The organism is Acidobacteriota bacterium, assembly GCA_026393675.1.
In the GTDB taxonomy this organism is placed as follows: domain Bacteria; phylum Acidobacteriota; class Vicinamibacteria; order Vicinamibacterales; family JAKQTR01; genus JBAXOX01.
In genome coordinates this window covers 173014-288356 of sequence record JAPKZQ010000045.1, presented here as the reverse complement: position 1 = coordinate 288356, position 115343 = coordinate 173014, and the positions used below count along the sequence as shown (strand labels likewise).

Below are 115343 nucleotides of genomic sequence, written 5' to 3'. Positions count from 1 at the left end.
TCGTCGATGGTGAGCGCGATGGTGGCCGCGCCGTAGTCGCGGATGAGCGGCAGCATGGCGTCGAGCCGCTGCCGTCCGTTCTCCATGTTGATGGCGTTGACGATGATCCGGCCGGGTGCGGCCTCGAGGGCCACCTCGAGCACCTCAGGCTCGGTCGTGTCGATGACGAGCGGCGCCTCCACCGTCTGGCTGAGCTTCCGGACCACCTGCGACATCAGGTAGACCTCGTCGCGCCGCTCGGTCATGGCCACGCAGACATCCAGCGTGTGCGCGCCGCCCTCCATCTGCTCGCGCGCGAGGGCCGCCACGCCGTCGTAGTCCTCCGCGAGCAGCAGCTCCTTCATCTTCTTGCTGCCCTGCGCGTTCAGCCGCTCGCCGATGAGCATCGGCTTCGGGTCCTGAACGAGGCTGGCCGTCGTGATGCCCGACGACACGAACGGGAACGGGCGAATTGCGCGACGCCGCGGTTTCGCCGCGGCCAGGGCCCCCACCAGCCGCCGGATGTGGTCGGGCGTCGTACCGCAGCAGCCGCCCACGGCATTGAGGCCGAACCGTGCGACGAAGTCCGCCATGTCGCGTGCGAACTCGGCGGGCCGCAGCGGATACTCCGCGCGGCCGTCCACGTTGACGGGCAGACCCGCATTCGGCAGGCACGAGATCGGGATCGACGCGTGCTCGCCCAGCCAGGCGAGCGGCGCGCGCATGTGCTCGGGACCGGTGGAGCAGTTGATGCCGACGACATCCACGGGCATGCGCTCCAGGGTGGCGAGGACGGCGCCGATGTCGGTGCCGAGCAGCATGCGGCCGTTCGGATCGAGGGTAACCTGCACCTGCACGGGGATCTTGCGGCCGGTGCGCGCGAAGGCGTCCTGGATGCCCATCAACGCGGCCTTCACTTCGAGCATGTCCTGCGAGGTTTCGACCAGGAGCAGGTCGCAGTCGCCGTTGATGAGCGCCTCGGCCTGCTCCGCGAACACGTCCGCCAACTCGTCGAAGGAGACGCGCGAGAGCTCGGGATCAGACGAGGACGGCAGCTTGCCACTCGGCCCGATCGAGCCGGCGACGAATCGGCGCTGACCCCGCGTCGCGTGCCGATCGGCGACGCGGCGGGCGAGGGCGGACGCAGCGCGATTGATCTCCGGCACGCGCGTCCCCAGGCCGTACTCCGCCAGCGTCAGGCGGTTCGATCGGAACGTGCATGTTTCGATGACATCACAGCCGGCCTCCAGGAACGACGCGTGCACCGCCTCGATGATCTCAGGCTTCTGGAGCACAAGGTAGTCGTTGCAGCCCACATACTGCTCGCCGCCGAAGTCGGCCGCCGTGAGGGCGTGTTTCTGAAGCTCCGTGCCCATCGCGCCGTCGAAGACCACGACCTTTTCGGCAAGCGCGTCCAGGTACTGGCGTTCGGTATGTTCGGTTGGGGGGCGCAGCGCCGCCGCGGCTGAACCGGTGCGGCTGCGGCCGCGCGTGCGCACCGCCAGCGGCTGGGCCGCCTCGAGCACGTGCGCCGGCAACTCCTTGAGGTTCGCCTCCCGCACAAGGCGCGGCACGATGAGCTCCCAGCCGACGGCCATGATATGGACGCCGCGCACGCCCGGCAGGCGACGGACGCGATCGATGATCTCGAGCGTGATCTGCACGCCTTCTTCCTGCGGATCGGCCGAGTGCTCGAGGCGATCGATGAGGGCCTGCGGAATGCGGATCCCCGGCACGGCCGTCATCGCGCGTGCTGCGCGGGCACTGCGCACCGGCGTGATGCCGGCCAGCAACGGCGCGAGCGCGAGCACGCCGGCCTTGTCGAGTTCGGCCAGGTAGCGCTCGAAGTGCTCGACGTCGTACACGAGGTTGCTCTGGAAGAACTGCGCGCCGGCGTGCACCTTCTTCAGTTCGCGCAGCGCCTGGATGCGCGGGCTCGACGCCGAGGGCGACGCCGCGGCGCCCAGTAACAGGCGCGGCGGACTTGCGATGGCGCGGCCGTCGAGATACATCCGCGCGTCGCGCATGCGCCGCAGGATCCACAGCATCTGGATGGAGTCGATGTCCCAGATATCCATGCGGCTCTGCGGTCCGGGCCCCTGTTTTGGGTGGTCCCCGGTGAGGCACAGCACGTTGCGCACGCCGAGGGCCGCGGCGCCGAGAATATCCGCCTGCACGCCCGTTCGGGTACGGTCGCGCGCGGCGATCTGCATGACGGGCTCGACACCCTGGGTAATCGCGATCGCGGCGCATGCCAGAGATGACATGCGCGCCGTCGCCGACGGGCTGTCGGTGAAGTTCGCGGCGTCGACATAATCCCGCAACAGGTTCAGCGTGCGGATCAACTCGTCGGGCGCGACCGACAGGGGCGGCGCCACCTCGGAGGTGACGACGAACTGGCCGCTGGCGAGTTTCTCCTCGAGAGAGGAAACCGGCTGATGGGCCGGCGCCGGGTGCGGCTGGTCGTCGCCGTTCCACCACCACGGCTGGCGGATCTCGCGGAAAAGCGGGTCCCAGAACGCCCGGCGCTCGTCTCGGCGTTTCACCAGACTGGCGGCGGCCGCGCCGTAGCCGCGGTCGCGCACCTTGCGACCCACCTCGAGCCAGGTCTCACGGCCCGTGCGCGACCAGTCGAGCGGCGGCAGGATCTCCATCAGCTTGTCGGTGCGGCCCATCCGTTCGGCGCGCTCGTAGATGCGATACCAGATGCACGGCCGGCTCGAGTCGACGTAGCACCCCTCGGGTGTCGAGCCGCCGCACGGGCCGTTGCGCAAGCCCTTGGGGCACTCCATCGGGCAGATGTACGCGGTCTCCTGTAGCAGGCAGTTGCCGCACATCCGGCAGCCGAACAGCGCGCCCTTGACCTGGCGCTCGACGAACGTTATCAGCCGCTCGGGCATCGGCTGTCTGGTGAATCCGTAGTAGGCGGGTTGATAACGGCGTCCGGGGGTCAGTCCTGGCATGCGACCTCTCTCCTTGGGTTGGGGAATACTACCTCAGCTGCAACCGTTTCCTGTGGCATGCTCTCGCGCGTGGGGGTCTGCCGCGCGGCGGAGTGGTGCGACGTCCCGATGACGGCAGCCGATTTCACGGAAGGTGCCTTGACACGCGGCGGCGGGCGGCCCACGATGAACGATTGTGTCCATGACCGCTGCCGAGCTGCTGCACCACGTCCGCGACTTCCGCTGGCACCACAAGGTGACCGCCGAAACGACCACCTCGGCGGCGTTGGCCGACGGAGGCCTGGTCGAGGTGCCGACTTTCATCAATGAGTTCTGGACCAGCCGCCAGCGCGACGCGCACAGCCTTCACGAGATCTCGTACCGCGCGTGCTTCAAGCCGCAGTTGCCGCGTTTCTTCATCGATCGCCTCACCGAGCCTGGTGACGTCGTCTACGATCCGTTCGCGGGTCGGGGCACGACACCGCTCGAAGCGTCGCTGGCCGAGCGGGTGCCGGTGGCCAACGACATCAACCCGCTGACGGCCGTCCTGCTGGCCCCCCGCCTGGCGCCGCCGGCCATGACAGATGTCCAGCGCCGCCTGGCCGAAATCGACTTCCAACGCCGCGTCGAACTGCCGCCGGATTTCGACGTCTTCTACCATCCCGACACGCTGCAGGAGATCTCCGCTTTGCGGGAGTATCTGCTGACACGCGAACGCGACCGCACGCTCGACGACGTGGACCGCTGGATTCGCATGGTCGCCGTGAACCGTCTCACCGGCCATTCGCCGGGCTTCTTCTCGGTCTACACGCTGCCGCCCAACCAGGCCACCTCGGTGAGTTCCCAGCGGAAGATCAATGTCAAGCGCGGACAGGTGCCGCCGCGCCGTGACGTGCGGGCGCTCATCGGCAAGAAGAGCAGGGCGCTGCTGAAGGACTACCAGTCGGTCGAACCGACGCTGCTCGGCGACCAGAGGTCTGCCGGAGAGACTCATGGGGCAGGCGCCCGGGCGTTGGTCGTGACGCGCCCCGCTCACGCGACGCCGGAGATCGCCGACCATTCGGTGGATCTCGTCGTCACATCCCCCCCGTTCCTGACGGTCGTCAACTACAAGGGCGACAACTGGCTGCGATGCTGGTTCTGCGGGATTGATCCGACGGCAGTCCACATCACCAACGTGCGCAGTCTCTCATCCTGGCAGGCCGAGATGACTCGGGTGTTCCACGAACTCTATCGGGTGCTGAAGCCCGGCGGCTGCGTCGCCTTCGAAGTGGGCGAGGTGCACAAGGGCTCGATCCGGCTGGAAGAAATTGTGGTGCCTAGCGGTCTGGCGGCGGGGCTCGAGCCGGTGTTCATCCTGATCAACGCCCAGCGGTTCACCAAGACCGCTAACCTGTGGGGTGTGGCCAACAACACGATCGGGACCAATACGAACCGGATCGTGGTGTTTACGAAGCGGTAGTACCCGCGTTGCCGCTGGCACGAGAAAGCGGGACCCGCCCGCCCGGATTCCCGCAGCGAACGCCTTGGGGCAGGCTCAGCGGGATCTGATGTCGACCGTGACGCCGGGCGCGCTGGATTCCACGCGCGCGCTCGGACGCTCCTCTTCGTGCTTCAGTTCGATGACGCCAGCCGTTCCGCAATCCGCGTGGCAGCGGTCCTTCTCGTCGCCTGACGTGGACGTGGTTGACCTCGCGGAGGGTCATGTCGAGGTCGAACGTGGCGGGATTGGGCAGGTGAAGGAGAAGGTCCGCGGCGCACGATCAGATCCTCGCGAGCCGCTCACTGCCGCACCGACGGTTGACGGTTTGCGGCCATTCAGCGGTAGTGGACGTTTCCGGTGTGGCGATTGCACCGCCGTTCGTCAACTGCTTGAGGGCCTTCGCCCTGTCCGCCGGCCACCTGAACATGCGCCAAGTTTGTCCGGCTCGGGTCACTACGGCAGCCCGTACTTGGACCGCAGAAACGCGTACCACCGAGCCTCGAACGCCTCGGTCGTCACGCCGAGCGCGCGGGCCAGGTTGCCATTCTCACGAATCAGGCCCACCAAGCCCGGCAGGCCCCACTCCGAGACGATGAACTCTCCCAGCAGGTAGCCGACCTCGTAGATCTGCCGGCTCGTATTGAAGTCGGCATCGAGCGCCGCAAGCGTCGGGTAGCGGCCGGCAAGCATGTAATCAAGGCTCGCGGGGTTGACGAACTCACCGTTCTCATAAAGCGCCACTGTCTCCCACAGCCAGCGCGGGTTGTTGCCGATCGTCGCGTTCACCGCCAACGAAACCACGTGGACGAATTCGTGGGTGGCGTGGCGCGCCACCGTGGCGTCGGCCAGCACGCCGAGGTTGCGCACGCCAAAGACGTAGCCGCGGCTGCCGGGATAGGTCTGCCCGATGTTCCCACGCATCGCGTCGTAGAAGGACGCGGCGTCCACCCAGATCCAGGCTGCCACGACCGGCAGGTCGCCCGTGTGCAAGTCGGTTGTGACCCGGGGATAGGCCGACTCCAGCGCATCGGCGACCGCACGTAGGGTTGCCGCGTCGCTCCGATCGGCGAGCATCCTGAAGTGGGCCGTGGCGAGCTTTTCGGCCAATTGCTCGAACGGGCTTTCACCGGTACTCGGAGCAGACGGGCTCCGCGCGCAGGCTGCGACCAGCGTGGCCGCGAGCACCAGAAACGCGACCACTCCGCAGGGGTGCGTCTCGGCGGTCAGGTTCTTAGGTCGGAACGTCACCGGCTCCCTCAGTCCGTTGCCTTCAGTATAACGACGTTATCGGCCGCAACGGGCGAGGCGCCCACTGCTCCCGCGCCTTGAACACCAGGATCAGGTGTGGCGACATATCATCCACCGCCTTGATCAGCACGTCGCCGGCGTCGTTGGCGTACCCGACGATGCGCTCTCTGGGTCAGAAGTGGACGTCGGCGCCCTGCGCAGGATCGCGATCGATGCTGTCGAGCCTGGCGCCCGGCCGCAGGTACTTCTCGAGATTGACGAGCCAGTCCATGGGCTTCGAGAAGACGGCGCTGACCGACGGTTCGGGCCGGTGCATCGCGATGGTGAGCGCCATGAGAGGGGCCGAGCCGGTTCCGGACTCCCGGGCAGTTGACCTCGTGGCCGAGCGCATTTACCATATATGGCAGGTATATATGGACAAGACCACACTCTACCTCGATAGCGACGACTACCGCCGCCTCAAGCGCGTGGCGTACCACCGCCGGATCGCGCCCGCCGCTCTGGTTCGCGAGGCGATCGCCGAATACGTGGCCAAACACGACACCGTGCGCGTCGCGCGCAGCATCGCGTCGGCTCGCAGCGGCCATGCCGACCTTGGCGAGCGTGCAGAGGAATATCTGGCAGGATTCGGAGCGCCGCGATGATCGTCGCCGATACCGGGGCCATGATCGCCTTGTTCGACCGGAGCGATCGTCATCACGAGACGGTGAGGCGGTTGTACGAAGACGACCCGGACGCGTGGCTCCTGCCCTGGGCCGTCCTCCCGGAGATCGACTACCTGGTCGCCGCGCACCTTGGTACCCGCGCCGAGGATCTTTGGCTCGCCGACCTCGCGTCCGGGGCGTTCGCGGTCGAGTGGGGCCGCCAGGAGGATCTCGCGGCTGCCGACCGGCTCTGCCGGCGCTACAAGACCCTGCGCCTGGGACTGGTGGACGCCGTCGTGATCACGACGGCGGAACGCCTGCGCGCCGAGGCCATCGCGACGCTCGACCTGAAACACTTTGGTGCCGTGCCAATCAAGGGGAAACCGCGCCTGCTCCCCCGGGACGCCTAGCAAGAATGGGAATGCAGCCGGAGAGTCCCTATCCTCGCGTCTGGAACTCGTTCAGGCGATTGACCCAGTCCGCTTCGAGCGCCGCGTCGGCGGGCTCGTCTCCATCAGCCACACGATGACGATGGAAGGCCAGCTCGCTCGCGGCCCGGTGAAACGCCCGCCGACGCCGCCACGCCACCCAGCCCTCGCGGGTCAACGCGACCGTCGACGCGTGCAGGCGCCCCCGCACCGAACACAGCGCCTGGTGCTCCGTGTCGCTGAGCACCCCGCGTTCGCGATCGACCGCCAGGTACGTATGGATCAGGCGGCCTTCCGAACGCAGGCTGAACGCGGCCACGGCAAGAAGCGCCATCATGGCCGGCACCATCACGGCCGCATACACCAGGAAGAAGACGCATCCCATCGACGCGCCGGCATTCCAGGTGGCGTGAAGGCCGATCGCCCCCACCAGGCCCAATGACGGCGCAACAGATCGCACCCACCGCCGATGCGTTTGTCGAGCCACGCCGAGTCCAATACCCGTCAGCCCGGTGAACAGCGGATGCGAGAACGGCGCCATGACGCCGCGAAGCGTAAAGGTCACCGCCAGTCCGCCGGGGCCTTCCTTGATCAGCGCACGCCCGTAATAGTCGATGTTCTCCATGAACGCGAATCCCAGTCCGACCATCGCCGCGTAGATCAATCCATCGACGACACCGTCGAACTCCGTCTTTTTACGCGAGTAGAAGCGGAACAGGATGAAGGCCTTGAGCACTTCTTCGGCGAGCGGCGCGGTAAGGATGGAACTGAGGCTCTCGCCCAGGCTGGCATCCATCACCTGGTTGACGATGCCGGCGACGACAATGGCGACCGATGCACCCCACAGAAACGCCATCGCGAGCATGCCCCGAGGCTCGGGCTCGAACCGGTCGAGCCACAGGGCCGCGGCCAGATAGATGGGCAACGGCAACGCGGACGCCACCAGCGCCGCGGCAAAGACGCGCGCGCCCAGCCCGGTCGCGGTGGCCCACAACACGACGGCGGTGGCCACCCCCAGCCAGACCAGTGTGCGAGGCTTGACGAGTCGTTGGCCCGTCACTGGTCTCGGCGGTTACCGAACTGCAGCGCGATCCCGAAATCCTCGGCGCGTAACAACTGCATCACCGCCTGCAGCTCGTCTTTCGACGGGGACGAGATCCGCAATTGGTCGGCCTGGATGGCGGCCTGCACCTTCTTCAGCTTGCGGTCCTTCAGGAACTTGACGATGGCCTTGGAAGTGTCGACTGGGATGCCTTGCTGGAGCGTGACCACGCGCCGCACCGTGTCGTTGCCTCCACGCTCGATCTCGCCGAGCGTGAGGTTCTTGACCGGCACACTGCGCTTGACCATCCGGCCCTGCACGATCTCCCACAGCGCCTGCATCTTGAACTCATCGTCGGCGACGAGCGTGATGGTGTTGTCGGCGCGGCTGAACTCGATCGCCGCCTTCGAGCCCTTGAAGTCGTACCGCTGAACCACTTCCTTGCGGGCCTGATTCAGTGCATTGTCCACTTCCTGCAGATCGACAGTTGACGTCACATCGAACGAACACGTGCCAGCCATGGTCGGTGCCTCACTTTCCCGTTGTCAGCATGATCTCGGCCAGACCCCCGGGGCTCACCAAGCCCGAGACCACGAGGGTTCCCACTGGCAGCGCCGGACCGACTTGCGCGCGGAAGGCGTTCAGCACGGCTGGGGCCTTGCCGAGGTCCGTCACGTAGACCACCGATTCAATCACATTCGACCACTGCGCGCCGCCGAGCGCGATGGTCCGGCCCAGCCGCGCCAGGATCTCCCGGGCCTGCAGAGCGGCGTCAGGCGTCTTGCCCGGGACGATCCCGAGCATGCCCGACGCGAACAGGCGTGGACCGATGTTGATGGCGCCGCTCAGGTTCGGGCTCGGGATGCCAGCCGTGCCGTCGGCGATCGGCGTCGTATAGGCCACGCGCGCGCCACCCTTGACCGCGACGAATGTGATCTCAACCAGGTAGCCCGAATTCGTGAGCCCGGTGATGACCGTGGCCCGCGCCGGCGGGTCCTTCGGCCAGGCCGACCGGTAGGTCTCATTCATCCTGGCAAAGTTCGCGACGTCTGTCAGAAAGACCCGTGCGCTCACGACGTCGTTGAACCCGAATCCCGCCTCCGCCAGAATCGCTTTCGCGTTTTCGAGTACGGTCCGGGTCTGCACCGTGATGTCGCCGTTGACGGTGGTGTTGTCGACGCCGCGCCGCGCAACCAGGCCGGCCAGAAACAACGTGTCGCCGCTCTTGACGGCGTAGCTGTATGGGCTGGGCGATTTGAGCCAGGCTTTCGGATGAATCGTCTGGCGCGGCGTGTCGGGCGTGGCCGCGATGGCGGTTACCTGAATCAGGGCGCCCGGCGACGGCAGTCCCGCGATGACCGTGGTGCGGGACGGCGGGTCCTTTGGCCAGTACTTCGCCCACACCTGGTTCATCGCCGCGAAGTCCTCGGCGCGTTTCAGATAGACCGAGAGCGTCACCACGCGATCGAGACTCGTGCCGGCCTTTGCCAGGCGTGCCTTCAGTTCGTCCAGCACGCGCGTGGTCTGCCTGCGGATGTCCTCGGCCACCGATGGCGGCGCGATTGCCGCGCCGGGCAGGATGCCAGACACGTAGACGAAGCCTCCGTAGGTCGAGGTCGGCGCGAAGGCTGGCATCGTGGCGATCGCCTCCTCCTGCATCAGGCGCGCTCGCTCTGCGCTCGTCCAGTTCGACACGATCTGCTTGTCATCGTCGGACATCTTCGCGTCGCGGTGGATGAGCAGGTAGCTGGCGAGTGGCATCTCGCCGTCGGTGACGAGACGCTGAATTTTCTCGAGTTCCTTGACGCGGCGTTTCGCCGGCAGGGTATTCCACGTCGAGAAATTCAGCTTCTGGCGGCCTTCGTTCACGTGGTCGGCCATCATCCACGAGACCGGCGTCACATTGGTGTACCAGGGCCAGATCGTGGTGTGCGCGTGGCAGTCGTAGCACCCGCGCTTGAGCGTCGCCACCACCTGAGCTGGCACGTGCCCACCGGCTTCGAGCGCCTGCTCCGGAACGACAGCCGGGTTGGTGCGATCAGGCCTGATGAACTGGGCGGCTACCACCACGACCACGAAGCCCAGCACGATGCGTCGACGTGTTGAGTGTGACATCTCGCGCTCCGTTTTCCGCTTCGCCGTCATGCTGCCATCGATACGAGGCAGTTGCCCTCCCCGGGCCTGCGCAGTGTATCTTAGAGCAGATGAAGACACCCTCGTATCCCCGTATCGTTCGCCGTCGTTCCCGCCTCCACGGCTGGGGCGTCTTCGCGATCGAGACCATCCCCAAGAACACACGCATCATCGACTACGCTGGAGAGAAGATCACGACGCGGGAGAGCCACGCGCGGGAAGCCGCGCATCAGGCGCACGGCCATATCTGGCTGTTCGCCATCAACCATCGGTGGGTGCGCGATGGCGAAGTGGGTGGCAGCATCGCTCGCTACATCAACCACGGCTGTAAACCGAACTGCTACTCGCGCGTCGTCGGCGACACCATCTGGATCTGCGCGGCGCGGACGGTACAACCGGGCATGGAATTGTCGTATCGGTATTACACCGGCGGAAAGGCGGGCATTGCCTGCCAGTGCCGGCCCGGCTGCACGACGAAGCTCTGACGGTCTGACGGGGGCGACGCCAGGACAGTGAGACACCTCATCTACCTGCACGGGTTCGGCTCGTCTCCCGAGTCGACCAAGGCGCGGTTGTTCGCCGAACGGCTCTGTCCACTCGGCATCGATGTGCGCTGCCCGGATTTGAACGAGCCCGACTTCTCGACGCTGACCACGACGCGGATGATTGCGCAGGTCGAGCAGGAGATGGCGTTGCTGCCCCACGGGCCGCTGGCGCTGGTTGGATCAAGTCTGGGCGGCTTCGTGGCGTACCAGGTGGCGGTCCGGCAGGCCCGGGCCCGCGATGCCGGCATGCCGGTTCGCTCGCCGATCGATCGCCTGGTGCTGCTCGCTCCAGCGCTCGATTTCGGGCGATCGGGATTCGGACCGCTGGATGCCGCCGGTCTCGAGCGGTGGCGCCGGACGGACCGGTACGACGTGATGCACTACGCGTTAAACCAGATCAGACCAATCCGTTTTGCCTTGTACGAAGACGCGCAGAAGCACGATTCCTTCGCCGAACAGATCTCGACACCGACGCTCATCTTCCACGGCCGGCGAGATGATGTGGTCGACCCCGCGATGGTGCAGCGATTCGCGGCTGGGCGGCTTGGCGTCTCCTTGCGCATGCTCGATGATGACCATCTGCTAGGCGCGAATCTGGAGTTGATCTGGGCCGAATCGGCGCGGTTTCTCGGCGTCTCGGGTCGGTGACGCGGTTGCTGCGCACGCATCGGGTCGGGAGACCGTGTGATTGCTGAACGCGTGCGTCTGTCGAGGTCCAGGTTATTGGCGGCCGTGGGCGCCTTGCTATGCCTTGCCGCCTGGCCTGGCCTGGCCGCCGCCCAACCCGCGTCATCAACCGGTCCCGCCTACCTTCTGATCGACCTCTCATCGAAGCGTGTCGTGGCCGAGTCGCGCCCCGACGTGCTCGCCGCGGCGACCGCGCCGGGGTCGGTCATCAAGATTGCCACGCTTATCGCCGCCATGGAGCAGGGCGTCGTCGATGAGGCGACGCGCATTGTGTGCCGACGCACCGTGACGGTCGATGGACGCACCCTCACGTGCGTCCATCCCGACCTGCACCGGCCGCTGGGTGCGTCCGAGGCGCTGGGCTATTCCTGCAACGTGTTCTTCGCCACCGTGGCTCAGCGCTTGCCGCGCGCGGCGCTCGACGATGTGCTCGTTCGCATGGGGCTTGGGCCGAGTGGCGGCGGCGCTCCGACGGCACTCGTCGCGTTGGGCCTGGCTGGCGTCTGCGCAACGCCGCGGGGCCTGCTGGACGGCTTCATCAGAGTGACAGGACCAGCCTCATCATTCCGCATGTCCGACCGGACGCGGGCGACCGTGATTGGGGGGCTACGGATGGCGGCGACGGTGGGAACGGCATCCGCGTTTGGCAGCGCGGGAGTCCCGGCGCTGGCCAAGACAGGCACGGCGCCGATGGCTGGCGGGGGCTACCTCGGAGTGGTCGTCGCGACGACACCCGACTCGAAGCCTGCTTACGCGATCGTCGTTGTCGTACCAGGCGGCGCCGGTGCCGATGCGGCTGCGGTGGCCGTCGACGTACTGAGGACGTGGGGCATCGCGCGAGCGAGGGATGGCGGGGGGGCGACGCAGGCGCCATCAACGCCTGATCTCGGCAGCACTGGCGCGGCCGCACGGAGCGTAAGCCGTTCCGTGCGCTCGGGCGAGGTTCGCATTGGCATCACCCGGCGCGGAGGCGGCTACGATCCTGTCTGGCTGCCTCTCGAATCCTACGTCGCGCGCGTGGTGGCCGGCGAAATGTCCGCGGGCGCTCCGATGGCGGCGCTCGAGGCGCTGACGATCACCGTGCGGACGTTCGCGGCAGCCAACCGGGGACGTCATGCCGCCGAGGGGTTTGACTTCTGCGATCTCACGCACTGCCAGGTGCTTGGCCTTGCGACAGCGGAGACGGAGCGAGCCGCGCGGTCGACTGCGGGCCTCGTGCTGCGCGAAGGGGATCACGTCGCTCGCGTCTTCTATTCGGCCTGGTGCGGCGGTCACACGGAAGCGCCGTCGCATGTGTGGGCAGGCGCCGACGATCCCGCGTATCTGCCTGCGCGACCGGATCCGGCGTGCCAGAACGAAGCGGGATGGACGAGCGAGGTCGCGGAACCGCAGTTGCGCCGGGTGTTGGAAGCCGCCGGCTTGCGCGGTTCGGCGGTGCGCGGCTTCAGCGTCGCATCGCGACATCCGTCCGGACGCGCCGCGATGCTCCGCGTGGAGGGGATGGCGCCCGATCACATCGATGCCAACACCTTTCAGTTGGCCGCCGGTCGTGTGCTTGGCTGGCAGGTCGTCAAGAGCACCCTGTTCAACGTGCGGCGTTCTGGTGTCGGGTTTGTGCTCTCGGGCCGTGGCCTCGGCCATGGCGTGGGCCTGTGCGTGCGCGGCGCGGCGAGTCGCGCTGCGCAGGGTCGAAGTCGGGTCGAGATCCTCGCGGCCTACTTTCCAGGTCTTCAGGTGGCCGCCCTGTCAGGCACGGACAGCGGGGCCGGCGGAGCGGTGATGTCTGGAAGCGATCCGGCCATTCGCGTCCTGCTGCCCGAAGCCGATCGCGAGCGTCTCGATGAGGTGCGGTCGCTGACGCGCCAACTGGCTCGCGTCATGTCGTCCAGCCTCGGCGTGGCATTGCCGTCGGTGCTGGACCTGCAGTTTCACCCGACGGTCGAAGCGTACACGCGGGCGACGGGGCAGCCTTGGTGGACGTCGGCGCGCACGAAGGGGTCGCGGATCGATCTGCTCCCGCTCGATGTGCTGCGGAAGCGGGGGATCCTCGAACTGACGCTGCGGCACGAACTGGTGCACGTCCTGATCGATCCCCTCCTGCGCGATCGCCCGCTCTGGGTCCGGGAGGGACTGGCCATCGTCAAGGCCGGAGAACGTGCGGCGGGCACCACCGTAGGACGATCCACCCGCGGCCCGAACTCAGCAGCCGGGCCTCGCGGCGTCGCTTGTCCGGCCGACGCCGACTTCCGTGCGGCCGCTTCACCAGAGGCGTGGCGCGGTGTGTACGAAGCGGCCGGCGGTTGCGTGGCCCGCGCGCTGGCCTCCGGCACGCGCTGGCAGGATCTGCGCTGACGACTACGTCGACAGCGGCTTGTTTTCCCGAGTCAGGAAAAGGCAGAATGTCTGGAATTCGGCTGTCCCCAGAGAGGTGCCTGATGTCGCGACGCCTGTATCCAGTCTGCGCGTTCCTCTTCGTGTTGGTGCTCGTCGGCTTCCCGGTCACGCACGCCATGCCGCAGGCGCCGTCCGCGTCGCCCGCGCAAGCCCCGCTTGACCTCGTGCCCGTCAACGTTCACGTGGTCGACCGGTCCGGCAAGCCGGTCACCGACCTGAAACAGGCAGACTTCACCGTGACCGAAGACGGAGTTCCACAGCAGGTCCGGCACTTCACCTTGCAGGCGCTCGCGCCCGACACATCGTCGCCCGACGCCGCATTGACCCTCCGTAGCGGCATGACGTTGGGCCCGCAGAATCGGCGCATGTTTGTGATCGCGCTGGGCCTGGGCCGGCTCGAAGTGCCGTCGGGATACATCAGCGGCCTGCTGCGTTTCGTGAAGACCCGGCTGCTGCCACAGGACCAGGTGGCGCTGTTTGCCCACGACCGTGCGCTCTCGTTCACGACCGATCATCAGAAGATCGCGGAGGCGCTCGAACGGTTCAAGAAGTCGCACGAGGACGTGGACTTCGCGCTGGGCTTGGAGTTGGGCGCCACCGGGATGGCGCCGCTCTACGGCAACCGGGTGCTTCCCAGGAAACTGCAGACCAAGATCGACGCGATGGTCCTCGGGCCGGGCGCGAAGCCGGCGACCCCGACGTCGGCTGAGGCGATCGAACGCGAGGCGTTCGGCGGGATGTCCCTCGACGACTTCATGGCGTCGAGCGCCACCACGCTCAAGGACCATGAAAATTTGATGGCGTTGATGGAGTACCTGCGGCGCTTCGACGGCGAGAAGGACGTTCTCTTCGTCACCGAAAAGGGATTGATCTGGCCGAGCGACGAGAACGATCGGGCGCTCGCGTCCATCGCGAACGACGCGCGGGTGTCGATCCACGCGCTCCAGGCCGGCGGCATGCTCGCGGCGGAGTCGGGCAGGGAGCTGAACGCCACGGCGCAGCAGGCGATGTCGTTCCGGAGCCTCAGGACGATCTCAGATCTGACGGGCGGGCTGGCGGCGATCACCGAGAATGGACAGGCGGTGCTCGACCGACTGGACGAGACGACCAGGACAGGCTACGTGCTCGGCTACCGGGCCTCGAACACGGCGTGGGACGGCGGCTACCGGAGCATTGACGTGAAGGTGAACCGCCCCGACGTCACGGTGCTGTTCCGGCACGGGTACTTCCGTGCATCGGAGATCGGCACGTTCGACCGACGCGCGTTCGTCGCCAACGGTCGGCTCGGCGCGGCTGGGAATTTCCGGCGCGAGGTGAACGACATCAAGGTGAAGGCGTCGGCATCGCAGGGCGGGGGCGCCACCCTCGCCGTCGAGGGCAAGATCGACCTGTCGAAGATCAAGGTCACGACACTCGGCGGATTGCGCGTCGGCCTGCTCAACGTTGCGGTCTTCTGCTTCGATAGCGCGGCCAATCCGATGGGAACGTATGTGCAGGCGCTGCCGTTGCAGTTGAGCGAGGAGGAATACGCGCGCTTCCTGAAGAGCGGGTTTCCGTACGTGATTCAGTTCCCGAACATCCGCGGCACGCAGAACATCCGGTTCGTCGTCTACGACTTCGGGTCCGACCTGCTCGGCCGCGTCGACACAAGGGTGTTCTGAGTGGAAGAGAACAGGGCAACCGCCGACCGAGGCCGGGAGCGTGCCGCGGCACGCTAACCGGCTTCGCTCCTGATTTCCCATTCAGTCGAGCCGGCCGTCAAGAGCACCAGGCCGGTGCCGGCGACCGTCAGTGTCGCGATCATCCGCAGCACGAGCATGGTCAAGCCGAACATGATGTCCTGCTGGTCGCTGACCACCGTCAAGAGATAGAGCTCCCGATCGCTTTGAGGGCTGAACCCGCGGATGTGAACGGGTGGTGGCGTCAAGGCGTGGCCCAAGCGTGCGAGTGGCTGATCGAACACGCCTTCGTCGTTGCCCCGCTCGCCCAATCGCTGGCCGGCATAGGCTCCGTAACTGGCCGCCACCACAAGCAGCACAAGACCGACGGTGATGCGCCGCCGGCAGCGGCCGCGCAAGGCAGACCAGTGGAAACGAGATGTCGGGAGTTTCAGTCGGAACGGCATCCCGTCATTGTAGCGAACGTGCGCGAAGTGTGATTTCACACCCGGGTTCGAGGGAACTGGCCGCTACTGTCGCTTCTGAGCTTCCCGACTGATCGCTCGAAGCACAGCCGCCCACGCCAGGTTCGCGACCAGGAACATCAGCGAGAGTTTGGTCACAGCAAATGCCGGTTCAAACCACGTGGCGGAGACGCTCTTGGGCTGCCAGCGCCAGTACGCGAGATGTGACGGCAGGAGCACGCCGACCACGAGGGCGGCGGCGATGATGACGAGCTGGCGCCATGCGAACGCCCGGCGCGCCCATGAAACCGACGCAAGCCCGCCCAGGCCCGTTCGGAGCAGACCGACAAAGAGCGCCAAGGCAAGCGACGCGCCGAACCCATAGCGGACAAACGCAATCAGGTGCTTCCACCCCGACATCAGGACTGCGGTGTTTGTCCATCCGGTCTTCAACAGGATCCAGGCATCGATCTCGCTCCAATGCCGGTCGAGCCATCCCGAGGCGAGCCCCGTGATCCACCAAACGAGGGCGAAGACGACCAGCGGGAACACGACCAGCCAGGCGCGTCTCGCGGCTGGCGTCAGGCTTGCCCGCAGGCCACCGTCGGCCTGCCAGGCCCGCAGGCCAACGCCCTCGACAAGCCCGAGCCACCACACCATGCCCAGAACGAGCAGCAGGGAAGTGCTCAGCATGAGCACATTCGATTCGGGCACCAGGAGCAGCGCCCAGTACAACCCGCCAAGCACGGCATGTCCGACGACCAGCCAGGCGAGGATCGCGGCGGTTCGCTTGATCACTGCTGACCTCCCTTGGCCGGTGCGGCGGCCGGCGTCGTCGCTATCCCCGTCGCTGCCGATTCCACCGTCACAGTAATCGTATCGCTCGAGGCCATGGCATCCGGTACATACATCGCGGAGATGCGCGCCGGCGTCGCGCGGAAGATGCCCGGCGTCGTGACTTTCAGCAGATAGCTAAACTCGTAACGGCCCTCGCTGAACGTTTCCAGAAAGAACACGACACGACTGTCGCGGAACTCCCGCCGGCTGCCCCACCAGAAGGATCGCTTCTGCTCCAGCGTGTACAACTGGTCCTGCTGGATCGGTTCGGTGCCAGCCGGTATCGGATCCTCCAGCATGAGGTAGCGCCAGTCCTTCGAACCTGCCGTGGTCAGTCGCACGAGCAGCAGGTCCCCGGGTCGGGCCGTGCCGGCAAACGGCGTTTCCCGGTAGACGATGCGGCCTTTGACGGTCACTGGAGACAGGGTGAAGTAGCAGCGTTGCAGCGCGAGCTTGCGCGAGCCCGTGCGCTCCTGCGCCGCTGTGGTGTCGTAGTAGGTCGCCTGCGCCGCCCAGTAGACGGCGCCGCCGCCCCGCTTGACGATGCGAATGGCATTGGCGCCCGAGCGTGCGGGAGCGGTCAGCTCAATTGGATCGGGAGACGTGATTGCCGCGGCAGTGAAGCGTCGTGTGCCGATGGATGTGCCGTTGACCAGCACGTCCACCTCGCCATCGCTCGCGGTCTCGCCTCGCGCCCTCATGAAGTCGAGCAAACCGTAGAGCACCATGGCGGTTTGCTTGGTGCTGGCCCAGTAGATGCCATACGTCCGGTTGAGCAGCAGCCACCGCACGGCCGGTTCGAGCAGGGGGTTCTTCGGATCGCGCCGGGCGAGCGCACGCACGGCGAACGCGGTCGCCTCGACGCTGGTGTCGGTGAAGTCCTCGAGCAGCGGATCATGGTCCGTGGGCCACCAGGCGAGGTCGCCTTTGCGCTGCGCCGAGGCCGTCAGTTCTTTGGCCAGGTCGTTGCCGCGCACGTCTTTCACGAGATCGAGTGCGAGCAGAAGGAGGCTCTGGCCGTAGGCCGTCATGCGGCTTCGCGCGGCCCACAGTTCATCGAGCGCCGTTTTCTGGGTCCAGCCCTTTCCCTCCGCGTCGTCGCTCTCAACGGCGATTCCCTGCGCCCCGCCCAGCAGAAGCACGTATGTGCTGTAGACCTTCAATTCCGGGATCGCGCGCGGGTACTCGGCATACAATCGCCGCAGGGCACCCAGGCCCCTCTGAATAGTCCACCGGTCGACTTTGTAGCCGGCGGCCTTCGCTTCGAGAAGTCCGTAGACAGCGTACGCCGTCATGAACGGGTGGTTCTCGTCGGTCTTCCACCATCCCCATCCGCCATCATCGTGCTGGTAGTCGCCAATGCGGGCGAGTCCTTCGGTGACTTGCCTGTCGAGCGACTTGAGACTCTCGGTCACCGGGAGCTTAAGATCCGCCAGCGCGCGCCGCGCGATCAGATTGGGCACGAAGCTCGAGAGTGTCTGCTCCGTGCATCCGTATGGATACGACGTGAGGTACTCCAACGCGCCAAGCAGCGGGCCTGCCAGCGAAGGCGCGATCTGGACCCGCACGGTGCGGGCCGCGGGATTGGCCGTGTCGGGGATGGTCAGGTCGGCGGTCTGTTCACCCGCGCCGACGATGGAACCGGCGGCGCCGGATTCGCGCTTGAGCCCGAAGGGCAGCACGGGGAACGGCAGTTCGACCGCGTCCGAATCGGATGGCGTCGTCGCCGACCCGGTCACCGTGGCCGTTCCCACGATCGAGGCTTTCATCCGCCAGTCGATGCGGGCCTCACCGTTTTGCGCGACCTGCAACGTGCGCGGTTGCGACAGATCAACGGCGGAGCCAGCCGCCTCGCCGGTGGCGAGTCCGGTGACCTTGCCCGTGAGGCTGACGGTCTGATCGCCGGTTGTGAAGTTGTGCACGATAACCGGCAGGTCGAGCGTGTCGCCTTCGGTCAGGAAACGCGGCGTGACGACGCGCAGGATCAGGTCCTTGGTGGTAGTCGTCCGCGCGAGTCCCGCACCGACCTTCGTGTCGGCCGTCACGGCGCGCGCCGTCAGCCGCCACGTGGTGAGTGCGTCGGGGTAGGGCACCTCGACGTTGGCCTTGCCCTGTGCATCGGTGACGAGATCGGCCGTCCAGAAGATCGCGTCGGGGAAGTCCTTGCGCACCTGGGGCCGGGGCTTTTCGCCCTTGAAGTCGGCCAGGGTCAACGGGCGGCGCCGCTGCCGCTGGGTGAGCAGCAACTGCTGCGCCCCGGCGTAGCCGGTAAACGAATAGTCGCGAGAGAACTCCGTGTTGACCCGGCTGTAGTTCAGCCGGTAGAAGAACCGCAGCGGATCCGGCGTGTCATCAGGTTTGACGCCATACACGGCTTCGTCGATGACGCCAACGCTCAATTGCGCCTTCACGGGCTGCCCGACGGCGTCGGTGACGGTGAGCGTGAACCGGCCGGGTTGCCTGGGCTTCGACACGTTCTGCTCGGCAGCGACCGCCACTTGCAGTTGTCGTGACGTGGCGGGCACTTTCAGTCGCTTTTCGGCCCGGTACAGCCGATCCTTGCTGACGAACACGACATTCACGTATGTGTCGCCGAGGTCGCCCTCGACGACCGGGACCTCGATGGTGCTGTCCTTGCCGACGCGGGCTACGCGATAGTCGGAGATCTGCTGGCCTTCCTTGGTGACCAGGACGGGGGCCGTCACCTCGCCCCCTCGAATGATCAATCGTGCGGTGTCTCCAGGTTGGTAGGACTTCTTGTCGGCCACCAGTTCGAGATTGGTGTCGGACTCATCGACCAGGTCCGATCGCGCGCCGGACACCCACACACTCGCCGTGTCCTGCACGGCTCTGCCCTCGCTGTCGCTTGAGACGCGGAATCGATACGTGCCGGGTTCGGCTGGCAGGGTGGCCGCCCATTCGGCCCGTCCGTCCTGGTCGGACTGCACTGTACCGTCCGCGATCGAGGTGACGGTCGGATTGTCCCACCGCCCCTTTTCGTAGACGAGCCGTTCCAGGGCCACGCGCAGGGTGGTTCCTGACTGCGGGGCGCCTAGATAGTCGAGCACCTTCATCGTGACTTGCGCCCGCGTTCCGGGTCGCTGCACGAATCGATCGGGCTGGGCCGTGATGAAGAACTTTCCGAACGTCGCGTGCACGAACGTGTGGCCGCTCACCTCGCGGCTGCTCGCATCGGTGACGCGCGCCTCGATGCGGACGGAGTAGTCGCGGCCCTTGTCGTTGACGGCGAGCGGAATCGACACCGTCACCGTGCCCTTTTCATCGAGCCGCGCCGACTGTTCGCTGGCCTCCTCGCCGCCCCACCACCCGCCGCCTTCCTCGTCGCTCTCGTCACCCCAGCGTAGCGGCGAATAGTACGGCTGCTTGTGGACGACGTACGTCACGATGCCATTGGCGACCGGCTGGCCAAAATAGTACCGGGCCGTGATGGTGGCCGAGGCCTGGCGACCCTGCACCACAAAGCGATCCGGGCTGACGACGGTCACCTCGAACTCGGGTTTCCGGTACTCCTGCACCTCGAAATGTCCGGTCGCCTTTTCATCACCGGATGTGACCGTGATCGTGTAGAAGCCCAGTGCCCCCTTCGCCGGGACGGGGAACGACGTGTTCAGGGTGCCAAACGCATCGATGGGGCGGGTGTCGCGGTACACGACCTTGTCGCTCTCATCGGTAATCGAGACCTCCGCCTGTTTCGCGTCAAGCGGCACCAACTGTCCGTTGGCGCGCCACCGCAGCACGGCCTTGATCCGGGTCGTGTGGCCGGGCCGGTAGATGGGCTTGTCGGTGTAAATGTATCCGGTGAGTTCACGCGCTGGCTCGCGCATCGCCCAGCCGCCGGGGTCGGTGGCCGTCACCTGCGATCCGCACCGCGCGACGGTGACGACCGACTCGGGCCGGACCGCGTCGACCGCCGCCATCACCAGGCCGTCTTGATTGGTCCTGCCGGCGTTGCTGACCTTCCGATCGACGATCGTCTGGACGTCGCAATCCTTCTGTGGTTCACCGGTGATACGGTGCGCGGCGTACACGAGAATCTGCCCGGGCGCCGTCTTCGTGACGAGCCCGATATCCGAGACCATCACGATCGTGTAGGCCCTGAGCGGGGCGCTGACCGCTTCCACGAGATAGACGCCGGGATCGTGCACGTCGAGCGGGATCCGCCGTGTCTCCGGATCACGAGCGAGCGGCAGCAGTTCGCGCCATGACGTCACCAGGCGGGACGCATTCAGCAACGGCACCTGCGCGAACGTGTTGTACTGCAGCGTCTGGCGCTGCACGACCTTCTCCTTGTCCTGCGCCTCGCGCTGCTTGAGTCGGTAGGCGTGGCTCACCTGGGCGCGCAGGAACATCCGCACGTCGGCACGGCGCGAGGCCTTCCAGAGCGCGATGCGCTCGAGCCACGTCCGTTCCTGGGGCACTACCGGCTTCTCGCTGCCCAACTGGTGGGGATCGCGCAAGCCGGCGAAGAAGGCAAGCGGATCAACGACCCGATATACCCGGAAATCCAGATGGTCGACGTTCTGGTAGGTCAGGGAGAACGCCGACTGATCTTTCGTCAGATAGATCTGGCTGCTCCACACGTTGAAGGCCGGCCCCGCATTCTGGTCCAGTGCCTGTGCGGCGAGCCTTGCTGGCGCGAACCCGACGAGCGCCAGGAGGAACAACACGTGTAGTCGTTTCATAGCCAGGCCAGTCGATAGATGCCAACAAACGAAGGGTTCTGCAGGATCGGTCGCCAACGCGCGGCGGGATGGCGCAATAAGTCGGTCAGCCGGGTCTTCCGTACTTCGCCCGGGGTCCCGTCGGTCGGACCTGTATGGTAGACGATCCAGTCCTGTCCGTCCCGCTCAAAAAACGAGGGGCCGACGTACACCATCAAGTGGTCCTGGGCGCGCTGGTTCTCCTGCCTGAAATAGAGGAGATCGGCGGGGCGCAAGGCCCCGGTGTCGCGCCCGACACTGCGGCTGTTCAGCGTAATGATGGTCCGCGCATCCGCGAACTCCGCGTAGCGGTGGTCGTCGACGCGGAATAGCGGCCACCCGTCCGGGCGAGGCTGCGGTCGCGAGCGCACATCCGCGAAGGGCGGAGAAAGGGGGAGGCCGGCGAGCCGGTGCCACTCAGGCGTGTGCACGCGCATCGCCTCGCGAACGGCGTAGCGGACCAGACCCGCGCAGTCGGCGACGTCGGTGGTGTGGCGGTAGAACTGCGTGTCGGCCAGAAACGTGAACCAGGATCGGAACGCGCCGCGGTCGGTTTCGTCGCTAAATCTGATCTGGGCCTGCGCGGCAGCAGCGACCAGCACGAGGCCGACGAGCCCCGTCGCCAGTCGCCCGGCCATCCCGGCGACCATACGCGCTACCTCTCGCTCGACAGCCATGTGGAGGGATCAGAGCCCCGCCCGCGATCGGCGATGAGCGGCGCGTTGAGAAACGCGATGAGGGGCGAGAGTGTCCGAAACGCTGTCAGAATCGACCGGTAGAACCCGGGAGACGTGGCGAATGCGGCCGGCTTCTCACATCCGGCCAGAAACTGCCGGAACTTCAGAAACTCCGCCGCTGGATGATCTTTCGGAAAGCCGAGCGGCACGCGCTTCAGCTGGTCGCCCGTGATCTCACCGAAGACCCGACGGAAAGCCGGGGATTCGACGATGGTGCGCAAGCGCCGGTGGTTGGCCGCGATGTGTTCGCGCACCAGGTGCAGTTGCGAAGTCGACGGCATGTACATTCCACCGCCGTACCACACATGCTGCGGCGCGACCTCCAGGTACAGGCCCGCACACTCGTGCTTGGGCAGCAGCCGGTGGGGAAACACCGCGGCGATATGCGTCTTGAGCGGCGTCTTGTCCGCGCTGAACCTGGTGTCGCGGTAGATCCGGTACATGGACGCGCGCGGCGTCGCGATCAGATCGGGCGCGAAGTCGCGGAAGTCGACGGCCAGTCGCTCTACCAGCGCAGCCATCGGCGCCCGCACGACCTCCTCGTAGCGGTCCTTCCGCTCCTGAAACCATTCGCGCCGGTTGTTGCGGGCGAGGGCGCGCAGAAACGCGAGCGTCTGCGAGGTGAATCGGGCCGGCGAGCCGCCGTCGGCCTGGCGTGCGGTGCGTATAGTCGGTCGTTTCTGTGGCATGGGAGGGGTCTCCGGGAGAAGTGTCCCGAAGTGTACTGCGGTGGCCAGGGAAAGCCAATCAGGTGACGCGGGTGACGCGGCTGATGCAAGTGGCAAGACGGCCCCACTTAGGGGTACGCTGGGGGTGAGAGGCCCCCATGCTCACACGAATAGCGTCACCCATCCGATCTTCCGAGATCACCGACGAAGGTGTTTATCTGCGGCGGCGGGAGTTCATCCTGGCAGCCGCCGTGCCCGCTCTGGCTGCGGCCGCCGGATTCTTGCGCGTCGTCGCACTCGATGCCGCGCAGGACCAGATTCCCAACGTCCGCAAGAGCGCCTACACGGTGAACGAGGAGTGGAATACGTACGGCGACATCACGTCGTACAACAACTTCTACGAGTTCGGCACCGACAAGGCCGACCCTGCACGAAACGCCAGGAACTTCAGAGTCAAGCCGTGGACGGTCAAGATCGACGGCCTGGTCAACAAGCCGGCCGATTACCAGTTTGAGGATTTGATCAAGCCCCACGCCCTCGAGGAACGCGTGTACCGACTGCGCTGCGTCGAGGCCTGGTCGATGGTCGTCCCATGGGTGGGATTCCCGCTGGCAGAATTACTCAAACGCGTCGAGCCCTCGTCACAGGCGAAGTTCGTGGAGTTTACGACGCTGGCCGACAGGAATCAGATGCCCGGCCTGCGATCGGCGATCCTGAATTGGCCGTACGTCGAAGGATTACGACTCGACGAAGCCATGCACCCGTTGACCATCCTCGCGGTGGGGCTGTACGGGCGCGTGCTGCCTGGTCAAAACGGCGCGCCGCTCCGGCTCGTGGTGCCGTGGAAGTACGGCTTCAAGAGCATCAAGTCCATTGTGCGCATCAGGCTGGTCGAGCAGCAGCCGACAACGGCGTGGGAAGCGTACGCGCCGCAGGAATACGGGTTCTATTCCAACGTGAATCCGCAGGTCGACCATCCACGCTGGAGCCAGGGAAACGAACGGCGCATCGGCGAGTTCTCCAAGCGAAAGACGCTGATGTTCAATGGCTACGCCGATCAGGTGGCCGGGCTGTACGCTGGCATGGACTTGCGGCGGAATTACTGACAAACGGGGGCGACGGCCGGATGATTCTGATCCTCAAGACCGTCGTCTTCGTCGCTGCGCTCGGCCCGCTTGCCTACCTCGGCTGGGGGGCGTGGACTCACGCGCTCGGCGCGAATCCCATCGAGACCATCACGCACGAGACCGGCCTCTGGACGCTGCGGTTCCTGCTGCTGACGCTGGCGGTGACACCGATGCGTCGCTGGACCGGCTGGAACGACGCGATCCGATTCAGGCGGATGCTTGGGCTGTACGCCTTCTTCTACGGATCGCTGCACCTGATGACGTACGTCTGGCTGGATCAGTTCTTCGATGGCGCCGCCATCATCAAGGACATCTACAAGCGGCCTTTCATCACGGCGGGCGCCACGGCCTACACGCTGATGCTCCCGCTGGCGTTGACGTCGACCGCTGGGATGATTCGCCGGCTGGGCGGGAAGACGTGGCGGAGGCTCCATCGACTGGCGTACGGCTCGGCGATCGTCGGCGTCGTGCACTACTGGTGGCTGGTGAAGGCCGACATCCGGCCGCCGCGCAACTACGCCGTCATCGTCGGCGTGCTGCTCGCGTCGCGGATTTGGTATGCGATCGCCCGCCGGCGTTCGACAGGTGGTTATCGCATCGGGGGGCGCGGTTGATGGGGTAGATGCCAGGAACAAGGACTGGAGACTCGTCTTCTCCTTCGACAGCTCTCCTGGGGGCTGGGTCTTCAGCACTGGAGGCCGGGTCTTCCGCCTTCGCTGCCTTCGGCAGCTCCGGCGGACCGCCGTAGCCTTGGCGGAGGCGGTCAGACCCGGCAACTCGGCGCGGGTCGATTGACCGCGCCCTTATCACTACGCTTTTGCCGTCCTCGACCGGAGCCAGGCGATCAGCGCCGGCAGCAACGACAGGACGATCACAATCGCGACGACGATGTGGATGTTCTTGTCGATGTTGGGAATCACGCTGCCGAGCAGGTACCCGGTGAGCGTCATGCTCGTAATCCAGATGATCGCGCCGATCACGTTGAACGAGGCGAAGCGGCGGTAGGTCATGTCGGCCGCGCCCGCGACCACCGGAGCGAACGTCCGCACGATGGGCATGAACTGCGCGAGGATGATCGTCTTGCCGCCGTGCCGCTCGTAGAACTCGTGCGTGCGGATCAGGTGCTGGCGGCGGAAGAAGAACGAATCGGGCCGGCTGTAGAGCGCCTTCCCGGCACGTTTGCCGATGTAGTACCCGGTGGCGTTGCCGCAGATGGCCGCGACGATGAGCGCCGGGATCACTTCGTAGATGTTCAGGAGTCCACTGGAGGCGACCACGCCTGCCGTCACGAGCAGGGAGTCGCCCGGCAGGAAGAAGCCGACCATCAGGCCGGTTTCGGAGAAGATGACGAACATCAGACCGATGAGCCCGCCGACCTCGATGAGCTTCGGGACGTTGTAGACGAGGCGGAAGAAGTCCTGGATCAAGTCGAACACGCGAACCCTCTCTCTGCCGTCCAACGGTCGGCGACAATCCTCCAAGTATACAACGCTCTGGTATGCTGAGGGCCGCGCCATGGCTACTCCGACGCTCACCGCCAACGCCCGCTCGACCGCGGGAACCACTGACATGCGCGAGGCGCTCGAACTCGCGGCGCTGCTGCGCGCGCGCATCAAGGGCGACGTCAAGTTCGACCCCGCGAGCCGTGCGCTCTACGCCACCGATGCCTCCAACTATCGGCAGGTGCCGATTGGAATCGTCGTGCCCCGCGATGTCGACGATATCGTCGAGACCGTCGCCGCGTGCCGGAGCATAGGGGCGCCCATCTTGTCGCGTGGTGCGGGCACCAGTCTCGCCGGTCAATGCTGCAACGTCGCGGTCGTCATCGACATGTCTCAGTACGTCAATCACATCGTGTCGATGGATCCAGTGGCGCGCCAGGCGCGCATCCAGCCGGGCGTCGTGCTGGACCGGCTGCGCGAACTGGCAGAGACGCATCATCTGACGTTCGGGCCCGATCCCGCGACGCATCGGTGGTGCACGGTCGGCGGGATGATCGGGAATAACTCGTGCGGTCCACACTCGGTGATGGCGGGCAAAACCGACGACAACATCGACGAGTTGGAAGTGTTGACCTACGACGGCCTGCGGATGCGGGCCGGGGCTACCTCTGATGACGAACTCCACCGCATCATTCGCGACGGCGGACGACGAGGAGAGATCTACAGCGGTCTTCGCGCCCTGCGCGACAGGTACGGCGACCTGGTTCGCGCACGATTTCCGCGAATCCCGCGCCGCGTGTCCGGCTACAACCTCGACTTCCTCCTGCCCGAGAACGGGTTTCATGTCGCGAGGGCGTTGGTCGGGACCGAGGGGACGTGCGTCACGATCCTCGAGGCGACCGCTCGCCTGGTGCCGAGCCCGCCGGCGCGCGCGTTGCTGCTTCTTGGCTTCGAGGATGTGTATCGTGCGGCCGACGCCGTACCGTTTGTGGTCGGCTACGGCCCGATCGGTCTCGAAGGTATCGATGCGTTGCTCGTCGAGCACACGCGGAAGAAGAAGCTGAACGCCAAGGGGCTGGCGCTGCTGCCGCCTGGCGGAGGCTGGCTGTACGCGGAGTTCGGGGGCGAGACGATCGCCGAGGCGGAGGCCCGGGCTGAAGCGTTGATGGAGGGATTCCGCTCGCGTCCGGATATGCCCGCGATGCGGCTGTTCCGCGATCCGATCGAGAGTCAGCAGGCCTGGAGTGTCCGGGAGTCGGCGCTGGGCGCCACCTCGTTCGTGCCCGGCGAGGGCCATAACTGGGAAGGCTGGGAAGACGCCGCTGTGCCGCCGGAGCGGCTCGGCGAATACCTGCGCGAGTTTCGCAAGCTCATGGCGGCGTTTGGTCTGCAGGGCGCGCTGTATGGGCACTTCGGCCAGGGCTGCGTTCACACGCGAATCAATTTCGACCTCAAGTCGACAGAGGGCATCGCCGCGTATCGCCGGTTCGTCGAGCAGGCCGCCGACATGGTGGTCGGCTACGGCGGGTCGCTCTCGGGCGAGCACGGCGACGGGCAATCGCGGGCGGAGCTTCTGCCGCGGATGTTCGGCGAGGAACTCGTCCAGGCGTTTCGCGAGTTCAAGGCGATTTGGGATCCTGGCAACCGGATGAACCCAGGCAAGGTCGTCAACCCGTACCGCCTCGACGAGCACCTCCGGATGCCGCAATATCATCCGCCACACGTGGCGAGCCGGTTCGCGTATCCGATCGAAGGCAGCTTCGCTGATGCGGCCGTGCGCTGCGTCGGCGTGGGGAAGTGCCGCAAGACCGACATCGGGTCCATGTGCCCGTCCTACATGGTGACGCGCGACGAGCAGCACTCGACGCGAGGCCGGGCGCACCTGCTGTTTGAAATGCTCCAGGGCGATGTGGTGAAGGGCGGCTTTCGCAGCGAGGCTGTGCGCGAGGCGCTCGATCTGTGCCTGTCGTGCAAGAGCTGCAAGAGCGAATGCCCGGTGGGCGTCGACATGGCCGCCTACAAGTCGGAGTTCCTGTCGCACTACTACGAGGGACGGCGGAGGCCGTTGCGCGCGTATGCGTTTGGGCTCATCCATCGATGGGCCGCGATGGCGGAGTATGTGCCGTGGCTGGTCAATTTTTTCACGCAGGTGGCACCGTTCAGCACAATTGTGAAATGGGCGCTCGACGTCGCACCCGAGCGGCGCATGCCGGCGTTTGCCGCGCGCAGTTTCAGGCGGTCGTTCACGCCCGCCACACGCGAAGCCGATACGCGCCCACGCGTGCTCCTGTGGGCCGATACATCGAACAACTACTTCCACCCGGAGGTGGCCAGGGCGGCCGCCGATGTCCTCGACGCGGTCGGCTATCGCGTGGAGATCCCGCGGGAGCATCTCTGCTGCGGCCGTCCGCTCTACGATCACGGCCTGCTCGACGCGGCTCGCCGTCAACTGGTCGACATCCTCGAGAGCTTGCGCACCGACATCGAATCCGGCGTGTCCATCGTCGGGCTTGAGCCAAGTTGCGTGTCCGTTTTCAGGGACGAACTGCTGCGCTTCTTCCCCGATGATGCGCTCGCGAGGAAGTTGAGCGAGCAGACGTTCTTCCTCACCGAATTCCTGGAGCGTGAAGGAAAGACCGTGCCCGCCACGCTCACCGGCCGCGCCATTGTGCAGGCGCACTGTCACCACAAGGCGTCGCTTCGGATCGACGACGAAGTCGCGGTGCTGAAGAAACTGGGGCTCGACTTCACGCTGCTCGACGCGGGCTGTTGCGGCATGGCAGGCGCCTTTGGATTCGAGCGCGACCACTACGACGTGTCGATCCAGGTGGGGGAGCGCGGGCTGCTGCCCGCAGTGCGCGCGGCCTCGGACGACACGTACATCGTGTCGAACGGGTTCAGCTGTCGCGAGCAGGTGACGCAGGCGACCGGTCGTCGCGTGTGGCACGTCGCCGAGTTGCTGCGCGAAGGCCTGCGGCGGAGCCGTCGGGAGGAGGCTGTGGCGTCGGGAGACGCGGCGCCCCCGGCAGTCCCGCGCCAATCCTGATCAGGAAGCGTCCGGCGTCACGATGGTCAGCGAGGGAAATACCGGGGCGAAGTCGGTCGGGTTGCGCGTTAGGAGGCCCTGGCGGGTGCTCGCAAACGCGCCGATGAGGACATCCGCCACGGGTCGTCTTGGCATCCGCCGTGTCCCGAAAGAGCTTCGGCGATCCAAGAGAGCACCGGGGCGTCGAGCCGTGACGTGCCTCGGTCCGTCCGAAGTCGGCGCCCGCTCGCACGGGGCGCGGATTTCAATCGTCGCCGAGCATCTTTCAAGGAAGTCTGGATAGAAAAGGCAGACATGACTTACCTGATTATGGACGAATATGAGATTACCGAAAGATTGTCAACATGGCCGTTGTTCAGCATCGCGACAGCCCTGTGAAGGAGAGGGACGTCAGGTCCGAGCCTGACCTGAGTGCCAAGACCCGGAGGTTCTCTCGTCTGCCGTGCCGGGGGGGCCGTCGCCTGTTGACATTATTATCCCATATGATAATATTTCACCTGCGTGTCGACGAAGCTCACGATCCGCGAGTACGTCACGGCGCAGCGAAGCTGTCCGTTTCGCACTTGGCTGGACGCCATGGATCTGCGGGTACGGGCATGCATTCAGGCACGCGTGCTCCGCTTCGAAACGGGCAATCTCGGTGACCACAAGGCTGTCGAGAGCGGCGTCTGGGAGGCGCGCTTCACGTTTGGACCCGGGTACCGGATCTACTTCGGCAAGGCAGGCGCTACGATCATCCTGCTGCTCCTCGGCGGTGACAAGGCGTCCCAGCGCGCGGACATCCGCAACGCTCAACGATTCTGGAACGACTATTTGGAGGCGACCCGTCATGGCAAGGCGTAGTAGGGATTGGAATAGCGGACTCGCAGATGACCTCCGAGATCCGGAATTCGCCCGCGAGTTTCTCCTGGCCGCGATCGAGGAAGGGGTGTCGGTCCAACATGCGCTCGGTAAGGTAATCCGCGCCATGGGTGTCAAGGAGTACGCTGCGAGAGTCCGCATGGCCAGTCCGAATGTTGTGCGAGCGATCAACCCACGGCACAACCCGACCCAGGAAACGCTGAATCGGCTCCTCAAACCTTTCCGATTGCGCCTGAGCCTCGCCGTGCTCGAACCATCGAGTAATCGCCACGCTGCCTGAACCTATCAGGCGACGGCAGCTCTTGTCGGGACCAGCGTCTGGTCCGCCAAACGAGATGGGCCTCACCCGGGGCGGCTGATTCTCGTGTCGGCCGCCGTCGGCTGCAAGCCGACCTTAGCCGGTGACCTCTTGCACCTTTGCAGCCGTTCTCAGGAACTCCGCGATCTGTGCCGACGTGGCATTCCCGACCAGCAGGCGGTGATTGGCTTCCAGGACCGGAACGCTGCGCAGCCCCTTGGCCCGAATGATCTCCGGGCGGAACGTGACGTCGACTTCTTCGACCTCGAACGGCCATTGTCGCTGCAACTCCGCCAGACGCCGCTTGATGATTGGGCAGAAGGGACATACGTTGGCCGTGTAAAACGTCACGCGTGGGAGCTCTGTCGGCATTCGCGCGGGATCGGGGGGCGTGTCGGCGACCGACCCGTAGCCCATCCAGCGCGACATTTGCGGAAACCACCGGAGGTAGAGCACCTGTGCGACGATTCCAACCACCAGCACCGCCACCGCGGTCACCAGTCCCACGCGAAGTCCCACCACCACCGCCAGCAGTGGCAGCCCGAGCCATGTCAGCCAGATTGCCGAGAGGTAACAGCGTTGTTCCATATCTCTATACTGCCTTCAGGTTCATTCCCTGTTGTCCGCCCGACTGGTCGTGGCCCGTTCGGCGGCCCGGCCACGCGGCGACGGACGTCGCAAGTATACGCCTGTCGATCAGCAGCCGCGCGCGGTTCTGCCGTCGCGAGCGCCGTACTCGCACCACCATCTGCGACGGTGTTTTCGACCAGCCCCAACTAGTACCAGTTGCCGTAGTGCCCCGACGTGATTACGCTTGCGTCCAGGAGTTGCACCATGATGTTGAGCCGCACGAGAGTCCATCTTGCCGCCGTGGGGATTGTGGCCATCCTGGCCGGGCCGTTCGCGGCGCGCAGCGTCGCACAGCAGGGGACGTCAACACAGGCGCCGGAGACCCAGGCGGTGCCGGCCGATCTGCGTCCGCTGCTGGCGGCTCCGGACAGCGAGATGCGGCTCGTCACGCAGCGCTATACGCTCGATAGAGCCACGCTCTCCGGCAACTACGCCGGCGGCGGCCGCGCAGGCGGACGTGGTGGCGGCGGTGGACGTGCCGGCGGGGGGGCGGCGGCCGCTCAGCCAGCGCCGGGCGGAACGGGTGCTCCGACCGGGGCAGCCGGAGGAGCACCGGCCCAGCCACGAGCTCCATCAGCAGCCGGAACCGTGGCGGCCCCACCGATTGTGCCGCTTTCGACGAATCGGATCGCTCGGCTGAAACGCTTCGACGTGAATTGGCAGGCGGCCGTTGGTCGACTCGACGCCACGAAGCTCACCGTCAAGGCGCGAACGGATCTCGAAGCGCTCCACAACCTGATTCGGACGAATCTGCAGACGCTCGAGGCAGAGACGGAAGCGCTGGCGGCGGTCATGCCCATCGTACCGATGGCGACCGAGATTGTGCATTTGGCCGAGTCGCGCATTCGGATCGAGGACGTCAACGCGCAACAGGCCGCCGCCGCGATCACGGGCGTAATCCGCGGGATTGGGGAGATTCGCGCGAAGCTCGAAGCGGGCCTGGCTGCCGCCGGTACGGCCGACGCCATGCGCCCGGGCCGGGAGCTCGCGCTTCGCGGCGCCGTGGTCACCGACGCGCTCCGTAGCATCACCGCCGAGTGGTACGGCTTCTACAACGGCTACGACCCGCTGTTCACGTGGTGGATGGGCCTTCCCTACAAGCATGTGGACGAAGCGCTCTCGCGGTACGCGGCATTCCTGCGCGACAAGGTGGCGGCGTCGGATCTGCCATCCACGCTGCCGGCCCCGCGGGCGACGCCCATTCCGCCGGCGGCGGCCGTTGACGATGTGCCAAACCTGCCGGAGATCATTGCCCTCCGTCAGGACGAGATGCGCGATGTTGTCGCGCGCTTCCTTGCGGGCACGGGTAGCGGCCGCGGGGGCCGAGGCGGCAATGCGGCGGCACCGGTTGATCCGAAGTACTACGTGGACTGGCTGGCCGCGCTGAAGACGCTGGACTTTGACACGCTCAGCCGCAACGCCCAAGTGGACTACCTCTACCTGAAGCGCACGAGCGAGGCGCGTATCGCCCGTGCGAGCGTGACACTGCCACCGAACCCGCCGCGCAAGATCGACAACACCGGCATTGCCGGGTCTGCGCGTGGTCGGGAGGGTCTCATCCTCGACCTTACCGAGGAGATGATCCCGTACACGCCGGAGCAGTTGATCGCGCTGGCCAATCGGGAGTTCGCCTGGTGTGAAGAGGAGATGAAGAAGGCCTCCCGCCAAATGGGCCTCGGCGACGAGTGGAAGAAGGCGGTCGAGAAGACGAAAGAATCGTACGTGCCGCCAGGCGGCCAGCCGGCTCTGATTCGCGACCTGCTGTTCGAGGCGATTGACTACCTGCGTGCCAAGGACCTCATCACGGTGCCCCGGGTGGCGAGCGAGTCGCTGCACATGGTCATGATGTCGCCGCAAGCGCAGCTCTCGAACCCGTTCTTCCTGGGCGGATCGCAAATCCAGGTGTCTTATCCGACCGACACGATGGAATACGAGGCGCGCCTTCAGAGCATGCGGGGCAATAACCCTGGTTTCTCGCACGCCACGGCCTTCCACGAGATGATTCCCGGACACAACCTCGTGGGCTACCTGGGCGCACGCTTCCGTGGCTACCGTGCCAATCTTGGCATCAACACGCCGTTTTTCGGCGAGGGGTGGCCACTCTACTGGGAAGTGACGCTCTACGACCTGGGCTTCGACAAGACGCCGGCGCAGAAGGTCGGCGCGCTGTTCTGGCGCATGCATCGCTGCGCGCGCATCATCTTCTCGCTCAAGTTCCACATGGGCCAGTGGTCGCCGCAGGAATGCATCGACTTTCTCGTGGACAGAGTCGGGCACGAACGCGACAATGCCACAGCCGAAGTCCGCCGGTCGTTCTCGGGCGAATACGGCCCGCTCTACCAGGCGGCCTATCTGCTCGGCGGCCTGCAGCTGCGCGGCCTCCGCAAGGAACTCGTGGACTCGAAGCACATGACCAACAGGCAGTTTCACGACGAGGTCCTTCGTCAGGGGAGCATGCCAATCGCGCTCCTCCGGCTTGCGCTGACCAAACAGACGCTGACGCGCGACATGAACATCGACTGGCCGTTCTACGGCGAGCTGGCCACGCACTGATCAGCGCAAAGGGCCCTCGTGCGTCAGCAGGGGTGCGATTCCGGGCAAGCGACCCGCTCGTCGACGGGTGAACTGACGCGTGTGGCACGTCGCCGAGTTGCTGCGCGAAGGCCTGCGGCGGGGCCGGCGGGAGAATGAGCCGCCGCGACTGAAGCGCGATCGTAGGCGCCGGCAGATCGATCTCTGCGCGTGGTGGCCGCCCTTCGGGGGCAACAGAGGAGACCACATGTTTATCCCTGCGAGTCGAGTCTTCCGAATCGCGGCGTTCGTAGCCATTGATGTCGTGGCGGTCGGTCTGGGCATGGGCGTACCGATCTTCGCAATCCTTCTCGGGTTTCCCGTCGGCTGGTTTCTCCCCACCTTCCTTCGAATCCGCAACCCGTACAATGTCCCGGTCTGAAGCGTCCTTGACCTTCACGCCTCGTCGTGCAATCCACCGGCAGCCGCGGGCCAGCCGCTCGAATATCGAACGCCAGATGACCATGAGCAACGAGCGGCGTCGTTCTTCGGTGTCCACTGAAGCGAGGGAAGATCCCACCGGTAGTATCATGCGCGCCGGCGGGTGAGCGCCGGCCGTCAGGCATCCTGTCCTGACTCCCCAGGAGTTGTCCCGTGCTCGAGTACGTTCTCCTCGGAATCGGCTTCGCATTCTCGGCAGCCATACAGCCGGGTCCCTTGCAGGCGTTCCTGCTCTCTCGCGTTGTGGCAACCGGTTGGAAGCGAACGCTTCCTGCCTCGTTGTCTCCGCTTCTCAGTGACATTCCAATTGCCGTGCTCGTCCTGCTCGTGCTCGGACGGCTTCCCGCCATGGCGCAACTGTGGCTGAGGGCGGCAGGCGGTTGCCTTCTCATCTACTTCGCCTGGTCGGCTTTTCGCCAGTTGCGCCGCTCGTCCCAGCCTTCCTCTGCAGACTTCGGTTCTGCTCCGCGCACGCTGCTTCAAGCGGCTCTCGTCAATGTGCTCAATCCCAACCCGTACCTCGGCTGGGCTCTCGTGCTTGGTCCAGCCGTCGCTACCGCGTGGCATCACTATCCTGCCAGCGCCGTCGCGCTCATCGTCGCGTTCTACGGAACGATGGTCGCGACGCTCGCTGGTTTCGTGTTCCTCGTCGGCACGGCTCGCTTCCTGAGTGCTCGCGTTCAGCGCGTGCTCGTTGGTTTCTCCGCCCTCAGCCTCGCTGCTCTCGGGGTCTATCAGCTTGTCGTGAGCATTCCCAGACTCTGAACGGCTGGGGAAGCCAGGTAACAGAGGCTGGCGGGGAAGAGCGCGGCGCAAATGGCAACGGCCGCAGGCTGTTCGACCTGCGGCCGTCATGGTTGCGGGCAGCTCGCAACCAACGATATTTGCAGTTTTGTGGACGGGCGCTGCCTGATGGAGGCGCCAGGTAGGGTTTAAAGTCGCGTTCGCGCGACTGGACGACCGGCGCTGTCCATGTGAGTGCTGGCATTAGTACTCAAAGACGTTATATTATTGCCATCGACTACTGCCATGCACAAACGCCAATGGGACACCGTGCTCTACGAAATCGCCGAGGGACAAAGCGGCTTCTTCACTGCGGCCCAGGCGAGAACGGCAGGCCTGCACCAGGTCCGCTTGGTGCAGCTCGCCAAACAGGGAGACATCGCGCGCGAAACGCGAGGCGTGTACCGCTTCACCCGATTCCCCGTGACTCAGTTCGGGCACTACATGGCGGCGGTCCTCTGGCCTCAAGTCCGCCGCCCTGACGTCGTCGGTGTGGTGTCCCATCAAACGGCCCTGTCCATCCATGAGCTGTCTGATGTGAACCCCGCGCGAATTCACCTGACGCTGCCGGCCACCGTTCGCCTTCGACGCCAGGTTCCAAAGGTGCTGGTCATCCATTACGCAGACCTCGCGCCGGACGATGTCGAACGTGTTGAAGGTGTGCCCGTCACCACTCCCGCCAGGTCCATTCGCGATGCCCACGCCAGCCACCTTGGATCCGAAATCGTCAGCACGGCGATCGCCGATGGGCGACGATCTGGGGCTCTGGGCCTGGCCGAGGCTGACGCCCTGGAGCGAGAGCTGCTGGGGACGACGCCAAGCCGCCGCCCGCCCACGGCCAGACGCCGAGGTGCGAGGTGACGCCAGGTCGGAAGCGCCCCGCCGGGCCTCCACCGTCGGCCGGAGTGCTGGCGCGGTACGCGCAGGCATACGCCCGGGAGGTCGGCGTCGCCGAAGGCCGGGTTCGCGCGCGTGTGCTCCTACGACCGCGCCGGCTACGGGTGGAGCGGGCCCGCGATCGAGCCGCGCACGAGCTTACAGATCGCCAGGGAATTGAAGGCGCTACTGAACATGGCGGGGGAGAAGGGGCCTTATGTTCTGGTCGGGCACTCCTTTGGTGGATTCAACATCCGCGTGGTTGCCGGCCAGCAAGGGTTCAAATCCGCTGGCCACAAATGAAAACGGCGGCAGGCTGTTCGCCTGCGGCCTTTATGGTTGCGGGGACCCGCAACCAAAGATACTTGCAGCTGTGGTGCGGGGCGGCGTGAGAGGCCAGACGGTCAGTGTTCAGGCCGCCACCACGCTGATGCGAGCTGAACGCCGGGAGCGGGGCTTCCGGCTGATCACGATCCTCACGTCCTGGTCGAGCGCGGTCAGGAAGGTCATCAGCCGTTCGACCGAGAAGCCGGCGATCTTGTAGTTCCGAAGGGCCGACACCTCGGGTGTTTCATGCGACTGGCCGGGACCGTTCGTGCCCAAGGGAATTGGCCCGGCGAAGATTCATGCCGCCTCCTGGCAAAGCCACGGTGATGGAGGCGGTTACTCGGCCTGCATTCTCCTGCCCCATGCGCTGGATTGCTGGATTGGTCCGAGCAGCTCGGACTTGCTGAACTGCTTCTCGACCAGCCAATACATTCCCATCACGGGCACCACGGCGGCAGTGGTCACGAGCAGCAGGTTGTTGGGCAAAAGGTTGGACAGCTGGAGCAATGCGGCATGGACCAGCGCCGTTCCCATTGGGAAGGAATAGAACCACAGGACGATACCATCGATTGCGAAGACTACGAGCAGTGACACGAACGGGAGCGCACCTCGTAAGGGATCCGAAAGTCGGCGCAACCGGTGCCACCGTGTCCACTCGGTTAGGTATACCAGCAACAGCACCGCCAGCAGGGCCGCCGACAGGATGAGGATTCGCATTCGGGGCCGCGCGGTTACGGGTACCAACTCGGCTTGGCTGGCTGCCCCATACTGTAATAGAGGGATGACCCTCCCATACACGGCTTCCGTTGCCCGTTCGAATTGCCACTCAACGAAGCGCTTGCTGTTCCGCGGGCCCACCGAATAGGGATTGTAGAACGTGATTCCTAGAACCCGAAAAGTGGTGGCGTGAACGGTCTCTCCCCACGGAGAACTGATGACGGGCGCGTTGCCGGCCGGCGCACGGTGCCAGAACTCGAAGTCTACGTCTAAATCCACATGATCCACATCGGTTGGCGACTGGCTCCTCGGCCCCCCCACCAGTGAATAGTCCGGTTGCAGTGTTTTGTCGAAGCACATGCCGATGGCTATGCCTCCGAGAAGAAGAGCCAACGATGGAACCAGGATGATCAGCCCGAGGGCGCGAAACGAGAGCGGCAGGGCGTACAGCCAGCGCGTCCGCTGACGAACATCGACGTTCGCCAGGATCGCAAACATGGCAACAAAGGGAACGGACAACTCTCCCGACCAACCCAGAAAAATCCCCACGGGGAAAAGCAACAGCGGCATCCCGAAACCAGCCGACCGCAAGATCGGCCACCAGGCGAGCGGCTGCGCATCTCGTGTTGATCGGGGACTCGCGATCGAGTCGACCGCATTCATCGGAGCGACCTGGAAGGACGCAGGGATGGCAAACCACGTTCTCAGGAGGACCAGCGCGCCGGCGAACGCGAACACCGACAGGAACATACCCGGCGGGAGGAAATGCCAAGCCAAGGCGCCTGCGGCCGCGAGGCCCGTCCAAAGCACGGCTAAGAGCCCTGCGGGGGCGGCGCACTCCCGCACGCGGACCGAAAGCGGCAACAGGTACGCGACCGTGTAGAGGGTCCCGCATTCCAACATCCCCAGCACCTGGGGCCAGCCCGTGTCCCGACCAAGAAGGATGACGAGGATAGCGGCGAGAACCGGTAGCCAGACCATTGCCAGACGCGAGAGGAGACGCGCCAGGAACAGCTGTCGCCCCTCAATCGGCAGCGCTGCTTCAAAGAGCGTGGCGCGCCGATGAGGACACATGAACCCCGATGTGATCAGAAGAGCCTGCACCTCGAGCAGTCGGGTCCATTGCGGATCGGGGTCACCCGGATCCATCAACAGCAGCACGACCGTCACAGGGGCCAGGGCGAGCCCTATCTTCCACGTATCGTCACGCTTCATCAACTCGAGAATCATGATGCCTCCGGCAGGCGGTGACGGCCCACGAGTTCGACGAACAACTCCTCGAGTGGGACGCGCACGCAGCGGATGCCGCCGAGGCCGAGCGATTCGTTCAATTGCCGTTCAACCGCCTCGGGTGTGCCCTCAAAGACCGCGTGCCACTCAGAGAGGACGGGCCGCACGCGAATACAGCAGGGCAAGCGTTCCAACGCTGCGGCATCGGGGATCGAATCGTTCGGGATCAGGGCGATGCAATAGCCCTCATGGAGGTTGTCCAACTCGCGGTCGAGCCAGACTTTGCCCTCGTCGAGCAGGACGACCCGACCGCCCAGACGTTCCACGTCGTTCATATAATGCGAGGAGAAGAGGATCGCCGTGCCTTCGCGGTTCAGCAATTGAATGGAGGTTTCCAGGAATTCGCGGCGCGCGGCGGGATCGAGTCCACCGGCCGGTTCATCGAGAATCAGGAGTTCGGGTCGGTGGCATACCGCACAGAGCAGCGCAACCTGGCGCGCTTCGCCCTTGCTAAGCTGACCGATCTTGGCGCGGACGGCCAAACGGAACCGATTCACGAGTTCGCGTTCCAGGTCCTCGTCCCAACCGGGGAACAGGTAACGGTGCAGCGCGATCAACTCGGCGATGGACGATCGCGTGGGAAGCACCTGCTCTTCAGCCACGTAGCCGATGCGCTTTTTCACGGCGACAGGGTCGGCGGTCGGAGAAGCGCCGAATACCCGCACCGAGCCGGCATGGGGAAAGAGCATGCCCATGGCAAGACGGATCAGCGTGGTTTTGCCCGCGCCGTTGCGGCCCAAGAGGCACACGACTTCGCCTGTGGACACGGTGAACGTCACGCCGTTCAGGATCGGTACCCCTTTCTTGAAGGACCTCTCGATATCGCGGAACTCCAAAATGGGCGTCATGGTGTTTCCCTTCTTTGTTGCGCCTGCGGACCTTGGGTGAGTTCGCGGTCGGCCTCTTTGAGCGCCTTCACCACTTCCCGAAGACTGAGTCCCGCCAGGTAGGCTTGCGAGAGAAGTTTTCGCGAGGCCTGCTGGATTTGTTCGAGCTGAACGCTGCGGTCGGCTTGCGGTCGTCTGGCACATACGAAGGTGCCTCGACCGCGCTGCGTCTCGATGAAGCCGAGCGCTTCGAGTTCGTCGTAGGCCTTCTTCACGGTGAGCGGGGCGATGACGAGTTGCTCGCTCAGATCGCGGTGCGAAGCCAGTTTCTCGCCGCTCGTGACCCTTCCGCCGGCGATGGCATCCATGATTTGCCGCATGATCTGGCGGTAAAGGGGGAGCTCATCGGAGGGGTTGATAATCAACTGCATGACAGAGTGATATATATCACTATATCACGTGAGCCTCAAGCTGATCTTCTGCACCACGGATAGCTCCCGTGCCATGAGCGACTTGCGAAGCCAGGAGACCGTCTGGCCGAGCGGAACTCGTGGGCGGCGAGGCAACGCCCTCCGACCAGCTCAGGATGGTTGCCGGCCACCAGGGGTTCAAATCTTCCGCTCGCGCAAATGAAAAAGGCCACAGAGTTTAGCCCTGCGGCCTTCATGGTTGCGGGGGGGGCGAGGCAACGCCCTTCGACCCTTCGACCAGCTCAGGGTCGCCCCGAGCCGCGTCGAGGGGCGACAAGCTCAGGATGGTTGCCGGCCAGCAAGGGTTCAAATCCCCCGGGCGCAAATGAAAAAGGCCACAGGGTTTAGCCCTGTGGCCTTTATGGTTGCGGGGGGGGGATTTGAACCCCCGACCTTTGGGTTATGAGCCCAACGAGCTACCGGACTGCTCCACCCCGCGTCACTGGTGCTTCACTCGCGTGCACCACATCAACTGATAATACCACGCCAGACGAGAGCGGGGCAAACGCGAGGGGGAGGTTAGTGCTTCTTCGCGGCCGGCACGTCGCGGATGATGAAGAGCTTCTCGCCCGGCTTGATGAGCCCGAGCTCGCGCCGCGCGATTTCCTCGATGGCGGCCGGATCGGTCAGCAGGCGGCGAGCCTCTTCCCGCAGTCGCGCATTCTCCGCCCTTGCCTTGTCGACGGTGAGCGCCAGTTCCGCATACTGCGCCCGCGCCTGCATCAGTGCGAACGCGCCGTGCTCGCCGACGATGCCGTTGACCACCAGGAAGCAGACGACGAATCCGAGGCCAATCAGAAGGCGACGACGGCCACGATCACCCTTCCGGATATTCGCAAGACCAGCCGTGGTTATGCGCGTGGCAGTCATCAGGCAACTGTTGTACCCTAAGTCGCGACGTTTGTACATAGGAAAACGCAAGAGGATCTTCATCGGATCCGGGGAGCCGTACCGTGGAGCCGTCCGACGTCGTGATCGTGCTCACCACGCTGCCAGACGGCACCGACGCCGGCGCATTCGCCCGCACGTTGGTGGACGAACATCTGGCAGCATGCGTCTCCGCTTCAGGCGAGATGCGATCGGTTTACCGATGGGAGGGCGGCGTGACGGAGGATGTCGAGCGGCAGGTGATCATCAAGACCACCGCAAGCCGTGTCCAGGATCTGCAGGCCAGGCTGACGAGCCTGCATCCCTACTCGGTGCCCGAATTCATCGTGCTCACGGCGACCGACGGCAGCGCGGACTACCTGGCGTGGGTTCGGCACTCCGTCGTTGCCTGAGTTATCATTCCTGACACCTCCGATGGCACCGCCGTCAGCACCCGTCCAATCGCCATTAGGGCCGCCACCGACCAGGCTCGGCGCGGTCCGGGCATTCTTCCTGACGAGCATCGCCGGGTACCTCGTCGCCATCGGCGCCAGCGTCAAACTCATCGTCGTCGCCCTGGCCGCCGCGGGCGTCCCAACCTCTGGCGGTCTCCAGGTCCTGAGCAGCCTGGGCGGACTCGCGCTCGCGACCGGCGCCGGAGTCATCCTCTACAAACTCGCCCAGGTGGCCCGGCGTCACCTGCTCTGGCGCGTGCGCCGCAAGTTGATTGTCTCGTATCTGCTCATCGGGTTCGTGCCGGCGGTCTTGATTGTCGTCTTCTTCGTGCTGGCCGGCTGGCTACTGTTCACGAACGTCAGCTCGTACCTGGTGCGTTCGTCGCTGGCTGAACTCGGAAGCAAGACCTCCATCGTCGCCACCAGCGCGGCCATCGAACTTGAGCGCGCGTCGGACGCGGCCGAGGCTGAGGCCATCCTGGAGCGTCGTCAGGCGTCAAGCCAACTGGTCCTGCCCGGCGTATCGCTCGCGGTCGTGCCTATCGATCCAAAACGGTGCGGCGACCAGAACGTTCCGCGATCGCCCCTGACCGCTGTGATGCGATCCACGCCCATCAAGGTCGGCGACTGGGAGCACATCGAGCCTCCAGAGCAACTGCCAACCTGGATTCCGTGTGAGGGGTTCGCGGACGCGCTGGCGTACAAAGACGAGGGATCGGCAAGCGCCACCGATACAGAGGCGCAACTCGTCATCCGTGCCGTGGCCATATCCCAGCGATCAGCCGGGTACGCGGTCGTCGTCGATCTGCCGGTGTCGGAGACTATCAAGACGCGGATGGAGGAATCGACCGGCATCGCGGTGGGCAGTGCGAGCCTTGTCGACCCGGCCAACTCGGCGCTACAGGGGCGGTCGCGGGCGTCGGCCCGCCGTGTCGCCGCGCGCGCAGCCGGCCCTGGCGAGACGACACTAATTCCGTCGGTGGCGCTGCTGGACGTCTACGACTGGCCGTCCGGAAAAGCGCAGAGGCTGTCGCTGAATATTGGCATGAACGTCCGGGGCATCTATCACCGGCTGTCTGTGACGCAGGCCTCGATCGGGAAGCCGGCGCCCGGCGACCTGCTCATCATCGCCCTGCTCATCGTGTCGGCGCTGTTCCTGATCATCGAGGTCGGCGCCGCCGTCACCGGCATGGCGCTGGCCCGATCGATCACCGGGTCGGTGCACGAGTTGTTCGCCGGGACTGAACGCGTGCGGCAGGGCGATTTCGGCCATCGCATCGCGGTCCGCGCCAGAGACCAGCTGGGCGAACTGGCCGATTCGTTCAACCTGATGACCGCCAGCATCGAGGACCTGTTGCGGCAGTCAGCGGAAAAGAAACGACTCGAAGAAGAAATGCGGCTCGCCAGGGAGAGCCAGATGTCGCTGCTGCCGCGAGGCCCGCTCGAGATCCCCGGCATGCGGGTGGCGGCCGTCTGCGTTCCTGCCCGCGAGGTCGGCGGCGACTATTACGACGTGCTGCCGCTGCCTGATGGCCGGGTCGGCATGCTCATCGCGGACGTGTCGGGCAAAGGCATGTCGGCGGCCCTGTACATGGCGGAGTTGAAGGGTCTCATCCTCTCGCTCAGCCAGATCCATCAGTCGCCGCGCGAGCTGCTGATCGCGGCCAACCGCCTGATCTCGGAACATCTGGACAGCCGGAGCTTCATCACCATGACGTACGCCGTCATCGATCCGGCTGCGCGGACGATGACCTATGCGAGGGCCGGCCACACACCGCTGATGTACCTGCCCAACAGCGCATCGACCGACGGGAGGGCGAGGATTCTCGTGCCGGATGGAATGGTGCTCGGACTGCGCCTCGACAATGGCGAGCGTTTCACCTCGCTGCTGGAGGAAGCCACGCTCTCACTCGACTCTGGCGACCTGCTCGTGTTCTTTACCGACGGCATCAGCGAGGCCATGAACGATCAAGCCGAGTGCTTCGGCGAGCCACGGCTCGGACAGCTCATCGAGGAACATGCTCACCTGTCGGTCGAGGAGCTGCGCGAGCGCATTCTGCGCGAGATCGAGGCCTTCGTCGGAGGGGCGCCGCAGCACGACGATATGACGCTCATCCTGATCGAGGTGGATGGCGACCAGCAGATCGAGCAGGTCCATGGCTGAACCGGTCGTGGTCTTCGTCACGCCGTCGGACATTGAAGCCAGCGTGGTCAGAAGCCTGCTCGATGCCCACGGCATACACGCCGCGATTCAATCTGACGTGCCCAATGTGGTGTTGCCGCTCAACCGGGACGCGCTCGGCACGGTCCGCGTGTCGGTTCGCGCCGAGGACGCAACCCAGGCGCAACGTCTGATCGCCGACTACCGGAGCACCGAGCCCGATGGGCAGACGGTTCGCCTGCGGGACGAATTCGAGAAGTTGTCGGCCGTCCTCGGGCACCGATTTCGCGATCCCGGCCTGCTGGAGCACGCGCTGACGCACCGGTCGCGCGCCAATGAGGATGTGACCGGCGGCGTCCTGGACAACGAGTCGCTCGAGTTTCTGGGAGACGCCGCGCTGGGCTTTGTGATCGCGGCCATGCTGTTCGAGCGATATCCCGACCGCGACGAGGGCCAGAAATCGAAGATGAAGGCGGCGCTCGTGTCCACGACGATGCTGGCGCGTCTGGCGGAGCGGCTGCGGTTGGGCGACCATCTGCTGCTGGGCAGGGGTGAGGAGAAGACAGGCGGCCGTCGCAAGCAGGCCCTGCTGGCCGACACGTACGAGGCGGTCATCGCGGCGCTGTACCTGGATGGCGGGCTTGACGCGGCACGCACCTTCATCGTCCGCGAGTTCGACGACATCATGCGCGAATCCGCTGTGGATGGTGGCATGGGCGACGATCACAAGTCGGTGCTGCAGGAGTTTTTGCAGTCGCGTGGCGACCCGCTCCCCGAATACGTCGTCGTCGCCGAGAGTGGGCCGGCCCACCGGCGGGTCTTCCTGATTGAACTTCGCGTGCGCGGCGAGGTGATTGCCGTGGCCGAAGGCCGCACGAAGAAGGACGCTGAGCAGGAAGCGGCCCGCCTCGGACGTCAGTCACTGTCGGACTAGATTCGATGTCTCCCGATCACGCGGATTCTGGTGCGGCCGAGAGGCGGGTCACCGCATATCGCTGCACGAGGTCGGCTACCCGCGCGTCGTCTGGCGGATCGCACTGTGTGTGCAACCTCACCCAGAGGCGCAGAACCGGGTCGGCGAAGCTGTAGCGCTTGCGATGTGAGACGACCAGATCGACGTCCTCGAGCCAGCCGAGGTAGTCCTTGGTCGACCCCGGCGTGCGCTGCATCCGCACCGCGATGTCGGTGAGCGTAATCGGCTCGTCTTCAGACAGGATACTGAGAATGGCCTTGAGCGCGCCATAGCCTCGCGCCCGATGCAGCCGGAACTCATAACTGTGCTGGACACGGGCGCAGACCGCGCCTCCTGGCGAGAGCAGCGCCGCGAAGGCCGAAATGGGATCGTGAACGCGCAGAGTCAGATCCCCGAGTGCGCGAACCACGTCGGCCGCGTAGGCCAATCGACCGCCGGTGAGGGCAACAATCACGCGGGCCGCCTCTTCGGCGGAGTCGGATCGGAATCCCGGCACGTGCAGGAGATCGGCGGCGACATCGGCCATCGTCAATGGCGGCACGTGCAGCACCACGAAGCGCTCGTGTGCATCGCGCAACGCGCGCAGCGTCCGCGAGACGAAACGCGACGTCATCACGAACCGGTTGTCGCTGGCTGTCAGCACATCGAGGGCCTCGCCGACGACGTGCCGCAGGCCCGGGAAACTCTCGAACGTCTTCAGTTCGAGAAACTCGTCGAGCAGCCACGTTGCCGGCGCCCCGTTGGTAGACCGGGCGCTGGCCAGATACGCCGAGATCCAGTCGAAGGCCTCCCTCGGGCTCTCCGGAGATGCGCCTGGGCGCACCCACGCGAACGGTGACGCCGCAGACAATTCGGCGAGGAACCGCTCCGGTGTCGACACCGCGCGATCAATCGCGACGTACTGGCAGAACGGCTTGCCGAGTCGGTCGCCTACCCGCCGCAGCAGGGACGAGCGGCCGGCTCCGCAGGGTCCCACTACCACAGGGATTCGCGACGGCGTCGAGTCGAGCACCGCGACGACGGCGGATTCGAAGTTCTGAAATGCCGTACTCATCGTGGCAGCATCGGGATGTGCACGCCGCGCGCGATGGCCGTTTCGATCGCCTTCGGATAGCCGGCATCGGCGTGACGCGCCACGCCGGTCCCCGGATCGCACGTCAGGACGCGTTCGAGCCGCTCGTCGGCGTCGCGCGTGCCATCGGCGACGATCACCATGCCGGCGTGGAGCGAGTAGCCGATGCCGACGCCGCCTCCGTGATGAACCGACACCCAGGTCGCCCCAGCCGCCGTATTCAGCAGCGCGTTCAACACGGGCCAGTCAGCAATCGCGTCGCTGCCGTCCCGCATGCCCTCCGTCTCCCGGTTGGGCGAGGCCACCGAGCCGGCATCCAGGTGATCCCGTCCGATGACGATGGGCGCCTTGATGCGGCCGTTGCGAACCAGTTCGTTGATCTTGAGGCCGAAGCGCGCGCGTTCTCCGTAGCCGAGCCAGAAGATTCGGGCGGGCAGGCCCTGGAAGGCCACGCGTTCGCCGGCCAACTTGACCCATCGGCAGAGCGCCGCGTTGTCGGCAAACATCTCGAGTGCGGCCTCATCGGTGGCCGCGATGTCGGCTGGGTCGCCCGAGAGCGCCGCCCAGCGGAACGGCCCCTTGCCTTCGCAGAACAGCGGCCGGATGTACTCGGGGACAAAGCCCGGGATGTCGAACGCGTTGGTCACGCCGCCTTTGACCGCCTGGGCGCGGATGTTGTTGCCGTAGTCGAAGGTGATCGCGCCACGCTTCTTCAGGTCCAGCATCGCGCGGACGTGCGCGGCCATGGCGGCCACCGATCGCTCGATGTAGTCCCGAGGTGCACTGCGCCGCAGCGACTCGGCGTCGGCCAGGCTCATGCCATTCGGCACGTAGCCATTGAGTGCGTCGTGCGCGGAGGTCTGATCGGTCAAGACATCGGGCACGAACCCCCGGGCAACCAGTGCCGGCAGGACGTCGGCCGCGTTGGCACACAACGCGATTGATCGCGCCGTGCCGTCACGTTGCCAGCGCGTCACCGTGGCCAGCGCGGCATCGAGGCTGTCGGTGGCCTCGTCTACGTAACGGGTCGCCAGCCGGCGCTCGATCCGGTGCGGATCGACTTCGACGACCAGCGCCGCGCCGCCGTTCATCGTCGCCGCGAGCGGCTGGGCGCCGCCCATCCCGCCGAGGCCAGCCGACACGAACACCCGCCCCGTCAGCGTGCCATTGAAGCGCTGACGCGCGACTTCGGCCAGTGTCTCGTACGTGCCCTGCAGGATGCCCTGCGTGCCGATGTAGATCCAGCTGCCCGCCGTCATCTGCCCGTACATCGTCAACCCGCGATCCTCGAGATCGCGGAAGTTCTCGAAGGTGGCCCAGGCCGGCACGAGCAGCGAGTTGGCGATGAGCACGCGCGGCGCGCCAGGGTGGGTGCGGAACACGCCAACCGGCTTCCCTGACTGCACGAGCAGGGTCTCGTCGTGGCCAAGCGCTCGCAACGATGCCACGATCGCGTCAAACGCGTCCCAGCTGCGCGCAGCCCGGCCTGTGCCGCCATACACGATCAGGCGGTCGGGGTCCTCGGCGACCTCGGGATCGAGGTTGTTCATCAGCATCCGCAAGGCGGCTTCCTGCTGCCATCCCTTGCAAGACAGGACCGTTCCGCGGGGGGCGCGCACCGGACGAGCAGACGATGAGTTCATAATGGCACCTGGATGAGCTTCTCGGGCATGAGCCCTAGAACTTACGAAGACCGGGGGCCTTTGTCAACCCACTCATCCAAACCGGTGCGATTCCGGGTCCTGTGCTAACATCGCCGGTTGGCTTTGTGCTTCGACTCGCAAGTACGGTTGCGGATGCTTGTGAGCCGATGCGGTGAAAGATGCTCGCTCAGCACTAAGTCCTGAGTGAATGAATTCGTCACCGAATTCATGAATCGAAGGACTTTGGACGGGGGGGTTGACCCGAGCAGGAGCAGGAAGGTCCATGAATATCGCCGTAGTCGGGGCGCAATGGGGTGACGAAGGCAAGGGGAAGGTCGTCGACCTGCTGGCACCGCGGTTCTCGATCGTCGCCCGGTACCAGGGAGGCCACAACGCCGGGCACACCGTGCACGTGGGTGGCAAGCGATTCGTGCTTCGGCTGATCCCGTCCGGCATCTTGAATCCCGGCGTGGCCTGCGTCATTGGCAACGGGCTCGTGGTGGATCTGAAGGCCTTGTTTGATGAGGTTGAGGAACTGCGGCAGGCGGCGATCTCGGTGGACGGCCGGCTGTTTGTGAGTGACCGCGCGCACGTGATTCTGCCGTTCCATCGCGACCTCGACAAACTCAACGAAGCCAGCCTGGGGAGCCGGAAGATCGGTACGACCTCGCGGGGGATCGGGCCTGCCTACGAAGCCAAGGTCGCCCGCCGCGGACTTCGTACCTGCGATCTCGCCGATGCGGAATTCGTTGAGGAGCACATCCGCCAGGGGCTCGACACGCTGAATCTGATGAACGAGGACGCTCACTACGATTGGCGCGAGCTGGTGGCCAGTACACTGGCGCTCGGCGAGCGCCTCCAGCCGATGCTCACCGATGTGTCGGTGCTGCTGGCCGACGCGATGAAGGCGGGGCAGTCGATCCTGTTCGAAGGGGCGCAAGGCACGATGCTCGATGTGGACCATGGCACGTATCCCTACGTCACCTCTTCGAGCTCGACGGCTGGAGGGGCGTGCACCGGCCTCGGCATTGGGCCCGGGACGATTGGGGCCGTGATCGGCATTGCGAAGGCGTACACCACGCGGGTGGGAGAGGGGCCGTTCCCAAGCGAACTACACGACGACTCCGGAGCGGCCCTGCGCGAGAAGGGTCAGGAATTCGGCGCCGTGACCGGCAGGCCACGCCGCTGTGGCTGGTTCGACGCCGTCGTCGTGCGTCACGCGGTGCGAGTGAATGGGCTCGGTGGGCTCGCCCTGACGAAACTCGATGTGCTCGACGGGCTCGACAAGGTGGAGATCTGTGTCGGCTACCGGATTGACGACACGGCGGTAACGGAGTTTCCTGCCGATCTTCGCCGCGTGCAGCGTGCGGTGCCCGTGCTTGAAACGATGCCGGGCTGGAAGACGCCAACGGCAGGTGTGCGCGACTTCGCCGCGCTGCCCGCCGAGGCCAAGGCCTATGTGGCCCGCCTCGAGGCGCTGACCGGTGTGCGGGTGTTACTCGTGTCGACCGGCGCCGCGCGCGAGGACACCCTCATTACGGACGATCCGCGGGCGATCGAGTGGTTTGGGACTCGTCCTGCCTCGCAGGGCTAATACTTTACGTTAACCAGCCTCGGCGCACCGCGATCCTGAAGCGTCAGCGCGTAGATCGCGGCCAGTTCGGAGGTGCGGGGCTCGGCGATCGCGCCATCCACTTCCGACAAGAACTCATCGTCGTTTGCCTGCGGCTGACTCGTGCCGACGGCGCGCATCACTGGCACGGAGCGTTGCGCACCCGGGGCCACGGCGACCGTGTTGCGCGAGGTGGATCGGCTGCCGGCGGCGAAATCCAACACATTCAGGTAGCGGCCGGCCGTGACGCCGACCATCACGCCGGCAATGGCAGCGGCCGCGACCCAGCGCATCACCGGCCGGGCGTGCAGGGGCGCACGCACGGCGGGTGCCGCTGCGGGGAACGCCAGAATACGGGCGCCGTTCTGAGCCTCGATGCGCCGCATGATGCGCTCACGCTGATGCGCCAGCCGATCGGCCGTGAAGGCGGCATCGACGCGTTCGACCGCCAGGTCGCGGCTTTCATCCAGCGCGGCGCTGAGCGCGCCATAGCGAGCGTGGCACGACGAACAGTGTGCGAGATGTCGCAGCAACGGTTCGTCGGCCGCTTCGAGCACATCGAGACCTCGTTCGGCCAGGTAGCGCCGAACCAGTGTGTTGTCGTCCAGATGTCGCTTAGCGGCGAACACGGCTTGCCTCCAGCGCCGCCCTCAACTTGCGCAGCGCTCGAAAGAGATGAACTCGCACCGTCGATTCATTGAGCCCCGTCAAAGCTCCCACTTCCCGCGGCGACTGGCCTTCGGCGTGGCACAGCAGGAGCACCGTCCGCTGGCGTTCGGGGAGGGCGTCGATCGCCTGCATCACCATTCGCCGCTTCTCCGCACCAAGTACCAGGTCTTCCGGCGTCGGCGCATTCGACACAGCCCGCTCTACGCGCGAGCCGTATTCGGGATGATCGTCAATCCCGCTCAGTTCCCACCGCTCGCGCCGCCGCCGCGCCTTCTTCCGATCCCGGCAGGTGTTGGCCAGGATGCGCGTGAACCACGCCTCGAATGACAGGTCTTCGCGATACGACGTGATATGCGTGAAGACCTTGACGAAGGCGTCCTGTACAGCTTCATCGGCATCCGAGACGTCCCTCAACAGGTACAACGCCAGCCTGGACGCCTGCCGCTGCTGGGCGGCCACCAGATCGGCAAAGGCCTCGTGGGCCTTGTCCATCTCGCCCGCCAGAACCAGGGCCTTGACCCGACGGGCTTCTTCCGAACTGCCCGGCTTGGTCCGATCGACCGCGGGGATCGGGTGGCGAGACGAATCTCCAACCAGGTCGCCGCCTGGAGGCCCCGACTTCGCGCCGAACCAAGACCCCCGTGTGACAGCCACTGGCCTCCATACCTGTTTTACGCCTGAAGCGTAGGCTTCGTTTACCGTTTCTTGTAGATCGCCGCAACCAGCACATGCGATCGGGTCCATCCTACCCGATGGCGTTGCTGCCGCGCCAACATATTGAGCGGGAGAATGTTAGGGGATTTCGCCGATGTAGACAGGCTGGCTGGGAACCCGTAGCGCGACGCCAGAACCCATTCGGGCGAAAGTCGTGTCGGCTATACTCGTGGCTGGCGCGTCGCCCGACTCCGAGGTTGTGGCGCGTCGGGCCCACCATGTACGAACCAGTCATCGGCCTCGAGGTGCATGCCCAGCTGCAGACAGCGTCCAAGCTGTTCTGCGGTTGCGCGACGGCCTGGGCGGCTTTGCCCAATACGCAGACGTGCCCGGTGTGCCTCGGGCTGCCGGGCGCCTTGCCCGTCCTCAATGCGCGTGCGGTCGATCTGGCGGTGATGGCCGCCCTCGCGCTCGGGTGCCGCGTGCAGCGCGAATCGGTCTTCGCGCGCAAGAACTACTTCTATCCAGACCTGCCGAAGGGCTATCAGATCACCCAGTACGATCGTCCGCTCGCGCTCGACGGGCACCTGCAGTGGATCGATGACGGACAGCCGTACCAGGTCCGCATCGTTCGCGTCCACCTGGAGGAGGACGCCGGCAAGTCGCTCCACGAGGGCTTTGCGGATGCCGATCGCGCGACCTGCCTCGATTTCAACAGAAGCGGGCTTCCGCTCATTGAGATCGTGACAGCGCCCGATCTCGGTTCCGCGCACGATGCCGCAGAGTGTTTTCGCCATCTCCGCGCTTTGCTTGTCGCCACGGGCGTGTCGGATGGCAACATGGAGCGGGGCAATCTGCGTTGCGACGCGAATGTGTCGGTCCGCGTCCGGGGCGACGCCACGCTTGGCTCACGGACCGAAATCAAGAACCTGAATTCGTTTCGCTTCCTCGAGCATGCGGTGGCGCACGAGATTGATCGCCAGATCCGGGTCATCACCCACGGCGGGTCGGTCGATACCGAGACGCGGCTCTGGGACGAGCGCGCGGGCGAGACGGTATTGATGCGGGGCAAGGAAGACGCGCACGACTACCGGTACTTTCCGGAACCCGATCTGCCGCCGCTGGTCGTTGGCGACGAATCGATTGCGGCATTGCGGGCGTCGTTGCCGGAGCTGCCCGGTGCGCTGCGCGAGCATCTCGCGTCGCGTTACGGCGTGATGGGCGACGACCTGGACTTTCTCACCGGGTCGCCGGGGCTGGCGGCGCTGTTTGAACAGACAGTTGCCGACGGAGCCGACCCCGCCGCGGCGGCCACCTGGATTAGAGGTGAGTTGGCCCGCCGGCTGCACGAGAGTGGGTGTCCGATCCAGGCTCTGAAGGTGACCCCCTCCTCACTGGCGCACCTGATTGCGATGGTGTCGTCGGGGACGCTGTCGAACTCGGCCGCCAAACAGGTGCTGGCCCGCATGTGCAAGACCGGTGAGACGCCTGATGCGGTGGCGGCCGCTGAGCATCTCGCGCAGGAATCGGATGTCGACGCGCTTCGGCTGTTGGTCGACGACGTCCTGGCGAAGTACCCCGAGCAGGTCGCCCAGTTCCGGGCGGGGCGCCATGGGGTTGCCGGCTTCCTGGTCGGCCATGTGATGAAAGCCAGCCAGGGTCGGGCCAACCCGAGGCTGGTCGACCAGTTGGTTCGCGAGCGCCTGACCGGCACCGGATCGTCTTGATGACGAAGCACCCCTGGCGGCTCGCCGTCCTCGTCTATGTGGCGGCCACCATCCTCTACACGTGGCCCCTGGCCGCGATGCCCACACGCGTGCTGGCCGCGCCTCAGGGCCCCGGCGATCCCTACCTCAATGCCTGGATTCTCGGCTGGGATCTGCACACGCTGGTGTCATCGCCGCGGGCGATCGTCACCGGGCGCGTGTTCGATGCGAACATCTTCTACCCGGCGCAGAAGACGCTCGCGTACTCGGACCACTTCCTGCTGCCCGCCGTCGTCATCGCCCCGGTCTTCCTGCTCACGCGATCTGTCGTGCTCTGCTACAACCTCGTGCTGCTCCTCTCGCTTGTCGCATCGGCGCTCGCCATGTTCGCGTTGGCACGGGCGCTGACCGGGTCGACTGTGGCGGCGATTGGCGCGGGACTGATTTGGGGATTCTGGCCGTTCCACTTCGCGCATCTGATTCACCTGCAGTTGCAGGGGATGTACTTCCTGCCACTCGCGTTCCTGTTTCTTCATCGCCTGATGGCCACGCTGCGGCGGATGGACGCTGTGTGGCTCGGCGTCGCCGTGGGGTTGCAGGCCGTCGCCTCTATCTACATCGGCGTGATCGGCGCGGTCGGATTGGCCGTCGGCGGCATCGTGCTCGCCGTCTCGGTCGGACGCTGGCGGAGTGCCGTGCTGCTGCGGCGCATCCTGCTGGCCGTCGTGCTGGCCGGCGTGATCGTCGCGCCGTTCATGTGGCCCTACCTCGACGTCCAGCGCAAGGAAGGTTTCGTCCGGAACTTGTACCAAGCGGGACTCAACGCCGCGACCCCTCGTCACTACCTTCGCGTCCCGCCCGATAACGTCGTCTATGGGCGCACCGGTCTGTTGCGGCCGGCGGCCACCGCCACGAACCAGGCTGAGAAGGGCGGCCCCGAGCGCGAGCTGTTCGTCGGATTTGTGGCGATGGGGCTCGGCCTGCTGGCGCTATGGCACGTCGGGTGGCGCCAGCGTCGCTTCGTCATCTGGCCGTTCGCGGTGCTGGTGGTTGCGGGCTTCGTGCTGTCGCTCGGGCCCGACGGCGTTCGCCCGCTGTACGCCTGGCTCCACGAGCATGTGTTCGGGTTTCAGGCGATCCGCGCACCGGCGCGATTTGCCGTCCTGCTGGCGTTTGGGTGTGCGGTGCTGGCCGCGTTTGGATTGGCCGCCGTTGCAGTGCGCCGGCCTCGTCTGGCCTGGACGTTGGTCGCGTTGATGGCGATCGAGTACGCCAACGCTCCGCTCCCGTATGTTGATGCCCCGCCAATGAGCACGCCAGTGGGGCAGTGGCTCAAGGACGAGCCGGGGCCGGGAGCCGTGATTTACCTTCCGCTCGGCCTCGACGCCGAGAACACCCCGTTCATGATCGAGTCGCTCGAGCATCGGCGGCCGATCGTCAACGGCTACAGTGGACAGCGGCCAGCGTTCTTTGCGGGCCTGGTCGATACGCTTCGTCAGTTTCCCTCGGCCGACGCCTTGTGGACGCTGCGCGATTTCAACGTGCGGTTCGTCGTGGCGCCGGGCCGCCTGACGTCCCAACCCAACCCCACCCCGCTGGTGGAGCGCGCCAGGTTTGGCAGCCGGACCATCTACGAGTTGGTGTGGACGCCGGAGATCGAGGAGCGCCTGGAGCGTGCCGATCTGCCCGCGCCCCCGCCCGCACCTGCGACGCTGCCGTTCGACCGAGGCGAGACGGCGCGTTACCGGGTGTTCTGGAGCGGCGGATCGGCGATGTCGCTCTCGGCCGGCGACATCGTTTTCAGCGTCACGGCGCCATCCGGGCCTCTGGCGCAGTCGGGCGAGACCTTCCAGTTTGAGATGACCGCCGTCACCGCGCCTTGGGTGTCGGGGTTTTTCGAAGCTCGTGATCGCTTCTTCAGCTTGACGCGTGCGGATCTGTTGCCGACGATGCACGTTCAGGAGCTGCGGGAAGGCAGGCGCATCCTCGATCGCGCGGCGTGGTTCGATCCGGCTCGGCGCGTCGTACGGACGGCGAACGGACCCGCCGAGGCGGCCAGGACGGGCACGGGGCTGCCGCTTTCCGCCGGCGCGCGCGATCCGCTGTCGGCGTTCTACTATGCGCGTGCTTACCCGCTGGCGGCCGGATCGACGCTGCGCTTTCCTGTCAACGACCTCGGTCGGAGTCTCATCGTCGAGTTGCGGGCGGGCGGACTGGAAACGATCGCGGCCGAGGGCAGGACCCAGACGGTGCTTCGTGTCGACGGCCGCATCGAGTACCGGGTCGAATATCGCCGGAGTCCGCGTGCCACCCTGTGGATGACGACCGACGCGCGGCGTATTCCCGTCGTCATCGATATCGATGCGCCGTTCGGATCGTTCCGGGCTGAACTGGTGGAGTATCACGCGGCGCCGGCCCGCTGATCGGCCTGAGGCGAGCCTGAGGCGGGGCCCGGGAGCCCGTCAAGCCGTATGCTATACTCGCGCAACCTCGCGCGAGGATGTGTGGTGCATAACCGCGCGTCGGCCGCTCGCCAACTGCCGTGATTGAAACCTCGAATCTCTCGAAGATGTACGGCCGGGGCATCTACGCGCTCCGCGATCTTTCCGTCTCGATCGGCAAGGGAGAATTCGTGTTCCTGACCGGACCGAGCGGGGCCGGCAAGTCGACATTTCTCCGATTGCTGCTGCGCCAGGATGTGCCCTCCGCAGGGGTGGTGCATGTGGGCGGGCGCGATCTGGCCTCCCTCTCGCTCCGCCAGGTGCAGACGTACCGGCGCACCCTCGGGTTCGTGTTTCAGGATTTCAAGCTCATTCCCACCAGGACCGTCCTCGAGAACGTGTCGCTCGTGCCGCGCGTCCTCGGCGACTACTCGGTGCAGCAGCAGCGCCGCACCTACCAGGTACTCAAGTGGGTGGGCCTTCAGCACCGCATGAACGCGTATCCGATTGAACTGTCGGGAGGCGAGCAGCAGCGCATCGCGATCGCGCGCGCCCTGGTGAACGAACCGGCGCTCGTGCTGGCCGACGAGCCGACCGGTAATCTCGATCCTGATCTCTCGCTCGAGATCATGAACCTGTTTCGGGACATGAACGCCCGGGGCACAACCGTGGTGGTCGCGACGCACGATCGGGAACTGATTGGGCGGGTCGGGCGGCGTACCCTCACGCTGGACCACGGCCGGCTGTTGTCATCCACGTAAAGAAGAGCCGTCGATGCACGCGTTGCAGTACTGCCTGAACGAAGCGTCCCGAAGCCTCTGGCGGCAGCGCGGCTCCTCCGCCCTGTCGATGTTGACCATTGCCGCTGCGGCGCTGGTGGTCGGCGGGTTCCTGCTCGTGACGGTGAACCTGAATCGCGTGCTGGACCGCTGGAGTGCGACCGCCGAAGTCTCGATCTACCTGCGCGATGACATCACCCAGGAGCAGCGCGTCGAGCTGAATCGCGTGCTGGTCGCGAGCGACGTGGTGGCCTCGCGGGTGTTCGTCTCGAAGGCGGATGCGCTGGCACGCTTCAAACGCGACTTCCCGGACCTGTCCTCCGGGTTGGACGGGATACCCGACAACCCGTTGCCGGCGTCGCTCGATGTCCGGCTGCGGCCGCAAGGCGCAGACAGCGGGGCTGTCGAGGCGCTCGCCCAGCAGGTGCAGCGCATGCCGGGCGTCGCCGACGTCCGGTTTGATCGCCGGTGGCTGGCCCGGCTGTCGTCGATCATCCTGGCCGTGCAGTCGGCGGGCTGGGTGCTCGGCTGCGTGCTCATCGTGGCGGCCGTGCTGACGGTCTCGACCGTCGTCCGGCTGGCGCTCCATGCCCGGCGCGACGAGATTGAGATCATGCAGTTGGTGGGGGCGCCGCTCGGACTCCTGCGCGGGCCCCTCGTGACCGAAGGCACGCTGCACGGTGGCGTCGGCAGCCTGGTGGCGCTGGCGGCGCTCTACGGCGCGTATGTCGCCGTGAAGGCGCAGGTGGGACCGGCACTGGCGATGGTCGTCGAACCTGAGATGCTGGGGTTTCTGCCGGCGTCGACCGCCGTGGCGCTCTTAGCCGGTGGGATGGCTGTCGGATCCTGCGGCGGCTGGCTGGCCGCCCGGCACGTCAGGTGACGGGTTTGACACCACCCAGAGGTCGCACTACACTGGAATTGTCTTGCAAACGCATCGTCTGAGGATCCGGATGCATAGCGCTCTTCCTGGACAGTTAACCGCAAGCTCGTTCTCGCCGCCTACCCTGATCTCCAATTTCTACAGAGAAGAGTTTCTCAAGCACCGCGAATCCCTGCTATTGCAGCGCGAGTCGTACTCCGAGCGAGCCATGGCCAGCGCCGAGGCCGCGCTCGGCCGCGTGCTCGGACAGCTGGACCACCTGTGCACGCAGCATGACGGCGTCCAGGTCGTCAGCCGGCTTCTACGTTCTTTTGACGTCGTGACAGGCGTCTCGGCCTGCTCTTGTCGTAAGCAACCATACTGAGCCTGACCCTTACCAACCTCCGGGAACATGCGCTCGCGATTGCGGCGGCGGCCATTGGTTCGGCCGACGCGGGCGTGCGGGTCGCGCAGGCGATGCCGTCTGCCGCGGAGATCATCGCGTCCGCGCGTGAATGGCACGTCGTCGCGGCAGGGAAGGCAGCCGGGCCCATGCTGCGCGCCTGCCTGTCCGCCGTCGGGCGGCGGCCCGCCACCGCGATGGCCGTGGCGCCGAGCGGGCTCGAGGGCTTGCCAGCGCTGGTCCGCGTGTTCGCGGGCGGGCATCCCGTTCCCAACCAGGCCAGCCTTGACGCTGGCCGGTGTGCCCTCGACACGGTGGCCGCCTCCGGTGCAGACGATGTCGTGGTCGTGCTGGTGTCAGGCGGCGCCTCGGCGTTGCTGGTCGTTCCCATCGAGGGGGTGTCGCTGCAGGACAAACAGGCGGCCACGGCCCGGCTGTTGCGTGCCGGCGCGGACATCCATGCGCTCAACACCGTGCGCAAACACCTGTCGAGGGTGAAGGGCGGGCGGCTCGCGGCCGCGACAAAGGCGCGCGTTGTTTGTCTCGCGGTGTCGGATGTGGTCGGCGATGACGTTTCGGTCATCGGCTCGGGGCTGACCGCAGGGGACCCGACGTCGTTCGCGGACGCGCTTGGACTTCTCGAGCGGTACGGTGGTTGGGACGCGTTTCCGCCGAGCGTCGTCGCCGCGTTACGCGACGGGGTGGCTGGGCGGCACGCCGAGTCGCCGACACCTGGTTCCCCCGCGCTCAGCCGGACCGAGACCCGGATCATCGGGGGCCGAAGAGACGCGATGGCCGGTGCCCGGGCGGAAGCCGCACGTCTAGGCTATCGCACTCATGTCATCGACCAGCCCGTGGTTGGCGAGGCGCGCGCTGCCGCCGCGACGTACGCCGCGACCCTGCGCGATATGGCCTCCGCCGGCGGAACCCCGCTGTGCGTGGTGTCGTCGGGTGAGACTACGGTACGAGTGACGGGCGGCGGCAAGGGTGGGCGTAATCAGGAATTCGCGCTCGCGCTGGTTGAGGCGCTTCCGACGATGGGAGGCGCGGTCGTCGTCTCGAGTATCGGCACGGATGGCATCGACGGCCCAACCGACGCGGCTGGCGCCATCGTGACCTCCGACACTCGCGCCCGGGCGGACGCGCGTCAACTCAATCCACGGGCGTTTCTCGACAACAACGACGCCTATCATTTCTTTGAAGCGTTGGCCGACGTGATTAAGACGGGGCCAACACGCACTAACGTAGGAGACATTCAAATCGCACTCATCGTTCCCGGAACAGGACCGGTACACCTGTGACCAAAGAAGACGTACTTCGTGCGTTCGACTCGCGCGTCATCCATCCCGCGTCGGGGCGGGAACTGATCCAGTTACTGAAGATTCCCCGGGAGGCCCGGGTGACGTTTCGTCGCCTGCTGCGCCAGCTTGTGGCCGAGGGCGCACTCGTGCAGATTCGCGGCCATCAGTACGGGCTGCCCGGCAAGATGGACCTGGCCGTGGGCACCCTGACCATGAATCCTGGCGGCTACGGCTTCGTCGTGCCCGAGCACGCCCGTGAGGGTGAGGGGGACGTGTACATCGCCGCGCCGCATCTGAACGACGCCATGCACGGCGACCGCGTCACCGTGCGGGTCGAGCGCCGCCGCGACGAGCGGAAGAGGGAAGGCAAGATCATCCGCGTGCTCGAGAGAGGCCAGGCCACACTGGTGGGTCGGCTCGACATCGATCGCGCGGGTCACGCCCGAGTCGTCCCGCATGAGAAGCGGGTCGTCCAGGACATCCAGGTGTTGCCCGCCGATGTGCGAGGGGCCAGCGCTGGCGACATGGTCGCGGTGGAGATCACGCGTTGGCCGACGGCCACGCGCCCACCGCTGGGCCGGGTGGTTGAGGTGTTCGGCTCCCTCGACGAGCCGGGCGTCGATACGCGCGTCATCATCCGCAAGCACGAGCTTCCCGATGCCCACAGTGAACAGGCCGTCATCGAGGCGACGCGGCTGGGCGACCATGTTCAGTCGCGCGATCTCGATGGACGCACCGATTGCAGGTCGTGGCCGACCGTGACGATCGACGGCGAGGATGCCCGCGACTTCGACGATGCGATCACGCTCGAACAGTTGCCCAATGGGCATTACTGGCTTGGGGTGCACATCGCCGACGTGGCGCACTACGTGCGCGAAGGCACGGTGCTCGACGAGGAGGCGTACGACCGAGCGACCTCGGTCTACTTTCCGGAGCGCGCCCTCCACATGTTTCCGGCCGAGCTGGCCACCGGGCTGTGCAGCCTGAAGCCGGATGTCGACCGCCTCGTGCAGTCGTGCGTGATGGAAGTGGATGAACGCGGTGACGTGGTCCGGTACGAGTTGCACGACGGCGTCATCCACAGCGATGCACGCATGACGTACACAGCCGTCAACGCGATCGTCACCGATCACGATCCTGCCGAGATGGCGCGCTACGAGCCGCTGGTGCCACTGTTTGTTCGCATGCGCGAGCTGTTTACCATCCTGAACGAGCGGCGGCATCGCCGCGGGTCGATCGACTTCGACCTCCCTGAAGCTGAGCTGGTGCTCGACGAAGAAGGTCTCGTGGCGGACATCACGCAGGCCAAGCGGAACGTGGCGCACCGCATCATCGAAGAGTTCATGCTGCTGGCCAACGAGACCGTCGCCCGCCACCTCGAGCAGAGCGGTGTGCCGGCCCTCTACCGAATCCACGAGCGGCCGGACCCGTTGAAGGTGGCCGAGTTCGAGGCGTTCGTGTCGAGCCTCGGCTACAGCCTCGCCGCGGAACCTGGCGGCGTACGCCCGCGCGACTTCCAGCACCTGATCGAGCGCATCGCGGGACTGCCGGTCGAGCGGCCGATCGCGTTTCTCATGCTCAGAACGATGTCCCAGGCCCGCTACAGCCCTGACAATGTCGGTCACTTCGGCCTGGCGGCGCCCACCTACACGCACTTCACGTCGCCCATACGCCGGTATCCGGACCTGGTCGTGCACAGGTTGCTCAGGGAGGTCAGGCAGGGCGTGCCCGACGCCGAGCGCCGCGAGGAGCTTGGCGAGCAGATGCCCGAGATCGGCCGTCACACCTCCGAGCGGGAACGGCGCGCGATGGACGCCGAGCGCGAGCTGGTGCAGTGGAAGAAGGTCCGCTTCATGGCGGACAAGGTCGGCGAGGAGTACGACGGGTACGTCACGGGCGTCAGCGCGTTCGGGCTGTTTGTCGAATTGATCGAACATTTCGTCGAAGGACTCGTGCACGTGTCGACGATGGCCGACGACTACTATCGGTTCGTGGACACAGCGCACGTGCTGAAAGGCGAGCGCTCCGGCAAGGTGTTCCGCCTCGGGGATCGCATCCGCGTGCAGGTGTTGCGTGTGGATACCGAGCGGCGGCAAGTGGATCTGGGACTGGTCGAGGTGCTGGAGCAGATGCGATCTGGCCGCGTCGGTCCCGACGCGCGTCGCAGCCGGGCGCGGCCGAAGAGCGAGCGGCGCCGTCACACACCGCGCCAGCCAGCCCGGCGGAAGCAGCGAAGGCGTTAGCCATCCATGAAACACATTGTCGTTGGAACCGCCGGCCACATTGATCACGGCAAGAGTGCGCTGGTGCTGGCGCTCACGGGCACCGATCCCGATCGGCTGAAGGAAGAACAGGCGCGCGGGATCACGATCGACCTGGGGTTTGCGCACTGGCAGACGCCCGACCTGAGCGTGGCGTTTGTCGATGTGCCGGGGCACGAGCGCTTCGTCAAGAACATGCTCGCCGGTGTTGGCGGCATCGATGCCGTGCTGTTCGTCGTGGCGGCCGACGAGTCCGTGATGCCCCAGACGCGGGAGCACTTCGAGATCTGCCGCCTGCTCCACGTGCCGGCGGGCATCATCGCGCTGACGAAGGCCGACCTGGTGGATCAGGATGTCGTCGATCTGGTGCGCCTCGAGACGCGCGAACTGGTCCAGGGGTCGTTTTTGGAGCACGCGCCCATCATCCCGGTGTCGGTGCGCACGGGCGCCGGATTGGACGCACTCAAGCAGGCACTTGTCGATCTGGGCCGCACGACCCGCAGCCGTTCGGCTGATGGTCCTGTGCGTCTGCCAGTGGACCGGGTGTTTTCCGTCAAGGGCTTCGGCACCGTCGTGACCGGGACGCTCGTGTCGGGCACGCTTGCCGCCGACCGTGATCTGATGGCGCTGCCCGCAGGACGCAGCGTGAAGGCGCGCGGCATCCAGGTGCACGGCGCGAAACAGGCCGCCGGTGAGGCTGGTCAACGCGTAGCCGTCAATCTGGGTGGCGTCGAGGTCGCCGACCTCACGCGCGGCGAAACCCTGGTCTCGCCCGGCGACTTTGTCGCGACGCGGGTCTGCGATGCGCGTGTCGAGGTGCTCATCTCGGAACGGCCGATTCGGCACGGGGCTCGTGTGCGTTTGCATCAGGGGACCAGCGAGGTACTCGGGCGCGTGGCGATTTCGTCGCTGGTCGCCGACCAAGCGGGCGGCGACCAGACGTCTGTTGCCGAGATTCCCCCTGGCCGCGCCGCGTACGTGCGCCTTCGCCTCGAATCGCCGCTGGTGCTGGCGCGCGGCGACCGGTTCATCCTGCGCGCCTACTCGCCGTCGATCACGATCGCGGGCGGCAGCGTGCTCGACCCGATCGCCCCGAGGACCGGAATCCGAACGACAACTGGCCGCGAGCGATTCAGGAGACTGGATCCGTTGTGGGCGTCGTCGGACGCGCTGATTCCGGAGATGCGCGCACTTGCGGTGTTGATTGACGAGGCGGGGATGGCAGGGGTGCCGATCGCGTCGCTCGTCTACCGCCTTGGTCTGTCGCCCTCCACCGCCGAGTCCCTTGCCGCGCACATCGAAGAGCAGGGCCGGGCGGTCCGCGTGGAGCGGAGCCTGGTGGCCACCGCCACGCTGGCCGGCCTGTCCGACGCGGTCGTCGAGAGCCTCGCCGAGTGTCATCGTGCACAGCCGCTGGCTGATGGTCTGCCGCGCGAGCAAGTGCGGGAGCGCCTGTTTGCGCATGCGGCTGCCGGGGTGTTCGACCGCGTGATCGCCGATCTGGTTGCTTCGGGACGCCTTGTGGCGCGCGACCGGCTGGCCCTGGCCTCGCATCGCGTGGAGGTGACTGGCGAGGAGAAGGTCGCGCGCGATGGGATCGAGCGGCTGTATCGCGAGGCGGGCCTGAAGCCGCCCGACATCAAGGAGACGGCAGCGACGCTGGCACTCCGTCCGGATGTGGCGGAATCAATGGCCGTGCTGCTGGTGCGGCAGCGCGTGCTTGTCCGTGTCGATGCGTTTCTGTTTCACGAACAGGCGCTGGCGCGGCTCAAGCAAGACACCAGCGCGCTCAAGCAGACCGGGAGCGGCGCGCCGGTGAAGCTCGACGTGGCGATGTTCAAGGGTCGCTATGGGATCTCGCGGAAATACGCGATCCCGCTGCTGGAGTATCTGGACCGGGAACGGATCACGCGGCGCGTTGGCGACAGCCGCGTCGTCATCTAGCCGATCGCTGGGGGCTGCGACTAGCGCCTACTCGCGCTTGTCGTTGACATCGCCATTCTGCGTGGCATCCTTGAAATTGCGGATGGCCTTGCCGATGCCGCGGCCCAGCTCGGGAAGCCGGCTGCCTCCAAAGATCAGGACGGCAATCGCCAGGATGATCAGGAGTTCTGGAACGCCAAGTCTCATGAATGAATTGTAGCACCGGATTGCGCCTTGATGCCATGCCGTATCAGGCGTACAGTTAGGTGAGGCCCCTTGGTGTGACTGTTGCCGGATCGGGACCGGGTCCTAACGTGGAGTAGTGGGATGACGAAGGTCGAACAGACGTTGTTCACGGTGGGTGTGTTCAAGGATGTGACCTGGGCGGAGCGGGGCATCGACGCGCTGCGCCAGCAGGGCTTTCAGCCGTCCGTGATGACCGTTATGGTCAAAGAAGGCCCCGAAGCGGCGTCGTTCGTCCAAAAGATGACGGGGGCCGACCCCGAGCGCCTGGAACTGCCGAAGGTGGGCGCTTTGCTTGGAGCCGGGAGTCTGGTGGGCACGCTCCAGGGCGGCGCGCGCGACCTGGGCCGGGTCGGGATCGCCGCCGCGATGCGCCGGGCGGGGTTCCAGCCCCACGACGGGCTCATCTACGAGACGCTGACCGAACGGGGCGGTGTGCTGGTCGCCATCGAAGATCCGGCCAGGGCTTCCGATGCGCTGGCGGTGATGCTGTCGTTCGGAGGGGGAAACGCTGCGATCGGCGCATGGGCCGGCCGCGTCTAACAGGGTAGACGCGGTGTCACCCCTGGGTGACGGCCGAGCCTCCCCGGAAGGAAACAGATCGGCGAAGGCCGGCGTAGTTACTGGATGAGTGCCTGGTAGCGGTCTTGCATTTGCAACCGTGACCGCTGTCGCGCGACAATGAAAGAGGCGGGTTTCCAGTCCATGTCCGAGCCGAAGGCCAGCAATCCGGTACCGACGGGATCCGTCGGCCACGTGTCGGTGCAGTTGGACCATCTGCACGCGCGCCAGGTCCAGTTTTCGTTCGAGAAACAGGCCCCCCGCATGGGCGGATCTCTGGGGTTTTCGTTCGTTTTCCACGCTACCATCGTCGCCGCGGTCCTGTACATTGCCCTGGCGCCGGGGCCGCCCGTCGACCTCCGGAACTCCCCGACGATCAAGGATGTCGTCTGGCTCGATCAGCCGGGGCCTGGCGGGGGCGGCGGAGGTGGTGGAAACCGATCCGTCGAACCGCCTCGCAAAGAGAAGCTGGTCGTCCCGGAGCAGAAGAAGCCCGACATTCAGCCTGTCAAGGCGCCCGAGGATGCCCTTCCGGTGCCGGACTTCCTCGTGCCAATCAAATCCCAACTCGACGAGTCGTTGGTCGGGCTCAATGACATCGGTTCGTCACGCGGCAGCGGGACGGGCGGAGGCATGGGGGGCGGCACGGGCACTGGTATCGGAAACGGTTCGGGTTCTGGTATCGGAGACGGTTCGGGCGGTGGCACAGGAGGCGGCGCTTACCGGCCCGGGAACGGCATCGAGATTCCGGTGCTGAAGAAGGAAGTCAAACCGCAATACACGGCCGACGCGATGCGCGCCAAGATCCAGGGCATCGCCGTACTCGACTGTGTGGTCAAGGCGGATGGGACGGTGGGGGAGTGCGGCGTGGTCCGCTCGCTCGATTCGACCTTCGGCCTGGATCAGGAAGCCGTCAAGGCCGCCCGGCAGTGGCGCTTCTTACCCGGCAAGCGCCTCGGCCAGCCGATTTCCGTTTGGGTGACCATCGAACTCACTTTCACCCTGCGCTAGTCAGGGTGAATAGCGGATAAACACGAACGGCCCGGCGGGCGTGATGCCCACCGGGCCGTTGCACTATCTATCACGATCGGTCTCGGGAGTGGTTCAGACCGAACCCCGACTCCCGCACCCCGCTTGTCCGCCGAAGCCCTGCGAGAGGCTCATGGCGAAGGCGGGAATCCCGAGCTTAGTACATCCCGCCCATGCCGCCACCGCCGGGGGGCATCCCCGATTCCTTCTTCTCTTCAGGAATATCCGCCACGATCGCCTCGGTCGTCAGCAACAATGACGCGATAGACGACGCGTTCTGGAGCGCCGAGCGCACGACCTTGGTCGGGTCGATGACGCCGGCCGCCACCAGGTGCTCGTACTTGTCGGTCAATGCATTGAAGCCGAAGTCGTCCTGGCCGTCCTTGACGCGCTGCACGACGATGGAGCCTTCCTGTCCGGCGTTCTGCGCGATCCACCGCATCGGCTCTTCGACCGCACGCTTCACGATGTTGATGCCCACCTGCTGGTCGCCCTCGGCCTTGAGGCCGTCGAGCGCGCTGAGTGATCGGATCAGCGCTACGCCGCCGCCGGCCACGATGCCCTCTTCGACGGCCGCCTTGGTGGCGTGCATCGCATCTTCGACGCGCGCCTTCTTTTCCTTCATCTCGGTTTCGGTGGCCGCGCCGACCTTGATCACCGCCACGCCGCCGACCAGTTTCGCCAGCCGCTCCTGCAGTTTCTCGCGGTCGTAGTCAGACGTAGTCTCCTCGACCTGGGCCCGGATCTGCTTCACACGGCCCTGGATCTTCAAGGATTCGCCGCCGCCCTCGACAATGGTCGTGTTGTCCTTGTCGATGGTGATCTTCTTCGCCTGGCCCATGTCTTCGACTTTCACGCTCTCGAGCTTGATGCCGAGATCCTCGGTGACGGCCTTGCCGCCGGTCAGGATCGCGATGTCCTCGAGCATGGCCTTGCGGCGATCGCCGAAGCCGGGCGCCTTGACGGCGGCGACGTGCAGCGTGCCGCGCAGCTTGTTGACGACCAGCGTCGCGAGCGCCTCGCCCTCGATGTCCTCGGCGATGATGAGCAGCGGACGGCTCAGTCGGGCCACCTGCTCCAGGATCGGCAGGAGGTCCTTCATCGAGCTGATCTTTTTCTCATGGATGAGAATCATCGGATTCTCGAGCACGACTTCCATCCGCTCAGGATCGGTCACGAAGTAGGGCGACAGGTACCCGCGATCGAACTGCATCCCCTCGACGACCTCGAGCGAGGTCTCGAGCGTCTTGGCCTCTTCGACCGTGATGACACCGTCTTTGCCGACCTTCTCCATCGCCTCGGCGATGATCTTGCCGATGGTCTCGTCGTTGTTCGCCGAGATCGTCCCGACCTGCGCGATCATGTGGCCCTTGACCGGCTTCGACCGCTTCTTGAGGTCGGCGGTGATCGCCTCGACCGCGCGCTCGATGCCGCGCTTGAGGTCCATCGGGTTCGCGCCCGCCGCCACCATCTTCGCGCCCTCACGGTAGAACGCCTGCGCCAGCACCGTGGCCGTCGTCGTGCCATCACCGGCCACATCCGACGTCTTGCTCGCGACTTCGCGCACCATCTGCGCGCCCATGTTCTCGAGGGGATCGGGCAGCTCGATTTCCTTCGCCACCGTCACGCCGTCCTTGGTGATGAGCGGCGATCCGAACTTCTTGTCGAGCACGACGTTCCGACCCTTGGGACCGAGCGTCACCTTGACGGCATCGGCCAGCTTGTTCACGCCGCGCAGGATCGCCTGGCGCGACTGCTCTCCGTATTGAATCTGTTTTGCCATTAGTCAACTCCTTGATGGGCCAGCCGTCGCCTACTCAATCACCCCGAGAACCTCATCCTCACGCATGATGAGGAATTCCTCGCCGTCCAGCTTGATTTCCTGCCCCGAGTACTTGCCGAACAGGATCTTGTCGCCGTCCTTGACGTCGAGCGGCGTACGCTTGCCCTTGTCGTCGATTTTGCCGGCGCCGACGGCGATAACCTTGCCCTGCTGGGGCTTTTCCTTCGCGCTGTCGGGGATGATGATGCCGCCGACCACCTGTTCACCTTCCTCGATACGCTTGACGATGATGCGGTCGTGAAGTGGCTTGACCTTCATAATGTTCCAACTCCTCCCACGTACGAGAATGAACCATGTCCAGCGCGCAGTTCCACTGCTCGCTAGCACTCACACTCATGGACTGCTAATTATCGCTCGAACCGCGGGGCCTGTCAAATAGGGGCACGTTAGCACTCACCTTTATTGAGTGCTGGACCCGCTGGGACTGTCAATTGAGTCTACAAAGGTGTGGAGTCCGGTGTGATTCGGGTGTCACTCCCGTGTGGGAAGGCCTATTCGAGTGTGCGCCCCGACAGGCGCTCATAGGCTTCGACGTACTTCTGACGCGTCTTCGAGATGACGTCGGGGGGGAGCGCCGGCGCCGGCGGCTGCTTGTTCCAGCCAATCGCCTCGAGGTAGTCCCGCACGAACTGCTTGTCGTAGCTTGGCTGACCGCCCCCGGGTTTGTACGAATCCGACGGCCAGAACCGGGACGAATCGGGCGTCAGGACCTCGTCAATCAGCATCAGGTGCTCGCGGCCGTCGGGGCCGTCGATGATGCCGAATTCGAACTTCGTGTCGGCGACAATGATGCCGCGCGTCTCGGCATGCTGCGCGCCGCGGCTGTAGACGCGCAGCGACAGGTCTCGCAACTGCGTGAAATGCTCGCGGCCGACCATCCCAATGGTTTCCGCGTCATTGATATTGATGTCGTGCCCGCTTTCCGCCTTCGTCGACGGCGTGAAGATCGGCGTCGGCAGCCGGTCCGATTCCACCAGGCCCTTCGGCAGTACGATGCCGCACACGGCTCCAGTCATCTGGTACTCCTTCCAGCCGGATCCCGCGAGATATCCACGGACCACGCATTCGACCGGCAGGGGCCGGGTGCGGCGGACGAGCATCGATCGCCCGCGCAGCACGGCGGCATGGCGGCGAGCCGGTTCCGGGTATTGCAGCGGGTCGGTCGTGATGACGTGATTGGGGATGATGTCGGTCATCAGGCCAAACCAGAAGGCGGAGAGCTGGTTGAGGACCTTACCCTTGTCGGGGATGCCCGATCCCAGGATGTAGTCGAAGGCCGAAATCCGGTCGGTGGCCACAATCAGCAGGTCGTGACCCACCTCGTAGAGGTCTCGCACCTTGCCGCGGCGGAACGGGGTCAGGCCTTCGAGGGTGGACTCAATCATGGGCTTGGACATCGGTGGACCTCACAGGGCTCGTCGGGCAGGCTCATGTTACCGGCGCACCCAGCCAAGTGCAAGAGAGGCGTAACTTGCTGCGGACCATAGACTTGCCGCCGTGCTTGTAGTAGAGTTCGGAGCGGATGCGTACCCATCTTCGCACCCTGCTCGTGGTGGGGCTGGCCTTGGCTCTGCTGGTGTGGTTTCTTCGACACGCCAACCTCTCCTCGGTTTGGGGCGAACTCCAGCAGGGGCGGATCGACTTCCTGCTGTTTGCGCTGCTGGCCACGGGATCGACCTACGTGCTGCGAGCCTTCAGGTGGCAGTACCTGCTGCTCCCGCTCGGTCGGCCGCACTTCATCGAGTGTCTGAAGACGACCGTGATCGGCTTCGCCGCGTCGACGCTGCTGCCGGCCCGACCCGGGGAAGTGATTCGTCCCTATCTGCTCGCCAAGCACGAGGGGTTCAGCGCCACTGCGACATTTGCGTCGATTGTGATTGAGCGACTGCTCGACATGCTGGCCGTCTTGTTTCTGTTTGCGACCTTCGTCGTCTTTTTTTCGTCCGGGTTGACCTCCACTGATCCCGCGGTCTACTCGGCACTCAAAGTGGGTGGGCTGACGGTGTTCGCGGCGACGCTGGTTGGTCTGGTGGTCATGATGGTGCTCGCGGGGCACCCCGACCGCCTCGAGCGGTGGGCCCTCAAGATCGAACGGATCCTGCCAGCGCGCCTGGCTCGATCGGTGGCCGGCGTCGTGCGAGCCTTTGTCGAGGGCCTGGCCGTGGTCCGTCAGCCCCGCCGGATGGCGATCGCCATGCTGCTGTCATTCCCGCTGTGGCTGTCGATTGCGCTCGGGATTTGGGCGACCAGCCGCGCGTTCCACATCGAGATGTCGTACCCGGGTGCGTTTCTCATGATGACCATCCTCGTCGTTGGCGTGGCGGTGCCGACGCCGGGAGCGGTCGGCGGGTTCCACGAAGCGTTTCGCATCGGCGCGACCGTGTTTTTCGCGACGCCGAACGATCGAGCGGTCGGGGCGGCCATCGTGCTGCACGCCATGTCGTTTGTGCCGGTGACGATCGCCGGGTCGATTCTGATGGCCCGGGAGGGCCTCAGCTTAAGCGGGGCGAGCGGGCTCGCCGCCAAGCGGTCAGACGAGGAGGTCCCATGAAGTGCGCGTACTGCGGCCACATGGGCGACAAGGTCGTGGATTCGCGCGAGAGCCGCGAAGGCGATGTGATCCGCAGGCGCCGCGAGTGCCTGGAGTGCGGGCGCCGATTCACCAGCTACGAGCGCGTCGATGAAGTGCCGTACATGGTGATCAAGAAAGACGGGCGGCGCGAACGGTTCGAGCGCCAGAAGTTGATCGCCGGCCTGCTCAAGGCCTGCGAGAAGCGACCGGTCACCGTCTCGGCGCTCGAGGCGATTGCCGACCGCGTCGAGGCGACACTGCAGGACCGGCCGGAGAAGGAAATCTCGACCGACGAAATAGGCACGTCCCTGATGCTGGAACTCAAGCAACTCGACAAGGTTGCCTACGTGCGGTTCGCCTCGGTCTACCGCGACTTCCGGGACATCGGCGAGTTCATGGCCGAACTCAAGGATCTGGTCAGCGCCAAGGAATGACATCGGGACGGCTGCTTGCCATCGTGCTGGCTCTACTGGTGCTGGAGAGTGCTGATGCGCCGCGGAGCATCGACGTCTCGGCCGTCGCGCGCGACGGCCGGGTCTACGTGTCGTGCACGTTCGCCGCGAGCACCCTGGACGAACTCGGTGAAGCCATTCACGCGGGACTCACCACGTCGATCACGTACGACGTCGATCTTCGGCGTCCGCTCTGGTGGTTTGATCGGACACTGGCCTCGTCGACGGTCGTGGCCTCCGTGCAGCACGACACGCTCACGGGCCGCTACCAGTTGACCCGCACCATCGACGGCCGCAACGAAGATACGCTGGTGACCGATGATCAGAACGCGGTCAAGAAGTTCCTGACCACATTCGCCAGGCTGCCGCTGTTCAGCGCCGTGGAGCTCGAGGCCAACGTCGAATATACCGTTCGCCTGCGGGTTCGCACGCGACCGCGCGTGACGTGGTTCGTCTGGCCGTGGGAGCCGAGCACGGCGACTGGAACGGCGCGGTTCACGTTCATCCCCTGATCGACAGGAGCTGGGACACTTCATGGCTGAGGCCCGCCGGTCTCACACCTCGCTTCGCCTGACGGTGCCGCCAGCGTCGCCGCCGGCGCCGCCCCTGCGGCGGCGGCCATTGCGTGACAACCCGTGGATGGTCCTGCTGGGCATTGTGGGGCTCATCGCGCTGTTGGCCGGCACGATGACGCTGGCCAACCGGTCGAGTCGCCTCGCGCCGGACTTCCTGAGCGAGTTCGTTCTCTATGCGCTGTCGGTGGTGGACCTCACCATGCTGGTGGCGCTCGGGTTCGTGCTCGCGCGCAGCGTCATCAAGCTGCTGGTCGAGCGCCGCCGCGCGCTGCCGTTCGCCAGATTCCGCGCGAAGCTGGTCACGGTCCTGCTGGCCATGACGCTGGTCCCCGCCGTGCTCGTGCTGCTGGTGGGCAGCGAGCTCATCCGGAACAACGTCGACCGTTGGTTCACCGTGCATTTGGACGAGACGCTCGCCTCAGCGCAGCGGATTGCCAGCGACTATTACCACGAACGCCAGCGGCAGGTGAGTGATGAGGCCGCCCGGGTTGCCCGATCGCTGGCCACCCTCGATCTCGCACAGCCTGACGTGCGTTTTGTTCGTGACGTGGTTGCCCCGGTCGTCAACGACCAGCGCGCCGGCCTGATCGAGGTCTATCGGCTGCCGCGCGGCAATGAACCGACAGGCGTCCTGGTCGCGGTGGTTGACGTCGCCTCGCCCACGCTGCCGATCGGCGCGATTCGGGCGTCATCGGATCGACTGGCGATGCGGGCGACCACCGATCAACCCGACGTCTGGCTGCGTGAACCGCTCGAGAGCGGGGGCGAACTGATCCGCGCAGCCTCGCCCGTGCGCAGGCCCGATGGTGCGGTCTCAGGGGTGGTGGTGGCGAGCGTGCACCTGACCGGCGACATGGCGGTCCGGGCGCGAGGGGTGACCAAGGCGTACGAATCCTACAGCCAGCTCCGCGTGCTGAAGCAGCCGCTGACGGGCGTCTACCTGTCGTTCTTCCTGATGGTCACGCTGATGATTCTGGTCGGCGCGACATGGATGGGGCTGTATCTGGCCAAGCGGATCACGCGACCCGTACAGGCACTGGCCACGGCGGCCCGTGAGATCGGGGCCGGTCATTTCGAGCACCGCGTGGAACGGGAGACCGCCGACGAATTCGGCTCGCTGGTCGACGCGTTCAACAGCATGGCCGACGAGTTGGCCACCAACAGGCGCCGGCTGGAGCGCTCAACGGTGGATCTCGAGCAGAAGCACACGGAGGTCGAGGAGCGGCGGCGCTTCACCGAAGCCATCCTGGAGCGGGTGGCCACCGGTGTGGTGACTATTGACGAGGCCGGGTTTATCACGACGATCAATCCCGCAGCGCTTCGGCTGCTCGGTTTGGGCGCCGCGGTCGTTGGCCAGGCGGCAGCCGTCGTCTTCAACGAACCCGATCTGCAGCCGCTCGCCGTGTTCGCGCAACCACGTGGGGTCGGCGCCAAGGATCCGCCGGCCCAGGAACTCTCACTGACGCGTGACGGCCGGGAGGTGGCGCTGGCTGTCGCCTCCACGAGGCTGCACAGCGACGATGGCGGATCGGATGGACGCGTCCTGGTGGTCGACGACATCACCCCGCTGATTCGCGCGCAGAAGGTGGCGGCGTGGCGGGAAGTGGCGCGCCGGCTCGCCCACGAGATCAAGAATCCGCTGACGCCCATCCAGCTCTGCGCGCAGCGCCTGCAGCGGCAGTTCTCCACGGCGCCGGATCACGTCAAGGCGCTCGTCGACGAGTGCACGACCACGATTGTCGGCGAAGTCGAGTCGCTCAAGTCACTGGTCGACGAGTTCTCGCAGTTCGCCCGGATGCCGGCTCCACGCCGCGAGTCCACCGACGTGCACGAGTTGCTGCGCCGCATCCTCGTCCTCTATGACGGGTTGTTCGAGCACGTGCGCCTCGAAACCCTGTTCGCGGTCGATCTGCCGCGCGTCCGGCTCGACCCGGACCAGATTCGCCGGGTGATCATCAACCTGGTCGACAACGCCATCGAGGCGATCAATCAGCAGGGGCAGGTGGTGGTCGAGACCCAGCACGATCCCGGGACCAACCTCGTGCGAATCGTGCTGGCCGACGACGGTCCGGGCATCGCACTTGCTGATCGGGAGAAACTGTTCATGCCGTACTACTCGACCAAGAAGCGGGGCAGCGGGCTCGGGCTCGCGATCGTGCGTCGCATCGTGGCCGAGCACGGCGGCGCCATCGAGGTGGGCGAGAATCAGCCTCGGGGCACGCGCTTCACCATCGAGCTGCCGTGTGAACCCGAAGGCGCGATCGCGACGGGGGCGGCATGAAGGCTCGGCTGCTGGTCGTCGACGATGAACCGGGCGTGCGCACGGCGCTCACCGGTGTGCTGCGCGACGAGGGCCACGAGGTGGAGACCGTCGACAGCGGCGAAGCCTGCCTGGATCGGTTGCTTCGTGCCACCTATGACGTGATCCTGCTGGACATCTGGTTGCCGGGGATCGACGGGCTCACCACACTCCAGCGCCTGCGGGATCGCCAGGTTGATGCCGCCGTCGTCATGATCTCGGGGCACGGCAACATCGAGTCGGCCGTCCGCGCGATCAAGATGGGGGCATTCGACTTTATCGAGAAACCGCTCTCGCTCGACAAGACCGTGCTCGTCGTGGCCAACGCGCTCAGGCAGCGGCACCTCGAGACCGAGAACCGCGCGCTCCGGGCCAGGGTCGACGAGGAGTTGACCATGGTCGGCGAGAGTTACGCGATGACCCAACTGCGCGAGCAGGTGGCGATGGCGGCGCCGACCAACGGGCGCGTGCTCATCTTCGGCGACAACGGCACGGGCAAGGAGCTGGTCGCGCGGTCGGTCCACGGATTGAGCCGTCGCCGGGGCGGTCCGTTCGTCGAGGTGAACTGTGCCGCGATTCCCGAAGAGCTGATCGAGTCGGAGCTGTTCGGCCATATGCGGGGGTCGTTTACCGGCGCGGTCGCCGATCGTCGCGGCAAGTTCGAAGCCGCCGATGGCGGGACGATCTTCCTCGACGAGATCGCCGACATGAGCCTGAAGACCCAGGCCAAGGTGCTGAGGGTGCTCCAGGAGCAGGTGATCGAGCCAGTCGGCAGCACGACCCGGATCAAAGTGGACACCCGGGTGCTGGCGGCCACCAACAAGGACCTGCTCGCCGAGATCAAGAACGGCCGCTTCCGCGAGGATCTCTACTTCCGGCTCAACGTCATTCCGATCTTCGTGCCGCCGCTCCGGGATCGTGGCGAGGACATTCCGCTGCTGGCCGTCCACTTCACGCGTCTGTTCGCACGCGAATACGGACGGCGTCTCAAGACCCTGGATGAGGGAGCGCTGACGGTGCTCGCGCATTACGGATGGCCCGGCAACATCCGCGAACTTCGGAACGTCATCGAGCGGCTGATGATCATGGTGCCGGGCGAGGTCATCAAGGCCGAGGATCTCACGTTTCTTGGTCCGACGCCGGCGGGACCAGTCGCCGCCGGCGCCGCACCTGTGCGGCCCCTCCACGAAGCGCGAGACGAGTTTGAGCGTGACTACATCCTGAAGACGCTGGCCTCGCAGCAGGGCAACATCTCGCGCACCGCGGAGGTGCTCGGCGTCGAACGCAGCAATCTCTACCGCAAGATGCGCGGGTTGGGGATTGCGCCGGCAAGGCAGGGTGATCGCGACGGCGAAAGCTTGTCGTATAATCACGACACGCATTCCTGAATCGCCCATGACTGATCCGCGACCCACACCAACGGCGCTCCCCGGTGACGCTGATACCGTCGCCGACCGTGATGTCCGGATCGACGAGTTGCTGCTCGCCGGCCTCGACCACTACTTCGCCGGACGGTATCAGGATGCGACCAACGTCTGGGGACGCGTGCTGTTTCTCGATCGTACGCACGCGCGGGCGCGGGCCTACATCGAGCGGGCTCGTGGCGCGATGGCCGAGCGCCAACGCAAGTCGGAACAACTGGTCCAGGAAGGCATGGACGCGCTCAGCCGCGGCGACGAAGGGGTCGCCCGGGAGTTGCTCAGTTCAGCCGTGGATCAGGACGATGCGCACGAGACGGCGCAGTCCTACCTCGACCGGCTCGAGCGTCTCTCCGGCGAGCGCGCCGCGCAGGTGCGCGAATCGCGCGCGAGGCGCCTGCAGACCTCGAGGCGTGCCGTCACCGCGCGATCGTTGCTGACCGCCTCGCGGCGTCCGGTGCGGGCGTGGCCGATTATCGGACTGGCCCTGGTGGCGGGCGCGATCATGCTGTTTGCCACCTCGAAGGATCCGCTCAAGCCGTTTCTGGACTTGAAGCTCGCGCGTCCGGCGAACGTGAGCACGGTTGCCCGGCCTCCGGAACCGCTGCCCGTGCCGCGCGCGGCCGAACTTGCGCTCTCGCGGGCCCGATCCATGTTTGGGTCCGGCCAGTTGAAGGCGGCGCTGGCCGCGCTTGACGGCATTGCCGACGCCGATCCGCTCTCAGGTGAGGCCGACCGCCTGCGCGCCACGATCCAACGGGCGTTGCTCGGGTACCCGCAACCGCAAGGCGCGGGGGGCGACGCCGGGGCCGTGGTGCCGCCAGGGTCGACAGGCGAGCGCCGCTGATGAAGTGTCCCAAGTGTGGCTATCTCGGATTCGACAGCGGTGACCGCTGCAAGCACTGCGGATACGAATTCTCCCTGATCAACCAGGAGACGACAGCGCCGGCCGTCCCGGGTGCCCACCTGACGCGAGGGGCGCGATTCCGGAAAACGCCGGGGGGCGCCACGCCTGCTTCGGGTGTCGACCGCCGGCTGGCGCCACTGCCGGAAGGCACGCCCATGGATCTGCCGCTCTTTGGTGATGGCCTGCTTCCGCCACCTCGGGCGCCTCTCTCTGTCAGGCGAGCCACACCGACGCCGTCGCGCGTTCGCGTGCGACCGGAGGTGCGAAGGCCCGTTCCACTCGAACTGAATCTCGAAGCTCCGGTGGCCGTGCCACCGGCAGAGGTCCGACCGGTGGCCTCGCCGCCCGAACCGGTCACCTCCGCAGGCGCCGACGCTCTCGCACCTGTCGCGCCGCCGTCACGTCGCTTTGGGGCCGCCGCCATAGACGCGTTGCTTCTGGCCGGCATCGACGCGGTGCTGCTGTCATTCACGCTGCGACTGTGCGGATTGAGTCCGTCGGAGATCCGCGTGCTGCCCCTGGTGCCGCTCCTGACGTTTCTGATCCTGCTCAATGGCGGCTATCTCATCCTGTTTACCGGAACGCTCGGTCAGACGCTGGGGAAAATGGCCGTGGGCATCCGCGTCGTTCCCGTCAACCGGGAGGCCATGGATCTGCGGCGGGCCACGTGGCGGACCCTCGCCATGCTGCTCTCGATCGGCCCGGCCGGCCTCGGATTCCTGCCTGCGGCGTTCGGCGACTTTCGTGCCCTGCACGATCGGCTGGCCGGGACACGCGTGATCCAGCATGCGGCGACCTCGTGATCTGTCTGACTTCATGAAACCACACACCGTCGGTTCCCGTGTCGCGCTTGCCGTTTCTACGTTCGGATACTCCGGGTACTCACCGATTGCACCGGGCACGGCTGGGTCGGTCGCGGGGTTGCTCCTGATTGTGCCGCTTCGAATGCTCGGGTACCACTGGCTCGATCTCGCCGTGGCCGTCGGGCTGTTTATCATCGGCGTCTGGAGTGCCACGGTCGTCGAGCACCATCTTGGCGTCGAAGACCCCGGGGTGGTCGTGATCGACGAAGTGGTCGGCATGCTGGTCAGCCTGTTGTGGCTGCCGTTGTCGTGGCCGGTTGTGGTGGCCGCCTTCCTCGTGTTTCGCGTGTTTGACATCATCAAACCATGGCCAGCAGGCCGGTTCGAGCACCTCGGGGGTGGCCTCGGTATCATGGCCGATGATGCGATGGCCGGCGTGTACGCGAACCTGGTCGTGCAGGTCCTCGTCTGGTGGCGCCCGGAGTGGATGAGATGACGGAGACGGCCGGCACGATCGGTCTGCGCTGGGCGGAGATTATCGCCGTCGGGTCCGAGTTGCTCGTGCCGCCGCGCGTCGACACGAATTCCCTCTTCATCACCGGATGTCTCAACGAGCTGGGCATCGAGGTACGCGCCAAGACGGTGGTGGGCGACCGGCGGGACGATGTCGCGGCAGTGCTGCGCGTGGCGCTGGACCGGGTCGAACTGGTCGTGATGTGCGGAGGGCTCGGGCCCACCGACGACGATCTGACGCGCGATGCCGTCGCCGGGCTGCTGGCGATGAGGCTGGTTGAAGACGAACTGGTGCTCGATCGCATCCGCCAACGCTTCGCGTCGCGTGGCATGCGCATGGCCGAGACAAACAGGCGCCAGGCCCTGGTGCCAGTTGGGGCAGAGGTCCTGCCCAATCAGAACGGGACCGCACCAGGGTTGTGGATCGAACGCGATGGGCGAATCCTGATCCTGCTGCCGGGACCGCCCGGTGAACTCGAGCCGATGTTCACGCGGGTGGCCGCCGAGCGGCTCGCGCCGCGGGCCGGAGGCCGGAAACTCTGCCGGAAGGTGCTGAGAATCTGTGGCCGGACCGAGTCCGAGGTCGAGGAGATGGTCTTTCCGACCTACTCCCGCTGGGCGCGCGAGGCGCTGCCCATCGCGACCACGGTGCTAACGGTATCCGCGCAGATCGAGTTGCACCTCTCGGTGCACGCCGACACAGAAGCGATCGGCATGGCCAGGCTCGATGATGCCGCCAGGCAGGTGGTGGCGGTCGTTGGTGCCGATACCTTCAGCATCGACGGGCGGGCGCTCGAGCAGGTCGTGGGAGACGCGCTTCGCCAGCGGGGCTGGCGAATAGCCGTTGCCGAATCCTGCACGGGCGGATTGATCTCGTCGCGGCTGACCGACGTGCCCGGCAGTTCAGATTATGTGTTCGTGAATGCGGTGTGTTACAACAACGAATCGAAGACCACCTGGCTCGGGGTACCGACGGCACTTATCCACGTGCACGGCGCCGTGAGTGAGGAAGTGGCCCTGGCCATGGCGGATGGCGTCCGCGAGCGGGCCGGTGTGGAAGTGAGCGTCGGCGTGACCGGGATCGCCGGTCCGACCGGAGGCAGCGAGCGCAAGCCGGTGGGGACGGTGGCCATTGCGGCCGTCACCCCGACTGCCCGCATCGTGCGGACCTTCCGTTTTCCTGGAGGCCGGCAGCGCGTCAAGCAGTTTGCCGCCCAGATGGCCCTCGATATGGTCCGTCGCGTGCTGATCGGCGCGGACATCGGCGGGGCGTTTGTCGTGTGTGGGGCTCCTGAGTCCTTCGGGTCATAAGTTCGGCAACGAACTTATTCACGTAGGACTCAGTGCTGAGCGAGCGTTAATTGCGGATCGCCTCGCAGGAATACGCAACGGTACTTGCGAGTCGAAGCACTGAGGCGTCGAGATGAGACTTTTCGTGGCCGTCGATCTGGACGAGCACGCCCGGCGTGGCGTGGCGGTGGCCATCGGCCGGCTTCGGCAGCAGTGCAAGCAGGCCAGCCGGGATCTGGCGTACGCCCTTCGATGGAAATCCCCAGACACCTTGCATCTCACGGTGCATTTTCTCGGCGAGGTGAAGCTCGGCCGCCTGCCGACGCTGAGGGCCGTGATGGCGCAGCCGGTTCGCCTCGCGCCGTTTGATATCGAGTTTGGTGACCTCGGCGTGTTTCCGACCAGGGGCGAGTCCCGCGTGATACGACTCGACGTGGCATCCGGGGCCGGTGGCCTTGGGGCGATGTATGTCGAACTATGGAACCGGCTGACCCGCCTTGGCCTCGAGCTGGAAAGCAGGCGATATATCCCCCACTTGACGTTGGCTCGGCTCAAGTCGCCCGTTTCGGTTGATCTCGGGGCCTTGCTCGCCACGATGTCGATCGAGCCGGTCGGATCCTGCCGTGTCGACCATGCGACCCTCTATCGCAGCAAGTTGTCTCCCCTCGGATCGACGTACGCCGCCGTCCTGAGAATCCCACTCGAGCCGTGAACGCCGTCCTGCTCGTCGCGTTCGCATACCTGGTTGGTTCGGTGCCGTTCGCGTTCCTGTTCGCGCGGCGCAAGGGCCACCTTGATATCCGGCTTGTGGGCAGCGGCAATGTCGGAGCGACCAATGTGTTCCGGGTCGCCGGGTCGAGCGCCGGACTGCTGACGGTGCTGTTCGACGTCGCGAAGGGTGCGGCCGTGGTGGTGGCCGCGCAGCGCCTCGGCGCAGGACAGGGTGTCTGCGCGTCGGCGGGTGTGGCGGCGGTTGCCGGGCACATCTATCCGGTGTGGCTGGGTTTTCGGGGTGGAAAGGGCGTCGCCACCACCTGCGGCGCGTTTGCCGTGCTCGCACCGCCGGCGACGTTGCTGGCGGCGGCCGTGTTTGCGGTGGTCGCGGGACTGAGCCGCACGGTCTCTCTGGGATCGATGGTCGCGGCGGTGTGTCTCGGGCCCTTCGCCTACGCCGTTGGCACGCCTGTCTCCATCGTGCGCGCCGCCTTCTTCGCCGGGTGCCTGGTGCTGTTCAACCACCGCAGCAATCTGATCAGGCTGGCCGGCGGAGCCGAGCGTCGTTCCGGCAGCCGGGCCGTTCCGCCAGGAGACCAACCGTGACCGACATCGCGATTCTCGGAGCGGGGAGTTGGGGGACCGCCCTGGCTGTCCACCTCGCACGGATCGGCCATCCCGTTCGCCTGTGGTCGATCGAGCCCGATGTGGTCGAGGCCGTAAGAGAACGACGCTCGAACGCGGTGTACTTGCCCGACATCGCATTACCCTCTGGCATCGACGCGACACTGTCGCTGGCGGAGGCCGTTGGCGGGGCTGGTATCGTGGTGGCCGCCGTGCCGTCGCATGCGCTGCGCGCCGTCCTGGTCGACGCGAAGAGGCTGCTCCAGCCGGGAGCCGTGCTCGTCAGCGTCGTGAAGGGCCTCGAGACCGGCACGCTGCTCCGCATGTCGCAGGTGGTCGAGCAGGAATGTCCAACCGGCCATCCGGTCGTCGTGCTCTCAGGGCCCAGCTTCGCGATTGAGGTCGCGCGAGAATTGCCAACCGCCGTGTCGGTGGCGAGCGGGGACGTGCAGGCGGCCGAGCGCGTGCAGGAGGAGTTCCGCGGAAAGTTTTTCCGGATCTACACGACGCCGGATGTCGCCGGGGTCGAGATCGGCGGAGCCCTCAAGAACGTGATTGCGATCGCCGCAGGCGTGGTCGACGGTCTGGGCCTGGGTCATAACGCCAACGCCGCGCTGATCACGCGGGGCCTCGCGGAGATCTCGCGCCTGGCGATTGCCGAGGGCGGACGGCGCGAGACGCTGGCCGGACTGTCCGGGCTTGGCGATCTGGTCTTGACGTGCATGGGCTCCTACAGCCGCAATCGGTACGTCGGGATGGAATTGGCGAAGGGCCGTCCGCTTGCCGAGATTCTGGCGGGCATGAAGATGGTCGCCGAGGGCGTGAAGACGACCGAGGCGGCGCTCGCGCTCGGCGCCCGCCGCGACGTCGAGTTGCCCATCACCGCGCAGATGGCCGAGTTGCTCGCGGGACGCACGACGCCGGCCCACGCGGTCGCCGAGTTGATGCTCCGTCCGCAGCGAATCGAGGTCGAGACCGGATGATACAATGCCGGGATGGGACTCCTCAGCCGCGTCCGTGAAGGTCTGCGTCGCACGGCGCAGCAACTGCTCGGACGCTTCGACGAGATCGCGAAACGCGCCGATGCTCCCGAGCGGCGCCTGGCGCCGGTTGATGCGGAGACGGCCGAGGCGCTCGAAGAAGTCCTGATTGGCGCCGATGTCGGTGTCGCCGCGGCCGAGCGGATCGTCGGCGCCGTCACTCATCGCGCGCGACAGGGTGAATCGCTCCGGGACCTGGTCAAAGACGAATTACTCGCGATTCTCTCTGGCGCGGATGCCGCTCCTCCCCGGTCTGGTACGCCGACCGTCATCCTGATGGTGGGCGTGAACGGCACGGGCAAGACGACCACAGTCGCCAAACTGGCCAGCCTCTACAAGACGCAAGGTGCCGATCCGCTGGTGTGCGCGGCCGATACGTTTCGCGCGGCGGCGGTCGAGCAATTGGAGATCTGGGCGGCGCGCGCCGGCGTCGATGTCGTGCGGGCGAGGGAGGGCGCCGACCCCGCCTCGGTCGTGTTCGACGCGCTGGCGGCTGGCAAGGCCCGGCACCGGAATCCGATCATTGTCGACACGGCCGGGCGGATGCACACGCGGACCAACCTGATGGAGGAACTGGAGAAGATCCGCCGCATCGCCGCTCGCGAGGTCGAGGGAGCCCCTCACGAAGTGCTGCTGGTGCTCGATGCCACGGTTGGCCAGAACGGCCTGGTACAGGCACGCGAGTTCATGGCCGCCGCCGGCGTCAGCGGCATCGTGCTGGCCAAACTGGACGGTACGGCTCGAGGCGGCGTGGCGGTCGGCATCGCGCACGACCTGAAGTTGCCCATCCGGTACATTGGCGTCGGCGAAGGCATCAGCGACCTCGTCCCGTTCTCGGCACGAGAGTACGTCGACGCGCTGTTCAGCGAGAGTTGGTAGCTGTCATGCTGAGCGACGCGGAGTACATGAACCGCGCGCTCGCGCTGGCCGCACGTGCGCGCGGCTGTACAACGCCGAATCCTCTGGTCGGCGCCATCGTCGTCACCGGCGAGGGGGTCGTGGTCGGGGCTGGATACCACACCCAGGCGGGCGAGCCGCATGCCGAAGTACACGCGCTTCGCGCGGCGGGGCCATCCGCACGAGGAGCGACGCTCTACTGCACGCTGGAGCCGTGCTGCCACACAGGCCAGACGCCGCCGTGTGTCGACGCGATTATCAAGGCGGGGATCGCGCGCGTCGTGATGGCGGTTGAAGATCCCAATCCGCGGGTGGCTGGCGGCGGCGCGCGTAGACTGCGAGAGCAGGGCGTGCAGGTGCACGCCGGTGTCGGCCGCGTTGAGGCTGTGCGGTTGAACCAGGCGTTTTTCAGCGCCATGCGGCGACAACGCCCCTTTGTGATCGCGAAGGTCGCCACGAGCCTGGATGGCCGCGTTGCCTCTGGCCCGGGCGTGCGTACGCACATGACCGGTGCGGCTGCTGACCGGCGCAGCCAGTTGCTGCGCGCGGAGGTGGACGCGGTCGGGGTCGGCTCCGGAACCGTGCTGATCGACGATCCGCTGTTGACGGTCCGCGATGTCTATCGTCGCCGTCCCCTGGCGCGGGTCGTCTTCGATCGACGGCTGCGAACGCCCACGTCCGCGCGGCTGTTCAGGACGCTGTCGTCAGGACCCGTGTTGATTGTCACCACGGCGGTCGTGGCCGACGCGCACGCGTCGCGTGCGCGAGACCTGGAGTGCGCCGGCGCCACGCTCGTTCGATTGCAGACGGGCGGGATCGAGGCCGCCGTTGCGGCGCTCCTGCCATTCAGCATCCAATCGTTGCTGATCGAGGGAGGGCCGGCGCTGCACGAATCGGCGTTTGCGGCTGGACTGGTCGACGCCGTGCGCGTGTTGGTAACCCCTCGCGTGCTGGGCCCGTCCGGATTACCATGGGTGGCGTCGTCGCGGCTCTCGCTCCCGTCGTTGTTCAATCTGCGCGTGGAGCCGTGCGGACCTGATGTCATGATAGAGGGCGATGTTCACAGGCTTGATTGAGCATATCGGTGTTGTGGCGGGGCTCGAGCCGATTGAGAGCGGCTATCGACTGGTCGTCGATACCGATCTGGCGGCCGAACTGAAGGCAGGCGACAGCGTCGCCGTCAATGGCGTGTGCTTGACGGTCACCAGACAGTCGGGGCGCCACGTCGAGACGGAGATCGGCCCGGAGACCGCGCGGGTCACGACGCTTGGCGCGTGTGGTCCGGGCACGCTCGTCAATCTCGAGCGGCCCATGCGCCCGGACGGCCACATGGGCGGGCATTTCGTGCTGGGCCACGTGGATGCGACTGGCGTGCTGACGGAGGTGACGCCCGATGGCGAGTTCTTCTGGATCCGGGTCGCCTTCGATCCGTCATTCAGCCCGTACTTCATTCCCAAAGGGTCTGTCGCGGTCGACGGCATCAGCCTGACGGTCGCGAGCCTGCACGAGCGCGACTTCACCGTGCAGATTATTCCGTTTACCTGGGAACACACGAACCTTCGGGGACTCCACGTGGGCGACCGCGTGAATCTCGAGGTCGACGTGATCGGCAAGTACGTCGTTCGTGTGGCCCAACTCTCTGGCGCCTGGCCAGGCGCCACGGCGCTGCCGCCGATGGCATCATGAGCACACGACCGAGCCGACGCCCGGGACCCACGCGCACGCGGCCGCGCCCGGCGTTGCAGGGTCCTTTCGCGCGGATCGAGGACGCGATTGCTGCCATTCGCGCGGGCAAGATGATCATCGTCATCGACGACAAGGACCGCGAGAATGAAGGCGATCTGACGATCGCGGCGTCGGCGGTAACGCCGGACGTGATCAACTTCATGGCGACGTACGGCCGCGGCCTGATCTGCATGCCGATGACGGAGCAGCGGCTCGATGAGCTCGAGGTCCCGCTGATGGTCACCCAGAACACGGCGTTGTTCAATACGGCCTTCTGCGTCTCCATCGAGGCGCGTCACCGGACGAGCACGGGCATTTCCGCCGCTGACCGGGCGAACACCGTGCTGGCGTCGATCGATCCGTCGACTTTGCCTGCGGACCTGTCGCGGCCCGGTCACATGTTCCCGTTGCGGGCGCGGGACGGCGGCGTCCTGGTGCGCGCCGGGCAGACCGAGGCGGTGGTGGATCTGGCCCGCATCGCAGGGCTGTACCCGGCGGGTGTCATCTGCGAGATTATGAACGCCGACGGATCGATGTCGCGGGTGCCGCAGTTGACCAGGTTCGCGCGGCGGCATGGTCTGTTGATGATCACGATCGCCGATCTGATCAATTACCGCATGCGGACAGAGCGCATGGTCAGGAAGGTGGCCGATGCTGACCTGCCCACCCGGTACGGGCAGTTCCGCGTGTTTGCCTACGAGAGCGTGCTCGACAAGGAGACGCACGTCGCCTTGGTGCAGGGCAATCTGGGCGACGGCCGGGACGTGCTGGTGCGGGTGCATTCCCGCTGCCTCACCGGCGATGTCTTCCATTCCGCCCGCTGCGACTGCGGCGAGCAGCTCGAAAAGGCCCTGCGGCGCATCTCCACTGAGAAGCGCGGCGTGCTCCTGTATCTGAACCAGGAAGGGCGTGGGATCGGCTTGGCCAACAAGATCAAGGCGTACGCGCTGCAGGACCAGGGTCTCGATACCGTCGAGGCGAACGAACGGCTCGGGTTCAAGCCCGACCAGCGCGACTACGGCATTGGCGCGCAGATCCTGCGGGACCTCGGCGTCACGTCCATGCGCCTGCTGACCAACAATCCCCGGAAATTCGTCGGCCTTGAGGGGTACGGCCTCTCGGTGTCAGAGACGGTGCCGCTCGAGATTCCCGCCTCCGACTCAACCCGCCGCTATCTCAAGACGAAAAAAGAGAAACTCGGGCACCATCTGACGTCGGTCTGATCCGGGTCGGGCCTCCTTTCGGCGCGTTGACAGTCGCTGCCAACTGACGCTACGATAAGGGTTTGCGCCGCAGGATGTTACGCGTTCCTGTGGGTGCCATGCTGGCAATCAGCTTGTCATACGACGCGCGTCACGCGATTCGACTGTACGCATGCTCGACGCTCTGAGTCATCGGCTCCAGGATGTGTTCCGCACGCTGCGCGGCGAGACGCGGCTGTCGGAATCCGTCGTCGAGACGGCGCTGCGCGAGATCCGCATGGCGCTGCTCGAGGCCGACGTCAACTTCAAGGTCGTCAAGGCCTTCGTCGACCGCGTCCGCGAACGGGCAGTGGGGCAGGACGTGCTTCGCAGTCTCACGCCGGCGCAGCAGGTCGTCAAGATCGTGCGCGACGAACTGGTGGCGCTCTTTGGCGATATGCCCGGCGGTTTGCGTCCGGACAAGGGCACGACGCCGAGAGTCATTCTGTTACTGGGGTTGCAGGGATCGGGCAAGACCACCACGGCGGCCAAGCTGGGCCGCTGGCTGACCAGGCAAGGCCGTCACCCGTTGCTCGTGTCGACCGACGTCCGGCGTCCGGCCGCCATCCAACAGTTGAACGTGCTTGGACGTCAGGCCGAATTGAGGGTGTACGACCCGGCCGGAGAAATGGACCCGCTGCAGCGTGCATCCGGTTCGCTCACCGAGGCCCGGAATCTCGGGTTCGATGTCGTGATCGTCGACACGGCAGGTCGGCTCCATATCGACGACGAGTTGATGCAGGAACTGACGTCGATTCGCGATGCGGTGGGACCGACTGACGCCCTGTATGTCGCCGACGCGATGACAGGACAGGACGCGATCAAGAGTGCCGGCGAGTTCAACCGGCAGGTCGGCGTGAGCGGGGTCGTGCTCACCAAGCTTGATGGCGATGCACGCGGAGGCGCGGCGCTGTCGGTGGTCGCGGTGGTCGGTGTGCCGATTGCCTTTGTCGGCCTCGGCGAGCGGCTCGACGATCTCGAACCGTTCCAGGCCGAGCGGTTTGTCTCGCGGCTGCTCGGAATGGGCGACGTGCTGTCGCTCATCGAGCGGGCTGAATCGGTGATCGGTCGTGAGGACGCGGCGCGCATCGAACAGACGATGCGCGGCGAGGAGTTCACGCTCGAGGACTTCCAGGCCCAGCTGCGGACGCTCAAGAAAATGGGCCCGCTCGAGCAGGTGCTTGGAATGCTCCCCGGCATGGGCAACCTGAAGCAACTCGGGGCGGCGCAGCCGGACGAGAAGGAAATGAACCGCGTCGAGGCGATCATCGGATCGATGACGAAAGGCGAGCGCAGAAATTATAAGGTGATTGACGGCAACCGTCGCCGGCGCATCAGTCGGGGCAGCGGCACCAGCGTTGAGGACGTCAACCGCCTGCTGCGCCAGTTCACCCAGATGCGGAAGATGCTGAAGGCGGTCGGCGGGATGGGCGGGGGCACCGGCAACCGCAAGCGGATGCGACAGGCAATGGCGATGCTCAAGGGACGGGGCCTGCGGGCCTGAACGGAGAGGGGCCCATCTGGCCCCCTTGTGAAGGAGAGACATGTTAGCGATTCGTATGACCCGGATTGGCTCGAATAAACGACCGACGTTCCGTATGGTCGTGACCGAGGCGCGCTCGCCCCGTGATGGCCGCGTCACGGAAACCCTGGGGTTCTACAACCCCAAGACCAAGCCCGCGACGCTCAAGGTGGATCGCGAGCGGCTCGCGCATTGGCTGAAAGTCGGCGCGCAGCCGAGCAGCACGGTGAAAAGCCTGATGAAGAAGTACCAGGAGCCGCCGGCCGAGGCAAAAGCAACGGTCGCGCCGACCGCGCAGTGAGCCGCGCGCGCGACGTCGCCGACATCGTCATCAAGGCGCTCGTCGATGAGCCCGACCAGGTGCGCGTCACCGAGACCGATCAGCGCGGCACCGCGGTCATCGAGGTGTTCGTCGCTGATGGCGACATGGGGCGCGTCATCGGCCGGCAGGGCCGGACCGCGACGGCCATTCGCACGCTGGTGATGGCCACCGCCGATCGCGACGCCCAGCGCGTCTCGGTGGAGTTTCGCGACGGACACGGTCGCCGGTAGGCCAGAATGGCCAGCGCCGAATGGGACAACCTGGTCGTTGTGGCCCGTGTGGGACGCCCCCACGGTCTGCGTGGCGAGGTGGTCCTGCATGCTGAAACCGATTTCCCGGACGAGCGGTTTCGGCCAGGCGGGCACGTGCTGGTGCAGGACGCGGGCGTTGTGCGCACCTTGACGGTTCGCTCGGCGAGGTTTTACAAGGGGCGTCCGATTGTCGGGTTCGACGGGATCAATTCGATCGAGGCGGCCGAACCATTCGCCGGACGCGAATTGCGTATCGGGCCCAGTGACCTCGTGGCACTTCCGCCAGGGTGTTTCTACCACCACGACCTCGTGGGGTGCCGCGTCGAGACGGTCGAGGGAGACGAGGTCGGCACGGTGACCCGGGTCGATGGTGCGGGCGGCGCGAGCCGGTTGACCGTCGAAGGACCGGCGGGTGAGCAACTGGTACCGCTGGTGGATGAGATTTGCCGGCAGATCGATCCTGGTGCGAGACGGATTGTGATTGCCGCGCCTGACGGGCTGCTGGGCCTTAACCAGGTTCGCGGCCACCGGCGGGTGTGGCGTGGCGGGCGACGGTGAGATTCGACCTCGTCACGATTTTCCCGCGCTTGTGCGACGGGCCGCTCGGCGAGGGGATCATCCGCCGCGCGATTGAACGCGGCATCGTGGATGTGCGGGTGCACGACCTGCGCGACCACACGACCGATCGACACCGGAGCGTGGATGATGTGCCGTATGGCGGCGGTCCGGGCATGGTATTCAAGCCCGAGCCGCTGTTTGCCGCCGTCGACGCCATCCGGGCGCAGGGCGGCGAGCCTGACGCGGTCATCTTGACCTCGCCTCAGGGAAAGACCTTCACCCAGGCCGAGGCCGCGAGGCTGGCCGGGATGCGCCACGTGGTGCTGCTGTGCGGACGGTACGAAGGCGTTGACGATCGCGTCCGCACGGGCCTGGCGACCGAGGAGTTGTCGATTGGCGACTACGTGCTCTCGGGTGGCGAGTTGCCTGCGCTGGTGATCGTCGATGCGGTGGTGCGACTGCTGCCGGGTGCGGTGGGCGACGAGGAGTCGGTCGAAGCGGATTCGTTTACGCGGGGGTTGTTGGATTTCCCCGTGTTTACGCGGCCGGCGGGGTTTCGAGGGATGGCGGTGCCTGACGTGCTGATGTCAGGACATCATGCCGAGATCAAGCGTTGGCGCAAGCGTGAGGCGCTGCGGCGGACGCTGGCGTCACGGCCGGAGTTGCTGGCGGACGCCAAGTTGGACAGCGAAGAGCGCGAGATGCTGCGCGCGTTGATGGAAGAGAGAGGAGCCGAGTATGGGCGCGATTGAAACGGTGGAACAGGGGCAACTGGTGGAGCGGCCGAAACTGCGGACCGGCGATACGGTGCGCGTGCACGTCAAGGTGCGTGAGGGCGACAAGGAACGTATCCAGATCTTCGAAGGTCTCGTGATCGGGCAGCACCGCGGCGGCACGCGTGCGACCTTCACCGTGCGCAAGGTCTCGTTTAGCCAGGGGGTTGAGCGAATCTTCCCGGTCCACTCGCCGATCATCGACCGCGTGGAGGTCATCCGCTCGGCGAAGGTACGGCGGGCGAAGCTGTACTTCCTGCGCGAGTTGAAGGGCAAGGCCGCCCGCATGAAAGAGACGAAGCGGTCAGTCTGAGATCCTCTTCAACAGGACCAGGTGATGCGGCGGACTCGGGCCAGACGGACTCTCGAGAACGCGCTGCGGCGAGTTGGCTTCGTGCACGTGGCCGGAGTCGATGAAGTCGGGCGCGGGTGTCTGGCTGGTCCGGTCGTCGCGGCCGCGGTCCTGCTCGACCCCGCCCGACATATTCCCGATCTGGCCGATTCGAAGCTGGTACCCCCTGCCGAGCGCGAGCGGCTGGCCGTCCGCATCAAACGGGACGCCATCGGCTGGGCGCTTGGCGAAGTGGCGCCGGCCGACATCGATCGCCTGAACATCCATCGCGCCTCGCTCGAAGCGATGAGGCGTGCCGTTGCCGGGCTCGTGCCGCAACCCGACGTCGTGCTGGTCGACGGATTCCGCGTGCCAGGTCTGGAAATGGCGCAACGCGGGATCATTCACGGCGACCGGCTGGTGGCGTCCATCGCGGCGGCCTCGATCGTCGCCAAGGTCTATCGCGATGGCCTCATGAGCGACCTGCACGCCGCGGATCCGCGGTACGGATACGATCGGCACAAGGGATACGCGACACCGGCCCACCTGGCGGCTGTCGCACGCTACGGGTATTCATCCATCCATCGGCGCTCGTTCCGGCCGCGCAGCCTCTTTGATACGATTGATCCGGCCACCGTGGATAAACCCAACTAGATGGACCGCGACGATACGCTTCGAAGGGCTGAGAAACTGCTGCGTCAGGGGCGACTCGAGGCGGCTATCACGGAGTACGCCTCGGTCGTTGAGGCGTATCCAAAGGACTGGGCCACAGCCAACCTGCTGGGCGATCTGTTCATCAGGGCTGGCCGAACCGACCGTGCGGTCGCGCAATACGCCCGTATCGCCGAGCAACTGGCGGCCGATGGATTCCTGTCGAAATCAGCCGCGCTCTACAAGAAGGTCGTCAAGATCTCGCCCGATGACGAGCAGGCGCTCTTGCGCATGGCCGAACTGGCCTCGCAGCAGGGTCTGCTGGCCGATGCACGCCACGTGCTCGACACGCTGTTCCAGCGGCGCGTGAAGGCGGGCGATCGTGACGGCGCCGCCAGGATCGCCACACGACTGGCGGTCCTTGATCCCAATAATCCGGTTAGCCGGCTGGATGCGGCACGGATGCTCGCCGAGATTGGCGACGCGCCCGGGGCGGCCGACCACCTGCGTCTGGCCGGCGATACGCTCGCCGAGCAGGGACGTGAGGCTGATGCGCTTCGAGCCTGGCGCGAGTCCATGCGCTTGAATCCGGCCAATACACTCGCGCAGGAGCGGGTGACCAGCGGCCTGGTCCGCCAGGGCGACCTGGACGGAGCGCTGGCGTCGGCGCAGTCGGTGGCCGAACGACGGGTCGTCGCGCAGGCGATGCTCAAGGCGGGACGAGACGAGGCGGGCCTGAAGGTGCTCGGCCAGGTGCTCGATGCCGAGCCAGACCACGTGGACACCAGGCTCCAGCTGGCCAGGATGCTGATGTCCCGCCAGCAGTACCCAAGGGTGCGCGATCTGCTGAAGCCCGGTCTCCAGTCTGGCGATACCCGCGTTGATCTGGCATTGGCTGAAGTGGACCTGCGCTCGGGGATGACGCCTGCTGCCGTCACCATTCTCAGGCATCTGCTGGAGAAAGACCCGGGAAGCGTTGACCACGTGGCGGCACTTGGCGCGTCGTTGACCGGTGAGCAGCCCGATGCCGCCTTTGTCGCGATCGAATGCGCGCTGAATCACCTGATGGGACGCGGCGAGGTCGACTGGGCGCTGACAATCGTCGAGCGGTTCGTGGCCGCCGCACCACGTCATGTGCCTGCGTTGGAGCGATTCGCGCAGTTGTGCCGGGACGGTCGTTATGAGGATACCCTCTACCAGATCGAATCGGAGCTGACGGAAGCGTATCTGGCTCATCGTCGATTCGCGGACGCGCTCCCGCTCGCCGAGCGGCTGGCCGCGCTCCGTCCGGATGTCGACCGCCACGCCGAGCAGGCACGCGAGGCTCGGGCCGGGGTGGGCGAGTCGACCCCGCGGACTCCTGGTGAATCCGACGGGGATCCATCGACGACCGAGTCGATTGACCTTGCCGGCTTTGCCGCCTCGCTCGGCCTGCCCGTCCACCGCGATGCGGAGACCGAGGCGGGCGATGAGGTGGCCATGCCACCCGTCGTGGCAGACGCTGAACGCGAAGCAGCGGCTGCTGACGAGGTTGTCGAGATCGAGTTGGCCGATGCGCTGAACGCGCTGGCTGGCCCGGACGCGAGTGGGACGGTCGCTGAGGGACTGGAGCGTCAAGCTGGGCCGTCTCGCGAGGAGCCCGACTCGGCCGGCGACCTCGACGATCTGTTTCGCCGGATGCGCGAGGAGTCGGGCCGTGGCCAGGCGGAAGCCGACGCGATGCGCGCGTACGACGAAGCCGGCGTACACTATAACGAGGGACGGTTCGACCAGGCCGTCGTGTGCCTACGTCGCGCCGGCCGGGATCCGAGCCTGCGGTTCAGGGCGACCGTGATGCTGGCCCGGATCGCGACCGACCGCGGCCAGCTCGATGAGGCGATCATCTGGTTCGAGCGCGCCTCGGAGTCGCCAGCGCCGTCGGTCCAGGCGGAGCGGTCGCTCCTTTACGAACTGGGCGTCGCGCTGGAACGGGCGGGAGAGCCCGCGCGGGCGCAGGCGGTGTTTCTCGAGTTGAGCGCGATGGAACCTGGATATCGGGACGTGGAGGCACGGCTCGACGCGCTGGCCGAACGGCGGGCCGACTGGTTGCCAGGCTCGTAAATCGAAAGGATCGGCATGAGCGTCGTCGCTCGCGTGATCTTCATCGCGTATTTCCTGGAAGTCGGGGTCCTGCTGACCCTGGCGCCGTGGTCCGCGCTCTGGGATCGCAACTACTTCATCCAGGCCTGGCCCGTCATCGCCGTGGTGGCCGGCAACGACTACGTTCGAGGAGCCATCTCCGGGCTCGGCCTCATCAACCTGGCGGCTGGCTGCGCCGAGGTGATCGGGTTGTTCCGGCGCGGAGTCAGGCCCGGTCACCCCGTCGTTTGACACTCGTGGTACCCTCTCCTAACATTGAGAGCCGTCCGGGCATCGCACAGCCATCGCTCGGGCTTTTGGGATCACAACCATGCCAGAGGAATCTCCGGTCGACTTCGGCACGATGTTCCGGCAGGCGCGGGAGCGACGAGGCGTGTCGCTTCAGCAGGTCGCCGCCGTGACGAAGATCTCGGCTCGCGTCCTCGGTGCGCTCGAGCGCAACGATGTGTCAAAGCTGCCGGGAGGGATCTTCTCGCGGGCATTCGTACGGTCGTACGCGCGCGAAATCGGGCTCGATCCTGAGATGGCCATCCAACGATTCACCACGGAATTCCCGGACGAATCAGGCAAAGAGCAGCTGCCCTCCGCGAAAGAAGCCGAGGACATCGAGGCGTTTGAGAGCGGCCGCCGCGTGGCGACCACCGTGCTCCAGTTGCTCCTGCTCAGCATCGTCGTGATCGCCGCGGTGGTGTTCGCGTTGAATTCGCGCGGCTGCCGCAAGCCTGCCGCGACGACGCCGGCGGCCTCGGCACCCGCCGCATCCGCGCCGGCGTCCGTCACGCCATTGCCTGCGACACAGCCGCCACCACGTGCCGAGGAGCCTGTCGCAGCGCCCAAGGAGACGACGGCCGTTGTGCCGGCTCCGACGCCGCCAGCACCGGCTAGCGGTCCCGGCTCCACGTCGCAGGCGACCGCGCCCATTCGGCTCACTATCGCCGCGCAGGCCGAGTGCTGGTTGATGGTGAAGGTCGACAAAGCCGTCGTCTTCGAACGGGTCCTGCGCGCCGGCGAGCGTCTCTTCTACCAGGCCTACGCCAGCGTGACGCTCAGCGCCGGAAATGCGGGGGGCCTGTCGCTGACCATCAACGGCAAGCCGGCCCGTCCGCTCGGGACACCCGGCCAGGTCGTCACCGCCACGATCACGCCCGACACGCTCGCCAGCTTCCTCCAATAGCGGCCGTATGGACGCCCTCTACCAGACGCCGCTGCTCGATTGCGTGCGGCGCGGCGAGGTGGCCACTGACATCCGCCTGTTGGCCGCGCAGGGTATCCTGGCGCCGCGCGCGCTGGAGCAGCTGGCGTTGCTGGCCTGGCTCGTGCACGATACCGACCCGGCCATTCGTGTGGCCGCCGAGACGACGCTCGGCCGCATCCCGCCATCCGTGCTCGCCAGGTTTCTCGCCAACCAGGATGTGCCGGACGATTTGCGGGAGTTCTTTGCCCGGCGGGGCATCGTTCCGGAAGGATCTGGGACCGACGCGAGCGAACCCGAGCTGTTTGCTGCTGAGGATCAGGGCGACGACGACGAGAAACCTGCTCCGGATGAGCCTGCGAAGGGAGCGCCTGACGGGGACGAGCGACGGCTCTCCACAGTGCAGCGACTGTCCGGGATGACGATTACCCAGAGGGTGAAAGCTGCGATGCGCGGCAATCGCGAGGATCGCGCGCTCCTCATCCGCGATCCCAACAAACTGGTGTCGATCGCCGTGCTCGCCAGCCCGCGCCTCACCGAACAAGAGGTGGAGAACTACGCCAGGATGGCCAGCATTTCTGAGGATGTCCTGCGCGTGATCGGCACGACGCGCGCGTGGGCCAAGAACTACGCGGTCGTTCGGGCCCTGACGTTCAATCCGAAGACGCCGATTGCCATTTCGATGGGAATGGTCAACCGGCTGATTGAGAAGGACGTGAAGGCGCTGGCCTCCGACCGCAATATCGCGGAACCCGTCAAGTTGCTGGCCCGAAAGATGATGCATGCGGGCGAGTCCCGCAAACGCTGAGTCCGCGTCTACTGAATCAGCAGCCCCTCAGTTTCGATGCGGTAATCCAGGATCCGCGCGCCGCCGGCCGCCAATGCGGCCCGTACGCGGTCGGTGGCGTCTGGCTCCGAGAAGCAGAACAGGCATCCGCCTCCGCCGGCTCCGCAGACCTTGGCTGCGACCGCGCCGGCGCGGCCCGCCGCGGCCATCAGGTCGTCAATCTGACGCGTGGTCACCCCGGGCGCGAGGCGCTTGCGGTTTTCCCATTCCTGCGCGATCTGGCGGCCGACCTCGGGCCAGTTCTCTCGCTCGAGCGCCACCCGCATCTGCACGGCGGTGTCGCGGATGCGATCGAAACAGTCGATGACCTGGCGGTCGCCGTCCAGATGCCGCTTCGTCATTTCCCAGTTGTTGGTGCCTGAGTTGCGCGGCACGCCGGTGTACGCGAGCACGATGCGGCGTTCGAGTTCGACCGGATCCACGCTCAGCCCGACCCGGCGCACGCCTTCGACGCCGAGTTCGACCGCCGCGATGCCGCCATACATCGCCGGCCGGTAGTCCTGGGCACCAGTCGGGCACTGGATGGCCTGGGCCTCGATGTTCTGCGCGATGTCGAGCAGCACCTCGGGATCGTACGTCACGCCCGTCCACCGGGCCATCAGGCCGCAGACGGCCACATTCAGCGCCGAGGAGCCGGCGATGCCGGCGCCGGCCGGCGACTTGGCGGTCGTGGTCAGCGTCAGGTTCTCAGCCTGGAAGAAGTGGAGCAGTCGGCCCAGCAGGTCGAGTTCACCGGGCTTGCCGAGTTCCGACCAGTGCGACACCTCCGTCACGCGGCCGGTGTCAGTCGAATGGATCGCGACGCGGCCGTCGGTTCTCGCCTCAACGATCGCGTGCGCCCGGAGACTGATCGCGGCATTCAGTGTCACGGCGCCGGGATGGAACAGATACAGCGGCCAGATGTCGATTGTGCCGCCGGCCAGGTCGATTCTTGTGGGAGCAGAAGAAGTGATACGCACGCGGCCATTATAATGGGATTCCATGTCGCCTTCAGGGCTCCGCCGCCAGATCGGCCAACTCGCATTTCTCGGTTTCAAGGGCACGATCATCCCTGCCGAGTTGCGGGCCCTTGCTCGCGAGTTCGACATCGGCGGCGTCGTCTTGTTCGCGAGAAACGTCGAGGGGCCAGAGCAGGTAGCCGAGCTCGCGTTTGACGCGGCGCGCCTGGTGCCGGACCTGCCTCTTTGGGTGGCGGTCGACCAGGAGGGCGGTCGCGTCGCCCGGATGCGGCGGCCGTTCACCGAATGGCCGCCGATGGCCACACTTGGACGGTCGGGCAGGGCCGACCTCGCCGGACGATTCGGCCACGCGCTCGCGCGTGAGATGCGCGCCGTCGGCATCTCGCTCGATTTCGCCCCGGTCGTCGACGTGCTCACCCAGGAGAAGAACTCCGCCATCGGGGATCGGGCGTTGTCGAGCAATCCCGAGACGGTCGCAACGCTTGGCGCGGCCATCATTGACGCGCTGCAATCGGAAGGCGTGGCTGCCTGCGCCAAACACTTTCCCGGTCACGGTGACACGTCGGTCGATTCTCACCACGAGTTGCCGCTCGTCGAACATTCACCGGATCGGTTTGATCAGGTCGACTTCGTGCCGTTCCGCGCGGCCATCAGTGCCGGTGTCGCCGCCATCATGGTGGCGCACCTGCTCGTTCCCGCGTTTGACGAGGACGTCCCCGCGAGCCTGTCGAGGCGCGTGGTGACCACGGAGCTTCGAACCCGACTTGACTTCGAGAACCTGATTCTCACCGACGACCTCGGGATGAACGCCTGCTCAGCGCGATTTCCGCCCCCTGTTGCTGCGGTCAAGGCTGTGGCCGCCGGCCACGACGGGGTCCTGCTGTGCGATCCCGATCCGGATCAGCAGGCCGCCGCGCTCGAGGCCCTGGTCCACGCACTTGAAGACGGGACGCTCCCATATGCGCAGGTGGAATCCTCTGTGGCGAGGCATGCGCGGCTGAAGGCGACGTTCGTGCGACGCGGAGACGAGGCGCGGAGGCCAAGTGCGACCTGGCGCGAGATCGTCGGATGCGAGGCTCACCAGGGCGTCGCGGCAGAGATGAGAGCATTCGCATGACGATGGTGAAGCCGCCGGCCCTCAAGCAAGGTGACCGGGTTGCCGTCCTGGCTCCTGCCAGTCCATTTTCGCGCGAGGAGTTCGAGGCAGGACTCGCCGAATTGACGACAATCGGCTTCGAGGCCGTGTATGACGATCGGGTATTCGAACGCGACGGGTATGTGGCCGGCAGCGCCGAGACGCGCGCTCGTGCCTTCATCGATGCCTGGACCGACCCGAGCGTGCGAGCCGTGCTGACCGCGCGCGGGGGATATGGCAGCGCCCAGATTCTGCCGTTCCTGTCGCGCAACACGTTGCAAGCCACGCCCAAGTTGCTCGTTGGCTACAGCGACATCACGGCCCTGCTCAGTTTCGTCACGACGCGCTGCGGAATCGTGACGGTACATGGACCGACCCTCACAGGGCGATTCGCGCGAGGGGGGGAAGGTTACGATCGGTCGTCGTTTCTGCGTGCGGTGTGCGAGGCTGAGCCGCTTGGCGAACTCAGATCGCCTGCGCTTGAAACGATGCGAACGGGAGAAGCCGAAGGGATGCTGGTCGGAGGCAATCTTACGCAGTTGGCGGCCACGCTCGGCACGCCCTTCGCCTTCGATCCGCCCGACGGATGCGTGCTGTTTCTCGAAGACGTCAACGAACGTCCCTACCGCGTCGATCGTCTGTTGACCCAACTGCGCCAGGCAGGCGTGCTGTCCCGGGCGACCGCCCTGGTCTTTGGCGAGATGCCTGGCTGCGACGAGCCCGATGGCTCGTTGTCGGCGAACGACGCGATTGCCAGGTGTGTGCGCGACTTTCCCGGTCCGGTGGTCGTCGGGCTGGCGTCCGGCCACACGCCGCATCCGGCCATTACGCTCCCGCTGGGTGTGCGGGCCCGGGTGCTGGGCGGGGCGCGGCCGGCGCTGGTGATTACTGAGGCTGCGGTGTCGCCGCGATCGGCCTCCTGAGATTCTGCGAGGATTTTGTGACACGAGTGCATCTGATTGGGATCTGCGGCACCGCGATGGCCACGCTCGCCGCGATGCTGGCGCGCAAGGGATTGGCTGTGCGGGGATCCGACCAGGACGTCTACCCGCCGATGAGCACGTTTTTGGAGCAGGAGGGGATTCCGATCCTGACGGGATACACGCCCGATCACATTACGGGCGATCTCGACATGGTCGTGGTGGGGAACGCCATCTCGCGGGGCAATCCTGAGCTGGAAGAGGTGCTCGATCGCAAGATCAGATATTGCTCGCTGCCGGAGGCCGTGCGCGAGCACTTTCTGTGGGGGGCTCGGTCAATCGTCGTGGCCGGCACTCATGGCAAGACGACGACTTCCGCACTGGCGGGCTGGCTGCTCATCCACGCCGGCCGCGATCCGAGCGTGCTGGTGGGCGGCGTGGTCGGCAACCTGGCGCCGGGCGGGTCGAGTTATCGACTCGGCAGCGGGCGAGAATTCGTCATCGAGGGCGACGAGTACGACAGCGCGTTTTTCGACAAGACGGCGAAGTTCCTCAAGTACCTGCCCGACATCGCCATCGTTGGCAACATCGAGTTTGATCACGCCGATATTTACAGCGATCTCGATGCGGTCAAGCTGGCCTTCCGGCGCCTCGTCAACCTGGTGCCCCGGCGGGGACTGCTGGTGCTCGGCGCCGATAGCGCGGACGCGATGGCGCTGAAGAGTCTGGCCCGGTCGCGTGTCGAGACGTTCGGGCTCAGCGAGTCGGCAGACTGGTATGCGTACGACGTGACGCCCATCGAAGGCGGGACCAGTTTCCGCGTGCAGCATCACGGCGTGGGCGTGGGTACGTTCCAGGTGCCGTTGGTGGGCGCCTACAACGTGAGAAACGCCCTCGCCGCCATGGCGGTGGCCGCCGATGTGGGCGTGAGCCCGGAGACCATGCGCGAGGGGCTTGCGAGATTCGCGGGCGTGCGTCGACGCCTCGAAGTAGTGGGAGCCGAGCGAGGGGTGACGGTGTTCGACGATTTCGCGCATCACCCGACGGCGGTGCGCGAAACCCTGGACGCCGTGCGCGCGGCCTATCCTTCGAGCCGGATTTGGGCGGTGTTCGAGCCGCGATCGGCCTCCTCGTGTCGAAGAGTCTTTCAACACGAATTTGCCCAGTCGTTCGGATCGGCCGACGAGACGGTGATTGCCGGCGTGTATCGGTCGAGTCTGCCACCTGAAGAACGATTGTCGACCGACGCGCTCATCGCCGATCTCCAGTCGTCCGGACAACACGCGCGCTACATTCCGACCGTCGACGGAATTGTCACGACCATTTCGAACGAGTCCCGCCCCGGCGATCTCGTGGTCGTCATGTCGAACGGGGGCTTCGGCGGCATCCACGCCAAGCTGCTCAGCGCGCTGAAATGAGGAGAAGGCGCCTGATCGCGATTTATCGCGCTCGCTACGGTGTCCGGTAGACAACGTCCACACCGCGCGGGACGGCGAACTGGAACTGCGAGTCGGGAATTCCGGCATTCTGACGGATGTTCGAGAAGACAAACGTCGACTGACCGCCCTGCGCGTCGACCGTCACCAGCGTGCGGATCTGGAGCGTGGTTCGGTCGACCACGAGGACCATCCAGTCGTACTCCGCCTCGCGGCGCCGGGGTGTGAACTTCAGCGTGTACGTGTTGGGCGTGGGATCGGCGACATCGGGAATCGAGACCACGAAGTCGCGTGTCAGGTTGCCTTTGCCGGTGAGGAACAACGCCGGTGTCGTCGCTTCGTCCTCTGAAGGGACCTCGCTGATGATGACCTGCCGGTCCTCGGGAATGTACGAGTAGATCCGGCGCCCGTCCGCCACGAACACCTTTCGTTCGGGGCTCTCGTAGGTCCACCGCATGCGGCCCGGTTTCTTGATGAGTACTGTGCCGCGTTCGAGGGCTTCCTTCTTCAGCACACCCCCGCGGTACTTGTGGACGAAGCTGGCCGAAAAGTCCGTCACCGCGGCGTATTTTGTCTGCAGGGCCGCGGCGAGATCGGTGGCCGATGGCGCAACCTGCAGTGCGGCCACCGAGGCGGCCGCGAGCAGGAAGGGGAGGAGCATGACGCGCACGGGAATCCCGTCCGCCGGTGCTATGACTTCGCCGCAGCGGCGGGCGGAGGCGCCGGTGCCGGCGCGGGCGCCGGGCGGATGGCCTCTTTCGGCTCGGTTGGGAGGTTGGCCGCGGCCCATTCGGCAAGGCCGCCCTTCAGCACGCTGACCCGATGCCCCGCTTTGAGCAGGCCGGCCGCGACGTTGACGGCGGTGATCTCGTCAGGGTCGGAATCGTACACGACGAGATCACGATTCTTCGGCAGCGCGGGCGGCTGGTCGCCCGACGGGGCAAACCGCACCGCGCCCGGCAGTTTCACCGTGCTGTGCTCGAACGGGTACTTCAGGCGGGCGTCGACCAGCACGGGCCGGGCCGACTCGTCGGCCGCCTCGATCTTCTGTTTGAGTTCTTCCTTCGCAATCCTCTGTACAGCCATGCACGTATTGTGGTCGGGCATCTGGAAACGTGTCAACCCGGAGGCGTGTCTATCCGCCAACCACGCCAACGCTTCGTGGACACGCGCCGTCGATGCGTTGACGCCCCGCGCGAAATCGTGGCTAAATGCGTGTCTACCGTGTTGTTGTCCTCATGGCTCAACGTGCGGCGGGAGCCCGGTGCAGGGCGCGCCGCCAACATCCTGCTTGCGTTACTGGCCGGGTTGCTCGTCTTCGCCATCTACGTGCTGACGCTCTATCCGGGGCTCGGCGACGGCGACGGCGATTCGGCGAAGTTCGCGTTTCTAGGGCGTGTGCTCGGCACGGCGCACCCGCCCGGTTATCCCGCCTACGTGCTCATCTCCCACCTGTTCTCGTACCTGCCACTCGGAACCCTGGCGTACCGCATCAATCTGATGTCTGCCTGCTTTGCGGCGCTGGGCGTGGTGGCGGCCTACGCGTCGGCCCGTGCGCTCGGATGCGGCAGGACGGCGGCGGTTGCCGCCGCCCTGGGCCTGGGCTTCGGGCAGACCTTCTGGGCAAAAGCGGAGTTGGCCGAAGTCTACTCGCTCGGCGGGTGCCTGGTGGCTGCTGCGGTCGCATCGTTACTCTGGTGGCGCCGAACGGGACGTGCCAGCCTGCTGCTTGGATCGGTCGCCTTGACATCGCTGGCCTTTGGCAATCACCTGACCGTTGTCGCGGCCATTCCGGCCTTCGTACTCTACGCGCTGGTGTCCGACTGGCGCGCGTGCCTGCGAGGTCGCGTGTTGATGGCCGTTGCCGTCATCGTGGCGCTCGGTTTCGCACAGTACGGATTCATCATCCTGCGGACGCTCATGCACGCGCCCTACCTCGAAGCCAGGGCCACGAACCTCCGGGAGTTGTGGGACGTCGTGACCGCCCGACACTATGCGGGCGCCATGTTCCAGATGGGGTGGTGGCAGATCCTGACCGTCCGCGTGCCCGAGGTGGCCGGACTGATCTGGCGCGAACTGGGCGTGATGTCGGCCGCGTGGCTTGTCGTTGGGGTCGTCGCGCTCGCTCGTCGGCAGAGGCGGGAGCTGTTGCTGCTTGGGGTCGGTGCACTCGGCGTGACGTGTCTCACCCTTAATATCGATGCCGACATCGAAGGATTCCTGCTCCCGGTATTCGTCATGCTCTGGCCGGCGGTGGGTGTCGGGCTCGATCGGGCACGTCGTGTCGCCGGCTCGCGTTGGCCGCGGTTTGGGCCCGTGGTGATCGTCGGATGCGCGCTCGCGATTCCGGCATCGCAACTGTGGACAAACTTTGCGCGCAACGATCATCGCCGGGCGACAGGAAAGAGCGCGTACTATGCGGCGCTGTTCGAGATGCTGCCCGCACGCGCGGTCGTCGTGGCCGAGGATTATCCGACCGATATGGCGGTGCTCTACAAGTTGCTGGGAGAGCGCGCACAGCAGGATCGCGATATCCAGCACAGCCGTGCAGACCCACAGTCGCTGTTGAGTTTCAGTGACCGGGGCTATTCGGTGTTCGCCTTCTCCGGTGGCCGGGCTCTGCTTCAACGGTTCGGATTCGCGTTTGAAAAGGTACCGCTGCTGGGGCCTTCGCTCGAGGATTATCTTCGCGGGCTGAAGCCCGGCTGGATCGTGGCCATCGGCGGCACGCCTGGCACATTGCGATCGCTGCCCATTGAGTCGGCACGCCTGTTTGGTCATATCGGCGCGACACTCACGTCCGCCGGGCCCACCAGCGGAGCCTTTGGAGTCGTGGGGGTCCGCGGCGCGACCGCGGGCGCGCTGGTTGTGCGCGGAACTGACGTGGTCGATATGGCAGCGCCATCCGGCCTGAGGATAGGGGAGACCGGTGTCACCAGCGGAGCGTCGTTCAGGCTCGTGGCCGCGGGATCCGGAGCCTCGTTCACGCTCGGCGACCGCGAAGTGGTGCGCGTTGACGCTGGCCTGGTCGTCGCGGTGTTCAGGTCAGATGGTCTCCTGGTCGATGCGGCCTCGATCGATCCATCAAGAAACCTTCGCGTACCGCTCAACACCAGGCAGCGGCCCGTGTATCGTGCGACATTCGCGGCCCGGTGTGAGGCGATTGGCAATACCGGGTGGACCGATGTGTCGGCGTCGGCGACGACCGGCCGGGTGACCATGCGCGTCGACAATGTGCGGCCCTTCGACTCGCGGCTCTCGGTGTATGTTGGGACGGATGAACCACTGCCGCCGCGGATAGTCTCGACCGGAGGGTCGGGGCACCCTCGGATGACCAGCGAGACGTTCAGGATGAACGTACCTGGCGATGTCCGCGCGCTAGGGTCGCGAGTGGCCGATGACGGCATCCGGGCCAAGAACTGGGTGGGGCTCGTTGAAGTGGTGTCGAGGATTGAGGTGCAGGTGAATGACGGCGGCGACTTCGCGTCGATCACGCTCGATCTGGGCGGACGGCCACGGAGCGTGATTGCACAAGCGCGCGTCGACCGCGACGACCCCTGGCGGGCGACCTTCTGCAGCGCTCCGCCCGCACGGTGAGACCGACAATCGCGCAGTACGGCGATGGTCCAGCGTGGATTGACGCGACGATTCAATTGTGAGTTGATGGCAGCGGCTGGCAATTATGTCTTTTCGCAGGACGGTCATGGCTTTGCCGACTGGGATCCGGTGGACCGAGTGGCTCACGGGCGCCGCCGTCGTGCTGCTCACGCTGGCGACCTACCTCGTCACGATGTACCCGGGGCTGGGTGGTGGGGGCGATGCCGCGAAGTTCCGGTACCTCGGGCATGTCCTGGGCACCGCCCATCCACCGGGTTATCCGCTCTACGTCGTGGTGTCATGGCTGTTCTCGGTCCTGCCATTTGGCACCTTGGCGTATCGCATCAACCTGATGTCCGCCGTGTGTGGCGCACTGGCTGCCGGCGCCACGTACATCAGCGTCAGAAGCCTCGGTGGCGCCAGAGCGGCCGCCGTGGCCGCCGCGCTCGGACTCGGCTTCGGCCGCCTGTTCTGGTCGAAGGCTGCTCTGGCCGAGGTCTACGCGCTGGCCGGATTCCTGACAGCCGCCACCATCGCCGCGCTGCTCAAGTGGAGGCAGACCCAACGATCTGGCTGGCTGCTGTGGGCGGTGGCATTCGCCTCGCTGGCGTTCGGCAATCACCTCACTGTGGCCTTCGCCGTGCCGGCGTTTGTCGCCTTCGCGCTGCTGAACGACGCCAGAACGTGCTTGCGACCACGCATGCTGCGGCCGTGCGCCGCGATGATCTTCCTCGGTGTGGCTCAGTACGGCTTCATTGTTCTCAGAACCTACCAGCACGCACCCTATCTGGAATCCAAGGCAACCAACCTGCGCGAACTCTGGGAAATCGTGACGGCCAGACGGTATGCTGGCGACATCTTTGCCTTCACTTGGCGGGAGTTGTTCGCCGAACGCGTGCCCGCCTTCCTGTCGATGTTCAGGCAGGAACTCACGGTTGTGGGTGCCGTGCTTCTGGCGGTTGGGGTGGTATGGCTGTTTCGGACACGCTGGCGCGAACTGAGTCTGTTTGTACTGGGACTGCTTGGCATCTCCCTGATCACGCTCAACGTGTCGGCTGATAGTGAAGGCTTCATCCTGCCAGCCTTCGCGTTCGCCTGGCCGATTGTAGGCGTCGGGCTGCACGCCCTGTTTCAGTTGGCCGACCGGACCAAACTGCGGCGGGTAGCGACGGGACTGCTCCTGGCGCTGGCGGTGGCGATTCCGTCCTGGCAGGTGGCCGCCAACTTCACCGTCAACAATCACTCGCGTCGAGTCTTCGAGGACATCTACTTCGGATCGCTGTTCGAGATCCTCCCGCCCAAAGCCGTCATCCCGGCCGAGGAATACGCCATCGACCAGGTCGTGTTCTATGAACTGCTCGGCGCGGAGGCCGCCCGGGGACGCGACATTCGCCATGTCGGTCTCGACGTGGAGCAGGTCAGGAGCTACATCGACCGGGGGTACAGCCTGTTCGCGTTTTCGACAGCGAAGACCCAACTCGAAGGGCACGGCCTGGTGTTCGAGCCCGTGCACCTTCTCGGCCAGCCGTTGTCCGGGTATCTCGAGACCGTGCGGCCGGGCTGGGTGGTGGCAGTGGCTGGGACGCCCGGGACGGTGGCGTCGCTGCCTCCGTCGGTACTGCGGTCCATGAAACGCATCGGCGCGACCGGCGCGGCTGGAGTCGCAGCCGGAACGGCAATCGGCGTGATTGGCGTCAGCGGTGGGCCGGCTGGTTCGGCCGTCATGCTTGCGCCCGGCGCCACAGGGATTATGGTTCAGGCCAACACCAGGATCGGACAGACCGACACCGTCGCCGCCGTCGATCTCCGAGTGTCGGCGGGAGACGACGGGGCCGTCGTGTCGTTGGGTGGCCGCGACGTCGTGCGTGCCGCGTCGGGTATCGTGATTGCTGTGCTGACGGCAGGCGGGAGGCTGGTGGATGCCTCGTCTATCGACATGGCGAACGGGCTTCGTGTGCCGATCGACATGCGTCAGCTTCCGCTCTATCGGATGACGTTTGCGGGCCGTTGCGAGGATGTGGGCAATACGGGCTGGAAGGATGTCTCGCTCCCGCTCGGTTCCGGGGCCACGATCGCTCGGATCGACAACTATCGGGCCTTCGACGCCAGCATGGTCATCTACGCGGCCAGCGAGGATGCGTTTTCGCCGGCCGTCACGTCGACAGCCGGAACAGGTCAGCCGCGCGTCGTGACTGACGTCTACGATACTGCCGACCGCGCCCAGGCAGCCGCGCTCACCCGCCGGTTCGCGGAGGACGGAATTGGCGCCGATATGTGGCGCCGGCCCGAGCGACGGGTCGTGCGTATCAGCATCGCCGTCAATGATGGCGGCGACTACTCGACGACTACGCTGAACCTCGGGCGCAAGCTGCTGTTTGGTCTCGCGCGGGCGACGGTCGACCTGAACAACCCGAGGCGTGCGACGCTCTGCAGTGTCCCGCCGCCAGGCTAACGGCATCCTTCATGGCAATGAGCCTCGACCGATTGCGCGCAGCGTTCGGTGCCGACAGGATAGGCGCCAGCGTCCCGCTCGCGCCGCTGACCAGCTTCGGCATCGGCGGGCCGGCCGACGCGCTGTTCGACGCGCAGACGACGGACGAACTCGTGCTGGCCGTGACGATCGCGCGTGAAGATGGCATTCCCGTGACGCTGCTCGGGGGAGGCACGAATGTCCTCGTGGCTGACCGCGGTGTCGGCGGGTTGGTCATCCGGCCAAAGGCGACGCGGGTCGCGAGCGTCGGCGACGGGCTCGTGTGCGCCGATGCCGGGGTGACCATCAATGGACTGGTCCGGTGGACGATCACCCGCGGCCTTGGCGGCCTCGAGGCGTGGGCCGGCACGCCCGGCACGATCGGCGGCGCCATCCATGGAAATGCCCACTATGGCGGCCACCTGATCAGCGAGTGGGTCTCGGCTGTCTCGCTGTTGCGACGCGATGGCTCCGTGGCTGATGTGCCAGCCACTGAGATGGCGTTCGGGTACGATACGAGTCGCCTCCAGAAGACGGGCGAGATCCTGCTCCGGGCTGTCGTTCGCGTTGTGCCGGGTTGCGACTCCGCCGGACTTCGCGCCGTCGCCCGTCAATCGCTGGTGCACCGTAAGCAGACCCAGCCGCTCCACATGCGGAGCGCCGGATGCGCGTTTCAGAATCCGGATCCCGCGCGCGACCGTCTTCCCGCCGGTCTGCCGTGGTCGGCGGGGGCCTTGATCGATCAGGCTGGATTGAAAGGTCGGACGGTCGGCGGCGCCTGTGTGTCGCCCGTGCACGCGAATTTTATCGTCAATCAGGGTGGGGCGACCGCCGCCGATGTTCGACGATTGGTCGAGACGTGCCGGCGCGAGGTCTTCGCCCGGTTCGGTGTCCAACTGCGCGACGAGATCGTCTATCTGGGCGAGTTCTGATCAGGAAGGTGTAAGCCGTGTCCACGCTGCTTGTTGAAGGGGGCCATCGTCTCGAAGGCCGGGTGGCCGTTGAAGGCAACAAAAACGCCGCGCTGCCGCTGCTGGCGGCGTGCCTGCTCACCGATCAGGAGTGCGTGCTCACCAACATGCCGCGCATTCGTGACGTCGAGGTGATGGCGGCCCTGCTGGTTGATCTGGGCGCTGAGGTCGATGGCATTGGGACGTCCACCTTGCGGGTGCGTTGCCCGCAGGTCGTCACAGATGAGCCCGACGCGATGCTGGTCGGACGCTTGCGGGGGTCGGTGCTGCTGCTCGGGCCGCTGCTGGCCAGGTGCGGTTCGGCCAGGCTGGCCGATCCGGGCGGCGATTTTCCGACTCGGCGCACCCTCTCCACGCATTTGCAGGCCCTGACCGCAATGGGCGCGCGCCTGGTGGACGCCCCCGGGCACGTGCTCGAAACGCCGGACGGCTTGAGGCCTGTCTCGCTGTATCTCGAGGAAGCGTCAGTGACCGGCACCGAAACGGCGCTGCTGGCAGCGGCTGCAGCTCCTGGTCGCACCCAATTGCGGCACGCTGCCTGCGAACCGCACGTGGCTGAGCTGTGCCGCTTCCTCCAGCAGCTCGGCGTCGGCGTCGAGGGAGCGGGCACGTCGACCATCAGCGTTGAGGGCGGCATGCGGCTGGGCGGCGCCACCCATCAACTCAGCGGCGACTATCTCGAAGCGGGGAGCTGGGCAGTTGTGACCGCCGTGACCGGCGGGGCCGCCGAGATTACCGGGGCCCGTCCCGAAGATCTGGAGCCCGTCACCTCTGTGCTCGAACGGATGCAGGTGCGATGCCGGCTCGACAGCGACGGGCTGCACGTCCTGCCGTCGACGCCGGTTGGCCTCGGCCGGCTGGCGACGGGGCTCTGGCCGGGATTCCCAAGCGACTTCGTCAGTCTGCTCGCCGTGCTGGCCACGCAAGCCAGAGGCCGCACGCTCATCCACGATTGGATGTACGAGCTACGCCTCTTCGCGCTGGAGCAATTGAGCGGGATGGGAGCCGACTTCTTCCTCTGCGACCCCCATCGCATCATCATCACCGGACCGACCCGGTTGCGCGGCCGGCAATTGGACGGACGCGATCTGCGCTCGGGCATGGCCTTGATTGCGGCAGCGTTGGCCGCCGATGGCCACAGCCGCGTGCGGCCGCTCGAAACCGTCGAGCGTGGCTACTCGTCGGTGGTCGACCACCTGCTGGCGCTCGGCGCCAAGGTCGAGCGGGTGCCTGAATAGAGGGGGTCCGGCAACGCGCCTCAAGCAGTCAGTAGTCGGTAGTCAGCAGACGGTAGAAGGACGTAAGACGAACCGCCGCGTCACTGTTCACCGGCGTCGCTCCCACGTCGCGTCCTGTCGGCGCCGGTGAGCAGGGGCCCGAAGCCCGAATCCCGAACCCCGTCCCTATTCACACCCGTTCGAGGATCATCGCGATGCCCTGGCCGACGCCGATGCACATGCTGCAGAGCGCGTAACGACCGCGCGTGCGGTGCAACTGGTACAGAGCCGTTGTGACCAGGCGCGCACCGCTCATGCCGAGCGGATGGCCAAGGGCAATCGCGCCGCCGTTCGGATTGACACGCGCGTCATCGTCGGCCAGTCCGAGTTCGCGCGTCACGGCCAGCGCCTGGGCCGCGAACGCCTCGTTGAACTCGATCACGTCCATCTGATCAAGCGTCAGTCCCGTTCGCGCGAGAAGCGCCCTGGTGGCAGGGACGGGCCCGATTCCCATGATGCGAGGCGGCACGCCGACCGTGGCCGTCCCGACCACGCGGGCTCGCGGTGTGAGGCCGTCTGCACGTGCGGCCGCCTCGGATGCCACCAGGACCGCGCACGCGCCGTCATTGATGCCGGACGAATTGCCAGCCGTCACCGTTCCATTCTTGCGGAAGAGCGCCGGCAGCTTGCTCAGCTTGTCGATCGTGGTGCCTGGTCGGGGATGTTCATCCCGATCCACCGTCAACGGATCCTGTTTCGAGCGCGGGATGACCACCGGTGTGATTTCGTCGGCGAATAGTCCCTTTTCCTGGGCCGCTGCCGTCTTGGCCTGGCTCCACGCCGCGAACCGGTCCTGATCCTCGCGGGAGATGCGGAACTCCTCCGCCACGTTCTCGGCCGTCTCGGGCATTGAATCGGTGCCGTACTGCTTGTGCATCAACTCGTTGACGAATCGCCAGCCGATGGTGGTATCGAAGATCTCGGCTTTCCGGCTGAAGGGGGTTGTGGCCTTGGGCATGGCGAATGGGGCGCGCGACATCGACTCGACGCCGCCCGCGACGAGCAGGTCCTGTTCGCCGGCGACGATGGCCCGGGCAGCGACGGCGATGGCATCCATGCCTGAGCCGCACAGCCTGTTTACCGTCGCGCCCGCCACGCTTACCGGAAGGCCGGCCAGCAGCAACGCCATCCGCGCGACATTGCGGTTATCCTCACCCGCCTGGTTGGCGCATCCCAAGATCACATCGTCGATCCGCGCGATGTCCAGACCGGGATGCCTCTGAATCAACGCGCGGATCGGGATGGCCGCGAGGTCATCGGTGCGAACCTGCGCGAGAGAGCCCCCGTACGAGCCGATGGGCGTGCGGACAGCATCACAGATGAAGGCATGCGGCATAGGTCTCTCCCGATTGTTCCACAGCGGAGGTCACTTCGTCGGCTGACTGGCCGGCGTCTTCGGCGGCTCCGTCAGGGGCCACGCCGGCGGAGTCAGGCCCAGCAGATGTTGCACGAAGAAGTCGTATCGCTTGTGCTCGCCGTACGCGCCTCCAGGTCCGTGTCCGGCTCCGGGGATGACGAGCAGGTCGAACGGCTTGTTGTGCTTGATGAGCTGGTTGACCACCTGCATGGTCGACGACGGATCGACGTTGGTGTCCATTTCGCCGACGACAAGCAGGACGTCGCCCTGGAGTCGAGACGCGTTGTCCACATTCGATGAGGCGCCATATTCGGGACCGAGTGGCCAGCCCATCCACTGTTCGTTCCACCAGATCTTGTCCATGCGGTTGTCGTGGCATCCGGCTGCCGAGACTGCCGCTTTGTAGAACTCGGGATGGAAGAGCAGGGCGCCAAGTGAGTTCTGCCCGCCAGCCGACGTGCCGTAGATGCCCACGCGCGTGATGTCGTAGGACGCGTACCTGGCGGCGACGGCCTTGTGCCACAGGATCCGATCTGGGAAGCCCGCGTCTCCCAGGTTCTTCCAGGCCACATCGTGGAACGCCTTCGATCGGTTCGATGTGCCCATTCCGTCAATCTGGACGACGATGAAGCCAAGGTCGGCCTGGGCTTGCATGGCGTTAAAGGCGGCGAACGACTTGGGCACGAATGAACCCTGCGGCCCGGCGTAGATGTTCTCAATAACGGGGTACTTCTTCTTCGGATCGAAGTTGGTGGGCCGGTAAATGACGCCCCAGATGTTGGTGTGGCCGTCGCGAGCGACCGACGTGAAGACCTCGGGCGCGCGCCAGCCGGCCTTGAGAAGCGCAGTCGCGTCGCCGCGCTCGATGACCGCGACCAGCGTGGCGTCAGAGGTCCGGCGGAGTTCGGAGACCGGCGGCAGATCGACGCGGGAGTAGTGGTCCACGTAAAGTTTCGCGTCGGATGAGAAGCTCACGGTGTGGTTGGCATCCGCGTCGGTCAGCGGCGTGAGGCCGGTGCCGTCGAAGTTGATTCGGTAGTAGTGGACGAAATACGGATCCTTGCCGGGGTACATGCCGCTGGCGCTGAAGTAGATCTGCCGCTTGTCCTCGTCAACGCGCGTGACGCCGCGCACTACCCAGGGCCCCTTCGTGATCTGGTTCTTCACCGTGCCAGTCGTGCCGTCGTAGAGATACAGGTGGTTCCACCCGTCACGCTCCGACATCCAGAGGATCTCCTTCCCGTCGTCCTGGATATCGCGGCGATACTTTTTGCCGGAGTAGCAGAAGAACGTCTTGCTCTCCTCGGTGATGACGGCTCGCGTCTTTGCCGTCGCGGCATCGACCTCGATCACACGGTAGACCTGGTGCCCGCGCTGGTTGAATTCGAATGTGAACGCGGAGCTGTCCTTCCGCCATTGCGGCCGCGTGATGTCGTAGGGGTTGGGGAAGAGCGCGTTGTCGACTACCAACTGTTTCTTGGCCATGACGAGGAAGAGAACCGGCTGGTCAAGGTCGAGCACGTCACCCGGCTTCGCGTAGAACCGCGACGATACTTTCGGCTGCAGCTGATCCTCGGGCGACGACTCCACGTAATGCACCATGCGGCGGTAGCCGGGAATCACCCGATTGGCGATGAGTGTCTTTGAGTCTGGCGCCCATTGGATGGTGTCAAGTTCGTAGCAGTTGGCTTCGGAGCCGTCGGTGCTGAGGTGCGTCCACGGCTTCGCGTCTGCCGCCCGGATGACGATGTTGTAGTTGTTCGTGAAGGCCTCCCACTTGCCATCCGGCGACACCCGGGGCTTATCGTCTGGCGAGGGCGGCGTGCAGGGCGGCTGGGGTTGTCGGCGTTCGAAGGCGCCGGTCAGATCGGTTTTCGAGCAGGCGTAGTCGGCGAGCTTGCACGTCCACGTGGACCCGTCGAACCGCACTTCGATCGCGTTCTCGCCATCCCGAAACGAGAAGGTGTTGAACGGGAGTGTCTGCGCCGTGTATTTGCGGCCGGCCAGCTTCGAGAGCGAGGCCGCCAGCTTCTCGTGGTCGAAGGCCGGGCGCTTCTGCTGCGTGTCGGCATCGACGAGCACGAACTCGTTTCCGCCCTGAACCGACCGCCGATACCAGAAGCGCGTCGTGCGGCCGACCCAGGTCGCTGAATCTGCCATTCCAAGGGCGACGTTCTGGTACTTTTCGCGAAGGCCATTGGCCCGCTGATAGTCCGCCGCCGTCCCTTGCGCGGCGACCATGGCCGGCAGGAGTTCGACGCCCAAGGCACACACCAGAATCCACACGCTCGGTCGCAGGTCCATCTCATCCTCCGTGAAATCAGACAGGCCGGCATTGTATTACCCGGGATATCGCGGCGGGAGCGAATTCGACCAACCGGAAATTTGACCTACAAATTGCGGGGCTCGACGGAGAATTCTGTGTGCCCGGACTACATGGCGTGGGGCGTCCAAACCCACGGAAACAGCTCCAGCCGACGCAGCGTCGCGCAGTGGTGTGCAGTTCCGGTATCCTCCGGGTGTTGGTTTCGTCTTTGGAGCCGATAATCGGTTACGGGTATCAACTCGCCGGTCGGAAGGAGACCACCATGGGACGCGTTGGACAGACACTTGGCATCGCGGCGATCGTGATCGCGGTGGCTGTGCCGGCACTGGCGCAGGACAAGGCTTCGGTGCCCGCGCGAGGCGCTGGGCCGGATGGTAGCGAGAAGACGTGGAATCTCGTTCTGACGCTCAGGCCCGACCAGGCTCGTAAGGCCGCAAACGACTTGGTTCAGATGGTGAAGAATCCGTCCGGGAAGACGCCACCGATTCTCTCCGACCTGCTGGGCATCCTCTCGGCGAGAATTGCAGTCGAGGACGCCGGGCAGCAGGCCGACAAGAAATCGACGAATGGACCCGCAGCCAACAGCATGGCCACCTCGGCTTGTGTGGCCGCGTTGAACGCGATTGGCCAGCAGGCGGAGGTCGTCCGCAACGGGTATGGGGCATTGGCGGCCGGCCTGCCTGAAGACAAAGTGGCCGACCTTCGCCACCAAGTCCAGTCGCTGGCCAACCAGTTGGTGAACGCCACCAAATCAGCGATCGATCAGGCGCGCAAGGACCCCGCACCCCCGGCAAAACGATAAACCCACCCAGCCTCTCACTCGTTCACGGTGTTCGGATAGACGTGGAATCTGGGCCTGGCCCCAATTGCCTAGGCGTGCACGCCGGGCGCTTCGTGTCCGGTCCGCTGCACATACTCGACGTAGGAACCGGGGTAGAGGTGCGGGTGGGTGTCGTCGCCGCTCTCGCCGCCCAGTTCGAGCACGCGGTTGCTGAGGCCGCGCAGAAACGTGCGGTCGTGCGAGACAAACAGCATCGTGCCGTCGAAGTTCTTCAACGCGTCGACCAGCATCTCCTTGGTCGCCAGGTCCAGGTGGTTGGTGGGCTCGTCGAGCACGAGGAAGTTCGGCGGGTTGAGGAGCATCCGGGCCATCACGAGCCGCGTCTTTTCCCCGCCAGACAGAGACCGGATCTTCTTGTCCACGTCATCGCCTGAGAACTGGAACGCGCCAGCCAGGTTGCGCAGCGCACCAATCGACTCCTGCGGGAAGTCCTTCTGCAGTTGCTCATCGATGGTGAGATCCGGGTCGAGGATGTCGAGCGCGGCCTGCGCGAAATAGCCCATCTTCAGGCTGGCGCCAAGCCGGATGGTCCCTGAATCGGCGTCGAGCACGCCCGCGACCATCTTCAGAAGCGTGGTTTTGCCCGCGCCATTGCGGCCCATCACCGACCAGCGTTCTCCGCGCCGGATGGTCATGTTGAGGCCGTCGTAGACCACGTGCCGGCCATAGGCCTTCGAGACATCCTCCAGCGTGACGACGAGATCCCCCGACCGGGGCGGCGTGCGAAAGTCGAACCGCACGACCTTCCGCTTCCTGGGCAGTTCGATCTTCTCAATCTTGTCGAGCGCCTTCACCCGGCTCTGCACCTGCGCCGCCTTGGCCGCATGCGCCGAGAACCGTTCGATGAAGCGGCGTTCTTTGGCCAGCATCGCCTGCTGACGCGCGTAGGCGGCCTCGCGGTTGGTCTCGCGGATGGCCCGCTCGCGCTCGTAGAAGTCGTAGTTGCCCGAGTAGACGGTGATTTCCCCGCCGTCGATCTCCGCGATTTTTGTCACGACGCGGTTCATGAACTCGCGATCGTGCGACGTCATCAGCAGCGCGCCGGCGCGCGACTTCAGGAACGCCTCGAGCCAGATAATCGACTCGATATCCAGGTGGTTGGTCGGCTCGTCCATCAGCAGGATGTCCGGGTTGCCGAGCAGCACCCGCGCCATCGCCACGCGCATCTTCCATCCGCCGGAGAGCGCGCCGACGTCGCCGTCGATGCGCTCGTCCTCGAAGCCGAGGCCATGAAGGACTTCGCGCGCCTGGGCCTCGAGCGCGTAGCCGCCGAGGTGGTCGTACTCCTCCTGCACCTCGCCGAAGCGAGCGAGAATGGCGTCCATCTCGTCGGCCTTCGCCGGGTCGCTCATCGCGTGCTGCAGGGCCTCGAGTTCGTGGTGCAGATCGCCGGCTCGGCCGCTGCCAGCGATCGTCTCGTCGACGACCGAGCGGCCCGCCATATCCTCGATGTCCTGGCGGAAGTAGCCGATGGTCAACCGCTTTGGCACCGTCAGATCGCCCTCGTCTGGCGCTTCCTCGCCGACGATCATCCGGAAGAGCGTCGTCTTGCCGGAGCCGTTCGGGCCGACCAGACCGACCTTTTCGCCCGGGTTGATCTGGAACGAGGCGTCGACAAAGAGGATCTGGCGGCCGTACTGCTTGCTGATGTTCGAGAACGAGATCATGGGGTCCAGACATTCTGACAGAAAACCCGTCAGCAACGTGGGCCCCAGATTCGATGCTATGTCCGAGCCTTGAACGCCTCGCGCACCTTGGCGGCCAGCGCCCCCGCCGAGAACGGCTTCTGGATGAAGTGCACCCCCTCATCCAACACGCCGTGGCGGGCGATGATGTCGGCCGTATACCCCGACGTGAACAGGCGGGTGAGCGTCGGATAGCGGGTCAGCAGGTGTTCGGCCAGGTCGCGACCGTTCATCTCCGGCATCACCACGTCGGTGACCAATAGATGAATGCTTCCGGCATGCTGCTCGGCCAGGCGGATCGCCTCAGTCGGTGTGGTCGCGGCCAGCACCGTGTATCCCCATCGTTCGAGCATCGTCTTGCCAAGTTTCAAAAGTGCCGGCTCGTCCTCGACCAGCAAGATCGTCTCCCGTCCGCCCATCTCCGCTTCGGTCGGGCCCTCGGTGGCAGCCGTGGCGGCTTTGCCGGCGTGGCGCGGCAGGTAGATCGCGAACGTCGTTCCCAGGCCAGGTTCGCTGCGGGCGTCGATGAATCCGTTGTTCTGTTTGACGATGCCATACACCGTGGCCAGGCCCAGACCGGTCCCTTCGCCGACGCCCTTGGTGGTGAAGAACGGCTCAAAGACGTGAGCCAGCGTCTCCCGATCCATGCCGCGGCCGGTGTCGCTCACGGCCAGCATCAGGTACGCCCCCGGCACAAATCCCTGGTGGCTGGCGCAGTACGCGTCGTCGAACTCCTCGTCGGCCGTTTCAATGGTCACCTTGCCCACCCCGCTGATGGCGTCGCGGGCATTGACCGACAGGTTCGCCAGGATCTGGTCGATCTGCGAAGGGTCCATCTTGACATGCCCGAGCGTGCTCGCCGGCTTCCACGTCAGATCGATGTTCTCGCCGATGAGTCGCCGCAGCATCTTGAGCATCCCGCTCACGGTCTCGTTCAGGTCGAGCACCCTGGGCGCGATGGTCTGCTTGCGAGCGAAGGCCAGCAATTGGCGTGTCAGGGCAGCCGAGCGCTCCGCCGCCGCGCGGATTTCCTCGAGATTGGCGTACAGCGGTTGGTTGGGGTCCACCTGCTCCAGGGCGAGTTCCGTGTGTCCCATGATGACGGCCAGCATGTTGTTGGAGTCGTGGGCCACCCCGCCCGCCAGGCGGCCGACCGACTCCATTTTCTGAGCCTGGGCCAACTGGTCTTGCAGCGCGGCCTTTTCCGCCTCCGCCCGCTTGCGATCGGTGATGTCCGAGATGATGCCGTGCCAGAGTGCGCCTCCGTCCTCCATGCGCTCTGGGATCGCATGGCACAGACGCCAGCGCAACCCCTGCCGCGGGAGTACGACTCGAAACTCAGAATGGTACGGCTGAAGGGTACGGGCGGATTCCTGGATGGAGGCGACGATGTAGTCGTAATCGTCCGGATGCAGCCGCCCGAACACCGGCGTCGCATCTTCCCTGACGTCTTCGGGGGAGACCTCGTAGATGTCCTCCATGCCCGGGCTAGAGTAGGGGAAGAAGGACCGCCCGTCGAGGCACAGCCGGTATTGATAGATGACGCCGGGCACCTGCGCGGCGAGTTTGGCGAGCAGGTTGTAGCTGTGCTGTCGTTCCGCCTCTGCCTGCACGCGCCTGGTGATGTCGTGTACGAGGATCAGTCTGGTGCGGCGCCCACCGAATTCCAGCGGATGAGACGCGATCTCGACGTTGATGAGTGTGCCGTCCCGCTTCCGATGCCGGGCCCAGGTTTGGTCGACGCCCGGATTCCCCCTCGCGCGATCCAGGGCCTCGTGCATATGCGACAGGTCCTCTGCCGGACGAATGGCCTCGATCGTGCTGGAGAGGAACTCGTCGCGGCTGTAGCCGTATAGAGCCACGGCGGCGTCATTGACCGCGAGAAAGCGCAGAGTTTCGGCGTCGAAGACCCACATGGGGTGTGGATTCGCCTCGAACATATCCCGGTAGCGCGCCTCGCTTTCGCGCAACCGCTGCTCGGTCCCCTTGCGATCGGTGATGTCCTCGGCCGAGCCGAGAATCTGGTGGCAGTGTCCCTGCCGGTCGCGCGCGAACGGGACGTCGCGGCTCTTCAGCCAACGCCACTGTCCCTTGGCGTCTTTCATCCGGTATTCACACTCCAAGACCTCGTCATCGCCGACGACGGCGAGTCGGGCATGGTGTTGCTCAACCAGCGGTGCATCATCTGGATGAAGGAGCGTAGGAAACAGGGCCGATCCCAGTGCGCCGATCTGCTTCGGGGTGTAGCCAAGGACACTTGCGATCTCGCGATTGGAATACACATAGTGCCGTTCGACCAGGTCGTAGATGTAGAGAACAATCGGGGCCGAGTCGAGAATGCGCCCGACCAGATGCTGGGTGTGTTTCAGTGTCCCGTGCGCCTGCTCGCGCATCTCGTCCGGTTTGTCGGAACGGGCCGCCTTCTCACTCATCGGTCTCACCTTCGGTCTTCAGCGTTCTCTTTAGTGACGCTCGAGACGGCCAGGGACAACTGGCCCGCATAATCGCGTGCCCCAATGCCGACAGGAGAAGGTGGGAGGTGTTGGGGCATCTATCAGCGGCTGCTGCTGCAAGGCGCGGAACGTCTGCCGCGTATGAGTATGCACTTGGCTACACGAGTGTCAAGCGGTCAGATCACTGATGGTCAGATCACTGACCTCTGCTGTGATTGCCGCTCCCTTGATGGTTGCGTGCAACATGTTCCAGGCCCGGTTCGTCCGACGTGATGGGACAGGAGAGGTTCCATGCCCGGGACCTCGTGCGCCTCGCCCAATCCAACTCGGTAGCGCGGTTACGACTCGGTGGGGGCTTTATGAAGTTCTCGCTTTCGACATCAACCATCATCGTGGTCGTCTTGTTCAACTTGGCCGGTTGCGGGGGCAAGTCGTCTTCCCCGTCCGCACCAACTCCCACGCCGACGACACTCACCGCCACCCTTACGATCGCGAGCGTGTCGCCAGCCACGATCACGAGCAGCGCGACGAGTCAGACGATCATCGTGACCGGCACCAATTTCCTCAGCGGCTTGACGCTGACGAATACGGCACCCGGCGGCGGGACCACAACGCTCGGCGGGTCACAGATTCAAGACCTCACCACCACGTCCTTTCAGGTGAGTGCTACCTTCGCGGAGCTTGGCAGTTATGGCCTGCAGGTCGCGAATCCCTCCGGGTCTGCCTCTGGCAAATTCGCTGTTGTCACCGGACAGACCATCACGCTGACCGGCCGGGTGTTCGACGTGTTCACGTCGGCGCCCCAGGCGGCGGTCGCCCGATCTCGATCCGTCGTCGTTCAGCGCCAACTTCCTCTCGTTCCCGATGGTGTGGGGACCGATTAAGCCGTAGGTCGCGGTTGAAAAGTTCTGCAGTCCAGAGCAACTCATCCAGCCGGACGGCACGCCGGCGAGGCGAACCCGCATTTCTGCGGAGTCGTTCGGCGTGGTCACAACCTCGTCACAATAACAAGCCGCCGTTTTGGACGTACAAACCGAGGGCCCGCAAGTGCGGGCCCTTCAGTCGCTTCCATTGGTGGACGGCAGGAGGCTCGAACTCCCGGCCTCCGCGTTGCGAACGCGGCGCTCTCCCAGCTGAGCTAGCCGCCCAATATCCAATTATCCTACCATGTGAGAACTGACGTGGACAACGAGGGAGCTTCAACAGGGATTGGGGATTGGCGATTAGGGATTAGCTAATCCCTAACCCCTAATCCCTAGACGCGAGCGCCAGGTCCTTACGCGAGCACATCCAAGTACTTGAGCGCCCCGCCGGTATTGAAGAGCACTACTGTCTCGTTTGGCTTCACCAGCCCCTGCGCCTGCATCTTGCGCAGGGCGGCCAGCGTCGCCCCGCCCTCCGGTGCCGCGCTCACGCCCTCGAGCGCACCGATGGCCTTCATGTCGCGCACCATCTCCTCGTCGCTCACGGCGAGCGCCGTCCCGCCGCTTTCGCGGATGGCGCGGAGAATCAGAAAATCTCCAATCGCCTTGGGCACACGCAGGCCGTCAGCGCAGGTGCGCGCGTTCTGCCACATCTCGGCCCTCTCGGCGCCCTGCTCAAACGCGCGGATGATCGGCGCGCAGTTCTCGGCCTGCACGCTCACCATCCGCGGACGCTTGCAGTTGCGCACCCAGCCGAGCCGCTCAATCTCTTCAAAGGCCTTCCACATGCCGATGATGCCGGTGCCGCCGCCGGTGGGGTAGATGATCCAGTCGGGCCACCGCCAGTCCATCTGCTCGGCCAGCTCATAGCCCATCGTCTTCTTGCCCTCGATGCGGTAGGGCTCCTTGAGGGTGGAGACGTCGTACCACCCAAGCGGGCCGCCGCGCTCAGCCGCCACGCGTCCGGCATCGGTGATGAGGCCCTCGACCAGCGTCACGTCGGCTCCATACAACTCGCACTCGCGGATGAAGGGCACCTTCACGTCGCGCGGCATGAACACCTTGGCCTCGAGACCCGCGCACGCCGCGTAGGCCGCCATCGCATTGGCCGCGTTGCCCGCCGATGGCACCGACAGCGTCTTGGCACCGACGGTGCGGGCCTTGGTGACGGCGGCCGAGAGGCCGCGGGCCTTGAACGAATTGGTCGGATTGAGCGATTCGTCCTTGATGTAGAGCGCGGTCAGCCCCAGCGCGCGGCCCAGCCGTTCGGCGTGGATAAGCGGGGTGAAGCCCTCGCCGAGCGTCACCGGCTGCTCACCGTCGACAAGCGGCATCAACTCGCGGTACCGCCACATATTCGGTTCGCGCCCCGACAGGCTGTCCTTCGACCATGTCGCGGCCGCCGCGTCGAGGTCGTAACAGGCCACGAGCGGCATGCCGCACGAGCACAGATGGTTCCATTGGCGCGGATCGCGCGGTGGCGCGCCGCACGGTACAGAACACTCCAGATGGGTCAGCAATGACACGATGGAATCCCCAGGGGGCGGGTGGCTCAGGAGGACGAAGGCGGGGAACTCCCGTCTTACTTCCCGAGCAGTTCGGTGTCTTTCTTGTTCTGCAGGTCGTCAACCAGGCGGATGTGCAGGTCGGTGACCTTCTGTACCTCGTCGAGGCCCTTTCGTTCATCGTCTTCCGACACCAGCTTGTCTTTGAGCAGCTTCTTGAGCTTCTCGTTGGTGTCGCGCCGGGCCAGCCGTACGTTGTTACGTGCCTCTTCGGCGAGTTTGTGCACGTGCCGCGACATCTCCTTGCGTCGTTCCTCGGTGAGCGCGGGAATCGGGATCCGCACGAGCTTGCCGTCGTTGTTCGGATTCAACCCGAGGTCCGAGGCGCGGATCGCCTTCTCGACCGCGGCGAGCAGCGACGGGTCGAACGGCTGCGCCACAATCGTCATCGGATCCGGCACCGACAACGAGGCCACCTGGTTCAGCGGCATCCGCGAGCCGTACGCGTCCACGTGGACCGGATCAAGGATGTTGATGGTCGCCCGTCCGGTGCGCACACCAGCCAGCTCGTGACGCAAATGATCGATCACCGTATCCATGCGCTTCTTGAGGTCGGCGTACAGGCTCTTGAGATCGATGACATCCATGTTTGTCTACTCCGCCAGGTCGCCACGCCGGGCCGGCGACAACCGGCCCCGCGACCCGGATGTACCGTTGGCTACATCTTGACGGTCGTGCCGATCGGCTCGCCCATGATGGCCCGCTTCATGTTTCCTGGCGTGCGCAGGTTGAAGACGATGATGGGAAGGCGGTTGTCCATGCACAGCGAAATCGCCGTGGCGTCCATCACCTTGAGCTGCTTTTCCAGCACTTCCAAATAGGAGATCTGGTCGAATCTGGTCGCCGTCGGATCCTTCATCGGGTCGGCCGAATAGATGCCGTCGACTTTGGTCGCTTTGAGGATGACCTCGGCCTTCACCTCCATCGCGCGCAGCGCCGCCGCCGTATCCGTCGTGAAGTACGGATTGCCCGTGCCGCCCGCGAAGATCACCACGCGGCCCTTCTCGATGTGCCGCACCGCCCGGCGCCGGATGAACGGCTCCGCCACCGAGTGCATCTCGATCGCCGTCAGTACGCGCGTGACGACGCCAATCTGCTCGAGCGCATCCTGCAGCGCGAGGGCATTGATCACCGTACCCAGCATCCCCATGTAGTCGGCCTGCGCGCGATCCATGCCCTTCGTGCTGGCCGCGACGCCGCGGAAAATGTTGCCGCCGCCGATGACAATGGCCGTCTGCACGCCGAGTTGCTGGATTTCGCCCACCTCGCGGGCAATCTGCGAGGCCACGTGGGGATCGATGCCGAACTGCTGCTCACCCATCAGGGCTTCCCCTGACAGCTTGAGCAGCACACGGCGGTAGGCGGGAGCGGAATGCGACGTGTCGGGCATAGGCGGACCGATTATATCAGCCCCTCGACCAGGCTCCGATCGGAGGATCTGGGAGCGGTGGCGAGATTACTCGGCGCTCTCTCCAAGCCTGAACCGGCTGAACCGTGACACGACGATGTTCTCGCCCGTCTTGGCGACGGCCAGTGACACCATCTGGCCAATCGAGACGGCCTGGTCACGCACCGACGGCTGATCGAGCAGCACGATCTGGCTGTAGAAACTGCCCAGCTTGCCTTCGATGATCTTCTCGATGACCTGGGCTGGCTTGCCGGAGCTCTCGAACTGCGCCCGGTAGATGGCTTTCTCCTTCTCGAGGAGCTCGGCCGGCACGTCTTCCCGTCGCACGTACTTCGGATCGGCCGCCGCGATGTGCATCGCGATTTCCTTCACCAGGTGCTGAAAGTCCTCGGTGCGCGCGACGAAGTCGGATTCGCAGTTCACTTCAAGCAGGACGCCGATCTTGCCGCCCATGTGGATGTAGCTGTTCACGAGGCCCTGCGACGTATTCCGGCCGGCCCGCTTGGCGGCCTGCGCCAGGCCGCGCTTGCGGAGGACGGTGACGGCCTCCGCCAAGCTTCCGTTGGCTTCGGTCAGGGCAGCCTTGCACT

The 115343-nt window shown here is 65.7% G+C and carries 103 protein-coding genes, 2 tRNA genes and 1 pseudogene (2 of these 106 only partly in view); 65 read left to right on the top strand and 41 right to left on the bottom strand.

Annotated elements, in window-relative coordinates; genetic code table 11:
• Positions 1-1433, bottom strand: the 5' end (the start) of a protein-coding gene (gene metH / locus NT151_12740) for a methionine synthase (GenBank protein ID MCX6539782.1). 2086 nt of this gene lie to the left of the window's left edge; 1433 of the gene's 3519 nt are visible here — the first part of the coding sequence; the start codon lies at positions 1431-1433; its stop codon lies off the left edge, out of view.
• A gap of 120 nt (positions 1434-1553) precedes the next feature.
• A pseudogene (locus NT151_12735) lies at positions 1554-2879 on the bottom strand (methylenetetrahydrofolate reductase C-terminal domain-containing protein).
• Between the two features lie 244 nt (positions 2880-3123).
• Between NT151_12735 and NT151_12730 the strand changes: the two are divergent.
• On the top strand, positions 3124-4383 hold the full coding sequence (locus tag NT151_12730) for a DNA methyltransferase (GenBank protein ID MCX6539781.1): 1260 nt from the start codon (positions 3124-3126) through the stop codon (positions 4381-4383).
• 474 nt (positions 4384-4857) lie between these two features.
• Here NT151_12730 and NT151_12725 read toward each other — a convergent pair whose 3' ends face one another.
• A complete protein-coding gene (locus tag NT151_12725) occupies positions 4858-5652 on the bottom strand; it encodes a hypothetical protein (protein MCX6539780.1) in 795 nt (264 codons plus the stop codon).
• Positions 5653-5824: 172 nt separating this feature from the next.
• Positions 5825-5986 (bottom strand): hypothetical protein, encoded by a 162-nt coding sequence (locus NT151_12720; protein MCX6539779.1) that lies wholly within the window; start codon positions 5984-5986, stop codon positions 5825-5827.
• A gap of 79 nt (positions 5987-6065) precedes the next feature.
• Between NT151_12720 and NT151_12715 the strand changes: the two genes are divergently transcribed.
• Together NT151_12715 and NT151_12710 are read left to right on the top strand one after the other, a co-directional pair.
• Entirely contained in the window at positions 6066-6296 is a 231-nt protein-coding gene (locus NT151_12715) for a ribbon-helix-helix domain-containing protein (GenBank protein ID MCX6539778.1), read from the top strand.
• A complete protein-coding gene (locus tag NT151_12710) occupies positions 6293-6706 on the top strand; it encodes a PIN domain-containing protein (protein ID MCX6539777.1) in 414 nt (137 codons plus the stop codon). The genes NT151_12715 and NT151_12710 overlap by 4 nt, the downstream gene beginning before the upstream one ends.
• Positions 6707-6734: 28 nt before the next feature.
• On the opposite strand, the gene NT151_12705 is transcribed toward NT151_12710, so the two are convergent.
• From NT151_12705 to NT151_12695, 3 genes are read right to left on the bottom strand one after another with little or no spacing between them, the layout of a single operon-like run.
• Positions 6735-7784, bottom strand: coding sequence for a PrsW family intramembrane metalloprotease (locus tag NT151_12705; protein MCX6539776.1), 1050 nt, complete (start codon positions 7782-7784; stop codon positions 6735-6737).
• Positions 7781-8287 carry a YajQ family cyclic di-GMP-binding protein gene (locus NT151_12700; protein ID MCX6539775.1) on the bottom strand — a complete coding sequence of 169 codons (507 nt, stop codon included), beginning with the start codon at positions 8285-8287 and terminating at the stop codon, positions 7781-7783. The genes NT151_12705 and NT151_12700 overlap by 4 nt, the downstream gene beginning before the upstream one ends.
• Positions 8288-8297: 10 nt before the next feature.
• Positions 8298-9881: a heme-binding domain-containing protein gene (locus NT151_12695; GenBank protein ID MCX6539774.1), complete on the bottom strand. Its 1584-nt coding sequence runs from the start codon at positions 9879-9881 to the stop codon at positions 8298-8300.
• Positions 9882-9970: 89 nt separating this feature from the next.
• Here NT151_12695 and NT151_12690 point away from each other — a divergent pair, with 89 nt between their 5' ends.
• The 4 genes from NT151_12690 to NT151_12675 all read left to right on the top strand — a co-directional run bounded on the left by NT151_12690 (position 9971) and on the right by NT151_12675 (position 15186).
• A complete protein-coding gene (locus NT151_12690; protein MCX6539773.1) occupies positions 9971-10384 on the top strand; it encodes an SET domain-containing protein-lysine N-methyltransferase in 414 nt (137 codons plus the stop codon).
• Between the two features lie 27 nt (positions 10385-10411).
• Positions 10412-11092 carry an alpha/beta fold hydrolase gene (locus NT151_12685; protein MCX6539772.1) on the top strand — a complete coding sequence of 227 codons (681 nt, stop codon included), beginning with the start codon at positions 10412-10414 and terminating at the stop codon, positions 11090-11092.
• Between the two features lie 36 nt (positions 11093-11128).
• Entirely contained in the window at positions 11129-13483 is a 2355-nt protein-coding gene (locus NT151_12680; protein MCX6539771.1) for a SpoIID/LytB domain-containing protein, read from the top strand.
• A gap of 83 nt (positions 13484-13566) precedes the next feature.
• The gene (locus NT151_12675; protein MCX6539770.1) at positions 13567-15186 is read left to right on the top strand and encodes a VWA domain-containing protein; all 1620 of its coding nucleotides are present in this window, start codon (positions 13567-13569) and stop codon (positions 15184-15186) included.
• A gap of 53 nt (positions 15187-15239) precedes the next feature.
• Here NT151_12675 and NT151_12670 read toward each other — a convergent pair whose 3' ends face one another.
• The 5 genes from NT151_12670 to NT151_12650 are packed head-to-tail and all read right to left on the bottom strand — an operon-like array spanning position 15240 to position 22631.
• Positions 15240-15689: a hypothetical protein gene (locus NT151_12670; protein MCX6539769.1), complete on the bottom strand. Its 450-nt coding sequence runs from the start codon at positions 15687-15689 to the stop codon at positions 15240-15242.
• A gap of 24 nt (positions 15690-15713) precedes the next feature.
• Entirely contained in the window at positions 15714-16445 is a 732-nt protein-coding gene (locus NT151_12665) for a hypothetical protein (protein ID MCX6539768.1), read from the bottom strand.
• On the bottom strand, positions 16442-21187 hold the full coding sequence (locus NT151_12660; GenBank protein ID MCX6539767.1) for an MG2 domain-containing protein: 4746 nt from the start codon (positions 21185-21187) through the stop codon (positions 16442-16444). Before NT151_12660 ends, NT151_12665 begins: the two co-directional genes overlap by 4 nt.
• Positions 21184-21882 (bottom strand): DUF1175 family protein, encoded by a 699-nt coding sequence (locus NT151_12655; protein MCX6539766.1) that lies wholly within the window; start codon positions 21880-21882, stop codon positions 21184-21186. Before NT151_12655 ends, NT151_12660 begins: the two co-directional genes overlap by 4 nt.
• Positions 21861-22631: a DUF2461 domain-containing protein gene (locus NT151_12650; protein ID MCX6539765.1), complete on the bottom strand. Its 771-nt coding sequence runs from the start codon at positions 22629-22631 to the stop codon at positions 21861-21863. The genes NT151_12655 and NT151_12650 overlap by 22 nt, the downstream gene beginning before the upstream one ends.
• A gap of 137 nt (positions 22632-22768) precedes the next feature.
• Here NT151_12650 and msrP point away from each other — a divergent pair, with 137 nt between their 5' ends.
• The gene (gene msrP, locus NT151_12645; GenBank protein MCX6539764.1) at positions 22769-23716 is read left to right on the top strand and encodes a protein-methionine-sulfoxide reductase catalytic subunit MsrP; all 948 of its coding nucleotides are present in this window, start codon (positions 22769-22771) and stop codon (positions 23714-23716) included.
• A 20-nt stretch (positions 23717-23736) separates the two neighbouring features.
• On the top strand, positions 23737-24351 hold the full coding sequence (locus NT151_12640) for a sulfoxide reductase heme-binding subunit YedZ (GenBank protein ID MCX6539763.1): 615 nt from the start codon (positions 23737-23739) through the stop codon (positions 24349-24351).
• A gap of 195 nt (positions 24352-24546) precedes the next feature.
• Here the strand turns inward: NT151_12640 and NT151_12635 are convergent, their stop codons facing one another.
• Positions 24547-25173, bottom strand: a complete 627-nt coding sequence (locus NT151_12635) for a VTT domain-containing protein (GenBank protein MCX6539762.1) — start codon at positions 25171-25173, stop codon at positions 24547-24549.
• A gap of 79 nt (positions 25174-25252) precedes the next feature.
• On the opposite strand from NT151_12635, the gene NT151_12630 reads away from it, so the two are divergent.
• A complete protein-coding gene (locus tag NT151_12630) occupies positions 25253-28225 on the top strand; it encodes an FAD-binding and (Fe-S)-binding domain-containing protein (GenBank protein MCX6539761.1) in 2973 nt (990 codons plus the stop codon).
• Here NT151_12630 and NT151_12625 read toward each other — a convergent pair whose 3' ends face one another.
• Entirely contained in the window at positions 28226-28360 is a 135-nt protein-coding gene (locus NT151_12625; protein ID MCX6539760.1) for a hypothetical protein, read from the bottom strand. It abuts the gene before it with no gap.
• A gap of 366 nt (positions 28361-28726) precedes the next feature.
• Here NT151_12625 and NT151_12620 point away from each other — a divergent pair, with 366 nt between their 5' ends.
• Positions 28727-29068 carry a type II toxin-antitoxin system RelE/ParE family toxin gene (locus NT151_12620; GenBank protein MCX6539759.1) on the top strand — a complete coding sequence of 114 codons (342 nt, stop codon included), beginning with the start codon at positions 28727-28729 and terminating at the stop codon, positions 29066-29068.
• Positions 29069-29480: 412 nt separating this feature from the next.
• On the opposite strand, the gene NT151_12615 is transcribed toward NT151_12620, so the two are convergent.
• Positions 29481-29972, bottom strand: a complete 492-nt coding sequence (locus NT151_12615; GenBank protein ID MCX6539758.1) for a glutaredoxin family protein — start codon at positions 29970-29972, stop codon at positions 29481-29483.
• Positions 29973-30218: 246 nt separating this feature from the next.
• Here NT151_12615 and NT151_12610 point away from each other — a divergent pair, with 246 nt between their 5' ends.
• The 5 genes from NT151_12610 (at position 30219) to NT151_12590 (ending at position 34988) form a co-directional block, all read left to right on the top strand.
• Positions 30219-32567 carry a DUF885 family protein gene (locus NT151_12610; protein ID MCX6539757.1) on the top strand — a complete coding sequence of 783 codons (2349 nt, stop codon included), beginning with the start codon at positions 30219-30221 and terminating at the stop codon, positions 32565-32567.
• Between the two features lie 226 nt (positions 32568-32793).
• Positions 32794-32967, top strand: a complete 174-nt coding sequence (locus NT151_12605) for a hypothetical protein (GenBank protein ID MCX6539756.1) — start codon at positions 32794-32796, stop codon at positions 32965-32967.
• 212 nt (positions 32968-33179) lie between these two features.
• Positions 33180-33791, top strand: coding sequence for a LysE family transporter (locus tag NT151_12600; GenBank protein MCX6539755.1), 612 nt, complete (start codon positions 33180-33182; stop codon positions 33789-33791).
• Positions 33792-34055: 264 nt separating this feature from the next.
• The gene (locus NT151_12595; protein MCX6539754.1) at positions 34056-34670 is read left to right on the top strand and encodes a type IV toxin-antitoxin system AbiEi family antitoxin domain-containing protein; all 615 of its coding nucleotides are present in this window, start codon (positions 34056-34058) and stop codon (positions 34668-34670) included.
• Between the two features lie 111 nt (positions 34671-34781).
• A complete protein-coding gene (locus NT151_12590; protein MCX6539753.1) occupies positions 34782-34988 on the top strand; it encodes an alpha/beta hydrolase in 207 nt (68 codons plus the stop codon).
• Between the two features lie 108 nt (positions 34989-35096).
• Here NT151_12590 and NT151_12585 read toward each other — a convergent pair whose 3' ends face one another.
• The 6 genes from NT151_12585 to NT151_12560 form a co-directional block, all read right to left on the bottom strand.
• Complete coding sequence (locus NT151_12585; GenBank protein ID MCX6539752.1) at positions 35097-35246, bottom strand: XRE family transcriptional regulator; 150 nt, start codon at positions 35244-35246, stop codon at positions 35097-35099.
• A 102-nt stretch (positions 35247-35348) separates the two neighbouring features.
• A complete protein-coding gene (locus NT151_12580) occupies positions 35349-36959 on the bottom strand; it encodes a hypothetical protein (GenBank protein MCX6539751.1) in 1611 nt (536 codons plus the stop codon).
• Positions 36956-37867: an ABC transporter ATP-binding protein gene (locus NT151_12575; protein ID MCX6539750.1), complete on the bottom strand. Its 912-nt coding sequence runs from the start codon at positions 37865-37867 to the stop codon at positions 36956-36958. The genes NT151_12580 and NT151_12575 overlap by 4 nt, the downstream gene beginning before the upstream one ends.
• A complete protein-coding gene (locus NT151_12570; GenBank protein ID MCX6539749.1) occupies positions 37864-38277 on the bottom strand; it encodes a GntR family transcriptional regulator in 414 nt (137 codons plus the stop codon). The genes NT151_12575 and NT151_12570 overlap by 4 nt, the downstream gene beginning before the upstream one ends.
• Positions 38278-38678: 401 nt before the next feature.
• A tRNA-Met gene (locus tag NT151_12565) sits at positions 38679-38755 on the bottom strand.
• A gap of 80 nt (positions 38756-38835) precedes the next feature.
• Positions 38836-39186, bottom strand: coding sequence for a septum formation initiator family protein (locus NT151_12560; protein ID MCX6539748.1), 351 nt, complete (start codon positions 39184-39186; stop codon positions 38836-38838).
• 83 nt (positions 39187-39269) lie between these two features.
• On the opposite strand from NT151_12560, the gene NT151_12555 reads away from it, so the two are divergent.
• From NT151_12555 to rnc, 3 genes are read left to right on the top strand one after another with little or no spacing between them, the layout of a single operon-like run.
• Entirely contained in the window at positions 39270-39596 is a 327-nt protein-coding gene (locus tag NT151_12555; protein ID MCX6539747.1) for a divalent-cation tolerance protein CutA, read from the top strand.
• Positions 39597-39618: 22 nt separating this feature from the next.
• Complete coding sequence (locus NT151_12550) at positions 39619-41802, top strand: SpoIIE family protein phosphatase (protein ID MCX6539746.1); 2184 nt, start codon at positions 39619-39621, stop codon at positions 41800-41802.
• Positions 41795-42733, top strand: coding sequence for a ribonuclease III (rnc, locus tag NT151_12545; GenBank protein ID MCX6539745.1), 939 nt, complete (start codon positions 41795-41797; stop codon positions 42731-42733). The genes NT151_12550 and rnc overlap by 8 nt, the downstream gene beginning before the upstream one ends.
• Before the next feature lie 16 nt (positions 42734-42749).
• On the opposite strand, the gene NT151_12540 is transcribed toward rnc, so the two are convergent.
• Both NT151_12540 and hutU read right to left on the bottom strand, forming a co-directional pair.
• Positions 42750-43826: a hypothetical protein gene (locus NT151_12540; protein ID MCX6539744.1), complete on the bottom strand. Its 1077-nt coding sequence runs from the start codon at positions 43824-43826 to the stop codon at positions 42750-42752.
• Positions 43823-45487, bottom strand: a complete 1665-nt coding sequence (hutU, locus tag NT151_12535; protein ID MCX6539743.1) for a urocanate hydratase — start codon at positions 45485-45487, stop codon at positions 43823-43825. The genes NT151_12540 and hutU overlap by 4 nt, the downstream gene beginning before the upstream one ends.
• 283 nt (positions 45488-45770) lie before the next feature.
• Here hutU and NT151_12530 point away from each other — a divergent pair, with 283 nt between their 5' ends.
• Positions 45771-47081, top strand: coding sequence for an adenylosuccinate synthase (locus tag NT151_12530; GenBank protein ID MCX6539742.1), 1311 nt, complete (start codon positions 45771-45773; stop codon positions 47079-47081).
• On the opposite strand, the gene NT151_12525 is transcribed toward NT151_12530, so the two are convergent.
• Together NT151_12525 and NT151_12520 are read right to left on the bottom strand one after the other, a co-directional pair.
• Positions 47078-47728 carry a hypothetical protein gene (locus NT151_12525; protein ID MCX6539741.1) on the bottom strand — a complete coding sequence of 217 codons (651 nt, stop codon included), beginning with the start codon at positions 47726-47728 and terminating at the stop codon, positions 47078-47080. The two genes, NT151_12530 and NT151_12525, sit on opposite strands and share 4 nt — an antisense overlap.
• Positions 47715-48422 carry a sigma-70 family RNA polymerase sigma factor gene (locus tag NT151_12520; GenBank protein MCX6539740.1) on the bottom strand — a complete coding sequence of 236 codons (708 nt, stop codon included), beginning with the start codon at positions 48420-48422 and terminating at the stop codon, positions 47715-47717. Before NT151_12520 ends, NT151_12525 begins: the two co-directional genes overlap by 14 nt.
• A gap of 278 nt (positions 48423-48700) precedes the next feature.
• Here NT151_12520 and gatB point away from each other — a divergent pair, with 278 nt between their 5' ends.
• From gatB to selB, 7 genes are all read left to right on the top strand, one after another.
• Complete coding sequence (gatB, locus tag NT151_12515; protein MCX6539739.1) at positions 48701-50149, top strand: Asp-tRNA(Asn)/Glu-tRNA(Gln) amidotransferase subunit GatB; 1449 nt, start codon at positions 48701-48703, stop codon at positions 50147-50149.
• Entirely contained in the window at positions 50149-52551 is a 2403-nt protein-coding gene (locus NT151_12510) for a DUF3108 domain-containing protein (protein ID MCX6539738.1), read from the top strand. The genes gatB and NT151_12510 overlap by 1 nt, the downstream gene beginning before the upstream one ends.
• A 119-nt stretch (positions 52552-52670) precedes the next feature.
• Entirely contained in the window at positions 52671-53330 is a 660-nt protein-coding gene (gene ftsE / locus NT151_12505) for a cell division ATP-binding protein FtsE (protein ID MCX6539737.1), read from the top strand.
• Between the two features lie 13 nt (positions 53331-53343).
• Complete coding sequence (locus tag NT151_12500; GenBank protein MCX6539736.1) at positions 53344-54231, top strand: ABC transporter permease; 888 nt, start codon at positions 53344-53346, stop codon at positions 54229-54231.
• A gap of 402 nt (positions 54232-54633) precedes the next feature.
• Positions 54634-55914: a DUF4147 domain-containing protein gene (locus NT151_12495; GenBank protein ID MCX6539735.1), complete on the top strand. Its 1281-nt coding sequence runs from the start codon at positions 54634-54636 to the stop codon at positions 55912-55914.
• Positions 55911-58157 carry a ribonuclease R gene (rnr, locus tag NT151_12490; protein MCX6539734.1) on the top strand — a complete coding sequence of 749 codons (2247 nt, stop codon included), beginning with the start codon at positions 55911-55913 and terminating at the stop codon, positions 58155-58157. The genes NT151_12495 and rnr overlap by 4 nt, the downstream gene beginning before the upstream one ends.
• 6 nt (positions 58158-58163) lie before the next feature.
• Complete coding sequence (gene selB, locus NT151_12485; protein MCX6539733.1) at positions 58164-60119, top strand: selenocysteine-specific translation elongation factor; 1956 nt, start codon at positions 58164-58166, stop codon at positions 60117-60119.
• Positions 60120-60146: 27 nt separating this feature from the next.
• Here the strand turns inward: selB and tatA are convergent, their stop codons facing one another.
• Complete coding sequence (gene tatA, locus NT151_12480; GenBank protein ID MCX6539732.1) at positions 60147-60305, bottom strand: twin-arginine translocase TatA/TatE family subunit; 159 nt, start codon at positions 60303-60305, stop codon at positions 60147-60149.
• A gap of 120 nt (positions 60306-60425) precedes the next feature.
• Here tatA and NT151_12475 point away from each other — a divergent pair, with 120 nt between their 5' ends.
• Entirely contained in the window at positions 60426-60884 is a 459-nt protein-coding gene (locus NT151_12475; protein ID MCX6539731.1) for a hypothetical protein, read from the top strand.
• A 162-nt stretch (positions 60885-61046) separates the two neighbouring features.
• Positions 61047-61913 carry an energy transducer TonB gene (locus NT151_12470; protein MCX6539730.1) on the top strand — a complete coding sequence of 289 codons (867 nt, stop codon included), beginning with the start codon at positions 61047-61049 and terminating at the stop codon, positions 61911-61913.
• Between the two features lie 175 nt (positions 61914-62088).
• Here the strand turns inward: NT151_12470 and groL are convergent, their stop codons facing one another.
• The 3 genes from groL to NT151_12455 all read right to left on the bottom strand — a co-directional run bounded on the left by groL (position 62089) and on the right by NT151_12455 (position 65171).
• Positions 62089-63714, bottom strand: a complete 1626-nt coding sequence (gene groL, locus NT151_12465; protein ID MCX6539729.1) for a chaperonin GroEL — start codon at positions 63712-63714, stop codon at positions 62089-62091.
• A gap of 30 nt (positions 63715-63744) precedes the next feature.
• The gene (groES, locus tag NT151_12460; GenBank protein MCX6539728.1) at positions 63745-64032 is read right to left on the bottom strand and encodes a co-chaperone GroES; all 288 of its coding nucleotides are present in this window, start codon (positions 64030-64032) and stop codon (positions 63745-63747) included.
• A gap of 233 nt (positions 64033-64265) precedes the next feature.
• Positions 64266-65171 carry a phosphoribosylaminoimidazolesuccinocarboxamide synthase gene (locus NT151_12455; GenBank protein ID MCX6539727.1) on the bottom strand — a complete coding sequence of 302 codons (906 nt, stop codon included), beginning with the start codon at positions 65169-65171 and terminating at the stop codon, positions 64266-64268.
• 125 nt (positions 65172-65296) lie between these two features.
• On the opposite strand from NT151_12455, the gene NT151_12450 reads away from it, so the two are divergent.
• The 27 genes from NT151_12450 to NT151_12320 all read left to right on the top strand — a co-directional run bounded on the left by NT151_12450 (position 65297) and on the right by NT151_12320 (position 89391).
• The gene (locus NT151_12450; protein MCX6539726.1) at positions 65297-66325 is read left to right on the top strand and encodes a lysylphosphatidylglycerol synthase transmembrane domain-containing protein; all 1029 of its coding nucleotides are present in this window, start codon (positions 65297-65299) and stop codon (positions 66323-66325) included.
• Complete coding sequence (gene nrdR / locus NT151_12445) at positions 66322-66780, top strand: transcriptional regulator NrdR (protein MCX6539725.1); 459 nt, start codon at positions 66322-66324, stop codon at positions 66778-66780. Before NT151_12450 ends, nrdR begins: the two co-directional genes overlap by 4 nt.
• Positions 66777-67310 (top strand): DUF4390 domain-containing protein, encoded by a 534-nt coding sequence (locus tag NT151_12440; GenBank protein MCX6539724.1) that lies wholly within the window; start codon positions 66777-66779, stop codon positions 67308-67310. Before nrdR ends, NT151_12440 begins: the two co-directional genes overlap by 4 nt.
• A 22-nt stretch (positions 67311-67332) precedes the next feature.
• Complete coding sequence (locus NT151_12435) at positions 67333-69654, top strand: ATP-binding protein (GenBank protein ID MCX6539723.1); 2322 nt, start codon at positions 67333-67335, stop codon at positions 69652-69654.
• Positions 69651-71060 (top strand): sigma-54 dependent transcriptional regulator, encoded by a 1410-nt coding sequence (locus NT151_12430; protein ID MCX6539722.1) that lies wholly within the window; start codon positions 69651-69653, stop codon positions 71058-71060. Before NT151_12435 ends, NT151_12430 begins: the two co-directional genes overlap by 4 nt.
• Before the next feature lie 7 nt (positions 71061-71067).
• A complete protein-coding gene (locus tag NT151_12425) occupies positions 71068-71937 on the top strand; it encodes a hypothetical protein (protein MCX6539721.1) in 870 nt (289 codons plus the stop codon).
• Positions 71937-72800 carry an RDD family protein gene (locus tag NT151_12420; GenBank protein ID MCX6539720.1) on the top strand — a complete coding sequence of 288 codons (864 nt, stop codon included), beginning with the start codon at positions 71937-71939 and terminating at the stop codon, positions 72798-72800. Before NT151_12425 ends, NT151_12420 begins: the two co-directional genes overlap by 1 nt.
• A 13-nt stretch (positions 72801-72813) precedes the next feature.
• A complete protein-coding gene (locus tag NT151_12415) occupies positions 72814-73296 on the top strand; it encodes a phosphatidylglycerophosphatase A (protein MCX6539719.1) in 483 nt (160 codons plus the stop codon).
• Positions 73293-74624 (top strand): competence/damage-inducible protein A, encoded by a 1332-nt coding sequence (locus NT151_12410; GenBank protein MCX6539718.1) that lies wholly within the window; start codon positions 73293-73295, stop codon positions 74622-74624. Before NT151_12415 ends, NT151_12410 begins: the two co-directional genes overlap by 4 nt.
• A gap of 112 nt (positions 74625-74736) precedes the next feature.
• A complete protein-coding gene (gene thpR, locus NT151_12405; GenBank protein ID MCX6539717.1) occupies positions 74737-75315 on the top strand; it encodes an RNA 2',3'-cyclic phosphodiesterase in 579 nt (192 codons plus the stop codon).
• On the top strand, positions 75312-75923 hold the full coding sequence (gene plsY, locus NT151_12400; GenBank protein ID MCX6539716.1) for a glycerol-3-phosphate 1-O-acyltransferase PlsY: 612 nt from the start codon (positions 75312-75314) through the stop codon (positions 75921-75923). Before thpR ends, plsY begins: the two co-directional genes overlap by 4 nt.
• On the top strand, positions 75920-76924 hold the full coding sequence (locus NT151_12395) for an NAD(P)-dependent glycerol-3-phosphate dehydrogenase (protein MCX6539715.1): 1005 nt from the start codon (positions 75920-75922) through the stop codon (positions 76922-76924). Before plsY ends, NT151_12395 begins: the two co-directional genes overlap by 4 nt.
• A 12-nt stretch (positions 76925-76936) precedes the next feature.
• A complete protein-coding gene (gene ftsY / locus NT151_12390) occupies positions 76937-77860 on the top strand; it encodes a signal recognition particle-docking protein FtsY (protein ID MCX6539714.1) in 924 nt (307 codons plus the stop codon).
• A gap of 5 nt (positions 77861-77865) precedes the next feature.
• Positions 77866-78954, top strand: coding sequence for a bifunctional diaminohydroxyphosphoribosylaminopyrimidine deaminase/5-amino-6-(5-phosphoribosylamino)uracil reductase RibD (gene ribD, locus NT151_12385; protein MCX6539713.1), 1089 nt, complete (start codon positions 77866-77868; stop codon positions 78952-78954).
• Entirely contained in the window at positions 78935-79564 is a 630-nt protein-coding gene (locus tag NT151_12380) for a riboflavin synthase (GenBank protein MCX6539712.1), read from the top strand. Before ribD ends, NT151_12380 begins: the two co-directional genes overlap by 20 nt.
• Positions 79565-79674: 110 nt before the next feature.
• Positions 79675-80826 (top strand): bifunctional 3,4-dihydroxy-2-butanone-4-phosphate synthase/GTP cyclohydrolase II, encoded by a 1152-nt coding sequence (locus NT151_12375; protein ID MCX6539711.1) that lies wholly within the window; start codon positions 79675-79677, stop codon positions 80824-80826.
• A 151-nt stretch (positions 80827-80977) separates the two neighbouring features.
• Positions 80978-82348 (top strand): signal recognition particle protein, encoded by a 1371-nt coding sequence (ffh, locus tag NT151_12370; protein ID MCX6539710.1) that lies wholly within the window; start codon positions 80978-80980, stop codon positions 82346-82348.
• A gap of 40 nt (positions 82349-82388) precedes the next feature.
• On the top strand, positions 82389-82667 hold the full coding sequence (rpsP, locus tag NT151_12365; protein ID MCX6539709.1) for a 30S ribosomal protein S16: 279 nt from the start codon (positions 82389-82391) through the stop codon (positions 82665-82667).
• A complete protein-coding gene (locus NT151_12360) occupies positions 82664-82918 on the top strand; it encodes a KH domain-containing protein (protein MCX6539708.1) in 255 nt (84 codons plus the stop codon). The genes rpsP and NT151_12360 overlap by 4 nt, the downstream gene beginning before the upstream one ends.
• A gap of 6 nt (positions 82919-82924) precedes the next feature.
• On the top strand, positions 82925-83497 hold the full coding sequence (rimM, locus tag NT151_12355) for a ribosome maturation factor RimM (protein ID MCX6539707.1): 573 nt from the start codon (positions 82925-82927) through the stop codon (positions 83495-83497).
• Positions 83494-84249, top strand: a complete 756-nt coding sequence (trmD, locus tag NT151_12350; protein ID MCX6539706.1) for a tRNA (guanosine(37)-N1)-methyltransferase TrmD — start codon at positions 83494-83496, stop codon at positions 84247-84249. Before rimM ends, trmD begins: the two co-directional genes overlap by 4 nt.
• Positions 84236-84583 (top strand): 50S ribosomal protein L19, encoded by a 348-nt coding sequence (gene rplS / locus NT151_12345; protein MCX6539705.1) that lies wholly within the window; start codon positions 84236-84238, stop codon positions 84581-84583. The genes trmD and rplS overlap by 14 nt, the downstream gene beginning before the upstream one ends.
• Before the next feature lie 24 nt (positions 84584-84607).
• The gene (locus tag NT151_12340) at positions 84608-85255 is read left to right on the top strand and encodes a ribonuclease HII (protein MCX6539704.1); all 648 of its coding nucleotides are present in this window, start codon (positions 84608-84610) and stop codon (positions 85253-85255) included.
• A complete protein-coding gene (locus NT151_12335) occupies positions 85256-87352 on the top strand; it encodes a tetratricopeptide repeat protein (GenBank protein MCX6539703.1) in 2097 nt (698 codons plus the stop codon). It begins immediately after the preceding gene.
• 15 nt (positions 87353-87367) lie between these two features.
• A complete protein-coding gene (locus NT151_12330) occupies positions 87368-87622 on the top strand; it encodes a hypothetical protein (protein MCX6539702.1) in 255 nt (84 codons plus the stop codon).
• Between the two features lie 79 nt (positions 87623-87701).
• A complete protein-coding gene (locus NT151_12325) occupies positions 87702-88565 on the top strand; it encodes a helix-turn-helix domain-containing protein (protein MCX6539701.1) in 864 nt (287 codons plus the stop codon).
• A 7-nt stretch (positions 88566-88572) separates the two neighbouring features.
• Entirely contained in the window at positions 88573-89391 is an 819-nt protein-coding gene (locus NT151_12320; GenBank protein ID MCX6539700.1) for a hypothetical protein, read from the top strand.
• Between the two features lie 8 nt (positions 89392-89399).
• Here the strand turns inward: NT151_12320 and NT151_12315 are convergent, their stop codons facing one another.
• A complete protein-coding gene (locus NT151_12315; GenBank protein ID MCX6539699.1) occupies positions 89400-90413 on the bottom strand; it encodes a GHMP kinase in 1014 nt (337 codons plus the stop codon).
• On the opposite strand from NT151_12315, the gene nagZ reads away from it, so the two are divergent.
• The 3 genes from nagZ to mpl are packed head-to-tail and all read left to right on the top strand — an operon-like array spanning position 90412 to position 93862.
• Positions 90412-91506, top strand: coding sequence for a beta-N-acetylhexosaminidase (gene nagZ, locus NT151_12310; protein MCX6539698.1), 1095 nt, complete (start codon positions 90412-90414; stop codon positions 91504-91506). The two genes, NT151_12315 and nagZ, sit on opposite strands and share 2 nt — an antisense overlap.
• Positions 91503-92447 carry an LD-carboxypeptidase gene (locus NT151_12305; GenBank protein MCX6539697.1) on the top strand — a complete coding sequence of 315 codons (945 nt, stop codon included), beginning with the start codon at positions 91503-91505 and terminating at the stop codon, positions 92445-92447. Before nagZ ends, NT151_12305 begins: the two co-directional genes overlap by 4 nt.
• A 17-nt stretch (positions 92448-92464) precedes the next feature.
• Positions 92465-93862, top strand: coding sequence for a UDP-N-acetylmuramate:L-alanyl-gamma-D-glutamyl-meso-diaminopimelate ligase (gene mpl, locus NT151_12300; protein MCX6539696.1), 1398 nt, complete (start codon positions 92465-92467; stop codon positions 93860-93862).
• Between the two features lie 34 nt (positions 93863-93896).
• Here the strand turns inward: mpl and lolA are convergent, their stop codons facing one another.
• Both lolA and NT151_12290 read right to left on the bottom strand, forming a co-directional pair.
• Complete coding sequence (gene lolA, locus NT151_12295) at positions 93897-94541, bottom strand: outer membrane lipoprotein chaperone LolA (GenBank protein MCX6539695.1); 645 nt, start codon at positions 94539-94541, stop codon at positions 93897-93899.
• A gap of 29 nt (positions 94542-94570) precedes the next feature.
• Entirely contained in the window at positions 94571-94966 is a 396-nt protein-coding gene (locus NT151_12290; protein MCX6539694.1) for a rhodanese-like domain-containing protein, read from the bottom strand.
• Between the two features lie 129 nt (positions 94967-95095).
• Between NT151_12290 and NT151_12285 the strand changes: the two genes are divergently transcribed.
• The 4 genes from NT151_12285 to NT151_12270 all read left to right on the top strand — a co-directional run bounded on the left by NT151_12285 (position 95096) and on the right by NT151_12270 (position 102156).
• Positions 95096-97477 (top strand): DUF2723 domain-containing protein, encoded by a 2382-nt coding sequence (locus NT151_12285; protein MCX6539693.1) that lies wholly within the window; start codon positions 95096-95098, stop codon positions 97475-97477.
• Between the two features lie 106 nt (positions 97478-97583).
• Positions 97584-99929 (top strand): DUF2723 domain-containing protein, encoded by a 2346-nt coding sequence (locus tag NT151_12280; protein ID MCX6539692.1) that lies wholly within the window; start codon positions 97584-97586, stop codon positions 99927-99929.
• Positions 99930-99946: 17 nt separating this feature from the next.
• A complete protein-coding gene (murB, locus tag NT151_12275) occupies positions 99947-100879 on the top strand; it encodes a UDP-N-acetylmuramate dehydrogenase (protein ID MCX6539691.1) in 933 nt (310 codons plus the stop codon).
• 17 nt (positions 100880-100896) lie between these two features.
• Entirely contained in the window at positions 100897-102156 is a 1260-nt protein-coding gene (locus tag NT151_12270) for a UDP-N-acetylglucosamine 1-carboxyvinyltransferase (GenBank protein MCX6539690.1), read from the top strand.
• Positions 102157-102325: 169 nt separating this feature from the next.
• Here NT151_12270 and pcaF read toward each other — a convergent pair whose 3' ends face one another.
• Entirely contained in the window at positions 102326-103531 is a 1206-nt protein-coding gene (gene pcaF / locus NT151_12265) for a 3-oxoadipyl-CoA thiolase (protein MCX6539689.1), read from the bottom strand.
• Positions 103532-103561: 30 nt separating this feature from the next.
• Complete coding sequence (locus tag NT151_12260) at positions 103562-105856, bottom strand: DPP IV N-terminal domain-containing protein (GenBank protein MCX6539688.1); 2295 nt, start codon at positions 105854-105856, stop codon at positions 103562-103564.
• Positions 105857-106140: 284 nt separating this feature from the next.
• Between NT151_12260 and NT151_12255 the strand changes: the two genes are divergently transcribed.
• The gene (locus NT151_12255) at positions 106141-106680 is read left to right on the top strand and encodes a hypothetical protein (protein ID MCX6539687.1); all 540 of its coding nucleotides are present in this window, start codon (positions 106141-106143) and stop codon (positions 106678-106680) included.
• 68 nt (positions 106681-106748) lie between these two features.
• On the opposite strand, the gene NT151_12250 is transcribed toward NT151_12255, so the two are convergent.
• Both NT151_12250 and NT151_12245 read right to left on the bottom strand, forming a co-directional pair.
• On the bottom strand, positions 106749-108386 hold the full coding sequence (locus NT151_12250; protein MCX6539686.1) for an ABC-F family ATP-binding cassette domain-containing protein: 1638 nt from the start codon (positions 108384-108386) through the stop codon (positions 106749-106751).
• A 56-nt stretch (positions 108387-108442) separates the two neighbouring features.
• Positions 108443-110836: a PAS domain S-box protein gene (locus tag NT151_12245; protein ID MCX6539685.1), complete on the bottom strand. Its 2394-nt coding sequence runs from the start codon at positions 110834-110836 to the stop codon at positions 108443-108445.
• A 380-nt stretch (positions 110837-111216) separates the two neighbouring features.
• Here NT151_12245 and NT151_12240 point away from each other — a divergent pair, with 380 nt between their 5' ends.
• Complete coding sequence (locus NT151_12240; protein MCX6539684.1) at positions 111217-111741, top strand: hypothetical protein; 525 nt, start codon at positions 111217-111219, stop codon at positions 111739-111741.
• Positions 111742-111929: 188 nt separating this feature from the next.
• Here the strand turns inward: NT151_12240 and NT151_12235 are convergent.
• From NT151_12235 to tsf, 5 genes are all read right to left on the bottom strand, one after another.
• Positions 111930-112005, bottom strand: a tRNA-Ala gene (locus tag NT151_12235).
• 128 nt (positions 112006-112133) lie between these two features.
• Positions 112134-113306: a threonine synthase gene (locus NT151_12230; GenBank protein ID MCX6539683.1), complete on the bottom strand. Its 1173-nt coding sequence runs from the start codon at positions 113304-113306 to the stop codon at positions 112134-112136.
• A gap of 56 nt (positions 113307-113362) precedes the next feature.
• Entirely contained in the window at positions 113363-113923 is a 561-nt protein-coding gene (frr, locus tag NT151_12225; GenBank protein MCX6539682.1) for a ribosome recycling factor, read from the bottom strand.
• 80 nt (positions 113924-114003) lie between these two features.
• Positions 114004-114735: a UMP kinase gene (pyrH, locus tag NT151_12220; protein ID MCX6539681.1), complete on the bottom strand. Its 732-nt coding sequence runs from the start codon at positions 114733-114735 to the stop codon at positions 114004-114006.
• 66 nt (positions 114736-114801) lie between these two features.
• Positions 114802-115343: the 3' portion of a translation elongation factor Ts gene (tsf, locus tag NT151_12215; GenBank protein ID MCX6539680.1), read on the bottom strand. Its footprint extends 61 nt past the window's final position; only the last 542 of its 603 coding nucleotides appear in the window; its start codon lies off the right edge, out of view — the gene reads right to left on this strand; its stop codon occupies positions 114802-114804.

Bases quoted from the DNA above. Each gene is read 5' to 3' on its own strand.
- NT151_12730 (MCX6539781.1), top strand. From the start codon at position 3,124: ATGACCGCTGCCGAGCTGCTGCACCACGTCCGCGACTTCCGCTGGCAC.
- NT151_12720 (MCX6539779.1), bottom strand. From the start codon at position 5,986: ATGGCGCTCACCATCGCGATGCACCGGCCCGAACCGTCGGTCAGCGCC.
- NT151_12715 (MCX6539778.1), top strand. From the start codon at position 6,066: ATGGACAAGACCACACTCTACCTCGATAGCGACGACTACCGCCGCCTC.
- NT151_12710 (MCX6539777.1), top strand. From the start codon at position 6,293: ATGATCGTCGCCGATACCGGGGCCATGATCGCCTTGTTCGACCGGAGC.
- NT151_12700 (MCX6539775.1), bottom strand. From the start codon at position 8,287: ATGGCTGGCACGTGTTCGTTCGATGTGACGTCAACTGTCGATCTGCAG.
- NT151_12695 (MCX6539774.1), bottom strand. From the start codon at position 9,881: ATGTCACACTCAACACGTCGACGCATCGTGCTGGGCTTCGTGGTCGTG.
- NT151_12690 (MCX6539773.1), top strand. From the start codon at position 9,971: ATGAAGACACCCTCGTATCCCCGTATCGTTCGCCGTCGTTCCCGCCTC.
- NT151_12675 (MCX6539770.1), top strand. From the start codon at position 13,567: ATGTCGCGACGCCTGTATCCAGTCTGCGCGTTCCTCTTCGTGTTGGTG.
- NT151_12660 (MCX6539767.1), bottom strand. From the start codon at position 21,187: ATGAAACGACTACACGTGTTGTTCCTCCTGGCGCTCGTCGGGTTCGCG.
- NT151_12655 (MCX6539766.1), bottom strand. From the start codon at position 21,882: ATGGCTGTCGAGCGAGAGGTAGCGCGTATGGTCGCCGGGATGGCCGGG.
- NT151_12650 (MCX6539765.1), bottom strand. From the start codon at position 22,631: ATGCCACAGAAACGACCGACTATACGCACCGCACGCCAGGCCGACGGC.
- msrP (MCX6539764.1), top strand. From the start codon at position 22,769: ATGCTCACACGAATAGCGTCACCCATCCGATCTTCCGAGATCACCGAC.
- NT151_12640 (MCX6539763.1), top strand. From the start codon at position 23,737: ATGATTCTGATCCTCAAGACCGTCGTCTTCGTCGCTGCGCTCGGCCCG.
- NT151_12630 (MCX6539761.1), top strand. From the start codon at position 25,253: ATGGCTACTCCGACGCTCACCGCCAACGCCCGCTCGACCGCGGGAACC.
- NT151_12625 (MCX6539760.1), bottom strand. From the start codon at position 28,360: ATGCCAAGACGACCCGTGGCGGATGTCCTCATCGGCGCGTTTGCGAGC.
- NT151_12615 (MCX6539758.1), bottom strand. From the start codon at position 29,972: ATGGAACAACGCTGTTACCTCTCGGCAATCTGGCTGACATGGCTCGGG.
- NT151_12610 (MCX6539757.1), top strand. From the start codon at position 30,219: ATGATGTTGAGCCGCACGAGAGTCCATCTTGCCGCCGTGGGGATTGTG.
- NT151_12605 (MCX6539756.1), top strand. From the start codon at position 32,794: ATGTTTATCCCTGCGAGTCGAGTCTTCCGAATCGCGGCGTTCGTAGCC.
- NT151_12595 (MCX6539754.1), top strand. From the start codon at position 34,056: ATGCACAAACGCCAATGGGACACCGTGCTCTACGAAATCGCCGAGGGA.
- NT151_12580 (MCX6539751.1), bottom strand. From the start codon at position 36,959: ATGATTCTCGAGTTGATGAAGCGTGACGATACGTGGAAGATAGGGCTC.
- NT151_12575 (MCX6539750.1), bottom strand. From the start codon at position 37,867: ATGACGCCCATTTTGGAGTTCCGCGATATCGAGAGGTCCTTCAAGAAA.
- NT151_12570 (MCX6539749.1), bottom strand. From the start codon at position 38,277: ATGCAGTTGATTATCAACCCCTCCGATGAGCTCCCCCTTTACCGCCAG.
- NT151_12560 (MCX6539748.1), bottom strand. From the start codon at position 39,186: ATGACTGCCACGCGCATAACCACGGCTGGTCTTGCGAATATCCGGAAG.
- NT151_12550 (MCX6539746.1), top strand. From the start codon at position 39,619: ATGGCACCGCCGTCAGCACCCGTCCAATCGCCATTAGGGCCGCCACCG.
- rnc (MCX6539745.1), top strand. From the start codon at position 41,795: ATGGCTGAACCGGTCGTGGTCTTCGTCACGCCGTCGGACATTGAAGCC.
- NT151_12540 (MCX6539744.1), bottom strand. From the start codon at position 43,826: ATGAGTACGGCATTTCAGAACTTCGAATCCGCCGTCGTCGCGGTGCTC.
- hutU (MCX6539743.1), bottom strand. From the start codon at position 45,487: ATGAACTCATCGTCTGCTCGTCCGGTGCGCGCCCCCCGCGGAACGGTC.
- NT151_12530 (MCX6539742.1), top strand. From the start codon at position 45,771: ATGAATATCGCCGTAGTCGGGGCGCAATGGGGTGACGAAGGCAAGGGG.
- gatB (MCX6539739.1), top strand. From the start codon at position 48,701: ATGTACGAACCAGTCATCGGCCTCGAGGTGCATGCCCAGCTGCAGACA.
- NT151_12510 (MCX6539738.1), top strand. From the start codon at position 50,149: ATGACGAAGCACCCCTGGCGGCTCGCCGTCCTCGTCTATGTGGCGGCC.
- NT151_12500 (MCX6539736.1), top strand. From the start codon at position 53,344: ATGCACGCGTTGCAGTACTGCCTGAACGAAGCGTCCCGAAGCCTCTGG.
- selB (MCX6539733.1), top strand. From the start codon at position 58,164: ATGAAACACATTGTCGTTGGAACCGCCGGCCACATTGATCACGGCAAG.
- tatA (MCX6539732.1), bottom strand. From the start codon at position 60,305: ATGAGACTTGGCGTTCCAGAACTCCTGATCATCCTGGCGATTGCCGTC.
- NT151_12475 (MCX6539731.1), top strand. From the start codon at position 60,426: ATGACGAAGGTCGAACAGACGTTGTTCACGGTGGGTGTGTTCAAGGAT.
- NT151_12470 (MCX6539730.1), top strand. From the start codon at position 61,047: ATGTCCGAGCCGAAGGCCAGCAATCCGGTACCGACGGGATCCGTCGGC.
- groL (MCX6539729.1), bottom strand. From the start codon at position 63,714: ATGGCAAAACAGATTCAATACGGAGAGCAGTCGCGCCAGGCGATCCTG.
- groES (MCX6539728.1), bottom strand. From the start codon at position 64,032: ATGAAGGTCAAGCCACTTCACGACCGCATCATCGTCAAGCGTATCGAG.
- NT151_12455 (MCX6539727.1), bottom strand. From the start codon at position 65,171: ATGTCCAAGCCCATGATTGAGTCCACCCTCGAAGGCCTGACCCCGTTC.
- NT151_12450 (MCX6539726.1), top strand. From the start codon at position 65,297: ATGCGTACCCATCTTCGCACCCTGCTCGTGGTGGGGCTGGCCTTGGCT.
- nrdR (MCX6539725.1), top strand. From the start codon at position 66,322: ATGAAGTGCGCGTACTGCGGCCACATGGGCGACAAGGTCGTGGATTCG.
- NT151_12440 (MCX6539724.1), top strand. From the start codon at position 66,777: ATGACATCGGGACGGCTGCTTGCCATCGTGCTGGCTCTACTGGTGCTG.
- NT151_12435 (MCX6539723.1), top strand. From the start codon at position 67,333: ATGGCTGAGGCCCGCCGGTCTCACACCTCGCTTCGCCTGACGGTGCCG.
- NT151_12430 (MCX6539722.1), top strand. From the start codon at position 69,651: ATGAAGGCTCGGCTGCTGGTCGTCGACGATGAACCGGGCGTGCGCACG.
- NT151_12425 (MCX6539721.1), top strand. From the start codon at position 71,068: ATGACTGATCCGCGACCCACACCAACGGCGCTCCCCGGTGACGCTGAT.
- NT151_12420 (MCX6539720.1), top strand. From the start codon at position 71,937: ATGAAGTGTCCCAAGTGTGGCTATCTCGGATTCGACAGCGGTGACCGC.
- NT151_12415 (MCX6539719.1), top strand. From the start codon at position 72,814: ATGAAACCACACACCGTCGGTTCCCGTGTCGCGCTTGCCGTTTCTACG.
- NT151_12410 (MCX6539718.1), top strand. From the start codon at position 73,293: ATGACGGAGACGGCCGGCACGATCGGTCTGCGCTGGGCGGAGATTATC.
- thpR (MCX6539717.1), top strand. From the start codon at position 74,737: ATGAGACTTTTCGTGGCCGTCGATCTGGACGAGCACGCCCGGCGTGGC.
- ftsY (MCX6539714.1), top strand. From the start codon at position 76,937: ATGGGACTCCTCAGCCGCGTCCGTGAAGGTCTGCGTCGCACGGCGCAG.
- ribD (MCX6539713.1), top strand. From the start codon at position 77,866: ATGCTGAGCGACGCGGAGTACATGAACCGCGCGCTCGCGCTGGCCGCA.
- NT151_12380 (MCX6539712.1), top strand. From the start codon at position 78,935: ATGTTCACAGGCTTGATTGAGCATATCGGTGTTGTGGCGGGGCTCGAG.
- NT151_12375 (MCX6539711.1), top strand. From the start codon at position 79,675: ATGATCATCGTCATCGACGACAAGGACCGCGAGAATGAAGGCGATCTG.
- ffh (MCX6539710.1), top strand. From the start codon at position 80,978: ATGCTCGACGCTCTGAGTCATCGGCTCCAGGATGTGTTCCGCACGCTG.
- rpsP (MCX6539709.1), top strand. From the start codon at position 82,389: ATGTTAGCGATTCGTATGACCCGGATTGGCTCGAATAAACGACCGACG.
- rimM (MCX6539707.1), top strand. From the start codon at position 82,925: ATGGCCAGCGCCGAATGGGACAACCTGGTCGTTGTGGCCCGTGTGGGA.
- rplS (MCX6539705.1), top strand. From the start codon at position 84,236: ATGGGCGCGATTGAAACGGTGGAACAGGGGCAACTGGTGGAGCGGCCG.
- NT151_12340 (MCX6539704.1), top strand. From the start codon at position 84,608: ATGCGGCGGACTCGGGCCAGACGGACTCTCGAGAACGCGCTGCGGCGA.
- NT151_12335 (MCX6539703.1), top strand. From the start codon at position 85,256: ATGGACCGCGACGATACGCTTCGAAGGGCTGAGAAACTGCTGCGTCAG.
- NT151_12330 (MCX6539702.1), top strand. From the start codon at position 87,368: ATGAGCGTCGTCGCTCGCGTGATCTTCATCGCGTATTTCCTGGAAGTC.
- NT151_12325 (MCX6539701.1), top strand. From the start codon at position 87,702: ATGCCAGAGGAATCTCCGGTCGACTTCGGCACGATGTTCCGGCAGGCG.
- NT151_12320 (MCX6539700.1), top strand. From the start codon at position 88,573: ATGGACGCCCTCTACCAGACGCCGCTGCTCGATTGCGTGCGGCGCGGC.
- nagZ (MCX6539698.1), top strand. From the start codon at position 90,412: ATGTCGCCTTCAGGGCTCCGCCGCCAGATCGGCCAACTCGCATTTCTC.
- NT151_12315 (MCX6539699.1), bottom strand. From the start codon at position 90,413: ATGGAATCCCATTATAATGGCCGCGTGCGTATCACTTCTTCTGCTCCC.
- NT151_12305 (MCX6539697.1), top strand. From the start codon at position 91,503: ATGACGATGGTGAAGCCGCCGGCCCTCAAGCAAGGTGACCGGGTTGCC.
- lolA (MCX6539695.1), bottom strand. From the start codon at position 94,541: ATGCTCCTCCCCTTCCTGCTCGCGGCCGCCTCGGTGGCCGCACTGCAG.
- NT151_12290 (MCX6539694.1), bottom strand. From the start codon at position 94,966: ATGGCTGTACAGAGGATTGCGAAGGAAGAACTCAAACAGAAGATCGAG.
- NT151_12280 (MCX6539692.1), top strand. From the start codon at position 97,584: ATGGCTTTGCCGACTGGGATCCGGTGGACCGAGTGGCTCACGGGCGCC.
- murB (MCX6539691.1), top strand. From the start codon at position 99,947: ATGAGCCTCGACCGATTGCGCGCAGCGTTCGGTGCCGACAGGATAGGC.
- pcaF (MCX6539689.1), bottom strand. From the start codon at position 103,531: ATGCCGCATGCCTTCATCTGTGATGCTGTCCGCACGCCCATCGGCTCG.
- NT151_12260 (MCX6539688.1), bottom strand. From the start codon at position 105,856: ATGGACCTGCGACCGAGCGTGTGGATTCTGGTGTGTGCCTTGGGCGTC.
- NT151_12255 (MCX6539687.1), top strand. From the start codon at position 106,141: ATGGGACGCGTTGGACAGACACTTGGCATCGCGGCGATCGTGATCGCG.
- NT151_12250 (MCX6539686.1), bottom strand. From the start codon at position 108,386: ATGATCTCGTTCTCGAACATCAGCAAGCAGTACGGCCGCCAGATCCTC.
- NT151_12245 (MCX6539685.1), bottom strand. From the start codon at position 110,836: ATGAGTGAGAAGGCGGCCCGTTCCGACAAACCGGACGAGATGCGCGAG.
- NT151_12240 (MCX6539684.1), top strand. From the start codon at position 111,217: ATGAAGTTCTCGCTTTCGACATCAACCATCATCGTGGTCGTCTTGTTC.
- pyrH (MCX6539681.1), bottom strand. From the start codon at position 114,735: ATGCCCGACACGTCGCATTCCGCTCCCGCCTACCGCCGTGTGCTGCTC.